Raw genomic sequence first — 115343 nt, 5'->3', positions numbered from 1 at the left:
CCCTGAGTTTATTAACCGCATCGACGAAACCGTGGTATTCCATCCGCTTGCTAACGAGCACATTAAAGAAATTGCTGATATTCAGTTAAGTAAGTTACGTGAGCGATTAACGGAAAAAGGCTACATTCTTGAAGTAACGGATGCAGCGTTAAATCGCATCGCTGAAAGTGGTTTTGATCCAGTCTATGGGGCAAGGCCTTTAAAACGTGCTATTCAACATACCATTGAAAACCCATTAGCACAGCGCTTACTTGGTGGGGATTATCAACCGGGTGCTATCATCCATATTGATGCTGACGAGAATGGTCTCGTTTTCTCTAGTCGATAATTAGTATTAAAAACAAAAAGCCGCATCGATAATGATGCGGCTTTTTTGTATTAATCAGCTTTAAACTTTAAAGGTTAATAGCATATCGTTTACTTTGCGTGAGCGTTCAACAAGCCCCGCTGCATCTTTCGCCACGTTGTAACTATGCTTTAAGTTTTCTTCGCTATGACCTCTAATACTTTCAACATTTTCACGAATATCGGCGCTGACAACTTGTTGTTCCTCAGCAGCTGTTGAGATCTCAGTGGCAAGGCCTGATATTTCATTGATCTGTGCAAAAATGCTCGCAAGCTCAGTTTGTGTATGGGCGGTGGTATCAACACACGAGTCTGCTTGCTCTTTTGTTGATTGCATCACTTTAGACCAGCTAAATAATGTATCTTGAATCTCTTTAATCGAGCTATGAATTTGCGCTGTCGCATTTTGAGTGCGTGAAGAAAGTGCACGGACTTCATCTGCTACAACCGCAAAACCTCTACCATGTTCACCTGCACGTGCTGCTTCAATGGCGGCATTCAGTGCTAATAAGTTTGTTTGTTCGGCAATGCCTTCAATCTCACTCATTACTTGGCCAATTTTGTCCGCTTCGCTAGCAAGAGAATTCGCGGTGCTTGCTGCTTGTTCAACTTGGTTAGCCAGATCAGACACCATACTGCTGTTATCTTCAATATGCAGTTTGATATCGTTACAGCTTTGGTAAGTCGTTTTAACCTTATCAGCAGTGTGATGTGTATTTGCAGAAATCTCACCAATAGTTGCACTCATTTGTGTCATTGCCGTAGCAATGTCACTCAAGCGTTGTCCTTGTGCCGCAATACCTTGTTCGGTCAATGACGATTGCTTGTCTAAGTTAGTGGCGATATCTTTAAACGAGTACGTAGAGTCTTTCACACGACCTAAGACAGTTCTAAGCTTAGCAAACAGCATTTGCTGATTGTAGGCAGCAATACTAAAAGGGTGTGAACCGCAATAGACGTAACGTGAGACAGAATCAAACTCTGCACGTTGCTGCTTTAAATGGCTTGGCGTAACAACAAGTTCGTCATAATTTAAAGCAAAAAGCAGGACGACAAGGGCGCAGCTAGCTAAGGTAACCATCCACGAGGTAGTTAGCGCTAATCCAACCACGCCAGCAACCAATAAAATCGCAGACAATAATTGTCTGAGCGAAATATTCTCACGAAATGATGAGATAGATTTTCCATCATTAATTTTAGTGTACAGTGCCATCGCACGGGTTTTTAATTGCTCAGATGGTTTGGTACGTACTGATTGATAGCCAACTAATTGGCCATGTTCATAAATAGGCGTAACGAACGCATCGACCCAATAGTAGCGACCATCTTTACAGAGATTTTTTACCATGCCACGCCATGAGTGACCCTGCTTTAATTTATCCCACATCTCTTTAAATGCCGCTTTAGGCATATCTGGATGGCGTACAATATTATGATTTTTTCCGAGTAACTCTTCTTCGGTATAACCCGCAATAGTACAAAATTCCTTATTTACGTATGTGATTACACCGCGTAAATCTGTGGTAGAGACCAACTCCTGTTTTTCGGAGTATGTCACTTCTTGATTGATGATTTCTTGCCCACGACGCATATGAGTCCTCGAAATATACTTTTTTATGGTGTGCGGATTATAGTCTCAGAAAAATGTAAGGGAAGGGGGAACATATGGTTAACGGTGAAACTTTTAATAATTTCATCTTCCCTTTGATCTAAAACAATATCTTGCCTGAATTATTATGTTTAGCCTCAGTCTTTTGTATTAGTTAAAAGGTCTAATATCCTCAAGAAATAAGCTTAAATTGTATTTTTCATGATTTTAGCATCAATGAAGTGCCACCAAAGCAATTGTATAATAGCATCCACAATGGCAAGATTGAGCTTCAAGTGTATAGGTACTGAATGAAACTGATTTTTCGCTCTTGAGTAATTATTTTTTGCCCCCATACACTTAGGATTACAGCCACGCGGCTCGAGGAAGCATTTTTGATAAAACATGATTTAAATAAAACGCTAGAAGCGTTAACGGCACAATTTCCTAACGCAATTAATGGGATTAAACGTGGTATCGAGCGAGAAGCTTTAAGGATCAAACCAAGTGGTGTTATTTCACAACAAGGCCATCCACAAGGCGTGGGTAGTGCTTTAACAAATGATCACGTCACCACCGATTTTTCTGAATCGCTTTTAGAATTTATTACACCGGTTAGTACCTCAGCAGAGCAAACCCTCGCTCAGCTTAAAGATCTGCAAAAGTTCACGCTTTCTCATATGGGCGATGAGCTGCTATGGCCTATCAGTATGCCGTGCTTTATTGAACATCAAGATGATATTGTATTGGCGCAATTTGGTGATTCAAATATCGGCCGCATGAAAACACTTTACCGTGAAGGTTTGAAAAATCGCTATGGCAGCATGATGCAAGCGATTGCCGGTGTGCATTTTAATATGTCATTTCCTGAGAGCTTATGGCAAAGCCTGTATAGCTTAAATGGCAGTGAAGGAACACTCGCTGATTCTATTTCAAGTGGCTATTTGGGCCTTATCCGCAACTTTAAGCGTGAACTTTGGTTGATCAGCTTTTTGTTTGGTGCATCGCCAGCATTGTGTAACTCTTTCTTGCAAGGCCGTGAAACTGACTTACCTTTTAAAAAGCTAGGTAAAGGCACGCTTTATTTAGAAGTAGGGACTGCACTTCGTCTTGGTAATTTAGGCTATACCAACAGCGCACAATCGTCTTTACGTGTTATGTATAATTCATTAGAAGAATACGTAGCAGGTTTAAAAGAAGCGATTCATACCTCATCTGATATCTACAGCCATATTGACGATTACACGAGCGCAGAGCCAAAACAGTTAAACAAAAATATTCTGCAAATCGAAAACGAATTTTATTCTCCTATTCGTCCTAAACGAAATGCTGCATCGGGCGAAACCCCGACAGATGCATTACTGCGTGGCGGTATAGAGTACATTGAAGTTCGTGCGCTTGATGTAAACCCATTCAGTGAAACCGGTATCGATTTACAGCAAATTCGCTTCTTGGATGTATTCTTAACATATTGCTTATTGAACGACTCTCCAGAAATGGATTGGCAAGAACAACAGTTAAGCACAACTAACCTTGATGCCGTTGTTAATGAAGGTCGAAATCCAGAGTTAACCCTCAACAAACAAGGCAACAAGGTTCGTTTGACGGACTGGGCTGGGGCAATTTTTAATGATTTAACAGCCGTTGCCCGTTACATGGATAGTGCATACGGCGTGAGTTATTACAGCGAAACCATTGCTGAGCTTGCAACCTGGGTGAAAAGCCCTAGTAAAACCTTCTCTGGCAGATATGTCGGAGCACTGGCAAGTAAAAATCAAGATAATGGGCATTTCGCGTTAGCACTTGCAGAGCAATATAAACAAAATCATCTTGATGCTGAATATCAATTTTATGATCATGCTTTTTTAACCAAACAGGCATCTGACTCTGTACTTAAAGAACGTGAAGTGAAAGCGGCTGACAGTGTGTCTTTTACTGCATTTTTAGATGACTATTTTGCTAAAGCTTAGTAAGGTGAAGGCATAAAAAAACGCAGCCTAAGGAGGCTGCGTCAAAGATTCTTCAGGGATGAAACAATGCTATACTGCTGCATTCATAAGTTCAGACTGACCTGATAAGAAAAAGTTCAGCGAGATCCATAAAAAAATGAAAAAAAGTATAATTATTTTATCGCTGGCCGCATCACTGGCTGGTTGTGCAACCGCTCCGCCAGAGCAACCTCATGATATATGTAAGATTTTTGAAGAAAAGCCTGATTGGTATTACGATGCACGTGATGCACAAGAAAAGTGGGGCTCACCTAAACATGTGCTTATGAGCATGATGTATCAAGAAAGCTCATTTCGTCATGATGCAGCGCCGCCAATGGAATATTTCTTATGGGTTATCCCAATCGGTCGTGCAAGCTCTGCCTATGGTTATTCACAAGCAAAAACACCAACGTGGTCAGATTACATCCGTGAAACTGGTAACAGTGGTGCAGATAGGGACGATTTTGACGATGCTATCGACTTTATGGCGTGGTTTGTTTACAAAACACATAAAGTAAATGGGGTATCTAAATGGGATGCCTACGCTCAGTACCTAAACTACCATGAAGGGTGGGGTGGCTATAAACGGGGCACCTATAAAAGCAAAAAATGGCTGATGAATGTGGCAAATAAAGTAAAGCATCGAGCTAGTCGTTATGGTGCACAACTTAAAAAGTGTGAAGCCGATTTAGATAAAAACTGGTTCCAACGTTTATTTAGTTAATGACTAAATAGAAAGCCCGCTTCAATTAGCGGGCTTTTTACTAGCTATTTACCAGGAAACTGGTGAATATGGACATCCCTTTGCGGGAATGGAATCGTGATATCAGCGGCGTCAAAGGCAATTTTAACGCGTTCGTATAAGCCAAAATACACCGGCCAGTAGTTATCTGACTCAACCCACGCCCATACCAACATACCAATATGGCTTTCACCATGTTGACTAACATGGACTGTCGGTTTTTTATCTTCAATGTCTTTTAATACCAAATCATAATCATCAAGCACGCTCATTAGCACGTCACGGGCTTTATGCACATCATCGCCGTAACTGATACCAAATTCGATAGCAACGCGGTGAGTTGGCTCTGCAAACTTATTTTTAACGCAGCCATTTGATAGCGTGCCATTTGGGATAATAATTTTTTCGTTGTCGTAGGTGAGTAAAACAGTGACAAAAATTTGTATCTCAACCACTTTACCCATGTAGCCTTGTGCTTCGATAACATCGCCGACTTTAAAAGGCTTAAAGAACAAGATAAGCACGCCACCTGCAAAGTTAGCTAAGCTGCCTTGAAGAGCCATGCCCACTGCTAGGCCTGCTGCACCCAGCATAGCTATAAACGAGGTTGTTTCTATACCAATCATCGACGCGACAGATATCAGTAACAGTACTTTTAGAATGACTGAGATAAAGGAGACTAAAAAGTGCGTAAGGCCAACTTCGAACTTGACCTTATTCATTGATTTTTCTGCCATATTGGCAATTCTACCAATTAACCACCAACCTATAATTAAAACTAGGATTGCGAGGATAAACTTTGGCCCGTAAAGCATCAGCAATTCGATAGCTTGGTTATAGATTTTTTCGATTGATATTTCGTCCATTTTCATTCCTTGTTATATCAATGTATATGCAAAAGAAATAATAGTAGACGAATAAGGCTGTTGTGTGTGGCTTGCGTGGAGAAATACGAATTTTCAGATATTTTCGATTTGTCAGTAACAAAAAAGGAGTAACTAGCTACTCCTTTTTTCTAATTTAATGTCGGAACTGTTAACGGTTATTCTGTACGTTTACTTGGAATAACTTTAACCAGTTTCACCATATTTTCTTTTATTTCTAACACTTCGATTGGGTAACCCGCAATTCGTAAACTTAAGTTGGTATCTGGAATATCTTCCAAGTACTCAACGATTAAGCCACTGAGGGTTTTTGGACCATCGATCGGTAATTCCCAACCCATTTCTTTGTTTAGATCGCGAATGTTTGCACCCCCATCGACAAGCACTGAACCATCATCTTGCTCTGTCACTTCTTCACTTGGTGTGCGTGATTGTGTTGTCGTAAAGTCACCTACAACTTCTTCAAGGATATCTTCAAGCGTTACTAGACCTTGAATATCACCATATTCATCAACCACTAAGCCAATGCGTTCTTTCGATTGCTGGAACTTAAGTAATTGCGTGTTTAATGATGTACCTTCAGGAATGAAGTAAATTTCACGAACAGCACGCAGTAGTGATGGTTTATCGAACTGCTCTTTCGTTAATAGGCGTAATGCATCACGTGAGTGAATAAAGCCAACAGCATCATCTATTTGGTCACGATACAATAGTACGCGAGTATGCTGTGCATGCGTAAGCTGACGGCTAATAAGTTTCCAATCATCATTGATATCAATAGCAACAATTTCGTTACGCGGGATCATGATATCTTCAACGGTGACTTGTTCTAAATCTAAAATTGAAGTCAGCATGCTTTGGTGGCGAGCAGGTAATAGTGCACCTGATTCATTGACCACTGTTTTTAATTCTTCTTTACTTAAGCTGTGCTCTTCAATTTGTGCTGTTGTGATACCAAACAAGCGTAACATGCCGTTGGTCATCCAGTTTACGACAAGCACAAATGGGAAAAGAATTTTCAAAAGGCCTTTTAATACAATTGAGCTTGGGAAAGCGACCTTTTCTGGATAAAGCGCTGCCAGTGTCTTTGGCGTTACTTCGGCAAAGATTAAAACCACTAAGGTAAGTGCGCCGGTTGCAATGGCAATACCGAGATCACCATATAGGCGAATACCAATAATCGTCGCAACCTGTGCTGCAGCGATATTAACTAAGTTGTTACCAATCAAGATCAGACCAATGAGTCTGTCAGGGCGACTTAAAAGTTTGCTGACACGTTTCGCGGCACGATGATCTTCTTTAGCAAGATGGCGCAAGCGAATACGGTTAATTGACATAATTCCAGTTTCAGAACCAGAAAAATAAGCAGAAATAAGTATCAATAATCCCAGTATAATAAACAGGGAACTAGTCGATATGTCGTCCAACGATGGATCCTTTTTTTATAAATCAGTGCATATTAAGCTAGAGACAGCTTGCTGAGTCAAGTTAAAACTTATTTAGAATCACTTCTTGGATGAAACGGCTGCCAAAATAAGCAAGTGATAAGATAAAAGCGGCTATCATGATCGAAAACACCACAGGCTTACCACGCCAGCCTTGACGCAAATGTCCCACAGTAACAACCGTGAAAATCAGCCATGCAATTAACGATAAAACAGTCTTATGAATAAATTCACTCGCAAACATACCTTCTAAAAAGATAAATCCAGAAAGAAGTGCAAAAGTGAGCAAGATAGTGCCGAGTGTGAGTAATTGATAAAGCTGACGCTCAACCACCATTAAAGGAGGTAAGTGGCTGTGTACAATTGCCAAGTCTTTGCGTTTTAAACGCTTATCAATAAAGTAGAACTGCACGGCGTAGAGTGTTGATATGATCAATACACAATAGGCCAACAGCGATAACGAAATATGAGTGACTAAGCCAAGTTCGACATCGATTGAATGTAAAATCACATGATGCGGTATAAATAAACTGGCTAAAGTTAGTATGGCTGCAAAGCCATAAACTACGGGCAATAATAATGTAGCAGGGAATTTAAGGGATACTGCCGTCACGGAGACCACAATGACCCAACAGGTTAATAGTGCAACGTTGACGATACTCAAATCTTGTCCGTCAGCACGAAATACAGAATTAACCAGCAATAACATATGAGCAAGGATAGCCACGGTGCTGAGTATCACCGTGAGTTTTTGGCTTGGACCTTGTTTGTGGAAAAGACGTGAAAGCACATGCGACGTTGCTAACACATAAAACAAACTAGCAATAATAGTTAAACTAATAATCATCGTGTTTTGGCCACTTAATTTATATCGATAAATCCTTGTCTCTTTGATGCCATTGTATTTTATAGCAAGGAAAAAGCATAGAGTTTGTAAAAAGAAACTCAAACAGCGCACTTGAACACTGTATTGTCGACCACCATTTACGGTATACTGCTAGGAATTAAATTTTAATATTGCCTGTATGGTCGTCAAACTTGTCTGTTTTATGTACATTGCAGGTGAAACACGTTTTATCGGAACCTTTACATGTTTGAGAATCTCCAAGAACGCTTAGGTAAAACCTTAAAAAATATCAGTGGCCGCGGACGCCTAACTGAAGACAATATAAAAGATACATTACGCGAAGTCCGCATGGCATTTTTGGAAGCGGACGTTGCCTTACCTGTTGTTCGTGAGTTTGTTAAGCAAGTTAAAGAGCGCGCAGTTGGTGTTGAAGTAACGAAAAGCTTAAGCCCAGGTCAAGTCTTTATTAAGATTGTTCGTGAAGAACTTGAAAAGGCCATGGGTGAAGCAAATGAAGAACTGAGCCTTAATGCACAGCCGCCAGCGGTAGTGATGATGGCGGGTTTACAAGGTGCGGGTAAAACCACCAGTGTTGGTAAATTAGCTAAATTCTTAAAAGAGCGTAAAAAGAAATCTGTATTAGTTGTGAGTGCCGACGTTTACCGTCCTGCGGCAATTAAACAGCTAGAAACACTTGCGAGTGAAGTGGGTGTTGAGTTCTTCCCAAGTGACATCTCACAAAAGCCAGTCGATATTGCGACGAATGCTATTTCACATGCGAAGAAGAAATTTATTGATGTGGTGCTAGTCGATACCGCAGGTCGTCTACACGTTGATAGCGACATGATGGATGAAATTAAAGCACTACATAGTGCAATTAATCCAATCGAAACTTTATTCGTCGTTGATGCGATGACAGGTCAAGATGCTGCAAACACCGCAAAAGCATTTGACGAAGCGCTGCCGCTAAGTGGTGTGATCTTAACCAAGACTGATGGTGACGCCCGTGGTGGTGCTGCATTATCAATTCGTCACATTACTGGTAAGCCAATTAAATTTATGGGTGTGGGTGAGCGCACTGATGCACTTGAACCATTCCATCCAGACCGTATCGCTTCGCGGATCCTAGGCATGGGTGACGTACTTTCATTAATCGAAGAAGTCGAAATGAAAGTCGATAAAGAGAAAGCGGCTAAAGTTGCAGAGAAAGTATTTAAAGGTGATGGTTTTACATTAGAAGATTTTGCTGAGCAACTTCGTCAGATGAAAAACATGGGCGGTATGATGTCGATGCTTGATAAGTTACCGGGCATGCAAAACCTTCCTGATGCTGTTAAAGGCCAAATGAGTGATAAAACTTTTGTACAAATGGAAGCAATCATTAGCTCTATGACACCAAAAGAGCGTGCTCGCCCTGAAATCATCAAAGGTTCTCGTAAAAAACGTATTGCTGCAGGTTCTGGTACACAGGTGCAAGAAATCAATAAACTGCTTAAACAGTTTACGCAAATGCAGAAGATGATGAAGAAGATGAAAGGTAAAGGCGGCATGATGAAAATGATGCGCGGCATGAAAGGAATGCTTCCGCCGGGAATGCTAGGCGGCGGTCCTAAGTTCTAAGCATTCATGCTTTCATTAAAAAAGGAGCGAGTCGCTCCTTTTTTAATGGATAAATTATGCATAATTGTTACGCTGATGTAATATCTAACGCTCAGATCAGTGTTTAATCAACTTAACTTACATTTTGCCGCAGTTCTTACTTGCAATATTACAAAAAACTCGTACAATTCCCCGGCTTCCCATATTGGGGAGTAAATCTTATTAATGAAAACAGTCAATCTATGTAGAGGACGGTATGGTAACTATTCGTTTGCAACGTGGTGGCGCTAAAAAACGCCCTTTCTATCAAATTGTGGTTGCGGATAGCCGTTTCTCGCGTGACGGTCGCTTCATCGAGAAAGTAGGTTTCTTTAACCCTATCGCTGCAGGTCAGGAAGAAAAAGTACGTTTAGATTTATCTCGTGTTGATCACTGGGTAGGTCAAGGCGCATCTCTTACAGATCGCGTAGCTAAGTTAGTTAAAGACGCTCGTAAAGCGGCTTAATAGGCGTAAGTGTAACCATGAGTCAAGAGAACACCTCGATTATTACAGTAGGAAAGCTCGGTGCCCCATATGGTATAAAGGGCTGGCTTAAGGTGCATTCATTTACTGATGATCCCGAAGGGATCTTCGATTTCAGCCCATGGTTGATAGGGCAACAAGGTAAATGGCAGACCTTAGAAGTGGTCGACTGGCGTCGCCACAACAAAGGCTTTATCGCTAAAGTTGCGCAAGTAAACGACCGAGACGAAGCAATGGCTTTGACCAATGTAGAAATCTCAGTAGATGCAGCGCAGCTACCAGAATTACCGCAAGGTGAGTTCTATTGGCGAGATCTCATCGGCATGTCTGTTGTAACCGATAAAGGTTATGACTTAGGTATTGTTGATGACCTAATGGAGACAGGGTCAAATGATGTTTTGGTTGTGAAAGCAAACAAAAAAGATGCATTTGGCCAAGCAGAACGTTTAATTCCTTTCTTAACAGATTCTGTTATCAAAGAAGTTAAGCATGATGCGAGAGAAATTACCGTAGACTGGGACCCAGGGTTTTAATGTCACAAACGAGTTCATTATGGGTTGGGGTTATTAGCCTTTTCCCGGACATGTTTGATGCGATTACCACCCAAGGTGTTACAGGTCGCGCAGTTAAAAATGGTCTAATCGACTTTAACTGCTGGAATCCACGTGACTATGCGACTGATAAGCATAGAACTGTGGACGATCGTCCTTACGGGGGCGGTCCTGGCATGTTAATGATGGTTGAACCATTGAAACAAGCTATCCTTGACGCTAAAAAGGCGGCAGGTGATGGCGCTAAAGTAATTTATATGTCCCCGCAAGGGCGCAAATTAGATCAGCAAGGTGCAACTGAGCTTGCACAATCAGAAAAGTTGATTCTAATTGCCGGTCGCTATGAAGGTATAGATGAGAGAATCATAGAATCATACGTTGACGAAGAATGGTCAATTGGAGATTTTATTCTGAGTGGTGGTGAATTACCCGCTATGACGCTAATTGATGCAGTAGCACGATTAGTTCCAGGTGTGTTAGGTCACAATCAGTCAGCAGAGCAAGATTCATTTTCGGATGGATTGCTTGATTGTCCACACTATACACGGCCAGAGACATTGGATGATAAACAGGTGCCTGCTGTATTACTCAGTGGAAACCACCAAGAAATCGCTAAGTGGCGCTTAAAGCAATCACTTGGTCGAACTTGGCTTCGTCGTCCTGACTTGTTGCATAACCTAGCTCTGACTGAGGAGCAAGCGGCACTACTTGCAGAATTCAAGCAAGAGTACCAACAAGCTTGTGGCTAGAAGACAGTTACACCTAGGAAAGTGAGAAATATAATGGCAAAAGTAAACCAAAACATTATTAAAGCGCTTGAAGAAGAGCAGCTTAAATCAGACGTACCAGCATTCGGCGCTGGTGATACAGTAGTTGTACAGGTACGTGTTAAAGAAGGCGAGAAAGAGCGTCTACAGGCCTTTGAAGGTGTTGTAATCGCTAAGCGTAATCGTGGTCTTCACTCAGCATTCACAGTTCGTAAAATTTCGAGCGGTGAAGGTGTTGAGCGTGTATTCCAAACGCACAGCCCTCTTATCGATAGTATCTCAGTTAAACGTCGCGGTGCTGTTCGCCGTGCGAAACTTTACTATCTACGTGAGCGTTCTGGTAAATCTGCACGTATTAAAGAGAAACTTAACTAATACGCGCGTTTTTACTACGCAAAATAAAACGGGTTGCAGCCTCTGGTTGCAACCCGTTTTGGTTTTTAAAGCGAAAATTTCTCATCACTCCCTTCTCTATAGCATCTCTGTAAACACTTCGTCTTTTGCAGCATTCTATATAATACCAATCCGCAATAATACTTAATCATTTTGAGGGATTAAACCTGTCGCTACCTGCGTTAAAAATTTCTGATTTAGAACAACTAAATAACGAAATTTTTGCCTTGTTATCAACGAGGTTTTATTGCCTCAAAATAGACCACTTTATTAAGCGAATTGGTATAAATCATTTTGTTATTGATTAGCAGCCGGTACATTAGTGTTGTATCTTGCTAGCCCTTTGTACTTCAGTCTTTATCCTGTTACTATAATTCGTATTGAAAGCTTTACTTTTTCGTATATATAAATTTACGTTTTTAGGGTTTGAGGTGTAATAACGTGGTAACAGTGAATGATCTAGCTGATTTAAGAGCTGGAATAGATGAATGTGATGCGCAATTGGTGGCATTACTGGCTAAACGTAATGGTATAACAGAAAAAATTGGGGCAATTAAACAACAAATTGGCGCACCATTACATGCACCTGATCGTGAGGCAGATTTACTTGCTGCTCGTCGACAAGAAGCTGTCGCTCAAGGGGTTAATCCTGAGTTAGTGGAAGATATACTTCGCCGTATGATGCGTGAAGCATATCAAAATCAGCAAGGTAGCCTTGCTTGTGCTGCACCTCAGTTATCGCCGATAGTGATTGTTGGTGGTGAAGGGGCAATGGGCCAGTTATTTGCTCAGCAGTTTAAGCGTTCTGGTTATGAAGTTCGTATTTTAGATAAAGCACAACAAGCACAAAGTGAAGCGATATTAAAAGGGGCTAAATTAGTTCTTGTTAGTGTGCCAATTAATGCGCTTGAGCAAGTTGTTGCCGCATTACCGACGCTTGATGATGATTGTTTGTTAGTTGATATTACCTCGGTTAAACAAAAGCCTTTAAAAGCACTTATGGCAGCTCATAACGGTCCTGTCGTGGGATTACACCCCATGTTTGGTCCAGATATTTCGCATTGGGTTAAGCAAACGGTCGTTGTCTGTGAGGGACGCAATCATGAAGTAGCGCAAGGTTTATTGGCACAATTACAGGTGTGGGGCTGTCAAGTTGTTGAAATGGATGCTAAAAAACATGATGAAGCAATGCAGATCATTCAGGTAATGCGCCACTTAACGACTTTTGTATACGGGCAGTTTCTTGCAAAGCAAAGTCATACACTCGCAGAGCTTCGTAGCTGTTCATCACCTATATATCAGCTCGAGTTAATGATGGTAGGGCGCTTATTTGCCCAGTCACCTGAGCTTTACTCTGACATTATGCTGGCACAATTCGATGATGTAGAGTCACTACTGGCTAATTACCAAGAAACCTTTGCTGAAACGCTCGAAAAGCTTAAAGCAGGGGATAAAGCATCATTGATTGCAGCCTTTGCTGATGCGAAAGAATACTTCTCAGATGCGACAGCACATTTCTTAACGCAAAGCCGCAGCTTACTCAACAAAGCAAATGACGCAAAGGTACTCGATTAAATTGTGCTAATCGATAAAAAGCCCGCAACTAAGCGGGCTTTTTATTATTTCAAATTCTCTTGAGTCTCACCAATCTAGTGACCACTTACTGAGCCGGGTAACGCACCTGTGTGGTGGTTAATTAAGCCCCATTGATACAGCAAGTCCGTCATGTCTGAAAGGCTGAATAAAGTCATACTTAAACCGACAATCGTCAACACGATGGTATAAGGTAGCGCCATGTAAACCATGCGGCCATAAGATAGCCTTAACACAGGGGCTAACGTCGATGTAAGCAAGAATAAGAACGCAGCTTGTCCATTTGGGGTGGCAACACTTGGCAGGTTGGTACCGGTATTGATTGCTACAGCTAACAAATCAAACTGATCACGAGTAATTTGACCTGCCTGTAATGCAGCAGCCACTTCATTGATATACACAGTGCCGACGAAAACGTTATCGCTGACCATCGACAGAATACCGTTGGCTATAAAGAACATCACCAGTTGTAGCTGACCCTCAAAGGTCAGAACCCAAGATATTACAGGCGTGAATAAATGTTGGTCGATAATCACCGCAACAATCGAGAAGAATACGCACAGTAAGGCTGTGAATGGCAAGGCTTCTTCAAATGCTTTACCAAGCTGATGCTCTTCAATGATACCGGCACTGGCTGTTGCAAAAATAATTACAGATAAACCAATTAAACCAACTGTTGCCAAGTGAAGGGCCAGACCAATGATCAACCAAACAGCAATAAAAGCTTGAATAGCTAAGTTCACTTTATCGCGTGTAGTGCGTTTTTTCTCAAGTTTTTTAGCGTGATCAGCTAAAATCGTGTGAATTGGTGCAGGTAGTTTTGCACCATAACCAAATGCTTTAGTCTTTTCGAGTAAAAAGGTTGTAGCAATACCGGCAATCATCACAGGCAATGTGATTGGCAGCATACGGAAGAAAAATTCGCCGAATAACCAGCCAGCACGCTCAGCAATGATTAAATTTTGTGGCTCACCCACCATAGTACATACACCACCTAAAGCTGTACCGATTGATGCATGCATTAATAAGTTACGTAGAAAAGCACGGAACTCTTCAAGTTCTTGACGGTTTACTGGGCGCACTTGGTTGTCATCATTAATATCATGCTCACTGTTTGAGTCTTTACCAGATGCCACCTTATGATAAATGCTGTAAAAACCCATTGCGACCGCAATGACCACAGCCATTACAGTTAACGCATCTAAGAAAGCAGATAAAAATGCGGCTGAAATGGTGAACGACAGTGATAACACGGTTTTACTACGCACCGAGACAACAAGCTTTGTAAAGATATACAAGAGTAAATCTTTCATGAAGTAAATGCCTGCAACCATAAAGATAAGTAGCAGAATTACATCGATATTTTGAACTATTTCATGTTCAACTTGGCCGGCGGTCGTCATCCCAATAAACAACGCCTCTATTGCTAACAATCCTCCTGGTTGCAGAGGGTAGCATTTCAGTGCCATTGCTAATGTGAATATAAACTCTAAAACTAGCACCCAGCCAGCAACATAGGGATTAAGTTGAAATAAAATAGGGTTAATCAGTAAAAAAGCAACAATGGTGTATTTATACCATTGTGGCGCTGTACCCAAAAAATTCTTAAATATTGCTGTCAAAATGCTTTGTTGCATTGATGTACCCCAAGGTTGAGCTTTATTATTAATGCTAAATTAATGCAGATGTTTCTAGCTGTAAATAGATACTGTTTAATATTTTAGTATATCTAAAGTATTGTTGTTTGGTGCGCTTTTAAGCCAAAAGGCCATTTATTTACCTAGATCTTCTAGATTTTTATGCACACCAGAGTTAGTTTACTTGTTAGTTGCTGATCATCTGGTACAATCAGTGGGTTGATCGCCAAAGGCGGTAAAAGTAGTTGCTAACTCAAGTGGAAATTGAATGAGAATTTTTAAAGCGAAAAGCCCAGCAGGTTTTGCTGAAGAATACATTGTTGAATCTATTTGGAATGGTGACTTTCCGCCTGGCTCAATTCTTCCTGCTGAACGTGAATTGTCAGAACTGATTGGTGTCACACGTACAACGTTACGTGAAGTACTTCAGCGTCTAGCCCGTGACGGTTGGTTAACAATCCAACATGGTAAACCAACTCGGGTAAATAACTTCTGGGAAACTTCAGGTCTTAATATTCTAGAAACGCTAGCACGTCTAGATGAAGACAAAATGCCAGAGCTAACTGATCAATTACTTTCGGCACGTACGAATATCAGCGCGATTTACACTCGTGCAGCAATCAAGCTAGCGCCAGAGCGCGTTATTGAAATTTTATCGCAAAGTGAAGAGCTTGAAGACAGTGCTCAAGCATTTGCTGATTACGATTATAAAGTTCATCACGAATTGGCTGTCGCAGGTAATAACCGCATTTACGTGCTTATCTTAAATGGCTTTAAAGGCTTCTATTCAAAAATTGGCTGCCATTACTTCTCTGATTCACGTACACGTGAATTAGCACGTCAGTTTTATAAAGATTTAACTGAATTGGCAGAGCGCCGTGAACATGACGGTGCGATTTCTATGATGCGTAAATACGGTCATCAAACAGGTGAAATCTGGCAGCAGATCCGTGGTGACATGCCGGAAGATATCATGGACTAAGTGTCTAATATTGATCTATTATTTTAAGAACCCAGCGAAAGCTGGGTTTTTTGTTTTAGTTATTTTTAAGCACCGGAAGCACTTCAGCGCTTTCATCATCAAGCATCGCTAAAACACTGTTAAAATCATGTTTGGGGTACCAGCCTAGTTGCTGCTGCGCTTTAGTTGAATCGTATACTCGGTCCAAACTAGTTGGTAATGCCCAGCCTCGCTGCTTGAAAGCACCTGCTAAAGTAGGGATCCGTTCTGCAATGAGTTTATCTGCTTGCCTATATATTTGCTGGCAATCTTCTTTTGAATAGGGCGTAACGCCGGAAATGATGAAGCGATTAAAACCATTGAGTTTTTTCTCAATCGCACATAAATGTGCATGAGCAACATCACGCGCGTCTATACCTCTACTATTGCGAAATAGCGCCATATATCAGCAGGTTCAGGAAAGCAGCGAGACATTTGTAAAACCGTGATAGGCAATGTGTGCTTTATTGAAATCGCCTCAAGTTTGGCTTCTGCGGCAATTTTAGTTTTATGATAAATAGATTTTGGCTTTGGTATAACCTGTTCGGTTATCCAGCCAGTTTTACCTAATGGTGTGGATGCTGAACCATAAAGCGCTGTGGTGCTGGTAAAAATAAACTGTTTTACACCAGCTTCTATTCCTAACAATGCAAGTTGTTCGGTCGCGTCCACATTTATAGTGTAAAAATTATCATCAGAGTGCAAGCCAACATGTGGGGCATGTAAAGCAGCTGTGTGTATTATCACATCTACGCCATCTAGCGCTTGTTTAATTAAATCATGATCACGTATATCCCCCACATAATCAGCAGTGGAGCAGGGAGTTTTATCTAAACCAACCACATCATAACTTGTCATTAACTTAATATAGATTGCACGTCCAACATGACCTGCTGAACCTGTGAGCAGGACTTTTATTTTCCTACCTAGTGATTCGCGTCATGCATATTTTATCAGATCTTAGCCGCTGATTTTGCAGCTATTGGCTACTGTTCTATTTTGGGAATCGCTCAATATGGTTACGAATCAATTTTTCCGATTGAGCATATCGCTTTTTTCGATTGTTCATTTGTCTGTAACCTCATTAAACTATCTTGCAAATTATCAATGCTTACTCTTGGTTTTTGCTATTTAGTAACCATATCTAAGTGAGTATTGCATAGGCAATTGGAAATAAACTCAAATATTTGGAGATAAAAATGGGTGTATTAGTTGGCCGTCAGGCACCAGACTTTACTGCAGCAGCTGTTCTTGGTAACGGTGAAATCGTTGAAAACTTCAACCTAAAAGAAACTATCAAAGGTAAAAAAGCAGTTATCTTCTTTTACCCGTTAGACTTCACTTTCGTATGTCCTTCTGAGCTAATCGCTTTCGACAAACGTTTTGAAGAGTTCCAAAAGCGTGGCGTTGAAGTAATCGGTGTTTCTATCGATTCACAATTCTCACACAATGCATGGCGTAACACTGCCGTTGCTGACGGTGGTATTGGTCAAGTTAAATATGCACTAGTTGCAGACGTTAAACACGAAATCTGTCAAGCATACGACGTTGAGCACCCAGAAGCTGGTGTTGCTTTCCGTGGTTCTTTCCTAATCGACGAAGAAGGTAACGTACGTCACCAAGTAGTTAACGACCTTCCTCTAGGCCGTAACATCGACGAAATGCTTCGCATGGTTGACGCACTAGCGTTCCACAGCGAGCACGGTGAAGTATGTCCAGCTGGTTGGACTGAAGGTAAAAAAGGTATGGACGCAAGCCCTGCAGGTGTTGCTAAATTCCTTTCTGAAAACGAAGGCGACCTATAATTTAGGCCTAAGTTAAAGAATTAAAAAACCCGCCAATTGGCGGGTTTTTGTTTTAAGCTTTATGCTTCATTAGGCGCTCTTTTTCACGTGCCCAATCTTTATTTTTTCCGTCTTCACGTTTGTCGTGCATCTTTTTACCTTTAGCAAGGTGGAACTCCAACTTCACCCAGCATTTTTTCCAGTACATTGCAGTAGCGATTAATGAAAATCCGTCGCGTTCTGTTGCACCGATTAGACGATCGATTTCACGCTTATTTAAAAGTAACTTACGATAACGAAGTGGATCGCAGATTACATGAGTAGAAGCACTGTTGAGAGGCTGAATTTGACTGCCAAGTAAAAATGCTTCGCCGTTTTTAATGTGAATATAAGTCTCAGAGATGTTTACTTTACCAGCTCGGATACTTTTTACTTCCCAGCCCTGTAGTTCAACCCCTGCTTCGAACTTATCGTGTAAAAAATACTCATGACGCGCTTTTTTGTTAAGCGCGATGGTATTACTTGTCGATTTAGATGATTTTTTCTTAGCCATAGTGGCTCATATTATACGTAAAAACAGCGTTTTTACATCGCTTTTTTAAGGCTTTGCAGAAATTTTCGCATCACTAAAATTTGGGGAAATAGCTAAAGCTTGCTAAAATTCGCCGACAAAGTTGGGAGTGAATATGCCGCAGATAGAAAAAAGTGCGCTGGTAATGTATAGCAGCAAAGAAATGTTTGATTTAGTGAATGATGTTGATGCTTATCCTGAGTTTTTACCACATTGTTCAGATGCAAAAATCATTACTCAGCAAGCCAGTGGCATGACGGCCAGTTTGGAGATCTCAAAAGCGGGTTTAAAAAAGTGGTTCACGACTGAAAATACTTTTATTGACGAACAAACGGTTGCCCTTCGCTTAGTTGATGGCCCTTTTAAAAAGTTGCAGGGTAAATGGCACTTTTTACCGCTGGACGATAAAGCATGTAAAGTGCAGCTTCACCTAGAATTTGAATTTGCCAGTAAACTCATTGAGCTTGCGTTTGGCAAAGTGTTTAACGAAGTGGCTAAGAACATGGTTAATGCATTTACACAACGCGCTAAAACGGTATACGGAGTTCGCCCATGATAACGGTAGAAGTGGTGTTTGCTTTACCAACAACAGCAACCAGTTTATTAGTAGAAGTGCCAGTAGGTACTACTGCTGAGCAGGCGGTTATTAAATCTGGTATTATCGAGAAGTGCCCTGAAATTGATGCAAATGATTTAACTCTGGGTATTTGGAATCGCACATGTAAGCTTAATCAAGAAGTGAAGCAAGGGGATCGTATTGAGATTTATCGACCTCTTATTGCGGATCCGAAGGATGCACGTAGACGCCGAGCTGAAAAAGCCAAAGAAGAAGGCCGAGCTAATAAAATTACAGGCGGGCGCCCACTTAATAAGGCATAAAAAAGGGTAGCTTAGGCTACCCTTAATTAATTCGAATTAATATTACTCTTGTTCTAACGGTGTATTAAATTCGCTAGGTTGCTCATAATCACCCGATAATGAAACAAGCTTATCATTTTCAAAGTTAATAACGAGCGATTTACGCTGTTCGTTACTACGGTCGATATTAAATACATACAGGTAATGCCAAGTATTGTTATCGAAAGAGTCTTCAGCGACAGGCTTTCCTAGTACGTAAAGAACTTGCTCGCGAGTCATATTAACACGTAGCTTATCTACATCTGATTGCTCTAAGAAGTTACCTTGTGGAATATTGATACGGTAAACCCAGCTTGAACACCCTGCTGTAGCACTTAAAGTAAGGGTAAGTACTAACCAAAAAGAAAAAGTTTTAAACGACTGCATTATTTGTTTGAATCCTTATTTTTTATACACTGCATGATACCGATTAGTCACAGAAGGTAAAACCCTTTTCAGTAATTGTTTTTACTGAAATGCGATTAACAATCACGAGGCACAGATTTGACCACAGCAAACCCAGAAAGTTTACAGCAGTCTATAAAAAACAACGATAATTCAGAGACTCTGTGGCATTTGTATATAGTGCAAACACGTTTAGGTCATTGGTATACTGGGATCAGCACCAATGTTGAAAAGCGTTTTATGCAGCATCAAGCAGGGAAAGGAGCTAAAAATCTAAAGGGAAAAGGGCCTTTAACACTTGTCTATCAACAACAAGTGGGCAACCGAAGTGAAGCTACTAAATTAGAAATTAGCGTAAAAAAACTCAATAAAGCGCAAAAGAAGCAGTTCGTTTTAACATCTGAACTACCGAAGTAACTAGCTAGGTAGCTTTTCGACAAATTCAGCTATTTTTTTCATCGCAGATTCAAATAGAGTAAAGTCGATGTGCGCCGTTGTGTCGGTACTTTGGTGATGGTGTTTGTCATGCCCAATGCCAAAGTAAATGTAAGGGATCCCCGCCTTAGCGAATGAATAATGATCGCTTGCTCTGCGCCAATCGACATTGAGGTCAAATAGCCGATTTAGTCTTGCAGATGAACTTGTTGCCATAAAGGTTATTTGTTTATCCGATAGGGTTTTAATGTCAGTTTGATATTGTGCTAATGATTGATTATCTAAAAACGCATAGATACGTGGCTTTCTTGGGTTCACAACGAGCATATCTAAATTGATATTAAGTTTTATCTCGTCTTTATTAAGCGTTGATACTAAATATTCGCTACCGTGCAGGCCATTTTCTTCTGCGTCGGTTGCGACAAAAACTAACTGATATTGTTTAGGCTTTTCTGCAAAGTAACTGGCTAAATACAATAAAGCAGCAACACCGCTGGCATTGTCATTGGCGCCCGGGTAAAGCCGACTTCCTTTTTGCCCTAAGTGATCATAATGGGCTGTAAAAATGATTTTTTCACACTTCTCGCAATGACTACTTTTGGTCGCAACAACGTTCCGCCCAAAAGCCTTGCCAAAGAGCCCTGACTGATAAGCAAATGTTTGCTCATCAACAGTGTAACCAAGTGAAATAAAACGCTCAGAAATAAACTCAGCGGCTAACTGAGCGCCTTGAGTCGCCGTTTTTCGCCCTGCAAATTGAGCTGATGTTAGCGTGACGACGTCTTGCTCTAAGTTTGTATTGGCAAAAGCTTGCCCGCAGTGAAGCAGCAGGGCACTACTGGTAATGAGTAAGCTTAGCTGTATGCGAGCGAAGCGCTTGTAATTTACCTTCATAACGCTGTTTATCATGATCAAAGTCTGCTTTGTCGTTTGCTAATGTTAAGTGCTTTTTAGCAAGCTTTAGGTCACCTAATTGGTAATAGGTACGTGCTAAACCAAAATCAGTATCATGCAGAGTGGGGTTTAAGTCACGGGCTTTTTTGTAGTGCTTAATGGCATCTTGATAACGGGCTGTTGTATAGGCGTCATTACCTAAAGAAATATGATAATAGGGGTTTGCTTGGCGCTTTTTATCAAGCTTGGCTAATATTGCTTGGCCGAGGTCTTGGCGATCAGTGAGGTTATAGAGCCTTGCTAAATTGCCTAATGCGGTGTTGTTATCTGGATCTAAACTAATCGCGTATTGGTAGGCCGTTTCAGCATTTTCATAGTCACTTGTTAATCTGAATAACACCCCGAGGTTGCCCCAAGCGCCTGAATAGTTGCTATCAATATCCACAGCCGCTTTGTAATAGCTAAAAGCAATATCATAATCATGCTTTAACATCGCTGCTGCGCCTTTATTGTTATAAAACATCGCTGTGATGCGGGCTTTATTAATGTTACTGGTTTTAAATGCTTCTTGGCGGCTATTTGGGTCAAAATCTATGATTAAAGAGCGTTCTTCTGGATAAATGACTTTACGATTTACCACTTGTTTCTCAGACTCTCTTACTTTTAAGTTGATATGACCTGTAAGTAAATTAAAGCCATTATCAAGTGCCCAATACTCTGGAATGTGTACTTTTTGAAATTGCCCATCAAGGCCAAGGTATTCCGCAAGGCTATACGCTAAAATCGATAACGATAAACAGTTGGCGTTTAAATTTGAATAGGCTTGAGTGGCCGTTAAGGTAGCGCCAGATTGATAGGACAACGAAGCATCACCATTTTGCAACAAAAATTTGAGTAAACGCTTAGTGCTTTGCAGTGACCGACTGTCTTTTGGAAAGGCACTATCAAGTTGTGTCCGAACATGTTCGCTCAGAGCAAAGATCTCTTCTTGAGTTTCAACCTCAATGGGACTGAATTCAGTACTTTGCGTTAAAGCTAGTGGGGGAGGTGCTGATTTATTTTCTGTGCTACTACACGCGGTTAATAAGCAAAAGCTTGATACTAAAACGATGGTAAATGATTTCATCTGACCCTCTTAATTCTTGGCCTAATACCATTTAAGTATAGGCCGTGAATGAAAAAGGGTCAGTGTTAACTGTTACAAAACGTGTCAGCGTTTATCGAAGGTAGCAACAAGGTCGTCAAGGGTTTGCGCACTGTTCGCTAAGTCTTTGATTGCTTGCTCACTGTCGATTTGTTCACGCATAACATTGTCACTAATATCACTTATTTGCTCAATGTTACGGCCCACATCTGCCACTACGTTACTTTGCTCTTCGGTCGCAGTTGCTATTAATGTCGCCATATCGTTTATTTCATTAGCAGCATCGTTGATGGCATTGAGTAATTCAACTGAACTTTGCATTGCATCAACACTCAATTGAGCTTGCGATTTCGAGTGGTTGATGTGATTAACCACTAAATCAGACGTGTTCGTTAGCTCACTGATCATGGTTTGAATTTCAGTTGTTGACTGTGACGTGCGATTTGCAAGTGCTCTTACTTCATCTGCGACAACAGCAAAGCCTCGACCATGCTCACCAGCACGAGCAGACTCAATCGCCGCATTAAGTGCTAATAGATTAGTTTGCTCAGAAATCCCTCTGATAGAGTCAACGATACTAGCAATAGCTTGCGTTTTGTTTGCCAGCTCGTTTACTTGCTCGGTGATATTATCGATATCACATGCCAGCTCAATAATTGCTTCTTTACTTTGCGTTACCTGAGTATGGCTTTGTTCAGTGTTCTGCTTACTATTCTCAGTGAGTTTAGCCGTGTTCGCTGCGCTTGAGGCAATTTCTTGCACTGTCGCCCCCATTTCATTAATCGCTGCAGCAACCGAGATAGTTTGCTCTTTTTGATTATCAAGCGCTTCAGAGTTCTTCTGTGCTTGTTTAAATACATGCGCAGCACTTTGTCGGATTTCACTACTTTCTTGGGCAACTTGGCTGATTGCAGTTTCAATCTTAGAGATAAATTGGTTAAAGCCTGCAGATAAGTTAGCAAGTTCTGGCTGCTCGGAAGCAGGTAAACGATAAGCTAAGTTTGCATCACCTGAACCTAAACGCGTAAATAACTCAGCCATTTTCGACAGTGGCGATGAAAGCGTACGAGCAAGCACTAAACCGGCAAAGCTTGCGATCAGCGCAATGACGATTGCAAAGCTAATAATTTGCCATTGTAACACTTGGATACTCGAAAACACTTCATGCTTAGGTACTTGGGCAATAACAAATAAATCCGTGTTTTGAATTGGGCTTGCCGCCACTAAGGTTGCTTCACCATTAAGGTCAATTTCTTGTAAATTGAAGTCGCTTTGCGTTAGCAGTGTACGCGTGATGCCCGTTTTATAAACGTCATCCAATTTAGCTTTAGCGACTTTGTTCTCGTCTTTATGAAGTTGAATTAGCCCGTTTTTGTCTGCAACAAATACAAAGCCTGTTTTTTCAATTTGAAAGCGTTTTAGCATGGCCTGCATATCGTCAATGCTTTTAGCAAGGCCAGCTAAACCAATGCCATTAGTTTGCTGGTGGTTTACAAACATTTTCACATCAGTCGGTGATTCTTGATAAATACTGATAGAAAAAGGCTGCGAAGTTTTGGTAAACGCAAAAAACCAGCCATCTTGCTCTTGCGTTAAAACACGTAAGAAGCCGTCTTGGTTCCAATATTGTGCCGTTTCACGATTAGCCCACGAAGCAGTTGCTAAATCGTATTGCTTAACAAGTCGGTTAAGCTCTTTTAGCAGTGTTTTATCATCAGTATCGCCTGAACGCGCCCACTCTAATACAAATTCGTTACTAGAGAGTTGCTCAGCGGCACTGATCATTTGATTTATATCGTGAGTAATATAGTTATCAATTGCTTGAAGTTTGCTAGGTAGCTCAGATTCAATCATTCGTTGTTCGATGATTTGTTTTGCACTGTATATCGCTGTTGCGCCGATTAACGCAGCAACAATGAGCGCAATTGAACTGCCAAGCAGTGTAATTTTTTTAGTAATGGTGAGTTGATTTAACGCCATGAAAGTGTCTTAGTTTACAACATTTAAGTCAGTAATTTTAGCATACACTTTATAGATGACGAATCAATGTAGGGACAAAAAAAAAGCCCAAAGCATATAAGCAATTGGGCTTGGTTTCTAACAAGCGAAACTTACTTTCCAGGGTTAAACAATTTTCTTCATTGCTGACATGTAACCACGTAGCTTGCTACCAATGATTTCAACCGGGTGCTCGCGTAGTGCTTTATTCACGGCAATCAAGGTTTGGTTATCAACTTGGTTGCTAGCACTATCAAGACCTTTACCAATCACATCAGTGTCGATGTCTTTCATAAAGTCTTGTAGAAGCGGTAAACACGCGTGGTTGTATAAGTAACAGCCATACTCTGCAGTATCTGAAATAGTTCGGTTCATTTCGAAAAGCTTCTTACGCGCAATAGTGTTTGCGATAAGCGGCGTTTCGTGTAGTGATTCATAGTAAGCAGATTCAGCGATGATACCTGCTGCAGTCATGGTTTCGAAGGCAAGTTCAACACCTGCTTTAACCATGGCAACCATTAAAATACCTTGGTCGAAGAATGCTTGCTCGCTGATTTCTTGGTCAGTATTTTGTTGCTTTTCGAATGCAGTTTCAGCTGTTTCTGCGCGCCATGCTAGTAATTTTGCGTCATCTTCAGCCCAGTCAGCCATCATACCGCGTGAGAATTCGCCGCTGATGATATCGTCCATATGCTTGTTATAAAGTGGGCGCATTATTGTTTTAAGCTCTTCACTTAATTCAAATGCTTTCACTTTTGCTGGGTTAGATAAACGGTCAAGCATGTTAGTCACACCACCGTACTTAAGTGCTTCAGTGATCACTTCCCAACCATATTGGATTAGTTTTGATGCGTAACTTGCATCAATGCCTTTTTCGACCATTTTATCGAAGCAAAGTAGTGAGCCTGTTTGTAACATGCCACATAGAATCGTTTGCTCACCCATTAAGTCAGATTTAACTTCTGCAATAAATGATGATTTTAGTACACCCGCACGATGGCCACCGGTACCTGCTGCATATGCTTTCGCTTGCGCTAAACCATGACCTTGAGGGTCGTTTTCTGGGTGAACAGCAATTAATGTTGGTACACCAAAGCCACGTTTGTATTCTTCACGTACTTCTGAACCAGGGCACTTAGGTGCAACCATGATCACTGTTAAGTCTTCACGGATCTGCATGCCTTCTTCAACAATGTTGAAACCGTGTGAATAAGCAAGTGTTGCGCCTTGTTTCATTAACGGCATGATGGCATTAACAACAGCCGTATGTTGTTTATCAGGTGTTAGGTTTAATACTACATCTGCTGTTGGGATAAGCTCTTCATAAGTACCTACGGTAAAACCATTTTCAGATGCGTTTAAGAAAGATTGACGACGCTCAGCAATCGCTGATTCACGTAATGTGTAAGAAACATCTAAGCCCGAGTCACGTAAATTTAAACCTTGGTTAAGGCCTTGTGCGCCACAACCGACAATAACGAGTTTTTTCCCTTTTAAAGCATCTACGCCATCAGCAAATTCTGATGGGTCCATGAATTCACATTGCGCTAATTGCGCTAACTGCTCTCTTAAAGGAAGAGTATTAAAATAATTCGCCATTGTTAGTGTCCTATAAATACAAGTTTGTTAGAAAATCAAAGAACCGACGTAGTGTTCTTTGTATGTATTAACACTATGCAATTTTTAACCTTGCGTAAAATGATATATTTGAATTAAAGTGTTTCATAAAATGAAATGGTGGCCGTATGGATCATAAACATCTTAATTATTTTTTAGCTTTAGCTAAGACGCTGCACTTTGCCAGAGCGAGTGAGCTTTGCCATATCAGTGCGCCAACCTTGAGCCGTAACATCAAACAACTCGAAGAAGAGGTTGGGGTGGTGTTGTTTAATCGCGATAATCGTACGGTTAAATTAACTCGTGAAGGAGAGTCATTTATTGAATACGCCAATGCGACGCTCGCTAACTGGCATCGTTTCAAAGCAAATGTACAAGAGCCACAACAACATATTTATGGCAATGTCAGTATTTATTGTTCCGTGACAGCCTCATATAGCTTTTTGCATCAAATACTCGAGCAACTGCGAATGCAGCACCCATATATAGAGATTACTCTCAATACCGGTGATCCCGCTCTTGCCATAAACCGCGTATTAGATGGTCATGAAGCGATGGCGATTGCCGCTAAACCAACAAAGTTGCCAGGGCAAATAGCGTTCACCAGTATTGGCTATTCGCCTTTGGTTTTGATTGCACCCAAAATTGCTTGTCCAATTAGCGATAAGCTTTCAGCAAGTGAGCCAATTGATTGGTCAGATTTAGAATTTATTGTTGCAGAGCAAGGTTTATCAAGGCAGCGGCTTGAGCAATGGTGGCGTAAAAAAAATATTCACGGTCGAATTTACGCGCAGGTTGCAGGCCATGAAGCCATGGTTTCTATGGTGAGCTTGGGATTAGGTATAGCCATGGTGCCAAAAATTGTACTGGATAACAGCCCGCTAAAAGATAAAGTACAAATAGTGAGTGATGCAGAGCAGACAATTACGGGTTTTGAAATTGGCCTCGCTGTTTTGAATAAAGAGCGCCACGATCCCGCACTCAATGCAATTTGGAGTATTGCTCAATCGCTTACTCAGCAAGCGATTTAACTTACTTTCTCGCAACTAATACTTTATTGTGAACAATATTATATTGATACAAATATCCTAATTTTGCTTAGGTATTTAGTATTGGTTTTTGTAAAAAAAGTTCGTGGTTTTTGCTGGTTTTGCGTTTGCAAAATCCTTTTTCATTGATTTTTTTAAAGGGGTTGATACCGTATTTTAAAATAATAAAATTTTCATGGCGTAGACTCATGATACTCACAGCGCAAGCCGACCATTCTTTAAGCTACTCTAGCCACTGTTTGAAGTTAGCTATCCCGTTTATGGTGAAATATAAAATGCCAATCACGCCACTCAATTACGCGCTTTGGTATTGCTACGTGAGTGAAAAGAATCAAGATTTAAACAAAGAACTTGATAATATTATTAAAAAATATAAAACCTGTGATCATGAGCAAGCGAAGCGACTCTTCAATAAATACCTTTCTAAAGACGATCTAAGTCTGTTTTATCAGCTCTCCACTGGTTTTAATAATGTCGTTGGCAAAGTGCACCAAGACATCAATGAGGCATTAACTTATTCCGCTGAATTTAATCTGGCTCTACAAGAGTGCCGTGAAACGTTAAATAAAGCAGACATCAGCCAAGAGAGTGGTTTTGATGACGTGCTGGATTGTGTTGAACGCTTAAGCGATGAATCAGCGGCACTGCAAAGCCGAGCTCAGGATTTTCAAAATCAGCTTGCGATGGCATACTCTGAAATTACAGAACTAAAACAAGAGCTTGTTAGGTCACGAAGTAAGGCAGAAAAAGACCCTCTGACAGGGCTTTATAACCGCGGTAAATTTGATGAAGATATCACGCGGTTTTGCCAAACCAATGACTTAGCAGAAGTCGCTGTCCTTACTATGGTTGATATCGATCATTTTAAACAATTTAACGATACATTTGGTCATCAAAAAGGAGACCAAGTTTTGCGTGCAGTGTCTGCAAAACTCCTTAAGCATGTTTCGAGTGTCGGTCAAGCTTATCGTTATGGGGGGGAAGAGTTTTGCTTCACCGCGCAGTTTGCAAGCATCAGTGATATGACCAATTTCACTCAACAACTACGTCAAGCTGTAACCAAATTACAAATCAAAGACCCTAACTCTAACAAGGTGTTAAGCCAAGTAACCGCTAGTTTTGGTATTGCGATAAAAGCTAAAAATAGTAACCCAGAACAACTTATAGCAAAAGCTGATAAAGCGCTCTATTTAGCCAAAGAGCATGGCCGAAATCGTATCGAAATCGTCGAAGAGTAACAAACTTAACCGATATATGTATCAAATTTGTGAATAGTTGTAACCTTGCAACGACAGTTTGTTCACATCTTGGTATTATGTTCTTATTGCAGAAATCTCTTTGGTCGTACAATAACAATGAAATCTCAAACGATCAGGATGTGCGCAGTGGTGTATGCCTTGTTTGGCATGCTATTGAGTCAAGCAAGCGCTGATGATTCAACGCGCACTGAACGTGAAAGCCGTGTGGCAAATCAACAGATTGATACCCAGCAGTGGCACCTAAGTATTAATACCGGAGCAGGGGTGATCACGAATCCCCTTCATGGTGGTGATAACTTACCTTTAATCGTGTTGCCTGAAATCGCTTTTTATGGTGAAAAATGGTTCTTTGATAATGGCCGTTTAGGTTATTCATTCCAAGAAAGCGATACTCATGTTGTTAATTTCGTTACTGAGTTCAACCCTGAGACTCGTTTCTTTATTGATTTTCATCCAAGCAATGTTTTTGCACTGCAAACATCGAATAGCTTTATTGTTGAATCGACCACCAGTAATGAACTGGCAGAAAAGTCGGTATCGACGAACGATATTAAAAAAAGACGTTGGGCCTTAGATGCCGGTATTAGTTATCACTATATACACAGTAATCATGTTATTTCTTTACAAGCACTTGCTGATGTCTCTGGTGTTTATAAAGGTCTGCGTAGTGCCTTGCAATGGCAATCACATCACCGGATAGGGAATTTATCAGTCGCACCTAGCCTGGGCGTTTGGTACAAATCAGCCAGACTAAATGATTATTTTTATGGTTTATCGGCTAAAGAGTCCTCATATGGGGAAATAGATGTTGGCAGTAGCTGGCAACCTTATGCTAAAATCGACGCCCGTTGGCCCCTGAGTGAGGCCAACTCTCTTCGTTTTCATTTAGCATATTATGACTACTCAGCCGTGGATGACAGTCCGCTTTTTGAACACACGTACTCGATGACTGCATTTATAGGATTCAATCATATTTTTTAATATGAAGTATTTTGTTTTTAGTCTGTGTGTGTTTGCTGCTGTTATTTGGGCTACCCCAAGCCATGCGCAAGCGACTCAGTTTGATATCACGCCAAAAGTGTGTGTTGTATTACAACAGCACGAATTTTGTGATCTTGAGTTAAAAGTTAGCTGGCAAACAGCACAACCTCAAGATCTGTGTCTGTTTCAAAATAATCAGCAAATTCAATGCTGGAACGACAGTAACAAAGGGCTGTACAGCCATAAAGCGCGGGTTCAGGTTGAAACAATATACTCCTTAGTCAATCCGCACACGGGGAGCAAAATAGCGACCGCAAAAGTCGAAGTGCAAAGCACCGAAGCAAAAACAACGAGGCGTAGATTACGCTCACCGTGGAGCTTTTTTTAATTCAGGAGCAACCAATGGCAAAGATTTTACTTGTTGAAGATGATCTCGGCTTACAGCAGTTAACACGTGATTACCTTCAGCATAATGGGTTGGATGTTGCGGTCCTTGAACGCGGCGACGAAGTATTTGAATACCTAGAAAACAACCCCGTTGATTTAATGATTTTAGATGTGATGTTACCGGGTAAAGACGGGTTTAGTGTGTGCCGCCAGGTACGTGATAAATTTAGCTTACCTATCTTAATGCTGACTGCAAAAGGTGAGGACTTTGACCAAGTGATTGGCCTAGAACTCGGCGCAGATGATTATGTTATTAAGCCTGCTGAACCACGCGTTTTATTAGCGCGCATTAATGCGCTGTTACGCCGTGGACAAGCTAGCACTAAAGCACCTGAAGAGCTGAGCTTTGGTGATTTAAGCATTGATAAAACCAGCCGCATTGTTACACTTAAAGGCAATGAAATTACACTTACATCTCATGAGTTTGAGTTGCTTTGGTTACTGGCGTCAAACGCAGGTGAAGTGTTAAGTCGTGAACACGTGCATCAACATATGATTGGTCGTCAATATGATGGTTTAGACCGTACAGTTGACGTACGCGTGTCACGTATCCGTAAGAAACTAGGTGATAATAGTGATAAACCATACCGAATTAAAACAGTTTGGGGGCAAGGTTACCTCTTCGTATCTGATGCATGGGATATGTAATCATTAATGGGGAAACTATTTGCTAGCTTATATCTTTATATAATAGTTTCTCTGTTTCTCGTTAGTGGGGTCATAGAACAGTTATGGCCCTTACGAAGAAACTCAACAACAAATTGCCCTTGACCAAGAGTTTGGTAAATCCCTTTGGTTATTAAGCCAAACTGATAATGGCTTAGCAAAACTTCAGCAAGAATTTGCAAGTGAGGTCATAAATCTCACTGATCTAGCACTCCCTGATGACCTAAAAACACAGCTCAACAATGACCATTACCTGTATTTGTTTAATCAAGAACAAAAAGTGGTTTGGTATATAGCCCTTAATGACACACAGCTTTTACATGTAGGCCCTTTGTCTGTATCCAATCCTAATTTTAGCTCTGTTTGGCCCTACTTTTTATTATTGACCGTGATTGGCGTGCCAATAGGGCTATGGAGCCTATTGCTGTGGCGCGATTTTAATAAACTTACTCTTGCTTGTGAGGCAGTAGGAGGGGCACAAGACTTTGAACTTCACGATGCCTCTAAATCATTTTTTCTGCCGATTACGGATACACTCAACGCGATGCAAGAGCGCATTCAATACCTTCTGGCAGCGCAGCAAGAGCTGACTTCTTCCGTTTCGCATGAATTTAGAACCCCCCTTGCGCGGTTAAAGTTCGCTGTTGCGATGCTTGAAGAGCAAATCGAGAATGAAAAATCCTACACTTACATTGATAACATGCAGGCAGATATTGCAGAGCTTGAAGCACTGGTGTCAGAAATGCTTGAATACGCGCGACTTGATTCACACCAACCAAGCTTAAAGCCCCGTTCCTGTGACCTGACAGCGCTTATTAACAGTGTGGTGAATAAGCTTGAGTTTGCTACTGATATAGAGGTCGCAGTGAGTGCTCCTAAGCTGCTCTACTACGAGTGTGACGAGCATTTTATGGCGCGTTGTATTCAAAACCTATTAGGTAATGCACAAAAATACGCAAATCATAAAATTCATGTCAGCCTTGAAGAGTTGGGTGATTCGATACAAATAAGTGTTGAAGACGATGGTCCTGGGATCGCTAAATCTGAATGGCAAAGTATTTTTAAGCCATTTACTCGTTTAGATAAAAGTCGTGATAAGAAAACCGGCGGCTTTGGATTAGGGCTTGCCATTGTCGCTAAAATTGTTAGTTGGCATCAAGGGCAGTCTGAGGTGTGTGATTCACCATTAGGTGGAGCTAAATTTACGATTCATTTGTTTAAAAGTAACTCGCTTTAAATTACAGGCATAAAAAAAGCGCCTAGGGCGCTTTTTAAAGATTAAAACCAAAAATAAACAAGTAGCAAAGTAATAGACCGCGGCTATTTATAAAAGTTCGAAAAAATATTTAATTATTTTTCATCTAATAATGGCATTAGCATTTTTTCGAGGCCATTGAGCTTCACTTCATACATCATCGCCAGTTGTGCACCTAACTGAGAGTCTGGAAATCCTTGTTGTTTAAACCACACTAAATACGGTTCAGGGAGCAACAATAAAGGGCGACCAGCATATTTTCCAAATGGCATCTTGGTATTTATGGCGCGTTTGAGTTGAGCTGTATCCATCTTTATCTCAAAGAAATTTTAAAGTCAGATAATACGGTAAAAAGGGGAGAGAAAATAGGCTGTGACGGGCAAGAAACAGCCTATTTAGTGAGGGATGTAGGCCCTCTAAATTACAACCACTAAATCGATTACAGCAGTTTAGTGTAGTTGGTAACGACGCTTTTTCGTAAAGCCAAGCTGTTTTAGCTTAACGACGATAGTCGGGTCGTCAATTCGCTCAGGTGTTTCACTGTCACGAAGAAAATGATCACTTGGTACTTGATATACATCGAGCATCTTGTTGAACAGCACCGTTCTGATATCCATTGCAGTCATGCCATTCTTTTGTAACTCATCAAGTTGCTGCTGAATATCTGAAAGTTTCCCGGTACGTGCATCATCCGTGTTTGCTAAAAACTCGTTGGTAAACTTATTTTTCATTTAAACAACCTCAATCCATCTAACAAGTGCTGTGAAATAAACAGCGGTACAACAACACTGTTAAACTTTTTTGTGTTAAAAATAGATACTTAGCTAAGCATCTTGAAATTAATTCTACTCTTTTTTTTAGCCTGATTGCTAATCTGGATGTAAAGCTTTGTAAATAAGCTTGACCCAATAGGGGGACTGATTTGATTTGCTAAGAAAACTAGTTAGCCAACTAACTGAATACAGTGAAAATAATTCTCAGTACCATGAAAAGGTACCGAGAATATTTTTTTACATTAAGAGAAAAGTTTTTGTTTTACATGCTCAGCGAAGCCGCTACCAGCTTCTAAATAGAAGTTATATGTGGAATCAACCCCCATATCTTCTAGTTCTTTTTGCTGATCTGGGTAGTTTGCAATGGCTGTCACCTGACCTTGATAGCCTGAAGCTCGAAGTTGTTCCAACGCAAATATATTTTGCATATGCTTTGGCATTGCAAGCATCACCATACCCACATGGGAGTGATTCACTCGCTGCCAAAAGTCTGGGTCAGTTGCATCGGCTAGTAACACTCGGCGGCCACGTTTAATGTGTTTTTCAACCACATCAGGCTTGATATCAATGCCCGCAACGAGATTTGGGTGTGTTTGACTGATTGTTTCATAGGCACCCGTACCAATGCGGCCCATTCCAAATATAACGATTTTAGTGTCATTTAGATTTACCGGCAGCTCTTCTGCAAGGCGGCTGTTACTTTCAAATTTAAGCAACCAATGTTCAATTTTTACATACACTTCATTCGAGCGTTTATTTAAAGGCGATGCGAGTATAAAGGTGATTGACACAGCGATAGCCATAACGGCGAGCCATTCAGACGTGATTAGATTGCTAGTGGCTGCAACAGCGCAGACAATCAAGCCAAATTCACTGTAATTAGCTAAGCTAAACGCGCTTAATAGTGAAGTACGGGCACGTAATTTGAAAGCGTTTGTCAGCACATAATAAAGTGCAACTTTTAATGGCAAGACTAAAATTACGATGAGTGCAACAATCACTGCGTTGCTGGTTCAGCTCTGCATTCAAACCAATATTTAAGAAAAAACCAACCAGTAATACGTCTTTTAAATTAAGCAGTGATTTTGATAGCTCACCAGCTTTTTTATGAGACGCGAACATCATACCGATGATCAACGCACCTAAATCACCTTTAAGGCCTGCAAACTCGAAGGCTTGATAACCAATAATCAGCGCAAAGAAAAAGCCAAAAAGGGGCAATAACTCACCGTGTTTTGAGCGATTTAATACCCAGAACATCACAGGGCGTAAAATAGGTAAACCAACCAATAATGCCAAAGCCCAAATGTTCGGGGCCTTACCAGTACTGATGGCTAAGAATATGACGGCAAAGATATCTTGCATAACTAAGATACCAATGGCGATTTTACCATGGAGGCTTGCCATTTCACCGCGTTCTTCAAGTACTTTTACTGCAAAAACGGTGCTTGAGAAGCTAAAAGCAAAACCGACTAACAATGCACTTTGCCAAGTAAGTTCGTTAAATAAAGGTAGTGCAAGGGCTCCTAGCAACAACATAAAACCACTGAAGAGCGTACTGCTTAAAACAATATGCATTGAGGCGGGCGCCCAAACTTGTGGTTTCATTAAGTTTGATACTTTGAGCTTAAGACCGATGCTAAACAATAACAAAGTAACACCCAAGCTTGCCAATGTATTCAGCAGCTCGGTTGTCTTATATCCATATAGGTTGAGTGCAAAACCCGCTAATAAAAAGCCGATAAGAGGAGGCAGCTTTAGCTGGTAAACAGCAAAGCCACAAACGAACGCGGTAGCAAAGTAAATTAGTTCCATAGTTTTTCTTTTGACTTCTTTTGTTAGAAGTGTAGCGAAATATTTGTTGTTGGAAAACAATATCAGACAGTAAGAGTTCAAAAAATAAGCACTTATACATGATTTATTGATTAATCCGCCAAAAGCATCATTTTTTCGCTGACATTAGCTTTTAATTGTGGTTAAGATGCATTAACAAAGGAATTTAAGCCATAGGTTAGAAGCTGGCTTAAGGAGAAAAGATGTTTAAGAAAATCCTTGCATCAGTAGGTATTGGTGCAGCAAAAGTTGACACTGTACTTGAGACAGAGCATTTACAACCGGGTCAAAAATTTAATGCCGTTATTGTTATTAAAGGCGGCGATGTTGATCAAGACATATCGGGTTTAGACTTAGCACTGATGACGCGTGTTAAAGTCGAAGGTGAAGATGGTGAGTACTTTACAAACCATGTGATTGAAAAGTGGCGAATTACAGATATCGGCACGATAGCAGCAGGTGCTGAAAAACATATTCCATTTGAAGCACGCCTGCATTCAGAAACACCGATCACCGAAATTAACGCTGGTTATAACCAATCACATGTGTGGCTTGAAACAGGCCTAGATATTGATTTAGCCCTTGATCCCACTGATCGTGATGCACTTCACATTTATCCTAATGATGCCGTGAGCACGTTAATGGAAGCGATGGATAGACTTGGCTTTAGTTTAGTCAAAGCGGATGTTGAAAAAGGCTTCTTAAGAGCGCCGACATTCCAGTCACATTCGGGTTGTTATCAAGAGCTAGAGTATCGTCCAAATAGCCGAAGCCTGTTTGGCTTGCAAGAGATTGAGTTGTCGTTTGTGCCTGAAGCACATAAAACCCATGTGCTCATCGAGCTTGATCGTGCCTTTAGAGGGGATGGTTATGTCGATTTAACGATTGAGCATGATCATGTAAATCTATCGCAGCTGTGTGATCAGCTAGAACGATTATTTGCTTAAAGACTAACGACTGAATAGCGAGTTAAAACCCAGCTACGGCTGGGTTTTTTGTCTTCATTAAGGAGCATTATGTTTTCTATTAAAAGTTATAACGAACTCAGTAAAGATGAGTTATTTGCCATTTTACGAGTGCGGGTTGATGTATTTGTGGTAGAGCAAACATGCCCTTACCCAGAAATTGACGAAGTGGATAACAATGCGCAGACCCAACACGTGTTCTTGTTTAAAGGTCAGCAGGTGGCAGCCTATGCACGATGTTATAAAAAGAATGAGCAATTTAGCGCATTTGGTCGAGTGCTGGTTGCAGAGCAATTTCGTGGTGAAGGACTTGCAACCAAGCTGGTGCAAACCGCGATAGATACATGTAAAGAGCATTGGCCTGATAAAGCGATTATGATTGGTGCTCAGTGTTACTTAACAGCGTTTTATCAGCAATTTGGTTTTGAGAATGTGGGGGATGATTACTTAGAAGATGGTATTCCACATCAAGATATGTGTTTGAAGTAGCCTAATGGCCACTTCAAACATAAACATTGATTAGCTCAACAATGAGTTAGCAAATACCAGTGCGATGGCAAGTGGGCAAATAAACTTGATGTACCATGGCCATACTTTCCAGAAGAAACTATTGGCAGCTTCCGGGCATCCTTGTTGAATTTCTTTTAGTAACGATGCGCGATGCCAAATCCAACCAACGAAAATACAGCACATTAAGCCAAGAACAGGTTGTCCAATCTTAGTGGTTAAGGTGATCACAAAACCAAATAGCGTTCCTAAGTTAAAGACAATTGTAAAGCTAATCAGGGCAATAATACCGCCAATAATCCAAGTTGCTTGTACACGCTTTAGCGCAAAACGCTCAACAGCATAAGAAACGGGTGCTTCTAGCATCGAAATTGATGAGGTTAACGCTGCAATACTCATTAACGCAAAGAAAGCAAAACCAACAAAAATACCCACATTGCCCATACTAGTGAAAAGTGCCGGTAGTACTTGGAATACAAGCGTATCTTCAGAAAGTAGTGCACCTTCTGCTGAGAAAATCTCAACGCCCTGCGCCTGTGCTACATACATTGCGGGGATAATAAGTAAACCGGCTACAAAGGCAATAAACACATCGATTAAAGTCACATAAGCGCCTAACGATACTAGGTTTTCTTTTTTGCTGATGTATGAGCCGTAGATGATCATTACGCTAGTACCAAGCGATAATGAGAAAAATGCTTGTCCTAACGCATTCACTAATAACTCAGGGTTTAAAATCGATGAAAAGTCTGGCACTAAATACGCTTTTAAGCCTTCCATTGCGCCATCTTGAGTCATTACATAGATGATTAGCATAAACAAAATACCTAACAGGGCAGGCATTAAGCGCTTAGACCATTTTTCAATGCCGTTTTCGACGCCTTTAGAGATAATCGCAACGGTTAAAATAATAAATGCGGCAGTAAATATTAGGTTTCTTGATAGTGATTGCTCACTAAGCCAAGCGCCAGCGTGATCTTGGCCCGCTAATTGTGCAACAGGTTCTAGGGTCGCACTTAGCATCCAACCTGCCACGATAGCATAGAAGCTAAGGATGAGACCGGCACAAATAATACCGCCAAAGCCCACCATGAAGGCGAACTTCTTTTGCCATGCTTGATTCGTTACTTTTCGAAGTGAAGTGACGGCATTAGCTTGACCATGACGACCAATCACTAACTCAGCCATTAAAGCAGGGTAAGCAAGGCAAAATGCTAATATTAAATAAGCCACTAAAAATGCGGCACCGCCATTACTTGCAGTTTGCGTTGGGAAACCCCAAATATTTCCTAAGCCAACAGCAGAGCCTGCTGCAGCCATAATAAATCCAAAGCGGGAGCTGAACTCCCCACGTGATGCGCTCATATTATTGTTACTTCTCTATTTGTGACGGCGCTGACAATCTACTTGAATTAACACTAAATAAAAAGGGTTAATCTAGGTCAAATTCGTTCTATATATTGTTATCTTTGAAGTCAGCGTACATTTCGTGCAATTGTTCTCTACAATACGAGACAATTAACGTAATTGAAACATGTTTAAAGGCTTTTATTTTGAATTGAAAGAGTAAAACACGCGCCACCTAGCTGCTTACTTTTTGATACTTCGACCGTACCATGATGCCAATCAACAACTTTTGCAACGATAGCAAGGCCGAGCCCGTAGCTTTCGCCATCTCGATTGCGATGCGTTTGTTCTTGGAAAAATGGGCTAAATACTTTTTGCCAGTTTTGTTCGCTGACACCCGGGCCGTCATCTTCAATTTTAATCATAACGGACCCACTGGTACTCGTAGCACTGAGTAAAATTTCTGATTCAGCAAAGTCGCAAGCATTACTTAATAAGTTAACAATGGCGCGAGCTAACCAGTGTAAGTCAGCACAAATATCACCGCCTTCAATGTGGTGATTAATACGCAAGCCCTGTTGTTCAAGCTTAGGCTCAATCTGATGGATTAAAGTCAGAATATAGGTTTCTAGATCAGAATGATTAAAGGTCAGTTGATTCGCTTTTTGCTCAAGGGTTGCAAATGCTAGATAGCTTTTTAGCATTGACTCCATTTGATCTAAGTCGTTTTCCATTCGTGCAAGATACTCAAGGCGCTTTTCGTCATTGCTACAATCTTGCGCTGCCTCTAGGCCAAACCGTAAACAAGCGATAGGTGTGCGGATATCGTGAGATAAACTCGATGCCATCAACTTATTCTCATCAAGAAGTTTTTCAATTTGACTCGCCATGCGGTTAAATGTCAGCTCAACATCTTTGATATAGGTAAAGTGAGATACGTGAATACGACTTTTTAAGTCACCTTTAGCAAAGCGCTTTGCTGCTTCATTCAAAACGGTTAAACGCTTGGCGAGTGGCGCAATAATAAACCCCATAAATATGCATAACCCTGCATAGAACAACAAGGTCAGTAATACATCGTTGCCTTGCTCATGCGTTAAATCTTTATCTAAACGCATTTTTAGATGATGCGTATTAAGTGCTGCATCACTGTAAAGTAAATAATAGCCTTGTTGATCTTCGAGGATAAGGCCGCTCGGTTGGGTTATTTGTGATAATAGTGAATGGGGAAGTGCAAGCGATTGTGTCGGACGATATTCAAGTTGCACTGCAAAGTCTTGATTAATATCCGTGATAGCTTGCTCGCGCTGTTTAGCGTCAAGCTTAGCGAGTTGTTTTGCAAACCCTTTAATCATTTGTGTTTCGCTAGAAAACACATCTTGAGGTGTTTGGGTTTGTTGGCTAAAAGCATCAATTAGCCAACCCAAAACAATGATTGAAAGCAGGGCGCTACCGAGTAGCGAAATATAAAACTTTTTCACAGGCGCGAGTCGTTATTGCCAAGCGGTGGCAACGAGTAAATAGCCTTTGCCCCAAATAGTTTTAATTTTTTCAGGGTGCTGTGGGTCATCATTAAACTTTTTTCGTAATGATGAAATCAGCACATCAACACTTCTGTCCAAGCCATCATATTCACGCCCTTTCGTTGCCTTAAATACCGCATCACGAGAAACCACTTGGCCTGCATTACTTGCTAAATAATGGAGTAAAAGGTACTCAGCGCTTGAAATATGGACCTCTTCGTCTGCTAGGTAAACTGTGCGTGACTCCGTATTGATTGATAACTTACCTACATTAATAAGCTCAGAGTTTGTGCTTGATTCGTGTGTATCTGACTTAGAGCGAAGAGCCGCTTTTATGCGTGCTAGTAAAGCGCGAGGGCGAACGGGCTTCATCATGTAATCAGTTGCACCTACTTCAAGGCCAATCACTTCATCCATTTCATCATCACGCGCTGTTAGCATGATAATCGGGGCCTGATAAAACTGTCGTAAATCGCGGCATACACTAATACCATCTTGGCCTGGTAGCATAATATCTAACAACACTAAATCTGGATTTGTTTTGCGGACTTGCTCAACGACTTGGTCGCCACGCTGGCATAGTGTCGTTTTGTAGCCTTGTTCAACTAAATATTCCGCAACCCAATTGGCGAGGGAGATATCATCTTCAACTAATAAGATAGTTCCGTAATGTTCCATTATTTACTCCTGCTTAGAACAGTCGCCAACGACGTTTCTTCTGACGATTTTTATAGACCCACTGTAATTGTATTTCAGTGCTTGCGACAACCTTACCGTTATCACTACTTATAAGTTCAAAACCAATGGTTTCTGCTGAATCAAATTGGTATCTAAATAAGCCTTTTTGTTGCATCAACCAACATTGCATTATGTGCTTGCTCTCTGCGTTGCGTAAGCAGTAATTGCCAATTTGTTGCTGATGCCAAGTTATATCAACCTCAGCATAGCAATTTCTGCCCTCTCGTAGTGCAACGCACGTATCGGGCAGGGCAATGAGTGCATTTTCAGCTTTTTTCTCACCTTCTGGCTGTTGCTCGGCTAGCAATGGCCCTGACAGTAATAAGGTAAAGCACAAGTAATACTTAGAAAACATAACGCACGCCTACCTTGGCTTTATGCTGATACTCTTGAGAGATAATAGGGCTTTGGTGAATACCGTTTGAAAACCAAGTCGATAACCAACCAGTTAAAAACACCCAATGTCTGTTAATTGGGTATTCTGCATGAAATTCAAAAATAAGACTGTAAGAGGTATCTGGGCTATATACAGGGCGAGTTGCCAAGGCTTCAGAGTCTGAAATTCCGAAGTAGTAATTTGTAAAGTCTTCTGAGTAGGCACTTAAACCAACGCCAGAGCGAAACTCCCAATTCCGCCAAGGGATAATCTGGCTAAAAAACGAATTCATTACCCAGCCATTGTGTGCTCCCGACACGTCATGTAAGTACTCAAATGAAATTTGCGAGTTTTCAAAGCGGCGCGATAAACGAAGACCTACATCAAAATCGTAGTCGCGCGTTCTAATACCTTCGAGCTCTTTAATGACGTCATTGCCGTAAATGTTTAAGCCTGTTTCATCAAAGCCTGATTGAATATTAGTACCGACAATATCTAAGCCCCATTCAAATTTATCGATAACGCTGTAACCTAAGGTTAAACCACCACTGAGTTGGCTTTGATCGTAATCGAGGTAAAAGCTGTCGTAAGAAACGGCGAGGTGAACGTCTGGCTCTATGCCATCATTGTAAGAATCCATGCCTACAAGGTAAGAATCTTCAATGTAGTACCCTAAACCTATGCCCCAGTCCCATGCAAAGCCTTGGCTTGGTTCTAAAGTATTGTCTGCATAATAGCGGTTACTTGCTTGGCTTGTAGCGCTAAGCAAGGTTAAACACGTCAATAATAGGGCACTGTAAACTCGCAACGTTGCATCCTTGTCTGTGAGAAAGGGTAATAGCTTATAGTATATTGTTAAGGAGTTCCTGTAATCTGTAAAAAAATGTAGTAGCAGAAATTGGAAGTGTAAGAAAGTGTTACGAATTCAAAGAGGGGTGCTGCTTGCCTATGGGCAGACAAACAGCGTATTCAAATTACTGCACTTTTATTTTATCGATTAAAATGCTGCTCAAGTAATACTGCATCATAGGTGTAAGTGCACTAATTTCTGTTCGGTTACAGGGACCTTGCTCTTTTTTAAAGGCGTTCATTCGTGTAATCGTTTGGTAAGCTGGAATCGTTACGTCTTGATTAACACGCGCCATACGAGCTTGTTCAGAGTTTTGCTCGTGCACAAAACTCGCAACTTCTAATTCATTCTTTATTAGTTGCTGTTGTTCAAAGCTATAAATTAGCGGTTCACGGTGAAAGCTTGCGCTATCTATTGATGATTTTGCAAACCAAACAACGTCACCGGTTTTTTTGTGGGTAAGGCGCATACTTACCTGACCTAAAATCGTTGCACATTGCTGAACAGGGAACTGTTTTGCTACTTCTTCGAATAAAGGCAATGGTTTTTCGGGTTTCACCAATTTGTATTCTGTGTCTTCAATGAGCTCAAGGTCTAACTGATGAATTGATAGGGTATAGTCAGCTTGTGCGCCTTCAGCGACAACCTTTAATTGCTTTGCTGTCAGTGCTTCAGTGATTTGCGAATAAAGTGTATCTGTGACACTGGTTTTATCAGCAACGATGCTCACCGTTTGGTTTTTACTTACAGCATGTGCAGGTAATTGTACTGATTTTACTTTAGGCGCCGCATGCTCTGTTTGATACTCAACTTGAAAACGTTGGCTCTGTAAGCTAGGTTTTTTTGGCATAGCAAGTAATGGTGCAGGTTCAGGTTTTAAAGCGCAACCGGCTGAAATTAAAGTAAAAAACAAAACTACAAGTAAGCGCATAAAGATTAATCTACCCATAAATATTTAAGATTAAGCGTATTGTACGTTAGTCGAGACAAAAGTTCATGATAATATGTGATCAGAAACTTCCTAATCAGACTTAAAAAAATAAATAATGAAGTACAGCTTATCCTTAATACCTTTTTTCCTTTGTTCTTTATTACTGCTCTCAATGAGTAGTGAAGCTGCTTCGAGTGATAAACAATGGCAAACTTTCGTTGCTGATTACAATAAACACCTTACCCGTAAACTACGCAGTAAAGGAATTCCGGGCGGATCTCTGGCAATTGTTAATATTGGTCAGGATGATTTTATTCGTGGCATCGGGCGAACAAAAATTGAAAATGGTCGTAATGTTGATAAGCATACCCGGTTTCGTTTAGCGTCAGTTTCAAAAACCTTTGCGGGTTCTTTAACTGCAAAGCTGGCTGCACAAGGGGAATTTAATATTGATGATCCTATTAGTAAGTTTATTCCCGCTTTTGCTAACACTGCTTATAAAGATGATTTAAAAATTTACCATATACTCAGTCATTCTAGTGGCTTGGTCCCTAATGCGTACGATAACTTAATCGAATCGCGGATGAGTTACCCCGATATCGTTGCGCAACTATTAACCGTTGAGCCTATCTGTAAACCGAGCGAATGCTATGGGTATCAAAATGTGATGTTCAGTTTGATTGACTCTGTCATTTTTCAATCAACTCAGATGGATTACTCACATTGGATTTCTGAATATATTTTTGCGCCATTGAAAATGGTCGATGCCAGTGTAGGCTTTGATGAGATGGTGAAAGACGATAACTATGCACATCCTCATGTACGCGGCCGAAAACGTTGGTATACATCACGATTAAAGAAGAACTATTACAAGGTCCCCGCAGCTGCGGGAGTGAATGCCAGCGCAAATGATATGGCTATCTGGTTGAATGCGCAGCTAGGGCAGTACCCAGATGTATTACCGCTAGAAGCATTAATAAAACAAACACGTCCTTATACTCACACCAAAAAAGAGACTCGTCGTAGAGTTTGGCGCGAACATGTTAAAGATGCTTATTACGGGCTAGGCTGGCGTGTATATAACTATGATGATGAAGTGCTGTATTACCATAGTGGTTGGGTACAGGGGTATCGCAGCGATATTGTGGTATTTCCGCATCTGAATATAGGTTTTAGCTTAGTGCTAAATGCAGAAACGGGTTTGATCAATGAATTAACTACCGAGTTTATCAACCGGGTACTTAAGTACACCCGAGAACAAAAATAGTGCGAGTCAAAACGTTTAGTTACAAATTCGTGCAAAATTATTTTTGCCAATAAAAAAGCCAGCATTTTAGCTGGCTTTTTTATGATTAGAGATTACTCAGGCGAAAGTTAACCGCGTGGTAATTGAATCTTTTTCTCTTCGCTTTGGCGATACAATACAATTGTGTGACCAATTGTTTGTAATTTAGTTGCGCCAGTTTCGCGAACAATCGCATCAAAAATCAATGCTTTAGTTTCGCGCTCGTCAGTAGGTACTTTTACTTTGATTAGTTCGTGGATATTTAACGCGTTTTCAATTTCAACTAAAACGCCTTCTGTTAAACCGTTTGCACCAAGTAAAACAACAGGTTTTAAACTGTGTGCTTGACCTTTTAAAAACTGCTTTTGTTTGTTCGATAATTTCATGATGTTACAAATTTTGCTGAATATGGCTTGAATTAAGGGTATTCTAACGCCATCTAGAGAATATTACTAATTAGTTACGTATTAATTTTATGGCAAATAAAAAACATTCGGCCAGTTCTAAGCGTTGGCTGAAGGAACATTTCGACGATCCTTATGTTCACGAAGCGCAAAAGAGAGGTTGGCGTTCTCGTGCGGTATTCAAATTAGACGAAATTCAAAACAAAGATAAATTAATCAAACCATCGATGACAGTGGTTGATTTAGGTGCTGCGCCGGGAAGTTGGTCACAGTATTTAGCCGAAAAGGTTGGTGATAAAGGCCAAGTTATTGCTTGTGATATTTTACCAATGGATTCACTCGCAGGTGTTGATTTCCTACAAGGTGACTTTCGTGAAGAAGCAGTGCTTGATGCACTTTTAACCCGCATCGACGGGAAAAATGTTGATGTAGTTTTTTCTGATATGGCGCCGAATATGAGCGGTAATACATCGGTAGACCAAGCGGGTAGCATGTATTTAGTTGAGTTGGCATTAGACATGTGCCACCAAGTTTTAAAGAAAAATGGTGCATTTTGTGTCAAAGTCTTCCAAGGCGAAGGATTTGATCAATACTTACAAGAAGTACGTAATAGCTTTAAAGCGGTCAAAATTAGAAAGCCTGACGCATCGCGTGCCCGTTCTCGCGAAGTTTATATAGTGGCGACAGGCTACAAACTGTAGTACAGTTGTGCTGCGTTAAGTAGAATTTAAATTAATTGGATACAAGAGGTTAACTCCTTGAGCGATATGGCGAAAAATCTAATACTCTGGCTGGTCATTGCAGTAGTGCTAATGTCAGTGTTTCAGAGCTTTAACGGTGGTGATCAAGCTGATCGCCAAACAAGTTACACTCAATTTGTTAGCGACGCTCGTAGTGGCGCTATTCAAGAAGTTTCTATTGAGAGCACCACAGGTACAATTACGGGTACCAAAACAAATGGTGAGCGCTTTCAAACTATCATGCCAATGTATGACAAAGACATCTTGAATGATCTTTTAAAAAGCAATGTTAATGTTAAAGGAGTTAAGCCTGAAGAGCAGTCTTTCCTTGCCAGCATTTTAATCTCTTGGTTCCCAATGTTACTGCTTATTGGTGTATGGATTTTCTTCATGCGTCAAATGCAAGGTGGTGGTGGTAAAGGTGCGATGTCTTTCGGTAAGAGTAAAGCGCGCCTGATGAGCGAAGACCAAGTTAAAACAACGTTTGCTGATGTAGCGGGTTGTGATGAAGCGAAAGAAGATGTAACTGAACTGGTTGACTTCTTACGTGACCCATCTAAGTTCCAGAAACTGGGTGGTAGCATTCCGAAAGGCGTGTTAATGGTAGGTCCTCCTGGTACCGGTAAAACCTTGCTTGCTAAAGCTGTAGCTGGTGAAGCAAAAGTGCCGTTTTTCACAATCTCTGGTTCAGATTTCGTAGAAATGTTCGTTGGTGTCGGCGCATCACGCGTACGTGACATGTTCGAGCAAGCAAAAAAAGCAGCACCTTGTATCATCTTTATTGATGAAATTGATGCCGTAGGCCGAAAACGTGGCGCAGGCATGGGTGGTGGTCATGATGAGCGTGAGCAAACACTTAACCAAATGCTTGTTGAAATGGACGGTTTTGAAGGTAATGAAGGTATTATCGTAATTGCTGCAACGAACCGCCCAGATGTATTAGACCCTGCGTTATTACGACCAGGTCGTTTTGACCGTCAAGTTGTTGTTGGTCTTCCTGATATCCGTGGTCGTGAACAAATTCTTAAAGTTCATATGCGTAAAGTGCCGTTAGGCGACAATGTAGAAGCTGCGGTAATTGCACGTGGTACGCCAGGTTTCTCTGGTGCTGATCTTGCAAACTTAGTAAACGAAGCCGCTTTATACGCAGCACGTGGTAACAAACGCGTTGTAAGCATGGCTGAGTTCGATGCTGCAAAAGATAAAATCATGATGGGCGCAGAGCGCAAGACCATGGTGATGAGTGAGCAAGAAAAAGAAATGACTGCTTACCATGAAGCAGGTCACGCGATTGTTGGTCGCATGGTGCCTGAACATGATCCAGTGTACAAAGTGTCTATCATTCCTCGTGGTCGTGCACTTGGTGTAACTATGTACTTGCCTGAGCAAGACCGTGTGAGCCACTCTAAAGAGCTTTTAGAGTCAATGATTTCTAGCCTTTACGGTGGTCGTATTGCAGAAGCGCTAATCTATGGTGATGATAAAGTTACCACAGGTGCTAGTAACGATATTGAACGTGCGACTGACATTGCTCGTAAAATGGTTACTCAGTGGGGTCTAAGTGAAAAATTAGGTCGATTACTTTACGCTGAAGATCAAAACGAAATGTACATGGGTGGCGGCGGTAGCCGTGCTATGAGCATGTCTGATGAAACAGCAAAAGTGATCGATAGTGAAGTTCGTTTATTCTCAGACCGTAACTATCAACGTGCAGAGCAAATCCTTAAAGATAACATTGATATCTTACATGCGATGAAAGATGCACTAATGAAGTACGAGACGATTGATGCGGGTCAAATTGATGACTTAATGGCACGTCAGCCTGTGCGCGAGCCGCGTGATGTTCATGATCGTCGCTCTGATGATAAAAAGCCAACCACATCTACTTCTAAAGTAGTGGAAAGTGAGGCAAAAGAGTCAGAACAAACGTCAGAAACAAAAACAAATGTTGATGACAAAGCCGAATAGTCGGTACAATTAGACACAGAAAGGCCCCGCTAGTCGGGGCTTTTTTATTACAAAAAAATGCGCAATTTTCAAACTGTTATCTAGAATAATAAATGCGCAATTGACGCTAATTAATAGCATAGGTGTTCAATGACCGTTCTTAACTTACCTCGAGGTCGTACATTACACCTCGACTCCCCAGTCGTGATGGGGATTTTAAATGTCACTCCAGACTCTTTTTCTGATGGTGGTAGTTACTGTCAGCTAGACAGCGCTGTCAAACAAGCTCAAACGTTATTAAATCAAGGCGCAAAAATAATTGATATAGGTGGTGAGTCAACCCGCCCTGGAGCACCTGATGTATCTCTTGAAGATGAGCTCGAACGCGTTATTCCATTAGTTAAAGCCCTTAGAGCAACCAGCGATTGTATTATTTCCATTGATACCAGCAAAAGCGAAGTGATGCGCCAAGCGATTATTGCAGGAGCTGATATCATCAATGATGTCAGAGCACTGCAAGAGGCAGGTGCGATTGAGGTATTGGCCCAATACCCAGAAGTAGCAATTTGCTTAATGCATATGCAAGGTCAGCCTCGTACGATGCAAAGTAACCCACACTATAATGATTTATTAGCTGATATTAACGAATTCTTTGCAGAGCGTTTAGCCGCATGTGAGCAAGCGGGCATTCAGCAACAACGTATTATTTTAGATCCAGGTTTTGGTTTTGGTAAAACTTTGGCTCATAATTATCAAATACTTAAAGAATTTAATCTATTTAATAAGTTCAATTTACCAGTTTTAGCAGGTCTTTCTCGTAAATCAATGATCGGTAATTTATTAAATAGAGACACGAATGAACGCTTAGCAGGAAGCCTTGCTGGTGCACTGATTGCAGCACAAAACGGTGCAAAAATCATTCGTGTTCATGACGTACAAGAAACAGCTGACGTGCTAGCGGTTTGGCAAGCATGTGAACGAGGAATTTCAAATGAGTAACACAAGAAAGTATTTTGGCACAGATGGTGTGCGTGGCATGGTGGGTGAGTTTCCAATCACTCCTGAATTTGCGCTAAAGCTAGGTTGGGCTGCAGGCCGCGTTTTATCAAAAATTGGTACCAAAAAAGTCATTATTGGTAAAGATACTCGTATCTCTGGCTATATGCTCGAAACATCACTTGAAGCCGGTTTAATCGCTGCGGGTATTGATGTTGTATTATTAGGCCCTATGCCGACACCGGCAGTGGCTTACCTTACGCAAACGTTCCGTGCTGAAGCTGGCATTGTTATCAGTGCATCTCATAATCCTTATCATGATAATGGCATCAAGTTTTTTAGTGGTCGAGGTTTAAAGCTTGCAGATGAAGTCGAGCTTGAAATTGAAGCCATGATGGATGAACCGATGACTTGTGTGGCTTCTGATAAGCTTGGTAAAGCTCGTCGATTAGAGACAGCAGATGGCCGCTACATTGAGTTTTGTAAAAGCCAGTTCCCACAAGGCTTATCGCTTGAGGGCTTAAAAATTGTGCTCGATTGCGCAAATGGTGCCACTTATAACATCGCACCTTCTGTAATGCGTGAGCTTGGCGCAGATGTTATCTGTCATGCCTGTGAGCCAAACGGGGTAAATATTAACCTTGAGTGTGGCGCAACCCACGTTGAAACCCTTAAGCGTAAGGTATTAGAACACAATGCGGATGTCGGTATTGCTTATGACGGTGATGGTGACCGCGTAATGATGGTTGACCATAATGGCCGTGTATTTGATGGTGATGACATTGTTTATATCATTGCTTGCCAAGCTGCAAATGACGATATGTTAGGGGGTGGTGTCGTTGGTACGGTAATGTCAAACATGGGCCTTGAAAATGCCTTAAAAGCCCGAGGAATTGAATTTGCTCGTAGTAAGGTCGGTGACCGCTACGTGATGGAGCTACTGCAAGAAAAAGGCTGGAAAATCGGTGGTGAGAGCTCAGGTCACGTGTTAAACCTTGATTTGATCAGCACCGGTGATGGCATTATCTCAAGCTTACAAGTGTTAGCTGCGATGGTTGCACAAAATAAAACGTTGCAAGACCTCGGGGCTGGTTTTACAAAGTACCCAATGAAAATGATTAATGTGCGCTACCCTCAAGGGACTGATCCGACACAAGATCAATCTGTAATCGATATGGTTGCACAGGTCGAAGAAAAATTAGGTGATACAGGGCGTGTATTACTTCGAAAATCAGGAACGGAACCTGTTGTGCGAGTAATGGTAGAAGCTGAACAGGAAAAAGTTGTTCTTGATAGCGCACGTAAAATAGCCGCAGTTGTCGAAACTGTGAGCAAACAAACCGTGGTATAACAATAACCTCTTGTAACTTTGGGCAAGTCGAGTTAGTATCTTGCCCGCTTTCTAATGTGGAGTGGAATAATGGCAACACGTAAGCCGATGGTCGCAGGTAATTGGAAAATGAACGGCTCTTTAGAGCTTGTTGAACAGTTATCAAATGCTATCAAAAATGTTCAATCGGATGAACTGGATATAGTGGTGTTCCCACCATTCCCATTGTTGAGTTCTTTGCAGCAGCAAAACGTTACGTTTGGTTCGCAAACAGTCTCTGAAAACCAAGCAGGTGCATTTACGGGTGAAGTAGATGCTCAGTTAGTAAAAGACTTAGGCGCAACTTATACGTTAGTGGGACATTCTGAACGTCGTAGCATTTACGGTGAATCAGATGAGGTTGTTGCAGATAAATTTGCTCGAGCGCAGCAAGTTGGCTTAACTCCTATTCTTTGTGTGGGTGAAAGTGAACAGCAACGTGAAGCAAATGAAACTGAATTAGTGGTTGCAGCACAAATTGATGCTGTAATTAGCAAATTAGGTGTAGCAGCACTGAAGAATTCTGTGGTAGCATACGAGCCCGTTTGGGCCATTGGCACAGGTAAGACTGCCTCTCCTGAGCAAGCGCAATCTGTACATAAGTTTATCCGTGAGAAAATTGCTTCTGTGGATAGCGATATAGCACAGCAACTAACCATCTTATATGGTGGTAGCGTGAATGAAAAAAATAGCGAATTATTATTTGCACAACCAGATATAGACGGCGGCCTCATTGGTGGCGCAAGTCTTAAAGCAGATTCATTTACTGCTATCTGTGAAAGTGCAAAAGGGACCGTATAAGATGTACGAAATTTTATTAGTAGTTTATTTAATCGTTGCTTTAGCATTAGTTGGTATGGTTTTAATCCAACAAGGTAAAGGCGCAGATATGGGTTCATCATTTGGTGCAGGTGCTTCTGCAACAGTGTTTGGCTCATCGGGTGCTGGTAACTTCATGACTAAAACAACAACAATCTTAGCAACGATCTTCTTCGTACTAAGTATTGTTCTAGGTAACCTTACAGCAGGTCAAATTAAAAAGACTGATGAGTGGGAAAACCTAGAAGCTGCGCCAGCTGTTGAATCTGTAACGCCAGCACAAACTGATGTGCCTGCGACAGAAGAAAAAGCGTCTGACGTACCTAACTAATTAGCTTTGCTAATTATCGTTAAGCAGTTTCACTCCTCAGGTAAACGATAAGCTTAACAACATACAGAATTGTATGCGGATGTGGTGGAATTGGTAGACACGCCATCTTGAGGGGGTGGTGGCTTCGGCCGTGGGGGTTCAAGTCCCCCCATCCGCACCAAAATTAAAAAGCCGTAACTCAGTGAGTTACGGTTTTTTTCGTTTTAGTGCCATATAAAATGCAATACGCACCTTTATAGTGCTTTTATTCTAATTTCATTTGCCAGCCTGAATTCAAGCTGTTGATTTATATTGAAAATCAAACTTGGAGTCTTCCTTGCTTAACTTGAGTTGGTATCCCATTACTTTAAGGAAGCAAAATGGCCAGAATGAGTTATTTAAGTGCTATAGAACGCTATGAAGAGCAACAAGTGCTTATTCATAATTTACTGCTTTCTATACTCGCCAGTGTTCAAGCGTCTTTAACTAATAAGCAAGAATATCAACAGTTAGTCAATCAATATCCATTTTTAGAATTACAATATTGTTTAAACGAACAAGGTATTCAACAAGGGGATAATGTTTGCTTTAAACGTCAATATAAAAAGAAGCTCAGTCATATTGGTGCAGGGCAGGACTTAAGCGCTCGACCTTATTTTTTACTCGCTTCTGCTACGCCGGAACCGCACTTTACATCGCCGTATATTTCCACGGCGACAAAGCACTTGTGTATTTCTGTGATTAAAACAATTCCTTCAGGTAATAATTTGCAGCAGTTCTTAGTCATCGATGTGTGTTTAACTGAACTGATTGAATTTATTATGGGTGACATAAAGCGAGCACGAATGACACCGTACTTTAAGGTAGGTTATGGCTTGATTGTTGGTTGCTTATTCTGTTTGGTGTTCTACCTGCTATATAAAGTATTTGCCGGCATGGTGGACTTAGTCTTAAGCGAAGACATCCAGTCAGACCCGCTTAAACCATTTACCATTATAATCTTTGTTACGTTAGCGTTGGCCATTTTCGATTTAGGCAAAACTATTCTAGAAGAAGAAATCCTCATGCATAAGGATATTTTTCGGCACAGCTCAACGAGACGTACGATCACACGCTTTATCTCAACAATTTTGATAGCAGTATCGATAGAAGCCTTACTAACCATGTTTAAAGCAGCGCTCGGGCAAACTGAATATGTAATTCCTGCAGTGCTTATGATGTTTGCTGTTGTTGGTTTATTAGTTGCTCTTGCAATCTATGTATACTTAGGTGCCAAGGCTGAAGATGTGCTGACTCAGGTACAGCGCTTAAAAGTAAAACACTAATGACTAGGGCGCTTTGTTTAAAACCCAGCGCCCTGAAATTGATTAAAGTGTACCGCCAATGCCAATACTTGGGTTAACGTACACAGGGCCTACTTTAAACGGCGCATTAATATCTAGGCTTGCATAGGGGGTGCAGGCATTTAAAGCTAACATTGCTGCTGCAAGAGCCGCTAAGCGAATCATTTTTTTATTCATTACATTTGCTCCTGAATTACAATACCAGCGCCTGCTGGATCACGAATAATTGCGACGCTGCCACTTCGTACTTTGTCATTTGGTGCCATTAGAACTATGCCGCCTGCTGCGGTTACTTTTAATAGGGTCGCGTCAACATCGGCTACTTTAATGTAATTCACCCATGTGTTGCCTATCTCGGCATCTGGTTTTTTTACAAAGCCAATCGCAGGTGTGCCATTTAAGGCTAAGTAACTGTAATTGCCATTATTAAGCGGTTTATTTTGTGCTGAATAATTACCAAGTGATTGGTAAAAGGCTTTGCTCTGCTCTGGATTATCACTCCATACTTCTTGCCAAATCCAGCCGTTATCAGTTTGCTGAGCTTCAGGGTCACCATTTACTGTATTGATCAGCGAAAACACAGCCCCTTGAGGATCTTCTAATACAGCAATAGTGCCACGGCCTTTAATTTCGGTACTGCTTACTAAGACTTTACCTCCGGCTTTGATCGTTTTTTCGCTGACGGCAGCGATATCTTTGCTACTGATAAGGCTCAGCCAATGGCTGGCATTTTGCTTATTATCAAGTTCTGCCATTCCAGCAATTAATTTTCCGTCTAATGATGCCAGCGTGTAGCTGTCGTTAACGGCTTGAAATTGCCAACCAAACACGCTGCTATAAAATGCTTGAGATTGTGCCAAATTAGGTGTGATCAAATCATGCCATACAACGTGCCCTGAGTTTTTTGTTCCCGAATCACTGATTGCAGGTAGTTCACTTGAAGTAAGTTGGCAACCAGTCAATGAGACAGCTGTGACTGCTATTAAAATTGCAGCACGTAAGGGGGTGAGTACTTTCAAAGTTTGCTCCTTGCAAAATGGGGTCAAATAAAAGCATAGACCATTATTTGTTTGTTATTCAATCAAAAAGAGGTTGTTTAATGATCTAAAACCATAATTGAGCCTGTTTTAGTTGTTCGGTGTTTAATTAGGTTTATCAACTGCTTTTGAATTAATTAGCGAAAAATCATCAAGTAAATCTTTTCAGCATTAAATCCAAGTCAATTTTAGTATTAAAAGCAATGAGTTAATTATTAACCTTGTGAAAGAAACATTATAGCGTTTAATTTTCATTCACTTATTCACGCTGTGTAATCAACGGCTTAAACGCATCTAAGCAAAATTCAACAATGTTAAAATCTTAATTCACATAATCTAAGACCGTTAACGAGATGATTCATATGGAAGTGAAGTGGCTAAACGATGAAGTTATTCCCGGTCTTATTAGTAGGTTGTGTGATAAATCCCTGTTTTGCATTTGATGATGTGAGTTTGACGCTAACTGGAGAGGTTAGTGCAAAGTGTGGGTTTGAAGCACAATCGGCGGAACTGCAGTTTTCAGAGAGTGGCATAGTTAACACGGTTTTGGTAATTAACTGCAATACACCGATGAAGGTGTCTATACACTCTCAAAATGGTGGATTACGTCATCAGCAAAGCAGTGTGATTAACAACTACAGAATGAGCTTGTCAATTGTGAGTACAGCGCTGAAAAAGTCTTACATGGCAGAGCAGCTTCACAACAAGCAAGTATTCTCAGTGAGTGATATTTTGTTTGAGCGGGTGATGGATGTTCAGTTTCAGCTTACCGAACCACTTATATATGCGGGTGAATACAAGGATATCTTGCGCATAGAAATGACCCCAACCATTGCCTCTGGTGGTGTTTGGTAGTCGCTAATAATTTTATAAGGAATAGTGGAATGAAAAAGCTAATAGCACTATCTGCAATTGCAATGCTCTCGTCAGGCGCTGCACTTGCTGAAAACATTAATATCAGCGGTTCTGTCGCTTCGGTTTGTGAGGTAAGTAATTTAGATACATCGACTTACTTTCCAAGTATTGCTAAAGATCAAACGACGACACTGGATTTTGAATTGCAATGCAATGACTCAGATGGTGCCACACTGACATTAACAACGTCTGAAGGGCACTTACAAAACGCTGATGACGAGGATGATGGTGTCGGTTATACCGCCGCGTTAACTGCAGCGCCATTTGCTTTTACGCTTATTGCTGATGATGGTGATAACGATGAAAGCGCTGAACAAAGTCAACCTGGTTCTGCTGCTTTGGCAGTAGGGGGTATTCCTGGCACGATTGTACTGACTATTACAGAAGACCCAATATATTCTGGAACGTACTCAGACACTTTAATGCTAACTGTTACAGCTAATTAAGTTATTTTAGGCAGCCTAGGCTGCCTTATCATCAAAGGAGAGATGATGCTTAGACTTATCTATTTATTCTCACTTCTTCTTTCATTTCACAGTGTCGCATTTCAAGTTCAGCCTATGGTTGCTGAATTAGCGCCAAGTGGCTCTAATGCACAACAAACAATTCGTGTAATGAACAATTCATCAGCTTCGCTCGCTATTGAATTAACAGCATTTGACTTAAAAATTACACCCTCGGGTGAGGAGCAGCTGACCACAAACGATGCAGATTTTTTCATACTGCCAATGACAACCATTATTGCACCTGGAAAGTCTCAATCAATTTTAATTCGCTATGTGGGCGATCCTATTTTAACAGCCTCTAAATCATACCGGATTGGCGTTGACCAAGTAATGATTGATACAGGTGAATCGAACCAATCGGGTGTTGGCATTGCGACTAGCTTTCGTACCTTATTTACTGTGGTACCCGAAGGGGCTACAGCAAAACTTGTAATTGAACAAAAGCAGCAACAGCAAGAAGGGCTTTGGAAAGTACGGTTAAAAAATGAAGGCAATAAATTACTGCGTTTATCTAAATCAACTTGGTTTATTGAACAGCATGATGACACTATGAGCTTAGCTGGCGATGAGTTAAGTCGTGCATTATCAGGCAAGCTTTTATTGCCACACTCTTCTCGTGAGGTCTTACTAAAAGTACCTAAGCAGTTTAAAGCCGAGCAAAGTCAGTTAAAGGTACAATTTTAATGCGTATCTTTGCAGTATTAATTTTATTTAATTCGCTGTTCTGCACTGCTGTGGAAGTAAGCCCAATGGTACTAAGCTTGGATCCAACCAAGCCACAGCAAGTAACCTACAGTACGATACATAATGTATTTAACCGTGAAGTCGCTTTTGATATAGAAATATTTGAGGTTGATTTTTCTGGCCCGGAGCCAATGTTTCGTTATCAAGAAAATAGCCCTGTTTGGGTGTTTCCTCCAACATTGTTATTGCACCGTGGTGAAAGTCAACGAATCCAAATGCGCTGGGTAAGTGAAGCCCCGAGCCTAGATAAAACCTATCAAATTAGTTTAGTTGAGCAACCACTTTTAAACTCTGCAAATGCGTCTGAGCCACAACTGACGATGTTGCTTAATGTGAATTTAATTGTTCATGTACATCAAGAGAGCTTTTTACCTGAACTTGTTGTCGAAAAGAGCTTATGTAGTAATTACAGCTGTGAAATAACGGTAGCAAATAATGGTAAGGGGGCTGCCCGCCTGAGCGAATATGATCTTGCTATACATTTGTCTCATCAACAAATCGCTTCATTTAAAAAACAACAACTAAAAGCATCGGGTTATGACGTGTTCTTTGCGCCACAAAGCAAACAGCAAGTGCTTATTCCGTTGAAGGATAGTGTTAATGCAGAAGTTATCTCGCCAGACGTTGCGCTATCTCAGTAGTCTGCTTTTTTGCTTTGTGTGTATGTCTTTGTTTAATGCAGGTTTAGCCTATGCAAAAATAAATACCACATTAAAAGAGCTTGAACTCACTGTTAGCTGCTACTTAAACAAGCAACCTCAAGCAAACATTTCATTACTAGTAACTCCGGATGATTCATTGCTATTAAAGCATTCAGAATTGATGGAGTTTTTAAGACCAATAGCAAATACCCAAACGCTTGAACACATAGAAATGCTTGTTGATGAAAGAGGCTTAGTAAATATAGAAGAGCTTCAAACATTGGGCATTGGTACTGTGTTCGAACTGCTTGATTTTAGCTTAAAGATAACCTTGCCAATGAGCATGATCAAAGAGAAAAGTATTACCGCAGTGTCAAAGCGAAACCAACAACAAGCAATAAAAAGCGCAAACTACAGTGGCTACATTAATGTGTATTCGAGCTATGTGTATCAATCAAATCAAGCACAAGATTATGAACAAAAGCAGCTAACAGTAAGGCCTGAAGCGGTTTTAAATCTAAAAAATTGGGTGATTGAAAACGAAGCCCAGTTTGTAAATACACCAAGTAACCATGACTTTAAGCGTTTAGGCACGAGAGTAATCCATGATTTACCCATTCATGGCATGCGTTTTTCATTGGGCGATAATTACAGTGCGGGTAGTTATTTTCAATCAACAACTCGCATCCTTGGGCTGTCGCTTGCCCATGATTTTACTCTTGTTTCTGACAGAACAATTCGACCAAGTGCATCGCAGCGCTTTACGCTAGATAGCCCATCTTCTGTTGAAGTATATATTGATGATCGCTTATTTAGACGCCTGAACTTGCCTGCAGGTATTTATTCACTGGACGATATTCCGTTAATAGAGGGCAATAATCATATTGTTTTAAAGATCACGGATAATGCGGGTGTTACAAAAGAGGTCAACTTTACACTTACCACAGGCCTCGATTTGTTCTCTGAAGGGCAGCTTGAATACGAACTTCACTTTGGTTACCCAGCACAATTAGCAGATAAATTAGCCTACAATTATGATCAGCCTTTATTTTCAGGCTTTATTGACTACGGTATCTCAACAAGTTGGACTGCTGGTTTTTCAGCCCAAGGGAATGAAGAAACACAGCAACTCGGCTTTAAGCAAATATTTGCGACCCCAATAGGGCAGTTATCATTTGAAAATGCAATTAATCTTGATGCAACGAATGGCTATGCATATCGATTTGCCTATAGCTCATTTAGACAACCATCTCAGACTGGAACCGATTTCAGCATTGGCTACGAATACAGTAACCCTGACTTTTATCAGATAGCTTTTAATGATGAATTGAGCTCGCTTGCTAATTCTAGACAGCACTTTATACAAGCAAATCTCAACTTTATGAGTGACTCATCAGTGCAAACGTCGCTTTTTGCAAATGTTTCTAGACGTCATGAGCAAACGGGGGTTGAAAAATCAACGGGGGTGACTGTTTCAGGCAATATAAACACTCACCAGTGGTATTATTCACTTGGTGGGCAGTGGCAAGAAACAGAGCATCAACAACAGTGGAGTTTTAATTTCTCGCTGAGTTATCAGTTTTCGCACAGGCAAAGATTAAAGTTATCGCACCAATCTAAATACGATAAATCCAGATTGGAGTTTGCTCAAAATGAAGATCAGCGCTTTGTTGGTGCACTAAATTTACGTACAGGGTTAGAAAAAAATAACAATAACGAAGCCGTGTTTGATCTCAACAGCCAATACAATACAAATCGATTATCGATGAGTTTTGACCACGGCACTTACTACCAGCATTTAAATGGCAATGTGCTGCATCATCAAAGTCGTGTTAGTGCTGCTGCAAGTATTGCCTTTGCTGGTTCTCAGTGGGGTGTAGGAAAGCCTATCCAAAATAGCTTTGCCTTGGTCAGCGCGCACCCAAGTTTAGCTGAGAAAACAATTAACCTAGGATCACAAGGGGCGGATTATTTAGCCACTAATTCAGACCTACCAACCCTCTTACTCGCTAATATAAATGCCTATGACAGAACCACTGTTGCGGTTGATGTTGAAGACTTAGCACCTGGATATGACTTAGGAGCTGGTAGCATCATTTTTTATCCTTCTTATAAAAGTGGCCATGATGTTGTAATTGGTTCACAGAACAATATTTCCATGCTGGGAACGTTAAAAAATAGCGAAAACGAACCGTTAGCACTTCAAGTTGGTGAGGCGCGTTGCATTGAGGAGCAAGCAGCAGAGCCTTACTTATTTTTTACAAGTAAAACAGGGCGCTTTGCACTGACTGGTCTAAAACCATGCCAATATCAAATTGTGCTAAAAAATGTCATCCATGAGCCCTTAATTATTGATATAGATACACAGCAACAGCTGCATAATAAAGGAGTGATTTATGTACATTAAGCGGTTTCTATTTTCAGCACTTTTAATTAATGCGCTCTTTTATACATCGGCGTGTTTTGGCCAGTGTTCTGCAAAGATACAAAGAATTGAGCATCTATTCGATAACTTACAGGATTACCGAACACTACAAAATCAAGATGCTGAAAAGCAGATTAAAGTAATCATAGAGGGCGACACAAGTTGTTCATACTATTTGCAAGTCTCGAGTGAAAATAACCAACAATTGCGTGGTCAGTATCAACACATCCCTTATTTCATTGGAAATTCAAGTTCGATTTTTAATAACTCATCTGTCAATAACCTTGCTATTTCTGACAATACAACAGATTTACGGTTTGTGATTGCAAAAGGTAGCATCGCACGTGCAGGTCAGTATCAAGATACCGTCAAACTCGTACTTAAAAGTCAATTTCATGAAGTGGTTGATGAGTTAGATTATGATTTAGATGTATCAATCCCTACTCATGTCGCACTGTCTTTTTTAGGATATAACAGTGCTAACACAAGTATTGATTTAGGGGAGCTTATACCTCAAAAAGAATATAGTTTGCTGCCTAGTTTACAGGTTGTTGCAAATACAGATATCACAATGACTATTTGGTCAGAGCATAATGGTAAACTGATTCATGAGCTTTACCAAAGCAGCTATGCAATTAACTATTCACTGGCGCTTACTGGGGACTATGTCGAGCTAAATCACGCAATGAAAAGAAGGTTCTTGTTTACCAAGCAGACAGATTTTTTAATTCCTTTAAAAATAAAGTTAACTGCATTTAGTAACCAAGCTGCAGGTCAGTATCAAGATACCATTCGCTTCCAAGTTAGCCCGCAAGCTTATTGATTTTATTTATGTTCCTTTCGCACCACTGTAAGGCTTTTTGTTTGTTTTTGACATTGATTTTTTGGTAAATCTTATGCAAATGAACTCGCACAGTTGCTTCGCTAATAAATAAAGTATCAGCGATTTGAGGGCAGGTCGCACCAGAAGAAAGCAAGAGCAGCACTTTAGATTCTTTAAACGTTAAGTTGTTTGATTGAATTTGATTTTTTTGCTCAGTTTCGAGCATTTCTCTCATCCATTTATCGCTCACCGTTCTTGGAAACCACAAAGATCCCTTTTTAATTTCTTGCAGCCCTTGTTCAAAAATATCTGTTTTGGTGTTTTTAAAAAATAACCCTTTTAGTTTTGGCCAGTCTTTTAATGGCAGCACATCCGCTCTATGAGGCATATTAAAAATAACGAGATGATGATAACCATGGGTTTTCATAAACTCACTTATTAATTCACGATTTGTCAGTGTGTCTAAAGAGTCGTAATTGAGCAACAATGTTCTCTCATCGTTCGCAATACAGTAAGGAAGAATCGAAGCTGATGACACAGAATCAGCTGCGTTTTTATTAAAAAGAAAATCCATATTCACGCCAAAAACTATCTGTAAATGATAATACCAATCCGCAATAGCAGTTAATTAAGCGAATTAGTAGAGCAAGTAATTGTGTTGCTGATTATTACGTTTAAAAAATGAAATTCCAACAGAGGAAAACGCTGCGCAAATTAATGTTTAGTTAGCTTTTGCTAACTTGGCAGCACCGTATTAAACATTACCTGAGTTGGGTACTCTTTGGGAACTGAGAAATTTCTGAAATTGGCTTGTACCGCTATGAAAAATAACATAAAACACGTTCATTCTTTGTTCATTAAAATTATGTTAATTGGCAAGCTAATTGCGATAATGTAGAACTAAACATTTATTTTTATTTACTATTTCGCAAAGAGTTTAGTGACTTATAATTCGAATAGAGAATGATAATGTGGTTTATTTATACAGTTTTTAATAAAAATCAAAAAAATTATACATATTTTCACAAAACTGACATATAATGCCCCTCCAGAGGAAAGATGCTTATACCTAAGCGTCTTTTTTTATGCCTGAAATTTACGGGTAAAAATACACACACACGGTATCCTTTGGAGTTTTAATTGAAATTACGTCATCTCTCACAGTTAACTGTAGCTATTGTTGCTGCATTATCTACTTCAGCCTTTGCTGAGCAAGAAAAAACCTCTGCTAAACAAGATGCTTTCGAAAAAATCGAAGTAACAGCGCGTAAGCGTACAGAAAGCATTTTTGAGTCGCCAACAGCGGTGACATCAATCGGTGAAAACTTGATTGATAAAGCAAACATGAGCAACCTAGAAGACATCGGTAAATACGTACCTAACCTAAACATCACCCGTTATGGTGTAGGTAATGCGGCTCATGCATCAGTGTTTATTCGTGGTATTGGTTTACAAGACCATGTGATCACAACTGATCCGGGTGTAGGTGTTTACTTAGACGGTGTATACCTTGGTCGTCAAATGGGCTCAAACTTATCATTACCAAATGTTGAGCGTGTAGAGGTGTTACGTGGTCCACAAGGTACCTTGTATGGTCGTAACACGTTAGGTGGTGCAGTAAATATTATTACTAAGCAACCTGGTGACGAAGGCATTGTAACGACAACGGCAAAAGTAGGTAGCCGTGGTCGTTTAGCTGGTGACGTTTACTTTAATAACAGCCTTACCGACACTGTAAGCATGTCTGCAAGCGTGTCTTATAAGCAACGCGATGGTGTAGGTGAAGCGATTAACCTTGCTAATCCAGAAAAAGAAATTGGTGAAGAGCAAGAGTTAAGCGGTCGTATGGCGCTTAAATGGCAAGCAAGTAGCGATTTATCTTTTGTGTTTTCAATTGATGGTGTTGATAACGAATCAGGCCAATCACCCTACACAATTGAACTAACAACGCCACTTGACCCAAATGACCCATTCAATGGTGATTTCCCATTACTTACAGAAGACATGTTACCAAGCGATCCTGATGATTTAGCATCAACAGTAGAGGGTATTGAATCGACGGCTTACTCAGGCTGGGGCACGTCTTTAACCGCTGATTGGGATATTAATAACACCTATACAGCTAAGTTCATCACAAGCTACCGTAGCTCAGAATACGAAGGGGGTCTTGATGATGACGCTGTTGCCCTTAACTTATCTGAATTCCCAGAAGAAGGTGGTGCAGATCAATATTCATTCGAAATCCAGTTAAATGGTAGCTTCGATAACATGGACTTTGTGTCTGGCTTATACTTCTTTAATGAAGATGGCTTCACAAGTTCAGGTCCGTTTGTATTTAGCCCATTCAACACACCAGATGGCCTTTTGAATGACGGTACTACTGCGTCATTTGGTGATTACGGTTACTTTGATATCAACCAAGAGACTAACTCATACGCAGCTTATATCAATGCAAGCTATGACCTAAGCGACGATTTAACAGTGGGCGGTGGTCTGCGTTATTCGAAAGATAAAAAAGAAGCCGATGCCTTATTCCCAACGTTTGCAACACGCAAATACGTAAGTGCTGATTTTGATGCAGTAACATGGGATTTAAATGCGTCGTACCAGCTAAGCAATAACATGAACGTGTATGGCCAAATCCAAAAAGGTTATCAAACAGGTGGTTTCCCACCGCGTCCATTTGGTGGTCCTGATCAATTTGTTTCTTTCGATGAAACAAAAGCTATTAACTATGAGCTAGGCCTTAAAGGTCAGGTACATGAAGATGTATCTATGATGCTTGCGGTGTTTGTTACTGACTACACAGACCTTGCATTACCATTCTCAGATCCAACTGCAGGTGGTGGTTTCGTTACTATCGTAGAAAATGCGGGTGAGTCTAAAGCACAAGGTATCGAGCTTGAGACAACGATTGCGTTTACAGATGACTTTACGCTACGTAGCGCAATTGGTTATTTAGATTCAGAAATCACAGAAGTAGATGACGGTGTATTAGGTATTGGTAAAGGTGATTCGCCAGCACTTACACCACGTTGGACGGTGATGGTCGCACCTTCTTATTTCATTGATTTAAGTAACGGTGGCACAGTGGCAGTAAACGCTAACTACTCATACCGCAGCGATATGCAAGGTCAATCAGTTTACAACCAAAGTGAACACATTGACTCTCGTGAATTAGTGGGTTTCAACATCTCTTATTTAAACCCGAACGGTGACTTTGAAGTGACTCTTTACGGTGAGAACGTGTTAAACGAAGTATACGATGTTGGTCGTTTACAACAATCTGGTTTTGTTGGCGTAATGCGCAGTAATGACCGCAGTGAATTTGGCTTAAAATTCAAAAAAGAATTTGAGCTTTAATTACTAACAAAAAAGGGCAAGTAAATACTTGCCCTTTCTTTTTAATTATTTTTCTCTTGCTCGCGTTTTTCGCGCGCTTCTCTTAATTCTTCAGCCAGTTCTTTTGCTTTTTGCTTGGTTTTTTCAGACAGCTCACCAGCCGCTTCTTTACTCTCAATCCATGCATCTAAGGCAATTTCTTTACCGTCGTCATACATGCTCAAGCCCATTTTCTTACTCTCTTCGAGTAACTCTTGCAGTGAGTCGTCGTTAAACTCATTGGTGGCGTCTTTTACGTCGCTCCAAGCATCATTTAGGGCTTGCTTTACTTCCTCTTTTGCTTCGCTGGCATCTTTCTTGGCTTGCTCTGCATCATCACAACCCGTTAAGGCAATACAGCCTAATAAAACTAAGCTTGCTAATTTGTTCATATTTTTCTCTAATGGTTAATCAACTATTAAGCAGTATAAGCAATAAAAAATGAATATAGCTAGAACAGCACGATTAAGTTTTCGGTTAATGGATGAAAATGATGCCGAGCTACTTTATGAGCTCGATAACGACCCTGAGGTAATGAAACATCTTACTCGCGGCAAAGTATCCACTATGCAGACCATTAAAGAGGTGTTTATTCCACGCTTGAATGCGTATCGAAATGAGCAAAAAGGCTGGGGGCTTTGGCAAGTAAATATCATAGAGAGCAATACTTTTATAGGCTGGGTATTAGTCAGGCCTATGGGCTTTTTTGAACAGCCTGATTTTAGTGATTTAGAAATTGGCTGGCGCTTTAAACAAATGAGTTGGGGTAGAGGTTATGCGTCAGAGGCCGCACTTGCCATTGCCAAAGCAGTTAGCGAGCCAGAGGAAGTAAAGTCGCTCAGTGCCACAGCACTTAAAGATAACCTAGGCTCAATAAAGGTGATGGAAAAGCTGGGGCTTAAGTTTGTAAAAAACTACAACCATAAAGATGAGCATGGTGAATTACCTGCAGTACTTTATTCATGCCCTAAAGAGCAGCTTAGCTAAGTTAATCGTAACTAATTGACCTTAAGAGTTACACATGTCTAAATGGTTAAAATAACATCAAGAAAAAGGAAGTACCATGGCAAATTTAGTCAAATACGCGGCACATCTGTTGATCGTAACCGCGATATTCTTTCATCCGGCAAGCTTTGCAAAACAAGCGGCCGTCGCTATGCCAGATAGTTACAGCAGTGATACGGCACGGGCTATTTTAGAGCAAGGCGGTAACGCCGTTGATGCGGCAATTGCAGCACAGTTTGTATTAGCGGTTACTTTACCAGAAGCCGGAAACATCGGTGGTGGTGGCTTTATGCTGATCCAAAAAGATGGCAAAGGTGATTTTATAGATTACCGCGAAACGGCGCCAACAGCAGCTCATCGCGATATGTACCTTGATAATAAAGGCGATGTTATTGATAACATGTCAGTGTACGGTATTCACGCAAGTGGTGTACCGGGCAGTGTTGCAGGTATGTGGCTTGCACATCAAAAGCACGGCAGTTTAGAGTGGAAAACTCTGCTAGAGCCTGCGGTTAAATTAGCCGAACAGGGCTTTATTGTGCATCCTAAGCTAGCTGCGAGTATCGAGCGTTACATTGCGCGAATGGCCAAAAAGTCGGTAAACATTAACTTTGCCGATTACTTTGCTGATGCCAAAGCAAATAAGGTATTTAAACAGCCGGAACTTGCCGCCACACTGAAACGTATTCGCGATCAAGGTAAAGCAGGTTTCTACGAAGGTGAGACAGCGAAGATCATTGCGACGTTCATGAAGCAACATGGCGGCATTATTACTGAGCAAGACTTAAAAGCTTATCAAGCTAAATCGCGTACACCGATTAAAGGTAATTGGCGCGGTTACGAAGTGCTCACATCACCACCGCCAAGTTCAGGTGGTATTGCTATTTTGCAGTGGCTAAAAATGTACGACTTGGCAAAGCCAAAAGGAAAGCTTGAGCACAACTCAACCACCTATGTTCATATTTTGGCTGAAGTAGGTAAACGCGTATTTGCCGACAGAGCTGAATATTTAGGTGACCCAGACTTTTATGAGGTGCCAAAAACTGCTCTACTTGCAGATGATTATCTTAGCAATCGTGCAAGTACAATTCGCCCAGATGCCATTTCGACAACTGAGAACATCAAACCAGGTTTACACGAAAGTGAGCAAACAACGCATTTTTCTATTCTAGATAAGTGGGGTAATGCCGTTGCAAATACCACGACCATCAACTTAAGTTTTGGTAGCGGCGTGGTTGTATCTGGCGCAGGGTTCATTTTGAATGATGAAATGGATGACTTTAGTGCCAAGCCCGGTGTGATGAATGTATTTGGTGCTATTGGTGGTAAAGCTAATGAAATCCAACCCCATAAACGCATGTTGAGCTCAATGACACCGACCATTCTACTTCAGGATAACAAAGTTAAAATGGTAACTGGCTCTCCGGGTGGTACCACGATTATTAGCTCTGTGTATGAGTCAATTTTAAATGCGGTTGAATTTGATATGACAGCAGAGCAAGTGGTAGACAGCCCACGCTTTCATCACCAGTTATGGCCTAAAAATGTGATTAGATACCACACTGGTCTTGAACCAAAGGTTGTTAAAGCGCTTGAGAAAATGGGTTATACACTCGATGAACGCCATTTTGGTGATATGCATGTGATCATCAATAAAGACGGTAAATTAGATGCGGCATCTGAAGCATCTGGCCGTGGTAAGGCGATGGTATTTTAATTAAATCTTAAATCAGACACAAAAAAAGCACCCTCGGGTGCTTTTTTTGATGAGCTGTTTAACCAATCGCTGGAATAAGCCCCGCCATTTGTAAACCTTGAGCACTAATAATAAGCACACCAAACAGGGCGGCCAGTGCTAAGCCAATATTACCGCCTTTAACTTGATAACCCGCATCAGGTTTGCTGCTTCGTTGCTTATAGACCATAGCAACCGGTAAAAACACCGCTAAAATAACCAGCGCAATGGCGGCGTAGCCAAGTGCCATAATAAACCCTTTTGGATAGAATAGCGCAAAGCCTAGCGGTGGAATAAAGGTGATCAAGGCTGTTTTGATGCGATCTTTACTACCATCACCTTTTTTAAATGCATCAGCAAAAAAGTCGAACAAACCTAAACTCACCCCCAAGAAAGACGTGGCTAATGCTAAATCAGCAAAGATGTTCACAGCCGTGGCAACGTGTGGGCTGTGAGCAATGCTAGCAACACTGCTTACAAAACCGGGTAACCCTTGGCTTTGTAGTAAGTCACTTTGACTCATCATACCTTGGCTAAGTAATTGCCAAAAAATGTAAATGACTAAAGGCAATGCGGCACCTGCCACCATTACTTTACGAAGTGTTTTGATATCTAAACCCACGTATTTCACAATCGATGGAATAGAGCCATGAAAGCCAAACGAGGTAAACACCACCGGGATTGCAGATAAAATCAGACCTTGTTCAATAGGCATTTCAAGTAAGTGTTGGCCATGAACATAAGGTGTCAGCATATAAAATAAGCTGGCTAGTACGCATACTTTAATAGTGAACAGTACGCGGTTAAGCTTATCGACTTTGCTGGTACCGAGTGTCACCACAGTACCAATCACAATAGCCAGAATAACTGAGCCAACTTGCGGCGCTAAAGAAAGCGATAAACCATTGTTGAGCTTTTCTTGTAATTGCGCACCACCACCTGCGATATACGCAGCGCATAATGCGTAAAACAAAAACATCACTGAAAAGTTAGCGACCCATTGCCCACGTTTACCTAACCATGACTTAGCTAACGTATTGAGGGTTGCATCTCTGTCGGCATATTGATGTAGCTCTAGCATCAGTAATGCTGTGTAGGTCATTAAAACCCATGTAAGTAAGATAAGTGATAACGCTGTTGTGAAACCAAGCCCAGCGGAGGCGATAGGCAATGCCAGCATCCCTGCACCTATGGTGGTGCCAGCAACAATTAACATGCTACCTATTGTTTTATTTTTAAGCACTTTTTGCCCCTTAAACTTCGTGAGAGGCAAGCAAGATATAACTTGTTTAACAAAACTTAAATAGTTTTGTTATAAATCAAAGAAATTAAATGTAACCTATGATTTACATGTGCAAACAGGCTGTTGAAATCAGCAAAAAACTTTTTGCCAAATAGCATGAGTATTCGTGTTGACAAAATCATCATTTAGGCGGATTCTTAAGCTTCTTCAACTTACTTTATTAAATACCATGATGCAGCTAAACCAACGACCAACAAACAATTGTATGCGCCTGACCTCATCAGTCGTATGGTCTGTTATTTGCTGCGGTTAATTAAGTAAGTTTTACTAACCGCGTTCTAAGCGGTTGGTTATTTCCCTTTTAAATTTTCTTCCGCTTTTTTCGCCTTTTTAAAGGAATAAGCTAGTGCCTGTTAAAGCCTCATATTTTTTAATGGTGGTGATTTGGTCAACAACACCTTTGGGTATTGTTTGGAGTAGTGAAACGGTAGCACCAACCCTAGCTGTGTTTTTACGCATGCTGGTGGGGCTGGTGTTGGCTTCGTTTGTTGTTGCTGTTGCCAATATCCGAGTGCCCTGGCATCGCCGTGCTTTATTCCTTTATGGCTATTCAAGCATAGGTATTTTTGGCGGCATGTTATTAAGCTACATGGCCGCTAAAACAGTGCCTTCTGGGTTAATATCATTGATGTTTGGTCTTGCGCCAATTTTGTCGGGCTTACTTGCGCAAAAGATCTTGAATGAACCTAAGTTTAGCGCCATTAAGCTTGGCGCACTTGGCTGTGCCTTAATTGGTTTATTTTTAGTAAGCCAGCGCCATATTCAGGGGGGAGTAGAGCAGCTTAGTGGCCTGCTATATGTATTTATGGCAGTGTGCTTTTTTAGTTTGAGCGGTGTGATGATCAAACGGGTAAGAATTGCTATTCATCCAATGGCCACCACATTTGGCGCGTTGGTTTTTGTAACCCCGCTGTTTTTTATTACTTGGTTGCTGGTAGATGGCCAACTTAATAGCCAGATGTGGAGTGCAAAATCACTGTACTCAATTGTTTACTTAGGCGTGTTTGGCTCATTAATTGGTGCGCTGGCATATTTTCATGTATTGCAGAAATTGAACGCGAGCACGGTCGCATTAACAACCTTGATCACACCAAGTTTTGCAATTGCTTTAGGTGGTTTGCTTAATGATGAGCCCATTGACCAAGCTCTGATTGTTGGCGCGACCATCATTATGATTAGCCTCGCGTTTTTTCAGTTTGGTGATAAGTGGCTAAAGCGCTTTAAGCGTGTGAAGTCGGTAGAAATGAGTTAAAGCTAGTAGCCGCTTCGGCGGCTACATTTTTGCAATTTGAATGACTAAACGACGGTTTTTGTTTCTGTCTAAAATGTTGTCATTGCTGGCAACATGGCGCTTTTCACCGTAACCATCGGTATCTACTTTGCTTTCATCAACCCCTAAGCTAACAATGTAATCTTTAATCGCTTTAGCACGTTTTTTTGATAATTCGAGGTTGTTCCAGCGACCACCGTAACTGTCGGTGTAAGAAGATATTGAAATAGATTCGATGTTGGTGTCGTACTTTAAGTATTCGCCAATTTTATCTAAGCGTTTTTGTGATGATTTAGTCAGTTTGCTGGTATTAGGCTCATAGTTCATCACTGTGAACGAAATATCTTCAAAGCTGTAAGGCAGCATTGCATCTCGGCACTGTAAAAACGCCCAATAGGCTTGCTTAAAGTTGACACTCGATAAACCAACGGCAATTTTATCGGCACTGTTTTGCCAGTCTTGGTAATAAAATGTCGGTTGGTAACCTTTTTCAAGTTCGGTGAGCATTTCCCAAGCGGTTTTGTTGCCAAGCTCGCCGTCAAACTTACGTAATAGCTTCATATTCGCTAAGTCGCGAGCGGGCATACCAGCACGCCAACTAGGTGGTACGGCTTTTAGACCAGCAATACTGTAGTTGTCTGGGCGTACAACCATATCAAGGTTAAAGTTTACGTCTTTATTTTTACTGGCAGTGGTACTGAAAATTGCTTCACCATAGTAAGGAACTTCATGATTTAATTGGCATTCTAAGCGAGATGTTTTAACCATTTGCCAGTTCGACATATCAGCATTAGCGGTATACTCACGCATGGCAGCATGCGCATTTATACTTGCAACTGAGGTTAATAGGCCTAGGCTTAAAGGAAGTAATGAAAGCTTCATCACGGTAATTCTCCAACAAATCATCAATGCCAAATAATTGGCAATTTTTGTGTTTAATTGCATTAGCACACTAAACACAGGGCTAGCTGATTAATATAAAGCAAGTAATGTGCCTAAAAACTCAGTAAGAATCTGCGATTTCACACTATTTACTCTAGCAGAGTAGCCGTGGTTTTTGACATAATAGCCAGCTTACACTGGCAAACCAAGAAGACTATGGAAAATACTGAACAAACTCTTTTCGCAAAACGCTTTCGTGGCTTTTTTCCTGTTGTGATTGATGTTGAAACCGCAGGTTTTAATAAAGAGACCGATGCGTTATTAGAAATTGCTGCATCTGTCCTTAAAATGGATGACGACGGCGTGTTAAGTATTGATCATACAGTGCATTTTCATGTTGAGCCATTTGAAGGCGCGAATATCGAACAAGCGGCCATTGAGTTTAATGGTATTGATCCTTTTTCTGCGCTGCGTGGTGCAGTGCCTGAGGAAGAAGCGATTAAAGAAATCTGTAAAGTCGTGCGCAAGGCACAAAAAGCAGCAGGTTGTCAGCGTGCAGTGGTTGTAGCACATAACGCCGCGTTTGATCACGGCTTTTTAAATGCCGCCATTGAGCGTTGTAAAATTAAACGCACGCCATTTCATCCATTTGTTAGCTTTGATACCACATCACTAGCGGGTCTTGCACTAGGACAAACAGTGCTAGCGAAAGCATGTAGAACAGCCGGTATTGAGTTTGACAATAAGCAGGCTCACTCAGCATTATATGATACCGAGCGTACTGCAGAATTGTTCTGTTTAATCGTTAATCGCTGGCAACAACTTGGCGGTTGGCCATTGCCTGAAACTGAAGCAAGTGAAGAAGAGCAAGACTCAGCCACTAAAACGACTGAGTGATCTTACCTTCAAAAAAACGCACCATGTTAGGAGGGTAAATACGTGAAAACTGTTTACTCTCTTGCGCTATCTTAAGCTCCACCCCTGGATGCATTAATTCATTCACTTTTAAGCGGCTTGTTGCTAATAAGCGCGCAATCTTAATTTTCACTAAGTGTTTCTTTTTCTTCGTGCTGGCTGTTTTAATTTTGATCTGCTGCTCACTGGCAGTGATCTTTTTAATATAATGCGCACGTTGAGCTGGGTCGGGTATTTTATTAGCCTTTTTGCGTGCTTGCTGTAAGGCAGCTGCTTTTGTCGCTAATAACTTTTCAAAGTCATTAATTTGTTGCTGCTTTTGGCGTAAATCATGCCAGTACTGAGCAATGAAAACCCGTGTTTTAGTGCCTGATGGCGCACCAAGCTCGCCGGTTTCTATTCGCATCGCATCTAAAATATTGCCACCAATAATTTTGCCTCGCGGATTATTGGCTTTGCCGACTCGAATAAGGCGGCGAGCGCTTAAATCACAATGTAAAGCTTGGCGTTCAATGAATAAATCTTGCTCTGTTTTTATATGGCAGTACTGAGCATAACCCACTGAGATAGTGCGCGAAGCCGTGATGTTACAGGTAAAGTTTTCGACGTTTTCACGTTTTCTGCCAACAGCCCCAAGCATGACGGTGACTTCACTTTTACTTTCAATTGTGGCTGATTCAACAAAGCCTAATACAGTGATATCACCCGTGGCTTTGACGCGCATACCATCTTTTACATCACCACTAATAATAACACTGCCATCAAATTCGACATGGCCCGTACTTACATCAACATGATGAAAGCACAATACGTCGTCTACGCGCATACCGCGGGGTAGGGCAACAGGCACGCCCTTCGCATCGGCAATCAACATATCACTATTGTTTGGATCGATGCGCGTTCCTTCGAATGGCTCAAGGGGTAAGTCTTTACCAGGTTTTGCAGGCATCACATCCCCAAACACTGTAAAGCCATCTTCACCGGGGGTTGCAGGGACTCGTTGCATTAATGGCGTGCCAGGTTTAACGGTAATAATGGCACCTAAATTACGCATGTCGACTTTACCGCCAGAGGTCGCTTGCGGGCTAAGAACGCGGTCTTGTGCTGTTGAGCATAAGCGCACGAATTTAGCATCGGTGCCTTCTTTAGGCATTCGGCCATGGGCAACAATCGCGGTGTAATGGGCGCCAGGTGGTTGCTTAAATTGTTGGCCTAAGAAGGTATCGAGAGCACGTAAACTAATGCCTTTAATCACGCCCGCCTCTGCAAGTACCTCTTGCGCCATATCCATGCTGACAATTTTACCGCCACGGGCTGTTGTTAGGCTTGCTTCAACCACCATGTTTTTAGCATCAACTTTCACTTCAAGGTGAGCGTCAACGGCTTTAGCAACCACTAACGATTGGTTTTGATATTGGCTGCTAGGTATAAACAACTTGCCTATATTGGCATCAATATATTCGTAATTTGCGTAAGGCGACTGCTCAAGTAATTCAATTAATTGAGAACTCGTAGTAGGAAAACCCGCATCTCGAGGATGCTCACACAAAGAGACATAGCCACTTTGTTCATCGAATGAAAACATCGACATCTGAAAAGCCCTGTAAAAAACTGCCTGTTGTTATAGTTATGTGTTGTTACAGGTTATTTTGAAGAAGGGTAACAACGTTTCCTATTTCAGCACAACTTTTGTACTATGTTAAGAATTTGTATGATTAAAATGTGAAAATATGTATAAAAACTGATTTTTCCTGCCTGAAAATTCAGCATTCAAAGGCACTTAGCAAAAATTTCCTGATTAATGCCTTGAGTCTGAATAGGCTACTCAGTTATACTGCATGAACACTCTGAATGAGATACCAAATTCAGGGGCTGATTAGGATTCGACGGAATTCAAGACGCCCGAGGTGCATGTCGAGGTGCGGTTGGCCTCGTAAAAAAGCCGCAATTTAAAGTAATCGCAAACGACGATAACTACGCTCTAGCGGCATAATAGCCCGCTAGCACTTCTCCGGTGTATGTCTGTGGACCCGGTTCTGAAGTGTCACCCTACACGGACTCGCTACGGAAACCCTGGCCGGGGTTGAAGGGCTAAAACTAAGCGGCCTCGCCTTTGCAGATCGTGTTCGTCCGAGCTGTATAAGGTTAACTAAAAGACGATACTAAGCATGTAGTACCAAAGGTCGAGGCTTTTCGGACGGGGGTTCAAATCCCCCCAGCTCCACCAAATATGAAAAAGGCTGCTCTCAGAGCGGCCTTTTTTATTGTCTAAAATATAGAAATAGTAGATAGCATTATTTATGATTTCTTATCGATGGCATCACAGGGCTGATACCATGTTAACCTTACAGATGCTAAGGCTGAAATAATTTTATTAACAAAACTTTGACCTCCGCCTATTGGGTTATAGATGCCGATTACTCTGGGTGTTATTCTAATATTCTCGTCATGGAGCAAAGCTTTTATCGAGCCGAGTGATAAAATCGAATTTTGAATAGTTGTTTGATTTAACTCGCTTGGTAAAGGTAAATTAGCAGAGACTAGCTCACCTGTAGCTCCCAGTGTTTGAACAACTAAAGTACCTGTTAAGTTTCCAGCTTTTGCTTCAGCTGCGATTGCAGGTAAACCAGACAAATTCACATTTCCATTTAAGACATTAATAGTCGCAGTGAGCCTTAACCCAACTCCTACATATACTGGCAAATTCACGAGTTCATAGTCCTGAATATCGTAGTTTGATAAATCAAAAGCTGATTTTAGCTCTTTGTTTTCTTTTGCCTTTGAAAATAAGCCATCATTCGGATTAACTATAACTTTATAATTAGAGATTACATTATCTGGAACGTGTTCAAATAATTTTATGGGTTGGCCTTTTTCGTAAGTTTGGCTAGTATTATCGGCTCCCCACCATTTTACATCTGGTATTTGGCCGGATATTTCTCTTTTAACTAAAAAGCTACCCTTTGTGGTGTCTGTATTTGCATAGTCAATAATAACTTGATAAGAGCGACCTTCATAACCAATTGTTGATGGGCCAAAGTTAAGTGTCCCATCAGATGTAAATTCAGCAACTGCTAAACGAACTGTTTGATCAGGAAATGAATCTTTTAAATTGCGCAAAACAATTTCTTTATTTTTAAATCTAAGTTCGTTATCTGCTGGGGAACAACTAGCCCCCTCTAGAGTCTGTACAGGTAAGGGATCAAATGGTATGTAACTATATGATGTTTGTTTCTCAGCTAATGTATCAGGAATTTTAGTATGTGAGGTACATCCAGCTAGAACTGAGATAGATAAAATAAATGTAATAAACTTCATGAGCATTCTCCTTTGCCTAATAAAAAAGTGCACGCTTTTATCTTAAATATAATGAATTTTATTTATATTATTTTAAATTTTACTTCGAATTTAAAATAATATATTAGGTCTTTTTTTAGGATGTGCAAATTTAAATTTTTACTAGATTTTTTCTGCTTGGTAATTTTTAAAGTGTTATTATTATCGATGTGAAATTAAATATAAAGTAACCTCTAAGCACAGATGCTTAGAGGTTTTTTCTAAACAACCAACTGAACGGCATCAATAATCGGTTTGTTTTCTATATCAATGGTGTCGATGATGTGTTTGTGTAGGCGCTTTTTGTGCTCTGCGAAAATCGCGCGTTTTTTATCGAACTGGCTGGCAAATTCGAGGGCGGTATTTAATAAGGCTTCGCTGTTTGGGCAGGCTTGTTCAATTACATGATCCGTGGCAAGTTCGCCTGCGGTAACGCGGCGGCCTGTTAGCATCATCTCGTTAAAACGATAGTCTGGAATAGCTTTTTTAATGAAGGCGAGCATGCCCGGTAAAAACGGGATTGATAAATCCACTTCGGGGAAGCAGAAGAAACCACGGTCGCTTTGCATAAACCTAAAATCGCAAGCGCACGATAAAATGGCGCCATTACCAAAAGCGTGGCCATTTATCGCTGCGATTACTGGCATAGGGAACAGTAATAAGCGTTTAAATACCGCATCCATTGAGTGCATAAAGCCACTTACTTCAGCAAATTCTTGTGCTTTTAATGCGGGCATAAGCCAATCGGTATCTATGCCCAAACTCCATGATTTCTCGCTGCTTGAAGTGATCACGAGTGCTTTGTGTTCAGGATTACGTTCGATTTCGTCAAGGCAAGTTAAAAAAGCCTCTGCAAAAGCAGGGTTATGGCGATTTTCAGCTGTTGTCATAGTTAAGATAGCAACAGATCCTTGTGTACTTAAATTCATCAGTGTCATGCTGTGCCTTCAATTTTATTGTGTTGTGGGCATAGTTATAACCCATAGGTTTAACAAAATAAACAACAAGTCTGACCAGTTGTGATTTTAGGGGCACTTCTCTTTTAGTTGATATGGTCTTTTAGTCGAAACTATTTTCCAATATATCGCTAATAGTGCTGAGTCATGTTAGCGTTAGCTCAAACACACTATTTAAAGCGTAACAATGGATTTGATCAGTTGGCAGTTTTTGGGTGGAGATTTATTAAGTCCGATCAGCACAATCATGCTCATTGTGGTTGCGGGCTTTACTTCAATGATTTCAGCAGCTTTTGGTGCGGGCGGCGGCTTAATGCTGCTAGTGATCATGGCATCCATGCTTCCTATGAGTGTGGTTATTCCTGTCCATGGGTTAGTGCAATTAGGCTCTAATGCAAACCGCTTTTTGTTCACGTTTAAACATATTGATGGTGCTATGTTTGTGTACTTTTCTTTAGGGGGAGTCTTAGGTGCGCTGGTTGCCTCAACGATTGTCACATCAATTCCCCTTGAATTAATGAAAATAGTGGTCGCTGCATTTGTGCTTTATTTACTGTGGGGTGTGACGCCAAAGCTCAGAGAGACTTCAAAGTTATGGCGCGTTCTCGCAGGGCTTTGGACCACGTTTATCTCGATGTTTGTTGGGGCAAGTGGGCCTTTGGTTGGCAGCTGCTTATATGTCAATAATTATAATAAGCTTAAATTTACCGCTACTTTTTCAAGCTGCATGACAGTACAACATACCTTAAAAGCGATTTTATATGGGACTGTGGGTTTTGCATTTTGGCAGTGGTTGCCGCTGGTTATGCTCATGATAATGAGCGGTGCTTTAGGTACTTGGCTTGGCCTTAAGTTATTGCACCGCATTTCGTCAGATAAATTTAAAAAGATTTTTCGTTTAGTGTTAACGGTGCTTTCCCTGCAACTTGCGTGGCAGGGAATTATGGCTTTTAGTATTTGAACAAACCCAGTTTAGCAACAATGCCACGTTCTAGTTCATTGAGCTGGCCTATGGTGTTATCGAGGTGCTGAGCTTCTTGCGATAGGCTCTTAGCGCCTTGGTTAATAAGCTGCATGGTATTTAAGATATCAGCGGTCACACTGGTTTGCTCTTCAGAACTTGCTGCTACACTTTCGTTCATTTGATTAATGGTATTGATTTGTTTAGCAATATCTTTAAACACCGCTTGGCTTTTTTGATTTGCTTGGCTCACTTTATCGCTGAGTGACTTACTTTGCTCCGTTGCGGTTACACAATCAGAAGTATTGTTGTGTAGCGATACAATAATCGACTCAATTTCAGACGTTGAATCATAGGTTTTACTAGCAAGCGCTCTTACTTCATCGGCCACCACAGCAAAGCCACGGCCTGATTCACCAGCACGAGCCGCTTCAATAGCAGCATTTAGAGCCAGTAAATTGGTTTGCTCGGCAATACTTTTTATAACATCGAGCACTTGGCTAATTTCATTACTGCTGGCGTTTAGTTGTTTAACTACGTTTGATGTATGGTCGAGTTGTGCAGCTAATTCGTCAACCATGTTGCCATTGGCATTCATATTTTGTTCGCCTTGTTGGCATAAGCGATGTACGTCGGTTGTTTGCTGTGCAGTTTGATTAGCCCCTTGTGCAATCTCTTTGGTTGCTTCACTTAACTGACTAAGCGCATTGGTTGCTGAATCAGTGCGATTATATTCAAGCTCGGCTTCGTTTTTAGAGCGCACAGATGCTTCGTTTACTGTGCTGGCTATCATTTCAAGCTCACTGGCTGTAATGCCTAGCTCTGTAATTATTTCTTGCACTTGCGCTATGAATCGATTGAAACCATCGACCAAATAGCCTATTTCATCATTAGATTGATAGCTAATACGTTTTGTAAGGTCGCCTTCACCTTTGACAATTTCATCAACAAGGCTATTTACGCTATCGATTGGTTTTATCACTAATAGCCGCACGATATAAATAATCACCGCCCCCAAGGTGATAAAAGAGACCAGCAAGGTAATAAACATGGTACGTGTCGACTCAGCAATGGTGCTATGCAGTGCTTTTTGTGAGTAACCAATTTTTATGTGACCAATTAAATTATCTAAATAGTGCAAATCAATAGTTTTGCTAACCGATGCGCTATTGCCTTGTTTAGTGATAGAAGCAAGTGGCTTATTGCGATGATCTGTCACTGAAATGCTATGTACATGTTTGTTTTGCGAAAAGGCTTTAATAATCTGATTGATTAACGGTTCATCATAAGAGAATACTGGCTCGGCTAAAATAACCTGCATTTGCTCATTGAGAGCCGTGATGTCGTCTTGCCATTTTTTTGTTTGACTCGACTTTGCGAGCAGATAGTTTGCACTGATCACGAAGATCACGCTCAGTAAAAGGCACAAAGACAGTGCCAAGGTCATTTTATATTTTAATGATTTCATTGTGCGCTCATTGAAATGGGTTAAACCACAAAGGGCTATTTTTATTAGGTGTGTTCGACGATAACGTTGGGTTATCTAGCTCAATAACGCGACGCGAGCTTAAGTTGGCTTTTGATAAAACCGTTTGTACTTGGCTGTCTGCCAAAAACATGGCGTTAAATGTACCATCAGCAATCATCTCGTTTAGCGCATCATTTAGCTGTTTATGAAGTGTGTGGTTGTTTTTGTTGACGAAAAAGTAAAGTGGTGCGGTGTACTTAATCACCAAATGCGGCTCTACAGTGAGGTTAAGCTCTGAGTGATTGGCAATTTCATCCCAAGGTTCATTCACCCCTCGCGGGAAGTAATCGAAGCGTTCGCCTTCAAGCATTGGGAACAAGTTAGGGTATTTTAATGTGGTAACAACGGGTAGTTGATTTGCTTTTAATATTTTCGTATCTGGCCAGGTTTTACCTTGCCCAGCGGTGAAACGTTTTAAATCTTGTAAGCTAGTTACCGAGCTAAACAGTTCGCGGTTTTGTGCTTTCACTATTGCTACTCGCATGCCAAGTAAGCCACGAAATAAGGGGATATAAACGGCTTGATAATCTTGCTCTAACTGAGTGGATGTCATGCTCCACATCACATCCAGCTGGTTGTTTTTTACATCGTTTAAGATACGTGCGTTAGAGATATCTTTATTGGTTTCGTAAGGGTGAACATACTCTAAGTCAGCCCGTTCAATGGCGCTGATCAATAATTTGTGGGGAAGGGAGGTATCGCCACTGTAACTTTGAACTTTTACCGGTGCGGCAAAACAAGCCGACGTAAAAGTAAAGCAAAAAAGAAAAGCAAAATGACGCATAAAGCACCTTTGTTATTATTATGTAAACAATAAACTAAAGTGCTTTACGCGCTTTCTCAATCTTATTTCTTATGCATACGTATTCATACCTAATCAATCGCTTAGTAGGTTGTCGATTGACTTATCACCATTAAACAATTCAAACACTTGCGGTTTTTTCGGTGTACGTTCAGCAAGGTATAGCAGGGTATCTGCTACATCTTCACGGTTGATCACCGCATCTCGGCGCGTTGCAGGGCGCGTGGTGGTAAATAGCCCCGTTGCTGCATCATTTAATAGCGTGCCAGGTCTGACAATGCTGTAATTTAATTCGCTATTGATTAAATGTTGGTCAGCCATATGTTTTGCAACTAAATATGGTTTTATAGTGCTTTCAATATTATCTGGGGCATCAGCACCAATAGAGCTGACCATAATAAAGTGCTTAACCTTGGCATCTACCGCATAATTAATCGCTTTGACTGCGGCCCATAAATCAATCAGTAAGGTTTTATCTGCACCCGTAGCGCCGCCAGAACCCGCGCTAAAAATCACTTGATCAACACCCTCGAAGGCACGACTAAAATCGTTTTCGAGGTCTTGCTCTACAATCGTTAAATTATTACTTTCAAGCGCACTCAGCTTGTTTTTGTTTCGAACTAAAGCTACTACATCATGACCGCTTGCCAGCATTTTTTCGGTGGTCATTTTACCTATTTGACCCGTTGCGCCAATGATTAAGGTCTTCATATCAAACTCCTTCTAATTGCTGTGTTACTAAAGACCTTGGGGTGTGAATTTATTTTTAAAGGGGAAACTAAAAACGAAATTGTAATCAAGAAAAATAACGGGGCTAATTAAAGCCCCATCCAATCCTTAAATTTTATTGCGAATTAGGTCGCGAACAATAAAACGGCCGGGGTGGATAGCTTGGCTCACGCGTTCGCTAAATGGTCTTGGTTCATCGTTTAAACAAGCAATTAAATGCTCAGCACATAGAGGGGCACTGCACAGGCCTCTTGCGCCAAAGCCAGTGAGAAGATGCAAGCCTTGCTGAGGTTTCAATAGCGCTTGGTACTGATATCGCTTACCTAATCTTAAATTAGCAAACGCACTTATATAATCACTTTGTTCAGCCCACTCACCAGCCATAGGTAGATGGTCGATGAAGGTACATCTTACAGCTGCTTTTGCCGCTGTTATTTCACCTAAGGTCGTTGCAAACTCGCTGTCTTTGTAAAAACTTAATAGTTGTTCGCGATTGGTATGGTTGTCTTGCTCTTTAACTTCACGGCTTTTTGAGTTTTTTTCAAAGGTTGCGCCCATACAATGATGGCCATGATATTCAGGAGTAAAATAGCCCTTATGGCAAAGCACTGTCTTTAGGAATTTTGACTGCTCGCTTGCTTGCACATGCGAGACTTGGCCGCGCACACCAACAACAGGCAGTGCGTGAGTTTGGCTAAACTGGTCACTGTGTTCACCTGCACAATTAATCACATCGCTAAATGGTCCGAATGTTTGTTCTTTTGTGTGTAATAACCAGCCATCAGCGGTTTTCTCGAGCTTTTCAATATGGCAATTAAAGTGACTGTCCATTTTATTACTGGTAGTTGCAGTTAACGAATTTGCTGCATTAAAGAGTGCTGTAACCAGGGCTGGTGGATTTACCCAGCCGCCTTTTGCAAAGAACACACCTGAATAACCCGTTTCCACGCCGGCAATTTCGTCGCCTTCTTCGGCGCTTACATTACGCAATAATTCAGCTGGCCAAAGTTCTTTATCGGCAAGGTTTTGATGTTTATCAGCTAGGCCTTGTTTAACCGCATGTTGTAATACACCACACCACTGGTGGGGGTAGTCAAAACCATCATCAAGTAATTGTTGGTAAAGACGCATCGCATATAAAAAACTATGAGCGAACATTTCACTGTGCGGTGAGTTCTTCGCTTGCAAATGCGGATAAACAGCCCCTTGTACATTGTGAGAAGCGCCCATGGCAAGCGCTTCATCTTGGCAAAAAAGCGTGGCTTTTAGGCCTCTTTTTGCCAGTGAATACAGTACACTGCTACTGGCAATACCACCGCCAATAACAGCCACATTACTCAATTCACTTTGCTGATGAGCAAAGTACGCTGGCCCTGATTGTTGCTCATTAGGCTCAGTTAGCTCGCCAATCAGCATTTCGCGTTTTTTACCATAGCCTTTAGCTTTACTCATGCTAAAGCCTGCTTCGATGAGTCCTCTTCTGACAAAGCCTGCGGCCGTAAAAGTGGCGAGTGTGGCATTTGCTCTAGAGATAGCCCGCATTTTGTTGAACAAACTCTGTTGCCACATATCTGGGTTTTTGCTTGGAGCAAAACCATCTAAATACCACGCATCGACAACTCCTTCACTTGGGTAACTCATGGCATCAATGCTGTCTTGTACGTCACCAAAATAAAGGTCGAGTACTAGTTTGCCGCCAGCAAATTCAAGGCGATGGCAGCCGGCCAAATTAATTGGGTATTGAGCAATTAGTTGCTCACTATATTCAGTTAAATTAGGCCAGGCTTTGAGTGCTTGAGCGAGGTCATCACGCTTAATAGGGAACTTTTCAAAAGAGATAAAGTGCAGGCGGGTAACACTTTTTTTACCACTATGGTCGTGTTGATTTTGAACTTCTTGCTCTGCATGCTGCCTATCAAGGTGAGCTGCAAAGTGTTGCCATGTATTTAAAAAGTTAAGCCCGGTACCAAAGCCTGTTTCAGCAATGGCAAAGTGGTTACGGTCATGATTTTGTAATCGTTGCGGGATATGGTTTTGTTGATAAAACACATAATGTGATTCGGCTAAGCCATCATCATTAGAGAAATAAACATCGTCAAACTGATCGGCGACAGGGGTACCAAGGTGATTAAAATGAATATGTGCGTTTTTGATCATGGTTTAACTAATTAACTACAAACTTTTTTTCATTATTTTACGTGTTTTCTTTGAAATAGTCTGGCGTTATTTATAAGCTAGACATTCAGAGTACATGTGTACGCTAGAAAGCTGACCACTTCGAGAGTAATTTCAGCGTAAAATAGAACACAATTTAGTATAGAGCTAAGGTAATTACCCATGAGAAGAGCCGTTATTACGGGCATCGGTGTTGTTTCAAGCATCGGTAACAACAAAGAAGAAGTATTAGAATCATTAAAACAAGGCCGTAGTGGTATCGCGTTCAACCAAGAGTTTGCTGACTACAACCTACGTAGTAACGTATCTGGCAAAATCGATATTGATGTTAAAGAGTTTGTTGATCGTAAAGCAATGCGCTTTATGGGCGATGCAGCGGCATACGCTTATATCTCTATGGCACAAGCGATTGAAGATGCAGGCCTTAGTGAAGATCAAGTTTCAAACGAGCGCACTGGTTTATTAGTGGGTTCAGGTGGTGGTTCATCTAAGTGGCAAGTTGAAGCCGCTGACATTTTACGTGAAAAAGGCGTAAAACGTGTTGGTCCTTACATGGTACCTCGTACTATGGCGAGCACGACTTCGGCGTGTCTTGCAACACCATTTAAAATCAAAGGTGTTAACTACTCGCTAAGTTCAGCTTGTGCAACATCTGCACACTGTATCGGCCACGCGGTTGAGCAAATTCAATTAGGCAAGCAAGACGTCATCTTTGCAGGTGGTGGTGAAGAGCTTCACTGGACACTCGCAATGGAATTCGATGCAATGGGTGCATTGTCTACTAAGTACAATGAAACACCAGAGAAAGCATCACGTACCTATGATGCAAACCGTGATGGTTTTGTTATCTCTGCTGGTGGCGGTATTGTTGTTGTTGAAGAACTTGAGCATGCACTTGCTCGTGGCGCGCACATCTATGCAGAAATCACTGGTTACGGTGCAACATCTGACGGCTACGACATGGTAGCTCCATCAGGTGAAGGCGCTGTACGTTGTATGAAGCAAGCAATGCAAGGTCTTGAAGGCGGTATTGATTACTTAAATACTCACGGTACTTCAACACCTGTTGGTGATGTGAAAGAGCTAGGTGCTATTCAAGAAGTATTTGGTGGTAACTCGCCAATGATCAGTGCAACCAAAGCGATGACAGGTCACGCTTTAGGTGCAGCAGGTGTTCACGAAGCAATCTTCTCGCTATTAATGCTTGAGCACAACTTTGTTGCTCCATCTATCAACATTGATGAACTAGATGAGCAAGCTGCAGGTCTAAATATCGTAACTGAGCGTAAAGACGTTGAACTAAATACAGTTATGTCTAACAGCTTCGGTTTCGGTGGCACTAACGCCACATTAGTAATGAGCAAATATAAAGGTTAAACCTCTCCAGTATTTGCTTAAAGCCGAGCAATAGCTCGGCTTTTTCATTTGTTATAAATTACCCCAAAATCGTCTTAGTTGTTACCTATCCGAATACTGATAAATTCGCTACAATAGCGCCACTTTCTGCCTCTCGGACACACAAATGAAAATTCTTGCAGATCAAAATATGCCATTGGTTGAGCAGTACTTTGCCGATTTTGGTGATGTTGAGCGATTTGATGGCCGTAATCTTCAACCCGAGCAGCTAGTTGGGGTCGATATTTTGTTAACCCGTTCAGTTACTAATGTAGATAAAGCCTTACTCACTCAAGCAGATAAATTAAAATTTGTGGGAACAGCAACCATAGGTGTTGATCACATTGATACCGAGTTACTTGCTGAGCGAAATATCGCATTTAGCAGCGCCCCAGGGTGTAATGCTGTGGCGGTAGCGGAATATGTAATTAGTAGCTTATATGCCTTGAGCCAAGAAAACGCCAGTTCATTACAAGGCAAAACCATCGGCATAGTGGGCGTTGGCTGTATAGGTAGCTGTTTACGTGATAAGTTAAGCTTGCTTGGCATGAATGTGCTGTTATGTGATCCACCTAAATATGAAGCCGGTGAGCTTGCAGAGCATATTGAGTTAGACACATTACTAGCTCAAGCTGATATTGTGACTTTTCACGTGCCATTAGTTAAGCAAGGGCCACATAAAACCTTGCACATGCTAGACGAAACACGCTTAAAAGCACTTAAGCCGGGTATGACGATTATCAATGCAAGCCGAGGTGATGTGATTGATAACCAAGCATTACTAGCATTGTTTGAGCAAGGCGCAAAATTAGATTGTGTGCTTGATGTTTGGGAAAACGAACCCAATATACTGACTCCTCTGCTTGAATATGTGCGTTATGCCAGTGTGCATATTGCAGGGCATACACTTGAAGGCAAAGCCCGCGGTACACAAATACTGTATCAGCAAGTGTGTGAGCTTGAAGGTATCGCAGCGCTTAAGTCTCTGGACGACTTTTTGCCTGAGCCAATTAGCCACTCTGTCACGCTAGGTGAAACCTTTAACCTTGACGATATAGGTCGCTTGGTGCACTTAATTTATGATGTGCGTCGCGACGATGGCATTCTACGAAGTAAATTAGCAAGCGAAGGCTTTGATAGTTTACGTAAGAATTACCCGCCACGACGTGAGTTTAGTACGTTGTCGGTGGCTGCAAACAGTGCATGTGAAGGCGCATTAGCTGCACTGGGATTTAGAATTAACGAATAAAGCCATTTGCTTTATTCATAAGAGGAAAACACATGTCGCAAAAATTTAATGTAGCCGTTTTAGGTGCCACAGGTTTAGTGGGTCGTCAAATTATTGAAACTTTAGAAGATCGTAAGTTTCCGGTAGACCAATTATTTTTACTCGCGAGCAGCCGTAGTGCCGGCGAAGAAATTCAATTTCGCGGTGAGAGCATTGAAGTAATCGATGTCGAAGAGTTTGATTTTAGCCAAGCTCATATTGGTTTATTTTCAGCAGGCGGCAGTGTCTCTGAAAAATACGCACCGATTGCGGCAGAAGCAGGCTGTGTCGTAATTGATAATACCTCACACTTTCGTAATGACTACGATGTGCCATTAATTATTCCTGAAGTGAATGCATCAAGCTTGGCGGATTTCAGAAATCGAAACATCATTGCAAACCCTAACTGCTCAACGATTCAAATGCTGGTGGCATTAAAACCAATTTATGATGCTTATGGCATTGACCGCATTAACGTATCAACTTATCAAGCTGTATCGGGTGCGGGTAAAGAAGCCGTTGATGAACTAGCCAAGCAAACAGCAAACTTAATGAATGCTCGCCCAATGGATAATGCCGTTTTCCCTAAACAAATTGCTTTTAACGTGATCCCACAAGTCGACAGCTTTGAAGATAACGGTTATACCCGCGAAGAAATGAAAATGGTTAACGAAACACAAAAAATCTTAGGTGATAACAGTGTTGTGGTTAACCCTACCTGTGTTCGTGTTCCGTGTTCTTTGGTCACAGTGAAGCGATTAATATTGAAACGCGTATGCCAGTAGATATCGAACATGTTAAACAGCTATTAAACGATGCACCTGGTGTAGAGTTTATCGAAGACTTAGCGGATTACCCAACGGCTGTGTCAGATGCAAGTGGTAACGATACTGTATACGTAGGTCGTTTACGTGCTGATATTTCGCATCCACATGGTTTGAATATGTGGGTTGTAAGTGATAATACGCGCAAAGGTGCAGCTACAAATAGTGTGCAGATTGCTGAAGAGCTAATCGCAAATTATTTATAAATCTGATGATTTAGGCTGAGCTAAATTTGACAGAAAGCGGCAATTTGCCGCTTTTTTTGTGAATTCACTGCCAAATTATTGCCGCATACGTTGTAAAAGCGTATAAACTTAACGATAACAATAAAAAAGTCTCTCAGCCGCTAATATTTAAGCTATTTACTATCAAGGTGTTGCAATAGATATTGCAAGGCAACTAAGTTATAGTTTGCAGCTGGAATAGAGCTTGCAAGAAAGCATAATTAAGAATCAATTCTGCAAGAATTACTTGATGTTTAAGCAACCAAGGTTGCTGCGTTAACATTTAAAACATAAAGGATCAGCATGCGCGGTTTAGCAACACTCTTCATATTAGCGTCTGCATTGGTGGTAACACCGACATACTCTGATGAAGGCTCCACACTTAAAGGCCCTAAAGGTGTCGATTACGGTGCGCAGGGGCGCTCAATTGGTCCGATTAAGCCGACCGATACACTATGGCGCATTGCCGCTAAAATTCGTCCAGACAACTCTGTCAGTATTTATCAGGTCATGCAAGCTCTGTATGACAAAAACCCATCGTCATTTTTAGACCAAAACTTGAATCACATGCGTGATGGCGCATACCTAAAAATCCCAACGATTTCAGAGATGCGTGCGGTCAATCCGACGCTAGCAAAAGCACGTTCTGAACAAGATGATGAGCTATGGGAGAAAAAGAAAAACGGCACACTGACCACTGCTGAAATTAATGAATCGCAAAAGAAAGTAACTCAAGCTCGCAAAGTTGATGTAGACGAAGCAAAACAAGAGCTTAAACAAGAAATCAACACCATTAAAACAGAGCAGGGCACGCAACTAGTAGAGCTTCAAAAGCAGTTTAAATCATCGGTTGAAAACGTTGAAGAAATCTTAGCTGAGAACAACAAGCTCAAAAAGCAACTTACCGGTATTTCTAAAGAGCTTGAAACTGTTCGCGATCAGCTTGGCCAAGACAGTGAAATTCAAAAACAGCTGAAAGAGCTGATAACTAAACAAAATGAAATTATCGAGCAGCAAAAAGCAAAAAAGATTGAAGAGGACAGTGGGTTTAACTTTTCGAATTTACTGAGTAATCCATTTGTTCTCGGTGCATTAATGTTTATTCCTGCATTACTGATCATTGCTGCCGTTGTAATGTTTTTGAAAAAACGCAATAGCCCTAGTGATGATACGAGTGCCAGCGATGACGATGAGTTTTTACCTCAAAGCCCAACGTTTAAGGCTAATGACGATTTAGAACCTATGGTCGAAAGCGACCCTCTAGTACCTGATCCAATTGAAGACCACGATGATTTAAGTGTGCGTTTAGATGATGACTTAGATCAAGATATGCTGCCAGATGACGACATTATTTTCGACGACAGTATTGATGATAGCTTTGATGAAGATGACAGTATTTTAAACCAAGATGAGTTAGAGGGTTTATTAAGTGATGACATCGAATTTAATGATGAATCATCAACTATGGCTGGCGACGATGATGATTTAGATGCATTTTTACAGCAAGATTTCGATCAAACTGATGATGACAGTTTAGGTGATGAAATAGACCTAGATGTTGAGCAGCCTCAGGCAGATTTGTCTGGTGATATTTTAAGTGCTGATGACATTGACGACCTTTTTGATACTGACGATGACTCATTAGATAACGCGAATGATGAAATGGCAGCACTTAGTGAAGAGCTGGCAGAAGATGACGCGGAAGATGATTTTGACATTGATAGCTTAATTGATGAGCAAAACAATACTGATTCTAATCAAGACGTTAATCTAGACGATATCGATGATTTACTTGATGAAAATAATGACGCATCAGCCACGAACGTTGAAGCTGAACTTATTGACGAAGATGATTTCGATATCGACAGCTTAATTGATGAAGCGCAAACCGAAGAGCCATCCTCAGATCTTAATGATGCATTAGAAAATGATGATCTTGATGATGCGCTGGATGTTGATGACATTGACTCGTTATTAGATGACGTTCAAGAAGAACAAGCGTCAGCCGAAGAACCAAGTGCAGATCAACTCATTGATGAAGATGATCTTGATATCGACAGCTTAATTGATGAAGCGCAAGTAGCAGAGCCAGCAGCTGAAGAGAACGATGCATTAGAAAATGATGATCTTGATGATGCGCTGGATGTTGATGACATTGACTCGTTATTAGATGACGTTCAAGAAGAACAAGCGTCAGCCGAAGAACCAAGTGCAGATCAACTCATTGATGAAGATGATCTTGATATCGACAGCTTAATTGATGAAGCGCAAGTAGCAGAGCCAGCAGCTGAAGAGAACGATGCATTAGAAAATGATGATCTTGATGATGCACTGGATGTTGATGACATTGACTCGTTATTAGATGACGTTCAAGAAGAACAAGCATCAGTCGAAGAACCAAATGCAGATCAACTCATTGATGAAGATGATCTTGATATCGATAGCTTAATTGATGAAGCACAAGTAGCAGAGCCAGCAGCTGAAGAGAACGATACATTAGAAAATGATGATCTTGATGATGCGCTGGATGTTGATGACATTGACTCGCTATTAGATGAAGCTCAAGAAGAGCAAGTGCCAGTCGAAGAACCAAGTGCAGATGAGTTAATCGACGAAGACGAGCTTGATGATGCCCTGGATGTTGATGACATTGATTCATTATTAGATGAGGCGCAAGAAGAGCAACAGCCTGAAGAAATACAAGAATCTGAAGAGCTTGTTGAAGCGTTTACAGAAGAACCAAGCGCAGACGATTTAATCGACGAAAACGAGCTTGATGATGCCCTTGATGTTGATGACATTGATTCACTCTTAGATGAAGCTCAAGATGAGCAACAGCCTGAAGAAATACAAGAATCTGAAGAGCTTGTTGAAGAGTTAACTGAAGAGCTAACAGAAGAGCCAAGCGCAGACGATTTAATCGACGAAGACGAGCTTGAAGATGCCCTTGATGTTGATGACATTGATTCACTATTAGATGAAGCACAAGAAGAGCAGCCTGAAGAAATACAAGAATCTGAGGAGCTTGTTGAAGAATTAGCAGAAGAGCCAAGCGCAGACGATTTAATCGACGAAGATGAGCTAAGTGATGATTTCGATACCAATGATATCGACTCACTTCTTGACGATGTTGGTGCAGAGCCGCAAGAGCCTGAACTCTTGGATGAAGATGGCTTAGATGTTGATGACAATGATATTCAAGACATGCTTGAGCAAGATGATGAATTAGATGTGACTGATATTGATTCATTATTAGAAGAGGATTCAATTGATGAACACGATTCAGACTCTGAAGACGAGCTTGAAGAGCTTATTCAACAAACAAATGAGCTGAAACAAGATACCGAAGCGCAAATTTCTGATTTAAGCCACGAGCAGAGCATCAATACTGAACATGATGAAAACCTGCAAGAGTCTCTTGAAGATTTAGCCGACGCAGATCAAGCAATTGATGACTTAAATGTTGAATCAGTTGCCTCAGAGTTAGTTGATGAAGCAGATGATACTGACGAAGTTGATATTGATGAGGCACTAAATCATGAATTTAACGAAGATAGCGACGAGCTATTAGATGAAGATGACAGTCTTGATGAATTTGATGATCCATCACTGAAAAGCGTCGATGAGTTATTAAGTGAAATCGGTGAAGAAGACGATTATGTCGCAGCACCAGATTGGTCAATTGATGAGCCTGAACAAGACATTGAAGAGGTTGAAATTGACTTAGGCGATGATCCGCTAGCCGATGAAGACTTAACGGATGAGTTTGATTTAGCAGGCGAAGAAGAGCCTCTGCAGCAAGATACGGTAACGCCTAGCCAAGAGTTAGAAGAGTACCCAGAGCTTGAGCTAGATGAAGCGGGTTTTGAGTTAGATGACTCTGATGAACAAGCTTCTGAAGAATTAGATGCTGATTCGCCATTACAGTTAAGCCAAGCGGAGCAAGACCTTGCAAATTCTTTAGCAGCAGGTAATGAACTTGATCAGCTAGACGATGATTTTGATGATGATATCTTGCTTGATAATGAATTCACAGAACAAGACATGCTTGATCCTGAAGATGATTTACTCTCTTCTTCAGAAAACGAAGCGCCATCAGTACAACCGATTGAAGAGCCGATTGATGCTGAAGTGGCTGATAGTCAAGACGAATTAGAGGATTTCCCAGAATTCGAATTAGACGATATTGAGCTTGATGATACGACAGCAGCTGAGCAAACAATTGCTGATTTAGAGTCAAATTTAGCCGATGAGACTGACTTGAGTGAAATGTCAGACGATGAAATCGATGATGATTTTATGGCTGACTTAACTCAAACCGACTTTGATGCGCTGTTAAATGAATTAGCAGAGCCAGACGAAGCAGATATCAGTGATGCCAGTGAGTTCGATGTTGATTTTAATGCACTGTTAAATGAAGATTTACAGGGTGAAAGCGAGCAACCAGTTGAACCTGAAGTAGAGCACATAGAAGAGGCGCAACAAGCGCAACAACCTTCTGATGATGAGTTTGTCGATATCGACTCGTTACTTGAGCAAAGTGATGATGAAGCACTCGACCATGAACCTTATGATGACATTGATATGGATGTAGGGTTAAGTGATTTTAATGATTTACTTGCCGGCGATAACCCAACTGATGTTGATGCCGAAAGTGGTGGTTACTCAGCAAAACTGGATTTAGCGCGAGCATATATCGAAATAGATGACTTTGATGCAGCGCTGCAAGCCATTGAAGATGTTATTGCCAATGGCCCAGAGGAAGTGCAAGAAGAAGCACAATCACTTAAAGCTAAAATTAACGAGTAATAAGTAAAACTAACCAATAAAAAACCGAGCATCTAGCTCGGTTTTTTTATATCTAAGCGAAGATTATTGCGTGTCTTGTAAGCGACGAGTTTTGAAATCAGACTCGGCTTTCCACTTAGGCCAATCGCCGTTATTAGCAAGTTTAGCGGCAATATCTACGATCAGCTCAATATCCTGCTGAACACCACCCATCGACCAATCTGCTGAATAGTCGTCAGCTTCTTTGTGATATTTATGGGCGATGTAATCAGGATCTGTATCACCTAAGCTCATAAATAGTAAGCTAGGCACGCCTTGCTTAGCTAGAGAGAAGTGATCAGAGCGGAAGAACAAACCATTTTGAGGACGAGGGTCCATTTTTACATGACGCCCTTGTGCTTTCGCTGCATCTGCAAGGTAGTCTTCCATTTCAGACATGCCTTTACCGTATTGTAATATGTAGTCAACGCCATCAAGTACGTTCATACCATCAATATTAAGCAGTGCGACCATTTGCTTGGTTGGTACAATTTCGCCAGTAGCGAATTGCTCAGAACCAATAAGCCCAGTTTCTTCAGCCGTAAAGTTGGCAAAGATAATCGAGCGTTTAAATGGTTTTTTCTTATGCATTTCAGTAAGAATACGGGCTATTTCTACCGTTGCTGCGCTACCTGATGCGTTATCAACAGCACCATTGTAGATTTTCACGCCTTCATCAGTTTGCTTGGTACCAAAATGATCCCAGTGTGCACCAATTATAATGTACTCATCAGGGGTTTCGCTACCTTTAAGCGTTGCAACAACGTTATGTGATTGTGCTTGAGAGATATCACTTTTCAGTGTTAGGGCTGCTTTCGCTTTTAAGTCGACAGGTTTAAAATCAGCTTTTAGTGCGTTGGCCTTTTCGGTTTGATAATCAAGACCCGCTTGAGCAAATATTTCATTTGCCGCTTGTTCGTCAATCCAACCCATTACAGGGATGTCAGAAGCATTTTTATCTTGGTCGATTAAGGTATATTTACTACCCGTGTTCGAGCTTTCTACAACGCCCCAAGGGTATGCGGCAGGAGCTGTTTCGTGAACGATAAATACCGCTTTTGCACCTTGTCGTGCACCTTCTTCATATTTGTAAGTCCAACGACCGTAATAGGTCATAGCGTTACCAGTGAAAAGCGCATCGTCTTGGGTGGCAAAACCAGGATCATTAACAAGTACAATGATTGTTTTGTCTTTTACATCAATATCTGCAAAGTCATCCCAGTTATATTCAGGTGCATTAATACCGTAGCCAACGAACACTACATCAGAGCCATCAATGTTGATTTCAGGATTAATCTGCTGCGTACGGGCGGTAAAATCACTGCCAGCATTAAAACTTAAATCACCTACTTTTAAGGTCATGTTTTGATCTGGAGTGAGTTTTGCCATGGTAACTGGCTGTAAAAACTCGCCATTAAAACTGCCGCTTAAGCCGAGTTTTTTATATTCGTCGGCTAAATAGTTAATGGTCAGTGTTTCGCCTTCAGTTAAAGGGCCGCGGCCTAAGAATTCATCAGAGGCGAGGGTTTTAATATGTGAGCGTACATTGGCAATGTTAACGGCTTCATGGCTGCTTGCGCTTGTTGCATCAGCGCTTGATGTTGGTTGCTCAGAGCAACCGAATAAACCAACTGCAAGTGCCAAACTTGCATACTTAAGGTGAGTTGTCATAGTTTTTCTGGTTGATTGCACAGAGTTTCACTATATGGGACGAGAAGGGGGGCTGTCCAGAAAGAGTCTACAAATAACTAATTATTCAGGATGAAAGGATAATAATGCACCTTTCACCCTGCCAATTTTACCACCACGCTTTATCAATCGCGGTATCTTGAATCTTAAAAACCTCTCCAACTAGCGGAGTACTCAGTGATACTTGCTCCTGTCCTGCTTTTTTAGCGACACGTTTAAGTGGGTCATACCAAGCATGAAAGGCGAGATCGAATGTTCCATTATGCACTGGCACCATTACATCACCTTGTAAATCGAGATGGGCTTGCACTGATTGCTCTGGTGTCATATGAATGTCAGCCCAATCTTTGTCGTAAGCGCCGGTTTCAATAAAGGTGATATCAAATGGCCCATAACGATGACCAATTTCTTTAAAGCCAGCAAAATAGCCAGAGTCACCGCTAAAATAAAAGCGCTTGTCATTTACTTTAATAGCCCAAGAGCCCCAAAGGGTTTTATTACCGTCTGTTAAACCTCGACCAGAGAAGTGCTGGGTTGGTGTAAATACAATTTGGCCATTAGCCATATTTTGCTCTTGCCACCAATCAAAACTATGCACTTTTTGTTCATCAACGCCCCATTTTTTCAGGTCGTTTTCGACTCCTAATGGCACATAAAAAGAATCTGTTATATCAACAAGCTGTTTAATGGCTGCTTTATCTAAGTGGTCATAATGGTTGTGTGAAATAAACACCTTGGCAATATTAGGTAACTCTGCAATGCTGATAGGTGTTGGCTGAAAGCGCTTTGGACCCATGAATGAGAAAGGCGAAGCGCGCTCTGAAAATACTGGATCAAATAGCCAGTATTCGCCATACACTTTCGCTAAAATAGAGGAGTGACCTAGCTTTACAAAATGCACTGTGTCATTTGATAAACGCTCAAGCTGAGCGTGAGAAACAGAATGCATAGGCAGCTCGCCCTTTGGCTCTGCATCAATTTTCTTTTCAGTAATAAAGCGTTTGAAGATACCTAGCGTTTTCTTAAAGCTGGGTCTTTCTACTTCAGCACTATTGTGGAACTTGCCATCAGATAATTGCGCAGAGTGGCTGTTATCACTCACGCCTTCAGCGGCTAATTGATTATTCATAATAAACACTCCTATCACGATGCATAGCGTGGCGATTGCGAGCCATTTTAGAAATTTCATATCGTCACCATAAGTAAACTACACGGTGTAGTTTTTCATGGTTTGCTATAAAAGTAAACTATCTAGTGCATTTTTTATTTTTGCGTTACACTAGTAACCCTTATCGGAGGGGTCCATGAAATTATCACAGAGAAAACGATTAGATATTTTGAATGCAGCTGAAACATTGTTTTTTCAGCAGGGTGTTGAGCATACAAGTATGGATCAGGTTGCAAGCTTAGCGGGTGCCTCAAAGCGCACCGTATACAATCACTTTGAAAATAAAGATGTGTTGTTTCAAGCTATTCTAGTGTTTATGTTTGAAAAAGTTCGCCAAGAGCAAGCGGTGGTGTTTGATGCTGCTTTGCCAATTGCTGAGCAATTAACACGCATTGCTGAACAAGAAGTCGCGTTACTCACCTCTGAAGAGTTTTTAAAAGTAGCGAAAGTCGCTTTTATGCAAATGTTACAGCAACCTGATTTAGCAAAATCATTAGCCAGTAATAACATGGGCTGTATGCAAGATCTGGTGGCGTTTTTAGAAGCGGGTGTGCAAGCGCAGGTGTTAACGGTTGATGATGTTGAGTTTGCGGCAAAACAGTTTGTTTATCAGTTAAAGTCGCTGATCTTTTATCCGTTGCTGTATGGCTTTGAGCGCCAAGAAGGCGACTCAGACAACAAAGTGATAAGCGAAACCGTGAAAATGTTTTTAGCGCGTTATGGGCGCTGATATTTTGGAACATTAAAAAGCCCGCTTAATGCGGGCTTTTTGACATCTGTAAGAAGGCTTACTTCACTTCTTTACCAGCTGCTTGTTGGTCAGCATGGTAGCTTGAGCGAACAAATGGGCCACAAGCTGCATGTGTAAAGCCAATTTCATCTGCATACTCTTTTAGTCCATCAAACTCTGCTGGCGGCACGTAGCGTTTAACCGGTAAGTGGTGCTTAGAAGGTTGCAAGTATTGACCTACGGTAAGCATATCAACGTTGTGTGCGCGCAAATCGCGTAACACTTCTTCGATTTCACTGATCTCTTCACCAAGACCCACCATCAAGCCAGACTTCGTTTTCACATTTGGGTGCGCCTCTTTAAAACGACGTAATAGCTCAAGTGACCACTTATAATCAGCACCTGGACGCGCTAATTTGTATAAACGCGGTGCTGTTTCTAGGTTGTGGTTAAATACATCTGGTGGCGTCTCAATTAAGATATCAAGGGCTCTGTCCATACGACCACGGAAATCAGGTACTAAGATTTCAATTGTGATATTTGGATTGTGCTTACGAATTTCACGAATACAATCAGCAAAATGCTGTGCACCGCCATCACGTAAGTCATCACGGTCTACTGAGGTGATGACAACATAGCTCAGCTTCATGTCTTTAATAGTCAGTGCGAGCTTTTCAGGCTCAGCTGCATCTGGCTTTAATGGACGGCCGTGGGCAACATCACAGAACGGGCAACGACGAGTACAAATTGCACCTAAAATCATGAAAGTCGCTGTACCGTGGTTGAAACATTCAGATAGGTTTGGGCATGATGCCTCTTCACACACTGAGTGCAAACCATGTTTACGCATCGCTTGTTTAATACCATCAATACGCTCGGTTGATTTTGGTAAGCGAATTTTTAGCCACTCTGGCTTACGCAGCATTTCGTTCTTTTCAGTCGGTAAAACTTTAACTGGGATCAGCGCCATTTTTTCTGCATCACGCAGTTTTACGCCCGGTTCCATTTTGACTGGTTTATTCATTCGTTTTCAAACCCTTCAGTGTGCTTAACCACAGTAGCATTAAGCTTTTTAATCATGTGTTTTACAAGCCCTGCACCTGCTTGCTCGAGGTTTTGCGGACCGTTAAGGTCGGTTGTTTGCACCATGTTCATGCCAGCATAGCCGCATGGATTAATACGTAAAAATGGACTTAGATCCATGTTTACATTAAGTGCTAAACCGTGGAAAGAGCAACCGCGGCGAACGCGAAGACCTAATGAAGCAACTTTGCTATCGTTAACGTAAACACCCGGTGCATCTGCTTTTGCGTAGGCATCAATGTCATAGTCTTTTAACGTGTCGATAATGCACTCTTCAAGCCAGGTTACCAGCTCTCTTACACCAATGTTTAAACGGCGTAAGTTGAACAGCACATACATCATTTGCTGACCCGGTCCGTGGTAGGTTACTTGACCCCCACGGTCTACTTGGATCACTTCGATATCACCGGTATTTAATAAGTGCTCAGCTTTACCAGCTTGGCCTTGCGTAAATACAGGCTCGTGCTCTACAAGCCAAATTTCATCGGCAGTGTGCTCATCACGGGTGTCGGTAAAAGATTGCATTTTTTGCCAAATTGGCATGTAACGCTGACGACCTAATTGACGAACGATTAATTCTCTTTCGCTCACGAGTTACTCCGTAATCGGCCTATAGCATGTGACGTACGTCATCGATGTTGCTGATCACGTTATAAATTTCTTCAATGTGCTCTTTACTTGTAACGGTTGCTACAAGCGTCACAGATTCGTAATTACCCTTGCTGCTTGGTTTAACCTTTGGCGCATAGTCGCCCGGAGCAATTGGTTGCAGCTTTTCTAGGATCTGATCCGTCAGATTTACGTTTGCTAAGCCCATGATTTTAAATGTGAATGGGCAAGGGAAATCTAAATACTCGTCAAACTTAGTATTTTTTACAGGTTGAACCACGACGGTGACTCCTCAAACAATGCGTGTGCTTAAAAGAAGTGATCTCTACCATTTCTTGATATTAAGCAAACTTAGATTACGACGCACTCGACCCAGCGCGACTGATATGGGGCGCATTCTATCATTTTTCAGACAAAAAAAAACGCCTTGCGATGCAAGGCGTTTATAAACTTTATGACCAGATTACTGGATCTGTAAACGTAGGTAATCGTAAATCTTGCTAAAGAAGCTGCCTTCTTCCACTTCTTCTAGTGTAACTAGTGGATATTGTGCAATTTCTTCACCTTCAAGTTGTAAGAAAAGCGTGCCTACTTTCGTGCCTTTAGCAAGCGGTGCTTCTAATGTTTTATCAAGCTCGAAGTTCGCTTTTAAGTTTTTACGTTGGCCACGTGGAATAGTAATTGGCGTATCTTCTAGTATACCTAGCGATACGTTTTCTTTGTTACCCATCCAAATACGTTGCTCAGCAAAGCTGTCGCCTGCTTTGTATGGTGTGATTGTTTCGAAAAAGCGGAAACCGTAGTTTAATAGCTTTTTGCTTTCAACTTTACGTGCACGCTCGCTTTCTGTGCCCATCACTACCGCGATTAAACGCATGTCGTCTTTTGTTGCTGAGCTAACTAAGCTGTAGCCTGCTTCTGATGTATGGCCTGTTTTAATACCATCAACATTCATGCTTTCATCCCACAACAATGAGTTGCGGTTGTATTGCTTGATGCCATTAAACGTAAATGATTTTTGTGCGTATACTTCATATTCATCTGGAACATCACGAATAAGAGCAGCACCTAATGTTGCCATATCGCGTGGTGTTGTGTAGTGCTCGTTAGTATCTAAGCCGTGGCTGTTAATGAAGTGACTATTCGTCATACCAAGCTTTTCTGCATGGGCATTCATTAAATCAGCAAATGCACTTTCACTTCCAGCAATGTGCTCAGCCATTGCGACACAAGCATCGTTACCTGATTGAATAATAATACCGTGGTTAAGGTCATCAACACTGATCTGCTTACCCACTTCGATAAACATTTTTGATGACTCAGGGAAATTTTTTGCCCACGCTTTTTCGCTTACAGTAACCATATCAGTTGGCGCAATATTGCCTGCTTTGATTTCTGTACCAATTACATAACTGGTCATCATTTTGGTTAAACTAGCCGGTGCTAATTTGGTATCTGCTTCGCCTTCGGCAATCACTTTACCTGTGGTGAAATCAACCAGAAAGTAACCTTTCGCATTAACTTGAGGTGGGGCAGGGATGATTTGGGCTGTTGCTGAAAATACGCTAGCAGTGCAAACAAGGCCACAAACGCCACTTAAGATTTTATATTTTATAGATTTCATCGTACTCATTAATGGTTAAAGTTAAACATGTCGCGTTGACCTATTCTAAAGGCCTTACTCACTGTAAAGCAAGAACGCGTTCTGAAATTGGTTTTGTTTTAGCTTCTCTAAAACTGCTTGTGCTTCTGCGGCATCTTTAATTGGACCGAGACGTAATCGATAGATCCCGTCTTTTTCAACAATGTTTGTTGGCACATGATATTGCTGACGAAGTTGAAACGCGAGCGCCTCAACATTAGCAAGAGTACTTCCCGCTGCAACCTGTATGTAGCTTAAACGAGGGGCAGAATTGGCAAGGGTAACAGCCTCAACCTTAACACGGGCTGTACCTTGTCGGTAATAACCTAATTTATAGGCCGCAGAATAAGATAAATCGATAATACGGTCATCATGAAATGGGCCACGGTCATTGACGCGAACAATCACTGATTTTCCATTATCTAAATTTGTTACTCTGGCAAAGCTCGGTAGCGGTAGCGTTTTATGGGCGGCTGTCATCGCAAACATATCGTACACTTCGCCGTTTGAGGTGTGATAATTGTGAAACTTTCGACCATACCACGAAGCAATGCCTTCTTCTGCATAGCCAGTTTCATCTAGCATCGGCGTGTAGCGTTTACCGCGAACCTCGTAAGGACGGCTAGCGCTTGCACTTTTAACAACCGCAGTGACAATCGCATCTTGCATTTCCAACTCGGTTGGTTTTCGAAGCGGGGCTGCATCATGCTCCATGGCATAACGGCCTTGTTGCGAAGATGAACTACATGCTGCTAGCAGCACAGAAAATAACGCAATAAGTAAGAAGTTGACTCGCTGTGTCATTATTTTAAAAGCATCCTTTTATCGGTGGCGATTGACATGATAATGCCAAATCCGGCCATTAAGGTCACCATTGAGGTGCCACCATAACTTATCAGAGGTAACGGAACACCGACAACCGGTAGTAAACCCGATACCATGCCAATATTAACAAATACATAAACAAAGAAGGTCAGTGTTAATGCGCCAGCAAGTAGTTTACCAAACGCATCTTGAGCGTTCACTGCGATATACAACCCACGTCCAATGATAAATAAGTACATACACAATAATAAACAGACCCCAAACAGGCCAAACTCTTCGCTCAGTACAGAAAAGATAAAATCGGTATGACGCTCAGGTAAAAACTCTAGTTGCGATTGCGTACCTTGCAGCCAGCCTTTCCCTTCAATTCCTCCCGAGCCAATTGCAATTTTCGATTGAATAATGTGGTAACCAGAGCCAAGCGGATCGCTTTCAGGATCTAAAAAGGTCAGTACTCGTTGCTTTTGATAATCAAGCATCACGTAATGCCAAAACGGCCAAGCTGCTAATGCCACTGTCGCTGATAAAAAGCCAATCAAGCGCCAACTAAGACCAGATAAAAACAATACAAAAATACCTGAACTGGCAATCAAGATAGATGTACCTAAGTCGGGTTGCTCTTTAATTAAAATGGTGGGCACCATCACAATCACAAAACCAATAATTAAGTGCAGCGGTCGAGGCGGTAAATGATTGCGACCAATATACCAAGCAACCATCATAGGCACGGCAATTTTCATTAATTCTGACGGCTGGAAACGGGTCACACCTAAATCAAGCCAGCGCTGAGCACCTTTCGAACTTACCCCGAATAACAACACCCCAACCAGCATCAAAAGGCCGATGCAATAAAGAGGGATAACCATGCTTTTTAATGTATTAGGTGAAAATTGCGCGAGTATAAACATGCCTAGGATAGCGCCAAACATACGTGTTGCGTGGCGTATCATCATCGCTGAGTCTTGGCCGCTGGCACTGTATACAATCGCAAGGCTGGCTACCATCATCGTCATCAGAGCTAGAAGCAGCGGTAAGTCAAGGTGTAGGCGCTGCCATATTGAACGCTTTTTATTTAATGGGATCATGGCGCATCACTCTGGGCAATTTGTATTGGGTTCGCTGAAAAGTAGTAATCCATCAATTGGCGCGCAATTGGCGCACCAACCGTACCACCACCACCGGTGTTTTCAACCACCACAGAGACCACTATTTGTGGGTCTTTGTAAGGAGCAAAACCAACGTAAATAGCGTTATCTCGCTGACGCTCTTTAAGTGACTTAGCATCATAACGCTCTCCTTGGGCAATACTTACAACCTGAGCAGTACCCGTTTTACCTGCTGGGTCGTAATTTGCTCCTTTAAATGCTTTATGGGCGGTGCCGGTGACTTTATGCACGGTGTTGTGCATGGCATCTAGTGCAATTTGCCAATGATGAGGGTTTTTGAGTACCAAAGGTGGTTTCTCATCATTGTTGATCTGTGTTACTTCGTCTTCTTTTTTCGCTACCTGCACAAGATGTGGCGGGTGATCTAAACCTCGATTCACTAAGATGTTGGTAGCATTAGCAATTTGCATCGGTGTGGCGGTCCAATAGCCTTGGCCGATACCCACTGAAATCGTATCACCGCGCCACCATGATTCTCTAAAACGTGCTTCTTTCCATTCTCTAGAAGGCATAATGGCGGCAGTTTCTTCATGAATATCAATACCCGATAGCTGGCCATAGCCAAACTGTGACATAAAATCGCTGATTTTTGTAATACCGAGTCGATAAGAAACATCGTAAAAATAGGTATCGCATGATTCTTCAATGGCACGATACACATCAACATGACCATGACCCCAACGTTTCCAGTCACGCCATTTGTGCTCTACGTTAGGAATTTGGAAAAAGCCCGGATCCCAAATTTGTGTTTGCTCGGTTACCAGTCCTTCTTCAAGGGCAAGAATTGCCATATGGGGCTTAACCGTTGAGGCAGGCGCATAGCGGCCTTGGGTAGTCCGGTTGATAAGTGGTCGGTCTGGGTTTAATAATTCTTTATAATCTTTACTGCTGATGCCATGCACAAATAAGTTAGGGTCATAACTTGGGTTGGAATACATTGCTAAAACACCACCATCTTTAGCGTCTAGTACCACGATGGCGCCACGCATATCCTTCAATGCGTGCTGAGCAATTTGCTGTAGGCCAATATCCAGAGTTAGTACTAAGTCGTGACCAGGCTCAGGGGGTGTGAGGCTTAAAGTACGTATAACTCGGCCACGGTTATTCACTTCAACGCGCTGTGAACCAACTACACCATGAAGAAGTTCTTCGTAATACTTTTCGATACCTAGCTTACCAATGTCGTGCGTTGCGCGGTAGTTGGTTGCTTGGTCTTCTGCTTCCAGTTTGGTGAGCTCTTTTTTGTTGAGTTTGGCAACATAACCTAAGGCATGGGTGAGGGTATCACCATATGGGTAATAGCGAGCTAGACGCGCTTCGATACTAAAGCCTGGAAACTTATGCTGATTAACCGAAAATTTTGCAACTTCGGTTTCATCTAAACGGGCTTTTAATACTTGGCTTTTAAAGCGGCGGTTGTGCTTAATGTCATCTAAAAAGTCAGCTTTTTGTTGCTCACTAATTTCAATAACTTTTTCAACTTCGCTCAGTGCCTGTTCGAGGTTATCAACCTCTTCGGGGATCACTTCTAAATTATAAACCGGCTTGTTCTCTGCCAGTAACACGCCATTTCTGTCATAGATAAGGCCACGGTTAGGGGCGATAGGAATGACTTTGATTCGGTTATCATTCGAGCGGGTTTGATAATCTTGATGCTCAATAACTTGGATGTTGTATAAATTTGATAGCAACACGCCAATTAACAGTGTAACAAACACAAAACCCACAAATGCTCGGCGGGCAAATAAATTAGCTTCAGCCGAGTGATCTCGAATTGTGGGTCTGTGTTTTCGCATTGGCTTTACTACTCGCGATGATAAGGGTGGTTGTTATTCAAGCTCCAGCCACGGTATAGGCTTTCAGCAACAATAATACGCACTAAAGGGTGCGGTAGTGTTAGGTTGGATAATGACCACTTTTGCTCTGAGGCTGCGATACACTCAGGTGCTAAGCCTTCAGGGCCGCCGATCAGCAAGCTGACATCACGGCCATCAAGTTGCCATTTTTCCATACTTTTTGCCAGCTGATGGGTATCCATTGGTTTACCAGTTACTTCTAGCGTAACAATGCGGTTGCCTTTAGGAATCGCAGCTAGGGTCTTTTCGCCTTCAAGTTGTAAAATACGTTTGATATCCGCATTTTTACCACGTTTGCCTGCGGGGATTTCAATTAGTTCAAGAGGCATATCACGCGGAAAACGGCGTTGATATTCAGTGAATCCGGTTTCAACCCATGCTGGCATTTTGGTACCAACAGCAATCAATTGTATTTTCAAAATGGTTACCTATGTCCTTGCTAAGGGTTAACCCCAAAGTTTCTCTAGATCATAGAAATCGCGAGTTTGGTCTTGCATTACGTGCACAACCACATCACCTAGGTCAACAAGCACCCATTCGCCTTCATTTTGGCCTTCGTAACCAAGCGGTTCTTCACCTGCATGGCGTGCTTCTTTAGCAACGTGAGCTGCAATTGATTGCACGTGACGTTTAGAGTTACCAGAGCATACTAACATGTAATCGGTAATGTCAGATTTACCACGAACATCAAGCTGAACCACATCACGGGCTTTCATATCGTCGACTTTATCAAGGGCAAATGCGAGTAGTTGTTTAGAATCCAAAGTGTTTTCTCAAAAATAAATAATCGTAATTTGTTATTTTATCACGTAGGCAGTATTTATTCATCTGTTTGGTAAAGATGATGCTGCGCAATGTATTGACTGACAGCAGTAGGTAAAAGTTCCGCTGCGGTAGCATTTAATTGTAACTTTTCTCTGATTTCACTAGACGCAGCATTTACTTGTAAGCCATTTAAAAAGAATAACTTACCAGCAGGAGCGTGTTGTAGTTGACAGAGCTGCTCCGTAAAGGCATGAGCTTTATAGGCAGCGAGTTCACCATCTACTTGGCAGTGTTGCCCCGGACGCTGGTACACCACAATGTGACAAAGCTTGACAATTTCTTGCCATTTAAACCATTTATCTAGGGTATTGAATGAGTCCATACCGATTAAAAACATAATCGGTGCTGATGGGTTTTCTGTGCGCAGTTCTTCAAGGCTTAATAGCGAATACGACGCACCTTCTCGGTTTAACTCACGGTAATCGATGGCAAAGTGTGGATTGTTTTCAATGGCGAGCTTTAGCATGTTAATACGGTGCTCATCACTGATCCCAGGTTTTGCTTTATGGGCAGGAATAGCGCAAGGCATAAAATAAAGGGTATCGAGTTGACACTGCTGAACACATTGCTCGGCCATATTAATATGACCTAAGTGAATTGGATCAAAGGTGCCACCGAAAATAGCAATCATCAATGGTTACTCTTAATCAAGGTTCGGATGACAAGGTAATGGCATTGCCACGGGTTGGCAAAACACTAAGCATATTTGCATTAATGCTTGATAAGGAGCAACCAAATTACCTTGCTTATAAGCCGCATCAAACTGTGCTAAATGCTTTATGATTTGTTCGAGGGTATTAATATTTAAGCGATTTAAAGCTTGCTGCACAGCGGCTTGTTGGTTTTTCCAAATATTAAACTGCTTGTATAAATCAGCCATATTGGCACCGCTTAAACGGCCGTGTTGCAATGCCAGTAAGTTAGTAGCTTCTTTATTAATGGCCCAAAAAATACTCATGGCTTCAGTGTTATCGGCAGCCAGTTTTGTCATCACTTTAACCGCTTGATCAGCATGACCACTCAATAAAGCATCGCTTAAATCAAAAATATCAAACTTTGATTGGTTGAGTAGTCCTTGCATCACAGCTTGCTGGTCAATCAGTTCGCTACCATAAAGCAAAGACAGTTTTTCTAATTCTTGGTGGCAGGCTAGTAAGTTACCTTCAGTGGCATCAATTAAGCTTTGTTTTGCGTTGTTGTGAAGATTTAAGTTTAGACGATAACACTGTTCATCTAACCAACGGCTTAGGTGGTTACCCGTAAGCGGATAACACGGAACAAATAAACCTTGTTTATCTAAGGCTTTGAACCAAGCGCTGCGTTGTATATCTTGGCTGGCTTTGGCACCTTTTAAAACCAAAATAGTATCGGGATTAGCAAGCTCAACAAGTTGCTTAAAGATTTGACTGCCTTGCGTACCTGGTTTTTGTTCGTTTAAATTAAACTCGATTAAGGTACGAGCGCTGAATAACGACATACTTTGGTATTGAGCAACAATTTCTTGCCAGTCAAAACCCGGCATTAAGGTAAATTTAATGACTTCGTCAAAGCCATGTTGTTTAGCTGCTTGGCGTATTTGCATGACGCACTGCGCAATTTGATAAGGCTCTTCACCAAATACCATATAAAAAGGCGCTAAGCCTTTTTTTAACTGGCTAGGAAGTTGGTTTGCATAACAACGCATTACAGTTGTGATAACTCACGAACGATACGACGACTTGCTTGCTTCCGAATTTCGCTTAATAGCAAATCAAGCTCTTTTGCTTTGGCAAGGGCATTGTCTGGGTCGTCTTGGTAGTTACGATACAATTCAAAGCTTTGATTAATGGCTTTTTGTCCTGGGCGCTTCAAGGTATAGCTTACACTGTAGGCAAGTTCATACTCAGCAACCTGACCATTATCAAATAATGACAAGATTTGACGCTCTAAACGGTCTTTGTGGATCTTTAACTCAGGGTGTTTACCACCTTGGTTAAGTTCAACTTTGCTCGCAATAAGCTCTTTTTCAACTAATTCGAAAAGCGCTGACTTTTCATCATCGCCAACAAGCGTGATGACTTTTAAGTCGTCAGGCAAGTTAGAGGCTTTCTTTAAATGAAAGCCACAACTTGTCAGCAGTAAACAGACTAGCGCAAGGGCTAGTCCGTTTTTCAGTGCGTGAAGCGCTGCCATCTTAGTTAGCAACCACGTTAAGTAGTTTGCCTGGTACGTAAATTACTTTACGGATAGTCGCGCCATCAGTGAACTTAGTCACGTTTTCTTCAGCAAATGCTAATGCTTCAACTTGCTCTTTAGTTGCATCTGCAGGCACTGTTAGCTTAGCACGTAGCTTACCGTTAACTTGTACAATGATTAGCTTCTCATCTTCAACAAGTGCTGACTCATCAACTGTTGGCCATGCTGCATCTAAGATATCGCCTTCTTTGCCAAGGTCTTGCCATAACTGGTGACACATGTGCGGTGTGATAGGCGCAAGCATGATAAGTAATGCTTCAAGTGCTTCGTTAGCAATTGCTACATCTTGTTTATCAGCAAGTGGTGCTTTAAGTAACTTGTTCGAAATTTCCATGATTGCAGCGATTGCAGTGTTGAATGTTTGACGACGCTCAACGTCATCAGTCACTTTTGCAATTGCTTTATGAAGTTCACGGCGAAGTACTTTTTGGTCGTTATTTAACGCTGATTTATCAAGCGCTTGATAACCTACTGTTTCAACATCAACAGCGTATTTCCAAATACGTTTTAAGAAACGCATTGCACCTTCAACACCTGAATCAGACCATTCAAGAGTTTGCTCTGGTGGTGCAGTGAACATCATGAATAAACGCACTGTGTCCGCACCGTACTGGGCGATAACTTGTTGTGGGTCGATACCGTTATTTTTCGATTTCGACATTTTGCTCATGCCTGCAGAGAATACTGGCTCGCCATCTTCTTTGTGCCACGCTTTAACAACACGACCTTTGTCGTCTGTTTCAGTTTGTACGTCTGTTGGTGAAATCCAGATATCACCGCCTTTCTCATCTTTACGATAGAAAGTATCTGCCAATACCATGCCTTGACATAGTAAGCGCTCAAATGGCTCATCAGAGGTTACTAAACCAAAGTCACGTAATAATTTGTGGAAGAAACGCGAGTAAAGTAAGTGCAAGATCGCATGCTCAATACCACCGATGTATTGGTTTACTGGTAACCAGTAATTTGCTGCACCTGGTTCAATCATGCCTTCGTCAAAACGTGGGCTACAGTAACGAGCGTAGTACCAAGACGATTCCATGAAGGTATCGAAGGTATCTGTTTCGTGGAATGCCGGCGCGCCATTTACAGTTGCTTTAGCCCACTCAGGATCAGCTTTGATTGGTGAAGTAACACCATTCATTACCACGTCTTCTGGTAAGCGAACTGGCAGCATGTCTTCTGTTGCAGCAAGCTCATTACCATTTTCGTCGCTTAACATTGGGATTGGAGAGCCCCAGTAACGCTGACGGCTAACACCCCAGTCACGTAGACGGAAGTTCACTTTACGCTCACCTACACCCAGTGCTTCTAGTTTGTCTGCAACGGCATTAAACGCTGCTTCAAATTCAAGGCCGTCGAACTCACCAGAGTTAACTAACACGCCTTTTTCAGTGAATGCTTGGTTGTCTAAATCAACGCTTTCTTCTGAACCTTCAGCTGGCGCAATAACTTGAGCAATCTCAAGGCCATACGCTGTTGCAAACTCGTAGTCACGTTGGTCGTGCGCAGGAACAGCCATAACAGCGCCTGAGCCGTAATCCATTAATACGAAGTTAGCGACCCAAATTGGTACTTGCTTACCTGTCAATGGGTGAATTGCATAAAAGCCTGTTGCAATGCCTTTTTTGTCCATGGTCGCCATGTCTGCTTCGGCGATTTTCGTGTTTTTACACTCATCAACAAACATTGCTACAGCATCGCTGTTTTTAGCGGCTTCTTGAGCAATCGGGTGACCAGCAGCAACAGCTACATACGTCACACCCATGAAGGTATCTGGACGCGTTGTATAAACACTGAATGTGTCTTCGTTATCAGCACGCTTAAATTCGATTTCTAAACCTTCAGAACGACCAATCCAGTTGCGCTGCATGGTTTTAACTTGCTCAGGCCAGTGATCAAGCTTATCTAAATCATCTAATAGCTCTTGTGCGTAATCAGTGATTTTGATGAACCATTGTGGAATTTCTTTTTGCTCAACAATCGCACCTGAACGCCAACCACGACCATCAATTACTTGCTCGTTAGCAAGTACTGTTTGGTCAACTGGATCCCAGTTAACTGTTGACATCTTTTTGTAAACTAAGCCTTTTTCGTAAAGCTTAGTGAAGAACCATTGTTCCCACTTGTAGTATTCTGGGTGACATGTTGCGATTTCACGATCCCAGTCGTAACCAAAACCTAGTTGCTTTAACTGGTTACGCATGTAATCGATGTTTTCGTAAGTCCACTTAGCAGGGGCCGTGTTGTTTTTAATTGCTGCATTTTCAGCTGGTAGACCAAACGCATCCCAACCCATAGGTTGCATTACGTTTTTGCCTTGCAAGCGTTGGAAGCGTGATACTACGTCACCAATGGTGTAGTTACGAACGTGACCCATGTGGAGTCGGCCGCTTGGGTATGGGAACATAGATAGACAGTAATACTTTTCTTTGCTCTCATCTTCAGTGACTTTAAATACTTGGTTTTCTTCCCAGTAGGCTTGTACTTTTGACTCAATGTCTTGCGGGTTATATTGCTCTTGCATCTACGATTCCAGACTTCTTGCAAATTAATAAAAAATTGTCGATAAGGATAACCCAAAATACATGCTAATCACAGCGGCAAATAGGCGCTTTTGTTAATTTTCCAAGGAAATATATTTTCAGGGCAGGTTAACCTATACTCAACTAGAATAACGGTTGATTTTTCATCACTTTTGAAGGAGTAAACGATGGCAGATTATAAATCTTGGCTGAGTGATTTGAGTGCTTGGCTTAAAGACGTAAAAGATCATGAGCTCAAGGATGCAATGGAGAAATTTGTTGAATCAGAGCAGGCACTTAAAGATTTAGGGCAAGAAAAATTAAATCAGTATCGTGACTATTTACAACGCGATATCGACCACATCAAAGAAAACGACAGTCACTATGATTCACTCGCATGGCTCGAGCTTAAAGAGTCGCTTTGGTACGAGTTGTCGCACATTGAAGATAAAACTCAGCTCGAATGGCAAGCCTTAAACCAAGATTTTCAACACAATGGTGTTTATCAAGAAGGAGAATGGATAGCCATGGGCACATTAGTATGTAAAAATTGTCAACATAGTTACGATGTTTACCATGCTACGCAAATTACTCCTTGTACTGAATGTGGCGGTATTTATTTTCGCCGTAAGGCATTACAACCTTAATCAGTGACGCAAGCTTGTGCTGGGCGTTACCTATAATGCCCAGTCAAGACTGGGAAATAAGAAGTTAGAATGACAAAAAAACTAATCCCACTACCTGTTTCTGCGTTAGCACCTGAGATTGCGGCGAGTCATGTTGCCACGTGTATGCAAAACCCATATCCAGAAGCGTTGCCATTTATTGGCCAGCAACGTGCGCAAAGTGCCCTCGACTTTTCACTGGGCATGGAGTTACCTGGTTATAATGTTTATGTGATGGGTGAAGCTGCACACGGTCGATACACTTTAGTAAAAGACAAACTCACAGCCCATTCTAAAGACCGCCCAACGCCTAATGAGTGGTTGTATGTTAACAACTATGACGACCACCGTGAGCCAATCGCGTTATTTATGCAAGCCGGTCAATCGAAGCAATTAGCTGACGATATAGACTCTTTTATCGACGAAGTACTCGATACATTCCCAGCAGCTTTTGATAACCCGGGTTATCAGCGCAAGAAAAAATCAATCGACCGTGAGTTTAACGATACCTATGATGCGGCAATTACTGCTGTTGAAATTGCTGCTCTTGAGCAAAGTGTTGCGCTGATTGAAGAAAATGGTGTTGTTGGATTTGCGCCTTTAGTTGATGGTAAACAACTGAGCGACAATGAATTTTCAGCCCTAGAAGAGCCTCTACGTATTGAGTTTTATGAGGTTATTGAAAAACTTGAAGACGCATTAATCGAAGCATTGATAGAACTACCTCGTTGGAAACGTGAATCATCTGAAAAACTGCGTAATCTTAAAAAATCTACCGCAGAGCTTGCTACGAAACCACTTATTAAAGCCCTTGAGCATAAATACGCCACGCATATTGGTGTATTACGTTACTTAAAAGACATCCGCGAAGAAATTATTGATGCAGTTCTTGAGTGGCTTGACGACGATGACAACGACGAAAACAAAGAAGATTTTGACCGTAAAGGGATGCTAACGGACTTCTTTGCGCCAAATATTCTCGTAGAATACAAAGAGGGCGATGCAGCCCCTGTGGTGTATGAGCCGAACCCAACCTTTGGTAATATTTTCGGTAAAATTGAATATGCGACTTCGCAAGGCTCGCTTATCACCAGTTACCGCTCAATTCAGCCTGGGGCACTGCATCGTGCCAATGGTGGTTATTTGATTATGGATGCCGAGAAAGTCATGGCGAACCCACAAGTGTGGGATGGCCTAAAACTGTCTTTAAAAACGCATCAAATTAAAAACGACTTACCCTATCAAGACAGCTCTGTAGGAAGTAGTTTTACACTACGTCCGCAGCTTATACCTCTTGATGTAAAAATAGTGCTGCTAGGCTCTCGCGACCTTTATTACACGATAGGTGAATATGATGAAGAGTTTGCTGAGTTATTCCGTGTCCTTGCTGACTTTGATTACTACTTGCCAAGTAGCGATAAACTGCAATATCAGTTCATTACCAAGGTGACTGAATATTGCCAGCAAACCCTTAATTGCACTGCAAATGAAGCAGCGATGGCAAGACTATTGAAGTTTAGTTACCGCCAAGCTGAGCATCACAATAAGCTCTCAGCTCGTTTTGCCGATGTATTGGAATTAGTGGCAGAAGCGAGTTTTTATGCCAAGCAAGATGGGCAAACTATGATTGATGCTCATCACATTGATGAAGCCATTGTAGGCAAGCAATACCGCACCGGACAAATTTCAGAAACCATGCTGAGCGATATCAAAGAGGGGCAAATTTTAATTGCAACCGAAGGTCACGCAGTGGGCAAAGTAAATGGTTTAACTGTGCTGCACATTGGTGATACTTCATTTGGTACCCCTGCACGTATTACCGCCACTGTGTACGCAGGTGCAGATGGCGTAATTGACGTTGAACGAGAAGCTGAACTGGGTAAAGCCATTCACTCAAAAGGGGTGATGCTATTAACCGGTTACTTAGGCAATAAATATGCTCAGCAATTTAGTCTAACGCTCAGTGCCAATATCGCGATAGAACAAAGCTATGGCTATATTGATGGAGATAGTGCTTCATTAGCAGAGCTATGCGCGCTGATATCAGCTATTACGAACTTACCTATTAGCCAATCTATTGCACTGACTGGTTCAATTAACCAGCATGGTGATGTGCAATCAATTGGTGGCGTCAACGAGAAAATAGAAGGCTTCTTTAAGCTTTGTAAAATGCGTGGCCTAACCGGCGAGCAAGGGGTGATTATTCCTAAGTCAAATCAAGTTAATTTAGTGCTTGATGATGAAGTGATTGATGCCGTTGAAAAAGGGCGCTTTAACATTTATGCCGTTGAAACCGTTGATCAAGCACTGAGTTTATTAATGGATAAAGACGCAGGCGAAATGACCGCAGAAGGTTATCCAGAAGGCTCTATTAATGCACTTGCGTTAGCAAGGCTTGCCAATATTGCGGATATCGTAAATGGCGATAATGATGATGAGAAGGACGCTGAATGATTAATTTAATACTTTTACTGATCATTAGTATTTTTTGCTTTTTAATTTTTAAAAATAGTAAAAAAGCGAAGCTTCAAGCACTTGAAAATGAGAAGCTTGCCGCGGATTTTTTAGCGAATAATGGCAAAGCTGATGATGTTCATGAAACCGCATCTGGGTTGCAATACAAAATTGAGCAAAGTTCAGGTAATGACGCAAAGCCAAGTGCAACCAGTAAAGTAAAGGTTCACTATCACGGTACGCTTATGGATGGCAGTGTTTTCGACAGCTCAGTGGTAAGAAATTCGCCAATTAGCTTTGGTTTAAATCAAGTGATTGCAGGCTGGACCGAAGGCTTACAACTTATGAGCGAAGGGGATAAGTTTACCTTTTATATCCCGCCACAGCTTGCATATGGCCGTAAACGTGCAGGCAGCATTCCAGCAGGCTCGCTACTGATATTTGATGTAGAGCTGATAAAGATAGAATCTTAAAATGTAAAAAAGGCTTCATTAAGAAGCCTTTTTTAATTGCCTGCTAAAGTAGTTGAATAGATTAACCTCAACGCAAACCTTATTGAAGGTAAAGTAGCTGAAACTTTTAAAGTAATTTGCTCTTTCGAACATGCACGTTGCAGTGTAATAGCTAGCTAATCTTGCGTTGACAAAATTGTTCAATAGCTGTACAAATTCATCAGTACCCTTTTTGGGTCTTTTGTTGTTGAAGTAGTAAAGCCTCATCTCATTTTTTAAAATGAACTCCTATAGCCCTTAGAAAACCTTCTGAAAATGAGGTTATTTCTTTTATTTGGTAATTTTAAAGTTGCATTACTAAAAGGATTTTTGAATGTACAAACTAATATTATTGTTTATTATTTTTTCGGGAATATCTTTGTCTGCTTTTGGTCAGGCAGAAGTTGAAATCTGCAATAATTGCTCTCAACATCAAAAAGACAAGATCGCAAGGTTAAGCGTTAACTCTGATACTAAAGTTGTTATTGTGGTCGATATGCTTAATGAAACAGCATTAAAATACGATACTCACTTCATTGAAGATCGGTATGGTGAGTCAGTAGTTAATGTTTCTTTGTCTGAGCTTAGTAATGATGAACTTTTTGATTTAGACCTTCTATATGAATACCGCAAAGAGTTAGTACGTGTAATAACGCGTGCTTCTGAAAAGAGTATGCTTAAAAATGGGCAAAGTACTCAACGTAATATATCAACCCCTAAGCAAACTAATACCAATGCAAATGATAATTCCCCGTTAGGAAAGGAGATTGAAGTCAAGGGAAGTCCCTATGACTTTTTGCTTGCCAGTTATTTTAGAAATGATGTTTATGACTTTTATTTTGCGGGTGAGACATCAGCTTTAGCAAAAATTTTATTACCAACTAAGGGAACAATTAAATTTCCGAATATGAATAAGTTAAAGCTATATGTTCGTATAAACTTTTATAGTGATGATTTTGCTAAAAGCCTAAATGGCTTTATTAGCGTAACACTAAATCCAGTAATTAAGTCATTTAATATTTTAGGTGGGCGAGATGGATTTAAAAACTCAATTCCTTTGAACCATGACGAAATTAGTGGTCATGATTTTATATTTGCCAATGCTAAGAGCGAAGATAAAAATGAGAGCGAAAGAAATGAACACGCCAAGTTTGAAAGATACTCCAGTTCACTAGAGGGGGGAGTTAGTTGCCGAGTTGTGGAAACCAAAACGAAGGGAAATAACAAAATATACACTTATCAATGCTAGCGTTATAAGTTAAAGAGTGGAGTTACCACTCTTTAACTGTCGTCTAAACTTTTATTTGTTGTTTTTAACCCTAACAAGCACACCAACAGCACCAAGTAATATCACTACAATCCATACCGGCCAATTACCATATTGGCTATAAATGCTATCGCCTTTAATTAACGAGATATTGGCTTCGAGTACATCCGCTTTAAATTGCGGCATAGCCAATTGTGATTTAGTGATGGGGTCGTAAACGGCGCTAATACCATTATTCGTCACGCGAATTAGCGGGCGCTGTAACTCTAGGGCGCGCATACGCGCTATTTGCATATGTTGATGCGGGCCATGCGAGTCACCAAACCATGCATCGTTACTCACCGTGAATAAGATGTCGGAGTCACTGCGATAATTACCACGAACTAAATCAGCAAAGGCAATTTCATAGCAAATAGCCGGTAAGATATTTAAGCCATTTGCGCGTAAATTGTTTTGCACTTCATCACCTCGAGTGAAGGATGACATAGGCAAATCAAACAGTGGTGCGATAGGGCGTAAGAAGTCTTGGAACGGCACAAACTCACCAATGGGTAATAACTGATGCTTTTGATAGCGGTTTTTACCTAAATATTGATAGTGGCCTTCACTGTCATCATGCTCTTTTTTACCCAGCACAATGAGCGTATTAAAAATGTTACGCGTGTCGTATTGATAGTCAACAATACCGGTAATGAGTGCGGTGTTATTAAACGTGGCAGCACTATCAAGGCCTGTTAAATACTCGGTTGATAAAGCTTCAAGCTCAGGAACTGCAGCTTCTGGCCAGACAATTAAATCAGCATTCCAATGCAGGCGAGTCATATCTTGGTATTTGCTCATCGTCGTCCAAAACTCAGACGGCTCAAAGCGAAGATGCTGTTTAATATTACCCTGCACCAGTACAGTTTTTATAGTTTTGTCTTGGTGATGTAGCTGAGTGCTGCTTGCAATCGCATATAAGCCTGCTAGGAAGACTACAGAGGCGATAAGAGGTTTGCCATCTTTATTAGCTAGGCGATATAAAGCAAAAGCAATAAGTACGCATACCAGCGTGATACCAAACTCGCCGATTACTGGGGCTAAAAAATTGAGTGGGCTATCGGTTTGTGTGTAACCAAAGCTCAACCATGGGAAGCCTGTCAGCAATGTGCCACGTAAGTACTCTGTAGTAGCTACAGCGGCAAGTAACCAACAGATAAAGCTATTTGGGCCTTTAGCAAGGCGTGTAGTCAGCCAAGCGGCTAATGCAGGATACAGAGCTAAATAAGCACATAGCAACACCATTAACGACATCGATGCGATTAATGGCATGCCACCAAAGGTCGCTATAGAGACATGCACCCAACTAATACCCGCGCCAAACCAGCCTAAACCAAATAAAAAGCCATATTTAGCACTTTGTTTTGCGGCTAATTTACCGTTTGCGAGTGGGTTAATACAGTAGAGTAGAGCACCAAGAGATAGAAAGGTTAAAAACCAAAGGTTATAGGGAGCGTAACTTAAGGTTAAAAAGAGGCCCGCAACAAGTGCGAGCCAGGCTTTTTTATCTTTTGCAAGGTGGCTTAGGTTAGTTAGCAGTTTCTTCACTGTCGTTATCATCAGCCTTTGGAATGGTGACTTGCAATTGTAAGATGCGGCGGTTATCAGAGTTAGTGACTTTAAACTGTAAGCCTTCTACCTCGATTGTTTCACCACGGCTTGGCATATGACCAAATGCGTGTAAAACAATACCCCCTATGGTGTCAGCATCGGAAGTGCTGTAACCGGTTTTAAAATATTCATTGAAGTCGTCAACTTCTGTCAGTGCTTGCACCGCATAAACGTGTTTAGCAACTTGGCGAATATCTTGTTGTTCTTCGCTTTCGTCGTGTTCGTCTTCGATTTCACCCACGATGATTTCGAGAATATCTTCGATGGTCACAAGGCCAGACACACCACCATACTCATCAATAACGATAGCCATATGGTAACGCTGTTGACGGAACTCATTAAGCAGCGTGTCTACACGTTTACTTTCAGGCACAACGACAGCTGGGCGTAGAAAGCCACGTAATGAAGGTAACTGCTCATCTTTGTTTAAGATAAGCGGTAATAAATCTTTTGCGAGGAGAATACCTTCTACATGGTCTTTGTCTTCACACACCACAGGAAAGCGTGAGTGTGTTGAGTCAACCATCATAGGTAATAGCTCTTCTAAAGGTGTATCAACCTCTAAGGTTACCATTTGTGAGCGAGGGATCATGATATCCCGCACTTTTAGCTCTGATACACCTAGTACCCCTTCAATCATTTCTTTGGTTTCAGGGTCGATAAGGTCGCGTTCTTGCGCATCGGCAATTACTTCTACCAGCTCTTCTCTATTCTGGGGTTCCCCTTGCAACATTTGGGCTATGCGGCCCAGCCACGTTTTGCCAGAAGAACCCTGGCTAGTTTGCGAGTTGTCGTCGCTCATTGCGTCTAATTGCTCCGTTAATTTAAATATCGTCTCGATATGGGTCAGCGATGTTCAGATCGGCAAGTAATTGCTTTTCTATGCTTTCCATTTCGAGTGCATCTTCGTCCTTTATATGGTCAAATCCAAGTAAATGCAAGCATCCATGAATAACCATATGGGCAAAATGGTCGTGAAAGGTCTTTTCTTGCTCAATTGACTCGGCTAAAACAATGGCCGGACAAATGATTAAATCACCCACTAAAGGTAACTCAATACCCGGTGGTGCTTCAAATGGAAAAGATAAGACATTAGTCGGTTTATCTTTGCCACGGTAATCATTATTGAGCTGCTGACTTTGTGCTTCATCGCTGATCACAATAGTCAGTTCTGCGTCTTCACGATAATGACTGAGGGCTTTATCAGCCCAAAGTTGAAATTGTTCAAAGCTTGGTAAGTTGTCAAACTCACAGGCTATTTGTAAATCTAATTCGGTCACGAGTTTGCTTCTTGTTGGTTTGCTTGTGCTTCTTTAGCTCGTTGCTTTTCAGCGCGCTTTAATCGTTCTGCTTCATCATTGCGCTCGTACGCTTCAACGATACGGGCAACAACCGGGTGACGCACGACATCGTGTGATTGGAAGAAATTAAAGCTAATTTCATCCACACCGTTTAATACTTCGATAGCATGACGAAGGCCAGAGCGAGCACCGCGCGGTAAGTCGACTTGCGTGATATCGCCGGTGATCACTGCTTTTGAATTAAAACCGATACGGGTTAAGAACATTTTCATTTGTTCAGCAGTGGTGTTTTGGCTTTCATCAAGAATGATAAACGCATCATTGAGTGTACGACCACGCATGTAGGCAAGGGGCGCAACTTCAATCACGTTTTTCTCAATCAGTTTTTCGACGCGCTCAAAACCAAGCATTTCAAATAATGCATCGTATAAAGGGCGTAAATACGGGTCGATTTTTTGACTTAGATCACCAGGTAAGAAGCCTAGTTTTTCACCTGCTTCTACCGCCGGACGGGTGAGTAGAATACGGCGAATTTCTTGACGCTCTAAGGCATCAACTGCCGCAGCAACCGCTAAATAGGTTTTACCTGTACCAGCAGGGCCAATACCAAATGTTATATCGTGATGAAGTATATTCGCGACATACACGCCTTGGTTGTCGTTACGTGGTTTAATTACACCACGGCGAGTTTTGATGACGATGTCTTTACCGTATACATCTGGGTTTTCATCTTGTTCTAAGGCATTTGACTCGCTAATAGCCAAATGCACGGCTTCAGGTTCAATTTCGCCAATCAGGCCGCGAATCGGTTGAGTGTCAATATAGAGGTTTTTTAGTATCTCAACAGCCGCTGCTGCAAGGTGCAGTTTACCGGTTACTCTGAAGAAATTATCACGGTGAGCAATCTCGACACCGATGCGGCGCTCAATTTGCTTAATGTTTTCGTCAAACGGACCACATAAAGATGAAAGGCGTTTGTTGTCGGCGGGTTCTAAATAAATCTCTAATGTTTTTAACTGATTACTCAAAATTGCTTCCTATTGATGGGTGCAGGCGGTGCCTGCACCAAGTGTCACCCTAAGGTACGAAAGTAGCAACGCCAATTTCGTTAGGGGCCGCAGCGGCCTCTGCTTCAGCTGCTTTACTTAGAATTGCTGAAGGTGCCACATCGCGACGTAAGTTCATTTCTGATTCTGTACGAATTAATTCACCACGTAAAGAGTTTGGCAGTGCTTCAGTGATACGAACATCAACGAATTGACCGATCACTGAATGAGGGCCCTCAAAGTTAACTACACGGTTGTTCTCAGTACGGCCGCGTAATTCCATTGGGTTCTTCTTAGAAGGACCTTCAACTAGGATACGTTGCTCAGTACCAAACATTTGGCGGCTAATTTGCTGCGCCATTTGCGTGATGCGGTTTTGTAATACGTATAAACGCTCTTTTTTCTCTTGCTCTGTTACGTCATCTGGTAAATCAGCAGCAGGCGTACCTGGGCGCGCACTGTAGATGAAGCTAAAGCTCATATCAAAACCGATATCATTGATAAGGTTCATGGTTGCTTCAAAGTCAGCTTTACTTTCGCCAGGGAAACCAATGATAAAATCTGATGACATGCTTAGGTTAGGGCGAATTTTACGTAACTTACGAATTGTCGATTTGTACTCGATTGCAGTATGACCACGTTTCATAAGGTTAAGAATACGGTCTGAACCACTTTGCACTGGTAAGTGTAGGTGATCAACAAGCTCAGGCACATCAGCATAAGCATCGATGATATCTGGTGTAAATTCTACAGGGTGTGAAGTGGTGTAACGAATACGGTCAATACCGTCAATCGCTGCTACATAACGTAATAAGTCAGAGAAGTAACAAATTTCGCCGTCGTGTGTTTCACCACGATACGCATTTACGTTTTGGCCAAGTAGGTTTACTTCACGTACACCTTGCTCTGCAAGTTGTGCGACTTCAAGTAAAACGTCATCAAGTGGACGACTTACTTCTTCACCACGAGTATAAGGAACTACGCAGAATGTACAGTATTTAGAGCAACCTTCCATAATTGATACAAATGCAGAAGGACCTTCAGCTTTTGGCTCAGGAAGGCGGTCGAACTTTTCGATTTCTGGGAATGAAACGTCAACGACCGATGTGCTATCGCCACTTTGTACTTGCTTAATCATTTCAGGTAAGCGGTGTAATGTTTGCGGGCCAAAGATTACATCAACAAACGGCGCACGCTGACGAATAGAGTCGCCTTCTTGCGATGCAACACAACCACCAACACCAATGATTAAGTCAGGTTTGTCATCTTTTAATAGCTTCCAACGGCCAAGCTGATGGAATACTTTTTCTTGTGCCTTTTCACGGATTGAACAAGTATTGAGTAAGATCACGTCAGCGTCTTCAGCTTCTTCAGTTAACTGATAGCCGTTAGTCGCATCTAGTAGATCAGCCATTTTCTGAGAGTCGTACTCGTTCATCTGACAACCCCAGGTTTTAATATGCAGCTTTTTACTCATTGAAATATAGCCTCGTTTTCAATTCGGTAGTGACACAAAAATGTGTTAGAAACAGGATTAAGTGGCAAGTATGCCGACTTAAAGGACGCGTATTTTAGCTGGATACCCGCACAGATCCAAGTATAGTTTTTATCTTTGTGGTGTGAAATCAAACAAGTCACTGTTTTGAAATTCTTAAGCAGTAAATGCACTGACACTGATTATTGAATTACGTTACAATTTGTCGCGTATTTAAATAGCCAAATGAGCGAATATTAAATGAATAAAAATAGGGTAATTGTTGTCGGTGGTGGCATGGTCGGTGCTGCTACAGCGGTAAAACTGGCAAAACAGGGTAGGGATGTCACCGTTATTGAAAAGCACCTTATCGATGCCGATCATATTCTTAGCTCAGATAAGGTCGATATTCGCATTTCGGCTATTAATCGTTTTTCAGAAAATTTACTCGATGACCTTGGTGCCATGCCATTGCTAAGACAAAATCGTATTGCGCCTTATCAACAACTTGAAGCCTACCAACAACAAGGTGAGAATTTATTGTTTGATTGCCATGAAATTGGCGAAACGCACTTAGGTCATTTAATCGAAAATAATTTAATTCAAGCAAGTCTCTGGCAGCAATTTTCAAAATACAACATCGAAGTGATAGAGCAAACGTCAGCCATCACGGATATTACACAAACGGCTGATTCAATCACCTTACATTATGGCGATACTCAATATTCCGCCGATTTAGTTGTTGCAGCAGACGGTGGACAGTCACAATTGCGAAGCAAAGCTGGCTTAGGTGTGACGGGGTGGCAATATGGTCAGCACTGCATGGGCGTATTAATTAAGTTAGATGCCCCGCAGCAAGTAAAAACGTGGCAACAATTTAAGCCAACCGGACCCGTAGCGTTTCTACCGATGCAAGGCCTTATGCTAATTTAATTTGTTATCACGATGCTGCGGTTTTAAAGCAGTGGCAAACATTGTCGAATGAGCAACTCAAAGCAAACCTCATTGCGCATTTTCCTGAACTACCGGGCGACTTTGAGCTGCTTGAGCATGCTGTTTTTCCACTTGCACGCCAACACGCTAATGATTATTCGCACGGCCGTTTAGTTTTAGTTGGTGATTCGGCGCATACAATTAACCCGCTCGCTGGGCAAGGTGTGAATTTAGGGTTTCAAGACGTCGTTGCACTGGCAGATATATTGGCAGATCAACCTGATGTTGGTCAGCAAGCGTTATTGAAACGCTACGAGAAAAAACGCCGCCACGCCAATTTACTAATGATGAGTATGATGGATGCATGTTACTTTGGTTTTTCAAACGAGATAAAGCCATTAAGTTGGGTGCGCAGTAAGTTTTTAAAGCTTGCTAATAACACAGGCCCTGCAAAAAATTGGGTTTTAAAGTATGCAATCAGCGGGACATTAAGTTAATCGTAAAAAATTAATCGTACTAAAGACAAAGAAGCGGGGTAATGAAAATTAGCCCGTTTTTTTGTGCTAAAAATTATCGAATATACTTTGAGAAACTTGAAACTTGAAACTTGAAACTTGAAAGGGAAATAAGTAGTTGGCTGGGATACCAGGATTTGAACCTGGGAATGGCAGGATCAAAACCTGCTGCCTTACCGCTTGGCGATATCCCAACGCTAAACTTGAAGAGTTTTAGTTCTACTT

General features: G+C 41.4%; 102 protein-coding genes, 2 tRNA genes, 1 other RNA gene and 5 pseudogenes (1 of these 110 cut by a window edge). 54 read left to right on the top strand and 56 right to left on the bottom strand.

All coding sequences use genetic code 11. The features are described from left to right. Positions 1 to 328, top strand: partial view of an ATP-dependent chaperone ClpB gene (gene clpB / locus C2M33_RS13290; RefSeq protein WP_063700164.1) — the 3' end only. 2249 nt of this gene lie to the left of the window's left edge; 328 of the gene's 2577 nt are visible here — the last part of the coding sequence; its start codon lies off the left edge, out of view; its stop codon occupies positions 326 to 328. 60 nt (positions 329 to 388) lie between these two features. Here the strand turns inward: clpB and C2M33_RS13285 are convergent, their stop codons facing one another. Beyond that, on the bottom strand, positions 389 to 1936 hold the full coding sequence (locus C2M33_RS13285; protein WP_105174636.1) for a methyl-accepting chemotaxis protein: 1548 nt from the start codon (positions 1934 to 1936) through the stop codon (positions 389 to 391). 392 nt (positions 1937 to 2328) lie between these two features. Between C2M33_RS13285 and gshA the strand changes: the two genes are divergently transcribed. Next, positions 2329 to 3903 (top strand): glutamate--cysteine ligase, encoded by a 1575-nt coding sequence (gshA, locus tag C2M33_RS13275; protein ID WP_105174635.1) that lies wholly within the window; start codon positions 2329 to 2331, stop codon positions 3901 to 3903. A gap of 136 nt (positions 3904 to 4039) precedes the next feature. Next, on the top strand, positions 4040 to 4648 hold the full coding sequence (locus tag C2M33_RS13270) for a transglycosylase SLT domain-containing protein (protein ID WP_063700155.1): 609 nt from the start codon (positions 4040 to 4042) through the stop codon (positions 4646 to 4648). Positions 4649 to 4692: 44 nt separating this feature from the next. Here C2M33_RS13270 and C2M33_RS13265 read toward each other — a convergent pair whose 3' ends face one another. From C2M33_RS13265 to C2M33_RS13255, 3 genes are all read right to left on the bottom strand, one after another. Further along, positions 4693 to 5532 (bottom strand): mechanosensitive ion channel family protein, encoded by an 840-nt coding sequence (locus C2M33_RS13265; protein WP_063700152.1) that lies wholly within the window; start codon positions 5530 to 5532, stop codon positions 4693 to 4695. Between the two features lie 176 nt (positions 5533 to 5708). Continuing rightward, positions 5709 to 6977, bottom strand: coding sequence for an HlyC/CorC family transporter (locus C2M33_RS13260; RefSeq protein WP_138625242.1), 1269 nt, complete (start codon positions 6975 to 6977; stop codon positions 5709 to 5711). A gap of 61 nt (positions 6978 to 7038) precedes the next feature. After that, positions 7039 to 7842, bottom strand: a complete 804-nt coding sequence (locus C2M33_RS13255) for a cytochrome C assembly family protein (RefSeq protein ID WP_063700149.1) — start codon at positions 7840 to 7842, stop codon at positions 7039 to 7041. Between the two features lie 243 nt (positions 7843 to 8085). On the opposite strand from C2M33_RS13255, the gene ffh reads away from it, so the two are divergent. The 6 genes from ffh to tyrA all read left to right on the top strand — a co-directional run bounded on the left by ffh (position 8086) and on the right by tyrA (position 13250). After that, entirely contained in the window at positions 8086 to 9462 is a 1377-nt protein-coding gene (gene ffh / locus C2M33_RS13250; protein WP_063700147.1) for a signal recognition particle protein, read from the top strand. Positions 9463 to 9697: 235 nt separating this feature from the next. After that, positions 9698 to 9946, top strand: a complete 249-nt coding sequence (rpsP, locus tag C2M33_RS13245) for a 30S ribosomal protein S16 (protein WP_063700145.1) — start codon at positions 9698 to 9700, stop codon at positions 9944 to 9946. Positions 9947 to 9963: 17 nt separating this feature from the next. Continuing rightward, entirely contained in the window at positions 9964 to 10497 is a 534-nt protein-coding gene (gene rimM / locus C2M33_RS13240) for a ribosome maturation factor RimM (RefSeq protein WP_063700143.1), read from the top strand. Beyond that, on the top strand, positions 10497 to 11264 hold the full coding sequence (gene trmD, locus C2M33_RS13235) for a tRNA (guanosine(37)-N1)-methyltransferase TrmD (protein ID WP_063700141.1): 768 nt from the start codon (positions 10497 to 10499) through the stop codon (positions 11262 to 11264). The genes rimM and trmD overlap by 1 nt, the downstream gene beginning before the upstream one ends. Positions 11265 to 11297: 33 nt before the next feature. Beyond that, a complete protein-coding gene (rplS, locus tag C2M33_RS13230; protein WP_063700138.1) occupies positions 11298 to 11657 on the top strand; it encodes a 50S ribosomal protein L19 in 360 nt (119 codons plus the stop codon). Between the two features lie 459 nt (positions 11658 to 12116). Continuing rightward, complete coding sequence (gene tyrA, locus C2M33_RS13225; RefSeq protein ID WP_105174634.1) at positions 12117 to 13250, top strand: bifunctional chorismate mutase/prephenate dehydrogenase; 1134 nt, start codon at positions 12117 to 12119, stop codon at positions 13248 to 13250. 74 nt (positions 13251 to 13324) lie between these two features. Here tyrA and nhaB read toward each other — a convergent pair whose 3' ends face one another. Beyond that, complete coding sequence (nhaB, locus tag C2M33_RS13220; protein ID WP_063700133.1) at positions 13325 to 14905, bottom strand: sodium/proton antiporter NhaB; 1581 nt, start codon at positions 14903 to 14905, stop codon at positions 13325 to 13327. A gap of 268 nt (positions 14906 to 15173) precedes the next feature. Here nhaB and fadR point away from each other — a divergent pair, with 268 nt between their 5' ends. After that, positions 15174 to 15887 (top strand): fatty acid metabolism transcriptional regulator FadR, encoded by a 714-nt coding sequence (fadR, locus tag C2M33_RS13215; protein WP_054561887.1) that lies wholly within the window; start codon positions 15174 to 15176, stop codon positions 15885 to 15887. Positions 15888 to 15942: 55 nt separating this feature from the next. Here fadR and C2M33_RS13210 read toward each other — a convergent pair. Continuing rightward, positions 15943 to 16823, bottom strand: a pseudogene (locus C2M33_RS13210) (NAD-dependent epimerase/dehydratase family protein). A gap of 281 nt (positions 16824 to 17104) precedes the next feature. Between C2M33_RS13210 and C2M33_RS13205 the strand changes: the two are divergent. Further along, a complete protein-coding gene (locus C2M33_RS13205; RefSeq protein ID WP_063700129.1) occupies positions 17105 to 17710 on the top strand; it encodes a peroxiredoxin C in 606 nt (201 codons plus the stop codon). A 52-nt stretch (positions 17711 to 17762) separates the two neighbouring features. Here C2M33_RS13205 and smpB read toward each other — a convergent pair whose 3' ends face one another. Next, positions 17763 to 18242, bottom strand: coding sequence for an SsrA-binding protein SmpB (gene smpB / locus C2M33_RS13200; RefSeq protein ID WP_063700124.1), 480 nt, complete (start codon positions 18240 to 18242; stop codon positions 17763 to 17765). Between the two features lie 133 nt (positions 18243 to 18375). Between smpB and C2M33_RS13195 the strand changes: the two genes are divergently transcribed. Beyond that, on the top strand, positions 18376 to 18816 hold the full coding sequence (locus tag C2M33_RS13195) for a type II toxin-antitoxin system RatA family toxin (protein ID WP_054551726.1): 441 nt from the start codon (positions 18376 to 18378) through the stop codon (positions 18814 to 18816). Continuing rightward, the gene (locus C2M33_RS13190) at positions 18813 to 19139 is read left to right on the top strand and encodes an RnfH family protein (RefSeq protein WP_063700122.1); all 327 of its coding nucleotides are present in this window, start codon (positions 18813 to 18815) and stop codon (positions 19137 to 19139) included. Before C2M33_RS13195 ends, C2M33_RS13190 begins: the two co-directional genes overlap by 4 nt. Before the next feature lie 42 nt (positions 19140 to 19181). On the opposite strand, the gene C2M33_RS13185 is transcribed toward C2M33_RS13190, so the two are convergent. Then, the gene (locus tag C2M33_RS13185) at positions 19182 to 19544 is read right to left on the bottom strand and encodes an outer membrane protein assembly factor BamE (protein ID WP_063700119.1); all 363 of its coding nucleotides are present in this window, start codon (positions 19542 to 19544) and stop codon (positions 19182 to 19184) included. Positions 19545 to 19661: 117 nt separating this feature from the next. Here C2M33_RS13185 and C2M33_RS13180 point away from each other — a divergent pair, with 117 nt between their 5' ends. After that, on the top strand, positions 19662 to 19979 hold the full coding sequence (locus tag C2M33_RS13180) for a GIY-YIG nuclease family protein (RefSeq protein WP_105174633.1): 318 nt from the start codon (positions 19662 to 19664) through the stop codon (positions 19977 to 19979). Here C2M33_RS13180 and C2M33_RS13175 read toward each other — a convergent pair whose 3' ends face one another. The 4 genes from C2M33_RS13175 to ilvC form a co-directional block, all read right to left on the bottom strand. Continuing rightward, entirely contained in the window at positions 19980 to 20891 is a 912-nt protein-coding gene (locus tag C2M33_RS13175) for a M20/M25/M40 family metallo-hydrolase (RefSeq protein WP_158685586.1), read from the bottom strand. Next, positions 20833 to 22017, bottom strand: a complete 1185-nt coding sequence (locus tag C2M33_RS13170) for a tetratricopeptide repeat protein (protein ID WP_105174631.1) — start codon at positions 22015 to 22017, stop codon at positions 20833 to 20835. Before C2M33_RS13170 ends, C2M33_RS13175 begins: the two co-directional genes overlap by 59 nt. Positions 22018 to 22101: 84 nt before the next feature. Next, entirely contained in the window at positions 22102 to 24015 is a 1914-nt protein-coding gene (locus tag C2M33_RS13165; protein WP_105174630.1) for a methyl-accepting chemotaxis protein, read from the bottom strand. A 144-nt stretch (positions 24016 to 24159) separates the two neighbouring features. Next, positions 24160 to 25632: a ketol-acid reductoisomerase gene (gene ilvC / locus C2M33_RS13160; protein WP_063700109.1), complete on the bottom strand. Its 1473-nt coding sequence runs from the start codon at positions 25630 to 25632 to the stop codon at positions 24160 to 24162. 146 nt (positions 25633 to 25778) lie between these two features. Here ilvC and ilvY point away from each other — a divergent pair, with 146 nt between their 5' ends. The 6 genes and pseudogenes from ilvY to C2M33_RS13130 all read left to right on the top strand — a co-directional run bounded on the left by ilvY (position 25779) and on the right by C2M33_RS13130 (position 31289). Further along, positions 25779 to 26681, top strand: a complete 903-nt coding sequence (ilvY, locus tag C2M33_RS13155; protein WP_105174629.1) for an HTH-type transcriptional activator IlvY — start codon at positions 25779 to 25781, stop codon at positions 26679 to 26681. Positions 26682 to 26887: 206 nt separating this feature from the next. Beyond that, positions 26888 to 27937, top strand: coding sequence for a GGDEF domain-containing protein (locus tag C2M33_RS13150; RefSeq protein ID WP_105174628.1), 1050 nt, complete (start codon positions 26888 to 26890; stop codon positions 27935 to 27937). Positions 27938 to 28105: 168 nt separating this feature from the next. Further along, positions 28106 to 28939 (top strand): MipA/OmpV family protein, encoded by an 834-nt coding sequence (locus tag C2M33_RS13145; RefSeq protein ID WP_082873970.1) that lies wholly within the window; start codon positions 28106 to 28108, stop codon positions 28937 to 28939. A gap of 1 nt (position 28940) precedes the next feature. Continuing rightward, positions 28941 to 29327, top strand: coding sequence for a DUF3019 domain-containing protein (locus C2M33_RS13140; protein ID WP_063700104.1), 387 nt, complete (start codon positions 28941 to 28943; stop codon positions 29325 to 29327). A gap of 14 nt (positions 29328 to 29341) precedes the next feature. After that, positions 29342 to 30034 (top strand): response regulator, encoded by a 693-nt coding sequence (locus C2M33_RS13135; protein ID WP_063700102.1) that lies wholly within the window; start codon positions 29342 to 29344, stop codon positions 30032 to 30034. Positions 30035 to 30040: 6 nt separating this feature from the next. Continuing rightward, positions 30041 to 31289 (top strand): annotated as a pseudogene (locus tag C2M33_RS13130) (ATP-binding protein). Positions 31290 to 31402: 113 nt separating this feature from the next. Here the strand turns inward: C2M33_RS13130 and C2M33_RS13125 are convergent. From C2M33_RS13125 to C2M33_RS13115, 3 genes and pseudogenes are all read right to left on the bottom strand, one after another. Continuing rightward, positions 31403 to 31618 carry a DUF3820 family protein gene (locus C2M33_RS13125; protein WP_062564309.1) on the bottom strand — a complete coding sequence of 72 codons (216 nt, stop codon included), beginning with the start codon at positions 31616 to 31618 and terminating at the stop codon, positions 31403 to 31405. Positions 31619 to 31756: 138 nt separating this feature from the next. Then, a complete protein-coding gene (locus C2M33_RS13120; protein ID WP_063700098.1) occupies positions 31757 to 32038 on the bottom strand; it encodes a hypothetical protein in 282 nt (93 codons plus the stop codon). Between the two features lie 284 nt (positions 32039 to 32322). Further along, positions 32323 to 33895, bottom strand: a pseudogene (locus C2M33_RS13115) (cation:proton antiporter domain-containing protein). Positions 33896 to 34116: 221 nt separating this feature from the next. Between C2M33_RS13115 and C2M33_RS13110 the strand changes: the two are divergent. Both C2M33_RS13110 and C2M33_RS13105 read left to right on the top strand, forming a co-directional pair. Beyond that, complete coding sequence (locus C2M33_RS13110) at positions 34117 to 34860, top strand: sporulation protein (RefSeq protein ID WP_054561870.1); 744 nt, start codon at positions 34117 to 34119, stop codon at positions 34858 to 34860. Positions 34861 to 34926: 66 nt separating this feature from the next. Beyond that, the gene (locus tag C2M33_RS13105; RefSeq protein WP_063700094.1) at positions 34927 to 35367 is read left to right on the top strand and encodes a GNAT family N-acetyltransferase; all 441 of its coding nucleotides are present in this window, start codon (positions 34927 to 34929) and stop codon (positions 35365 to 35367) included. Positions 35368 to 35397: 30 nt separating this feature from the next. Here C2M33_RS13105 and C2M33_RS13100 read toward each other — a convergent pair whose 3' ends face one another. From C2M33_RS13100 to C2M33_RS13075, 6 genes are all read right to left on the bottom strand, one after another. Continuing rightward, the gene (locus C2M33_RS13100; RefSeq protein WP_105174626.1) at positions 35398 to 36750 is read right to left on the bottom strand and encodes a sodium-dependent transporter; all 1353 of its coding nucleotides are present in this window, start codon (positions 36748 to 36750) and stop codon (positions 35398 to 35400) included. A gap of 173 nt (positions 36751 to 36923) precedes the next feature. Next, positions 36924 to 38213, bottom strand: a complete 1290-nt coding sequence (locus C2M33_RS13095; RefSeq protein WP_105174625.1) for a sensor histidine kinase — start codon at positions 38211 to 38213, stop codon at positions 36924 to 36926. Positions 38214 to 38225: 12 nt separating this feature from the next. After that, positions 38226 to 38933, bottom strand: a complete 708-nt coding sequence (locus C2M33_RS13090; protein ID WP_063700088.1) for a response regulator transcription factor — start codon at positions 38931 to 38933, stop codon at positions 38226 to 38228. Between the two features lie 13 nt (positions 38934 to 38946). Continuing rightward, positions 38947 to 39348 (bottom strand): DUF3019 domain-containing protein, encoded by a 402-nt coding sequence (locus tag C2M33_RS13085; RefSeq protein ID WP_105174624.1) that lies wholly within the window; start codon positions 39346 to 39348, stop codon positions 38947 to 38949. Beyond that, positions 39338 to 40177 carry a MipA/OmpV family protein gene (locus C2M33_RS13080; RefSeq protein ID WP_105174623.1) on the bottom strand — a complete coding sequence of 280 codons (840 nt, stop codon included), beginning with the start codon at positions 40175 to 40177 and terminating at the stop codon, positions 39338 to 39340. The genes C2M33_RS13085 and C2M33_RS13080 overlap by 11 nt, the downstream gene beginning before the upstream one ends. A gap of 166 nt (positions 40178 to 40343) precedes the next feature. Further along, the gene (locus C2M33_RS13075) at positions 40344 to 41150 is read right to left on the bottom strand and encodes a hypothetical protein (protein ID WP_105174622.1); all 807 of its coding nucleotides are present in this window, start codon (positions 41148 to 41150) and stop codon (positions 40344 to 40346) included. 115 nt (positions 41151 to 41265) lie between these two features. On the opposite strand from C2M33_RS13075, the gene C2M33_RS13070 reads away from it, so the two are divergent. Further along, complete coding sequence (locus C2M33_RS13070) at positions 41266 to 42417, top strand: serine hydrolase domain-containing protein (protein ID WP_105174621.1); 1152 nt, start codon at positions 41266 to 41268, stop codon at positions 42415 to 42417. A 107-nt stretch (positions 42418 to 42524) separates the two neighbouring features. Here the strand turns inward: C2M33_RS13070 and yhbY are convergent, their stop codons facing one another. Beyond that, complete coding sequence (gene yhbY, locus C2M33_RS13065; protein ID WP_105174620.1) at positions 42525 to 42821, bottom strand: ribosome assembly RNA-binding protein YhbY; 297 nt, start codon at positions 42819 to 42821, stop codon at positions 42525 to 42527. An 89-nt stretch (positions 42822 to 42910) separates the two neighbouring features. Here yhbY and rlmE point away from each other — a divergent pair, with 89 nt between their 5' ends. From rlmE to C2M33_RS13025, 8 genes are all read left to right on the top strand, one after another. Continuing rightward, positions 42911 to 43540 (top strand): 23S rRNA (uridine(2552)-2'-O)-methyltransferase RlmE, encoded by a 630-nt coding sequence (gene rlmE / locus C2M33_RS13060; RefSeq protein WP_105174619.1) that lies wholly within the window; start codon positions 42911 to 42913, stop codon positions 43538 to 43540. 66 nt (positions 43541 to 43606) lie between these two features. Beyond that, positions 43607 to 45547, top strand: coding sequence for an ATP-dependent zinc metalloprotease FtsH (gene ftsH, locus C2M33_RS13055; protein WP_105174618.1), 1941 nt, complete (start codon positions 43607 to 43609; stop codon positions 45545 to 45547). Between the two features lie 129 nt (positions 45548 to 45676). Then, positions 45677 to 46525, top strand: a complete 849-nt coding sequence (gene folP, locus C2M33_RS13050; protein ID WP_105174617.1) for a dihydropteroate synthase — start codon at positions 45677 to 45679, stop codon at positions 46523 to 46525. After that, positions 46518 to 47873 carry a phosphoglucosamine mutase gene (gene glmM / locus C2M33_RS13045; RefSeq protein ID WP_063700072.1) on the top strand — a complete coding sequence of 452 codons (1356 nt, stop codon included), beginning with the start codon at positions 46518 to 46520 and terminating at the stop codon, positions 47871 to 47873. Before folP ends, glmM begins: the two co-directional genes overlap by 8 nt. 69 nt (positions 47874 to 47942) lie before the next feature. Then, on the top strand, positions 47943 to 48692 hold the full coding sequence (gene tpiA / locus C2M33_RS13040; RefSeq protein WP_105174616.1) for a triose-phosphate isomerase: 750 nt from the start codon (positions 47943 to 47945) through the stop codon (positions 48690 to 48692). Between the two features lies 1 nt (position 48693). Further along, on the top strand, positions 48694 to 49041 hold the full coding sequence (gene secG / locus C2M33_RS13035; RefSeq protein WP_063700068.1) for a preprotein translocase subunit SecG: 348 nt from the start codon (positions 48694 to 48696) through the stop codon (positions 49039 to 49041). Between the two features lie 75 nt (positions 49042 to 49116). After that, positions 49117 to 49201: transfer RNA gene (locus tag C2M33_RS13030), tRNA-Leu, on the top strand. 199 nt (positions 49202 to 49400) lie between these two features. Then, positions 49401 to 50345 (top strand): general glycosylation pathway protein, encoded by a 945-nt coding sequence (locus C2M33_RS13025; RefSeq protein ID WP_105174615.1) that lies wholly within the window; start codon positions 49401 to 49403, stop codon positions 50343 to 50345. 42 nt (positions 50346 to 50387) lie between these two features. Here C2M33_RS13025 and C2M33_RS21205 read toward each other — a convergent pair whose 3' ends face one another. Both C2M33_RS21205 and C2M33_RS13020 read right to left on the bottom strand, forming a co-directional pair. Continuing rightward, positions 50388 to 50540 carry a hypothetical protein gene (locus C2M33_RS21205; RefSeq protein WP_167350228.1) on the bottom strand — a complete coding sequence of 51 codons (153 nt, stop codon included), beginning with the start codon at positions 50538 to 50540 and terminating at the stop codon, positions 50388 to 50390. After that, positions 50540 to 51382: a VOC family protein gene (locus C2M33_RS13020; protein ID WP_063700064.1), complete on the bottom strand. Its 843-nt coding sequence runs from the start codon at positions 51380 to 51382 to the stop codon at positions 50540 to 50542. Before C2M33_RS13020 ends, C2M33_RS21205 begins: the two co-directional genes overlap by 1 nt. A gap of 435 nt (positions 51383 to 51817) precedes the next feature. Between C2M33_RS13020 and C2M33_RS13015 the strand changes: the two genes are divergently transcribed. The 6 genes from C2M33_RS13015 to C2M33_RS12990 are packed head-to-tail and all read left to right on the top strand — an operon-like array spanning position 51818 to position 57454. Then, entirely contained in the window at positions 51818 to 52255 is a 438-nt protein-coding gene (locus tag C2M33_RS13015; protein ID WP_233999196.1) for a hypothetical protein, read from the top strand. Positions 52256 to 52284: 29 nt separating this feature from the next. Next, positions 52285 to 52761: a hypothetical protein gene (locus C2M33_RS13010; RefSeq protein WP_063700060.1), complete on the top strand. Its 477-nt coding sequence runs from the start codon at positions 52285 to 52287 to the stop codon at positions 52759 to 52761. Positions 52762 to 52806: 45 nt separating this feature from the next. After that, positions 52807 to 53505: a molecular chaperone gene (locus C2M33_RS13005; RefSeq protein ID WP_105174614.1), complete on the top strand. Its 699-nt coding sequence runs from the start codon at positions 52807 to 52809 to the stop codon at positions 53503 to 53505. Next, entirely contained in the window at positions 53505 to 54206 is a 702-nt protein-coding gene (locus tag C2M33_RS13000) for a hypothetical protein (protein ID WP_082873950.1), read from the top strand. Before C2M33_RS13005 ends, C2M33_RS13000 begins: the two co-directional genes overlap by 1 nt. Beyond that, complete coding sequence (locus C2M33_RS12995; protein ID WP_233999195.1) at positions 54166 to 56613, top strand: fimbria/pilus outer membrane usher protein; 2448 nt, start codon at positions 54166 to 54168, stop codon at positions 56611 to 56613. The genes C2M33_RS13000 and C2M33_RS12995 overlap by 41 nt, the downstream gene beginning before the upstream one ends. Next, positions 56603 to 57454 (top strand): hypothetical protein, encoded by an 852-nt coding sequence (locus tag C2M33_RS12990; protein WP_105174612.1) that lies wholly within the window; start codon positions 56603 to 56605, stop codon positions 57452 to 57454. The genes C2M33_RS12995 and C2M33_RS12990 overlap by 11 nt, the downstream gene beginning before the upstream one ends. Here C2M33_RS12990 and C2M33_RS12985 read toward each other — a convergent pair. After that, positions 57435 to 58028, bottom strand: coding sequence for a helix-turn-helix transcriptional regulator (locus tag C2M33_RS12985; RefSeq protein WP_233999188.1), 594 nt, complete (start codon positions 58026 to 58028; stop codon positions 57435 to 57437). The genes C2M33_RS12990 and C2M33_RS12985 overlap by 20 nt on opposite strands. Positions 58029 to 58594: 566 nt before the next feature. On the opposite strand from C2M33_RS12985, the gene C2M33_RS12980 reads away from it, so the two are divergent. Beyond that, complete coding sequence (locus C2M33_RS12980; RefSeq protein WP_105174611.1) at positions 58595 to 60817, top strand: TonB-dependent receptor; 2223 nt, start codon at positions 58595 to 58597, stop codon at positions 60815 to 60817. A gap of 41 nt (positions 60818 to 60858) precedes the next feature. Here the strand turns inward: C2M33_RS12980 and C2M33_RS12975 are convergent, their stop codons facing one another. Further along, positions 60859 to 61227: a hypothetical protein gene (locus tag C2M33_RS12975; protein WP_054551695.1), complete on the bottom strand. Its 369-nt coding sequence runs from the start codon at positions 61225 to 61227 to the stop codon at positions 60859 to 60861. Between the two features lie 49 nt (positions 61228 to 61276). Here C2M33_RS12975 and C2M33_RS12970 point away from each other — a divergent pair, with 49 nt between their 5' ends. Both C2M33_RS12970 and ggt read left to right on the top strand, forming a co-directional pair. Beyond that, on the top strand, positions 61277 to 61822 hold the full coding sequence (locus C2M33_RS12970) for a GNAT family N-acetyltransferase (protein ID WP_105174610.1): 546 nt from the start codon (positions 61277 to 61279) through the stop codon (positions 61820 to 61822). Between the two features lie 76 nt (positions 61823 to 61898). Next, a complete protein-coding gene (ggt, locus tag C2M33_RS12965; protein WP_105174609.1) occupies positions 61899 to 63557 on the top strand; it encodes a gamma-glutamyltransferase in 1659 nt (552 codons plus the stop codon). Positions 63558 to 63615: 58 nt separating this feature from the next. Here ggt and C2M33_RS12960 read toward each other — a convergent pair whose 3' ends face one another. Further along, positions 63616 to 64818 (bottom strand): aromatic amino acid transport family protein, encoded by a 1203-nt coding sequence (locus C2M33_RS12960; RefSeq protein WP_105174608.1) that lies wholly within the window; start codon positions 64816 to 64818, stop codon positions 63616 to 63618. Between the two features lie 406 nt (positions 64819 to 65224). On the opposite strand from C2M33_RS12960, the gene C2M33_RS12955 reads away from it, so the two are divergent. Continuing rightward, positions 65225 to 66130, top strand: coding sequence for a DMT family transporter (locus C2M33_RS12955; RefSeq protein ID WP_105174607.1), 906 nt, complete (start codon positions 65225 to 65227; stop codon positions 66128 to 66130). Between the two features lie 21 nt (positions 66131 to 66151). Here the strand turns inward: C2M33_RS12955 and C2M33_RS12950 are convergent, their stop codons facing one another. Then, complete coding sequence (locus C2M33_RS12950; RefSeq protein WP_054561850.1) at positions 66152 to 67030, bottom strand: flagellar protein MotY; 879 nt, start codon at positions 67028 to 67030, stop codon at positions 66152 to 66154. Positions 67031 to 67246: 216 nt separating this feature from the next. On the opposite strand from C2M33_RS12950, the gene rnt reads away from it, so the two are divergent. After that, the gene (gene rnt / locus C2M33_RS12945; protein ID WP_063700039.1) at positions 67247 to 67927 is read left to right on the top strand and encodes a ribonuclease T; all 681 of its coding nucleotides are present in this window, start codon (positions 67247 to 67249) and stop codon (positions 67925 to 67927) included. Here the strand turns inward: rnt and C2M33_RS12940 are convergent. Continuing rightward, the gene (locus tag C2M33_RS12940) at positions 67911 to 69536 is read right to left on the bottom strand and encodes a FapA family protein (protein WP_063700037.1); all 1626 of its coding nucleotides are present in this window, start codon (positions 69534 to 69536) and stop codon (positions 67911 to 67913) included. The genes rnt and C2M33_RS12940 overlap by 17 nt on opposite strands. A gap of 277 nt (positions 69537 to 69813) precedes the next feature. On the opposite strand from C2M33_RS12940, the gene ssrA reads away from it, so the two are divergent. Continuing rightward, positions 69814 to 70172: a transfer-messenger RNA gene (ssrA, locus tag C2M33_RS12935) on the top strand. A 71-nt stretch (positions 70173 to 70243) separates the two neighbouring features. On the opposite strand, the gene C2M33_RS12930 is transcribed toward ssrA, so the two are convergent. Next, positions 70244 to 71263, bottom strand: coding sequence for a hypothetical protein (locus C2M33_RS12930; protein WP_105174606.1), 1020 nt, complete (start codon positions 71261 to 71263; stop codon positions 70244 to 70246). Between the two features lie 239 nt (positions 71264 to 71502). Next, entirely contained in the window at positions 71503 to 72219 is a 717-nt protein-coding gene (locus C2M33_RS12925) for an enoyl-CoA hydratase/isomerase family protein (protein WP_105174605.1), read from the bottom strand. A gap of 205 nt (positions 72220 to 72424) precedes the next feature. Between C2M33_RS12925 and C2M33_RS12920 the strand changes: the two genes are divergently transcribed. After that, positions 72425 to 73198 (top strand): sulfite exporter TauE/SafE family protein, encoded by a 774-nt coding sequence (locus tag C2M33_RS12920; protein WP_105174604.1) that lies wholly within the window; start codon positions 72425 to 72427, stop codon positions 73196 to 73198. Here the strand turns inward: C2M33_RS12920 and C2M33_RS12915 are convergent. From C2M33_RS12915 to mnmC, 4 genes are all read right to left on the bottom strand, one after another. Further along, positions 73188 to 74666, bottom strand: coding sequence for a methyl-accepting chemotaxis protein (locus C2M33_RS12915; RefSeq protein ID WP_105174603.1), 1479 nt, complete (start codon positions 74664 to 74666; stop codon positions 73188 to 73190). The two genes, C2M33_RS12920 and C2M33_RS12915, sit on opposite strands and share 11 nt — an antisense overlap. Before the next feature lie 7 nt (positions 74667 to 74673). After that, positions 74674 to 75510, bottom strand: coding sequence for a substrate-binding periplasmic protein (locus C2M33_RS12910; RefSeq protein WP_063701965.1), 837 nt, complete (start codon positions 75508 to 75510; stop codon positions 74674 to 74676). A 93-nt stretch (positions 75511 to 75603) separates the two neighbouring features. Then, positions 75604 to 76239 carry an SDR family oxidoreductase gene (locus C2M33_RS12905; RefSeq protein WP_105174602.1) on the bottom strand — a complete coding sequence of 212 codons (636 nt, stop codon included), beginning with the start codon at positions 76237 to 76239 and terminating at the stop codon, positions 75604 to 75606. Between the two features lie 126 nt (positions 76240 to 76365). Further along, the gene (mnmC, locus tag C2M33_RS12900; RefSeq protein WP_105174601.1) at positions 76366 to 78414 is read right to left on the bottom strand and encodes a bifunctional tRNA (5-methylaminomethyl-2-thiouridine)(34)-methyltransferase MnmD/FAD-dependent 5-carboxymethylaminomethyl-2-thiouridine(34) oxidoreductase MnmC; all 2049 of its coding nucleotides are present in this window, start codon (positions 78412 to 78414) and stop codon (positions 76366 to 76368) included. Between the two features lie 180 nt (positions 78415 to 78594). Between mnmC and fabB the strand changes: the two genes are divergently transcribed. The 4 genes and pseudogenes from fabB (at position 78595) to C2M33_RS12880 (ending at position 86951) form a co-directional block, all read left to right on the top strand. Then, complete coding sequence (gene fabB, locus C2M33_RS12895; protein ID WP_105174600.1) at positions 78595 to 79809, top strand: beta-ketoacyl-ACP synthase I; 1215 nt, start codon at positions 78595 to 78597, stop codon at positions 79807 to 79809. 145 nt (positions 79810 to 79954) lie between these two features. Then, the gene (locus tag C2M33_RS12890; RefSeq protein WP_105174599.1) at positions 79955 to 81076 is read left to right on the top strand and encodes a 4-phosphoerythronate dehydrogenase; all 1122 of its coding nucleotides are present in this window, start codon (positions 79955 to 79957) and stop codon (positions 81074 to 81076) included. Between the two features lie 32 nt (positions 81077 to 81108). Next, a pseudogene (locus C2M33_RS12885) lies at positions 81109 to 82124 on the top strand (aspartate-semialdehyde dehydrogenase). 321 nt (positions 82125 to 82445) lie between these two features. Beyond that, entirely contained in the window at positions 82446 to 86951 is a 4506-nt protein-coding gene (locus C2M33_RS12880; protein ID WP_105174598.1) for a FimV/HubP family polar landmark protein, read from the top strand. A 63-nt stretch (positions 86952 to 87014) separates the two neighbouring features. Here the strand turns inward: C2M33_RS12880 and C2M33_RS12875 are convergent, their stop codons facing one another. Together C2M33_RS12875 and C2M33_RS12870 are read right to left on the bottom strand one after the other, a co-directional pair. After that, on the bottom strand, positions 87015 to 88640 hold the full coding sequence (locus C2M33_RS12875; protein ID WP_105174597.1) for a M28 family metallopeptidase: 1626 nt from the start codon (positions 88638 to 88640) through the stop codon (positions 87015 to 87017). A gap of 127 nt (positions 88641 to 88767) precedes the next feature. After that, complete coding sequence (locus tag C2M33_RS12870) at positions 88768 to 89787, bottom strand: MBL fold metallo-hydrolase (RefSeq protein ID WP_233999187.1); 1020 nt, start codon at positions 89785 to 89787, stop codon at positions 88768 to 88770. Between the two features lie 175 nt (positions 89788 to 89962). On the opposite strand from C2M33_RS12870, the gene C2M33_RS12865 reads away from it, so the two are divergent. Further along, positions 89963 to 90556 (top strand): TetR/AcrR family transcriptional regulator, encoded by a 594-nt coding sequence (locus tag C2M33_RS12865; RefSeq protein WP_105174595.1) that lies wholly within the window; start codon positions 89963 to 89965, stop codon positions 90554 to 90556. Positions 90557 to 90614: 58 nt separating this feature from the next. Here C2M33_RS12865 and lipA read toward each other — a convergent pair whose 3' ends face one another. The 13 genes from lipA to leuS all read right to left on the bottom strand — a co-directional run bounded on the left by lipA (position 90615) and on the right by leuS (position 103324). Beyond that, positions 90615 to 91580 carry a lipoyl synthase gene (gene lipA / locus C2M33_RS12860; RefSeq protein ID WP_063702293.1) on the bottom strand — a complete coding sequence of 322 codons (966 nt, stop codon included), beginning with the start codon at positions 91578 to 91580 and terminating at the stop codon, positions 90615 to 90617. Beyond that, positions 91577 to 92230 carry a lipoyl(octanoyl) transferase LipB gene (gene lipB, locus C2M33_RS12855; RefSeq protein ID WP_105174594.1) on the bottom strand — a complete coding sequence of 218 codons (654 nt, stop codon included), beginning with the start codon at positions 92228 to 92230 and terminating at the stop codon, positions 91577 to 91579. Before lipB ends, lipA begins: the two co-directional genes overlap by 4 nt. Before the next feature lie 19 nt (positions 92231 to 92249). Further along, entirely contained in the window at positions 92250 to 92528 is a 279-nt protein-coding gene (gene ybeD / locus C2M33_RS12850; protein ID WP_054551674.1) for a DUF493 family protein YbeD, read from the bottom strand. A gap of 183 nt (positions 92529 to 92711) precedes the next feature. Beyond that, entirely contained in the window at positions 92712 to 93872 is a 1161-nt protein-coding gene (locus tag C2M33_RS12845; RefSeq protein WP_063702297.1) for a serine hydrolase, read from the bottom strand. A gap of 54 nt (positions 93873 to 93926) precedes the next feature. Then, on the bottom strand, positions 93927 to 94694 hold the full coding sequence (locus C2M33_RS12840) for a septal ring lytic transglycosylase RlpA family protein (RefSeq protein WP_105174593.1): 768 nt from the start codon (positions 94692 to 94694) through the stop codon (positions 93927 to 93929). Next, positions 94694 to 95800, bottom strand: coding sequence for a rod shape-determining protein RodA (rodA, locus tag C2M33_RS12835; RefSeq protein WP_063702301.1), 1107 nt, complete (start codon positions 95798 to 95800; stop codon positions 94694 to 94696). Before rodA ends, C2M33_RS12840 begins: the two co-directional genes overlap by 1 nt. Further along, on the bottom strand, positions 95797 to 97677 hold the full coding sequence (gene mrdA / locus C2M33_RS12830) for a penicillin-binding protein 2 (protein WP_063702302.1): 1881 nt from the start codon (positions 97675 to 97677) through the stop codon (positions 95797 to 95799). The genes rodA and mrdA overlap by 4 nt, the downstream gene beginning before the upstream one ends. Before the next feature lie 8 nt (positions 97678 to 97685). Further along, positions 97686 to 98156 carry a 23S rRNA (pseudouridine(1915)-N(3))-methyltransferase RlmH gene (rlmH, locus tag C2M33_RS12825; protein ID WP_036967350.1) on the bottom strand — a complete coding sequence of 157 codons (471 nt, stop codon included), beginning with the start codon at positions 98154 to 98156 and terminating at the stop codon, positions 97686 to 97688. 27 nt (positions 98157 to 98183) lie between these two features. Further along, positions 98184 to 98501, bottom strand: a complete 318-nt coding sequence (rsfS, locus tag C2M33_RS12820; RefSeq protein ID WP_063702304.1) for a ribosome silencing factor — start codon at positions 98499 to 98501, stop codon at positions 98184 to 98186. A gap of 56 nt (positions 98502 to 98557) precedes the next feature. Next, positions 98558 to 99193 (bottom strand): nicotinate-nucleotide adenylyltransferase, encoded by a 636-nt coding sequence (gene nadD / locus C2M33_RS12815; RefSeq protein WP_105174592.1) that lies wholly within the window; start codon positions 99191 to 99193, stop codon positions 98558 to 98560. 12 nt (positions 99194 to 99205) lie between these two features. Further along, the gene (gene holA / locus C2M33_RS12810) at positions 99206 to 100246 is read right to left on the bottom strand and encodes a DNA polymerase III subunit delta (RefSeq protein ID WP_105174591.1); all 1041 of its coding nucleotides are present in this window, start codon (positions 100244 to 100246) and stop codon (positions 99206 to 99208) included. Continuing rightward, positions 100246 to 100734 (bottom strand): LPS-assembly lipoprotein LptE, encoded by a 489-nt coding sequence (locus C2M33_RS12805; RefSeq protein ID WP_063702311.1) that lies wholly within the window; start codon positions 100732 to 100734, stop codon positions 100246 to 100248. The genes holA and C2M33_RS12805 overlap by 1 nt, the downstream gene beginning before the upstream one ends. A 1-nt stretch (position 100735) precedes the next feature. After that, entirely contained in the window at positions 100736 to 103324 is a 2589-nt protein-coding gene (leuS, locus tag C2M33_RS12800) for a leucine--tRNA ligase (protein ID WP_105174590.1), read from the bottom strand. A gap of 186 nt (positions 103325 to 103510) precedes the next feature. On the opposite strand from leuS, the gene C2M33_RS12795 reads away from it, so the two are divergent. From C2M33_RS12795 to C2M33_RS12780, 4 genes are all read left to right on the top strand, one after another. After that, positions 103511 to 103969, top strand: coding sequence for a zinc ribbon-containing protein (locus tag C2M33_RS12795; RefSeq protein ID WP_054551664.1), 459 nt, complete (start codon positions 103511 to 103513; stop codon positions 103967 to 103969). Between the two features lie 69 nt (positions 103970 to 104038). After that, a complete protein-coding gene (locus C2M33_RS12790) occupies positions 104039 to 106441 on the top strand; it encodes a Lon protease family protein (RefSeq protein WP_063702315.1) in 2403 nt (800 codons plus the stop codon). Continuing rightward, on the top strand, positions 106438 to 106914 hold the full coding sequence (locus C2M33_RS12785) for an FKBP-type peptidyl-prolyl cis-trans isomerase (protein WP_105174589.1): 477 nt from the start codon (positions 106438 to 106440) through the stop codon (positions 106912 to 106914). Before C2M33_RS12790 ends, C2M33_RS12785 begins: the two co-directional genes overlap by 4 nt. Positions 106915 to 107266: 352 nt before the next feature. Beyond that, positions 107267 to 108181 carry a hypothetical protein gene (locus C2M33_RS12780; RefSeq protein WP_063706114.1) on the top strand — a complete coding sequence of 305 codons (915 nt, stop codon included), beginning with the start codon at positions 107267 to 107269 and terminating at the stop codon, positions 108179 to 108181. Positions 108182 to 108232: 51 nt separating this feature from the next. On the opposite strand, the gene lnt is transcribed toward C2M33_RS12780, so the two are convergent. The 5 genes from lnt to miaB are packed head-to-tail and all read right to left on the bottom strand — an operon-like array spanning position 108233 to position 113673. Continuing rightward, entirely contained in the window at positions 108233 to 109786 is a 1554-nt protein-coding gene (gene lnt / locus C2M33_RS12775) for an apolipoprotein N-acyltransferase (protein ID WP_199776369.1), read from the bottom strand. Then, a complete protein-coding gene (gene corC / locus C2M33_RS12770) occupies positions 109767 to 110651 on the bottom strand; it encodes a CNNM family magnesium/cobalt transport protein CorC (protein WP_063706110.1) in 885 nt (294 codons plus the stop codon). The genes lnt and corC overlap by 20 nt, the downstream gene beginning before the upstream one ends. A 22-nt stretch (positions 110652 to 110673) precedes the next feature. Beyond that, a complete protein-coding gene (ybeY, locus tag C2M33_RS12765; protein WP_036967379.1) occupies positions 110674 to 111129 on the bottom strand; it encodes an rRNA maturation RNase YbeY in 456 nt (151 codons plus the stop codon). Continuing rightward, positions 111126 to 112178 (bottom strand): PhoH family protein, encoded by a 1053-nt coding sequence (locus C2M33_RS12760; protein ID WP_105174587.1) that lies wholly within the window; start codon positions 112176 to 112178, stop codon positions 111126 to 111128. Before C2M33_RS12760 ends, ybeY begins: the two co-directional genes overlap by 4 nt. Before the next feature lie 49 nt (positions 112179 to 112227). Then, a complete protein-coding gene (gene miaB, locus C2M33_RS12755) occupies positions 112228 to 113673 on the bottom strand; it encodes a tRNA (N6-isopentenyl adenosine(37)-C2)-methylthiotransferase MiaB (RefSeq protein ID WP_063706105.1) in 1446 nt (481 codons plus the stop codon). Between the two features lie 258 nt (positions 113674 to 113931). On the opposite strand from miaB, the pseudogene C2M33_RS12750 reads away from it, so the two are divergent. Continuing rightward, positions 113932 to 115100 (top strand): annotated as a pseudogene (locus C2M33_RS12750) (FAD-dependent oxidoreductase). A gap of 137 nt (positions 115101 to 115237) precedes the next feature. Here C2M33_RS12750 and C2M33_RS12745 read toward each other — a convergent pair. After that, positions 115238 to 115312, bottom strand: a tRNA-Gln gene (locus tag C2M33_RS12745). Positions 115313 to 115343 lie beyond the last annotated feature (31 nt).

The sequence above is a fragment of the Pseudoalteromonas sp. T1lg122 genome, from assembly GCF_002964825.1.
Classification (GTDB): domain Bacteria; phylum Pseudomonadota; class Gammaproteobacteria; order Enterobacterales; family Alteromonadaceae; genus Pseudoalteromonas; species Pseudoalteromonas gelatinilytica.
Note: the sequence above shows the minus strand (reverse complement) of the source record. Positions and strands in the feature narration are given on the sequence as shown.

Excerpts from the sequence above, each read along its gene's own strand:
- C2M33_RS13285 (WP_105174636.1), bottom strand. The coding sequence starts at position 1,936 with ATGCGTCGTGGGCAAGAAATCATCAATCAAGAAGTGACATACTCCGAA.
- C2M33_RS13270 (WP_063700155.1), top strand. The coding sequence starts at position 4,040 with ATGAAAAAAAGTATAATTATTTTATCGCTGGCCGCATCACTGGCTGGT.
- C2M33_RS13265 (WP_063700152.1), bottom strand. The coding sequence starts at position 5,532 with ATGGACGAAATATCAATCGAAAAAATCTATAACCAAGCTATCGAATTG.
- C2M33_RS13255 (WP_063700149.1), bottom strand. The coding sequence starts at position 7,842 with ATGATTATTAGTTTAACTATTATTGCTAGTTTGTTTTATGTGTTAGCA.
- ffh (WP_063700147.1), top strand. The coding sequence starts at position 8,086 with ATGTTTGAGAATCTCCAAGAACGCTTAGGTAAAACCTTAAAAAATATC.
- rpsP (WP_063700145.1), top strand. The coding sequence starts at position 9,698 with ATGGTAACTATTCGTTTGCAACGTGGTGGCGCTAAAAAACGCCCTTTC.
- rimM (WP_063700143.1), top strand. The coding sequence starts at position 9,964 with ATGAGTCAAGAGAACACCTCGATTATTACAGTAGGAAAGCTCGGTGCC.
- trmD (WP_063700141.1), top strand. The coding sequence starts at position 10,497 with ATGTCACAAACGAGTTCATTATGGGTTGGGGTTATTAGCCTTTTCCCG.
- rplS (WP_063700138.1), top strand. The coding sequence starts at position 11,298 with ATGGCAAAAGTAAACCAAAACATTATTAAAGCGCTTGAAGAAGAGCAG.
- nhaB (WP_063700133.1), bottom strand. The coding sequence starts at position 14,905 with ATGCAACAAAGCATTTTGACAGCAATATTTAAGAATTTTTTGGGTACA.
- fadR (WP_054561887.1), top strand. The coding sequence starts at position 15,174 with ATGAGAATTTTTAAAGCGAAAAGCCCAGCAGGTTTTGCTGAAGAATAC.
- C2M33_RS13205 (WP_063700129.1), top strand. The coding sequence starts at position 17,105 with ATGGGTGTATTAGTTGGCCGTCAGGCACCAGACTTTACTGCAGCAGCT.
- smpB (WP_063700124.1), bottom strand. The coding sequence starts at position 18,242 with ATGGCTAAGAAAAAATCATCTAAATCGACAAGTAATACCATCGCGCTT.
- C2M33_RS13195 (WP_054551726.1), top strand. The coding sequence starts at position 18,376 with ATGCCGCAGATAGAAAAAAGTGCGCTGGTAATGTATAGCAGCAAAGAA.
- C2M33_RS13190 (WP_063700122.1), top strand. The coding sequence starts at position 18,813 with ATGATAACGGTAGAAGTGGTGTTTGCTTTACCAACAACAGCAACCAGT.
- C2M33_RS13185 (WP_063700119.1), bottom strand. The coding sequence starts at position 19,544 with ATGCAGTCGTTTAAAACTTTTTCTTTTTGGTTAGTACTTACCCTTACT.
- C2M33_RS13175 (WP_158685586.1), bottom strand. The coding sequence starts at position 20,891 with ATGAAGGTAAATTACAAGCGCTTCGCTCGCATACAGCTAAGCTTACTC.
- C2M33_RS13170 (WP_105174631.1), bottom strand. The coding sequence starts at position 22,017 with ATGAAATCATTTACCATCGTTTTAGTATCAAGCTTTTGCTTATTAACC.
- C2M33_RS13165 (WP_105174630.1), bottom strand. The coding sequence starts at position 24,015 with ATGGCGTTAAATCAACTCACCATTACTAAAAAAATTACACTGCTTGGC.
- ilvC (WP_063700109.1), bottom strand. The coding sequence starts at position 25,632 with ATGGCGAATTATTTTAATACTCTTCCTTTAAGAGAGCAGTTAGCGCAA.
- ilvY (WP_105174629.1), top strand. The coding sequence starts at position 25,779 with ATGGATCATAAACATCTTAATTATTTTTTAGCTTTAGCTAAGACGCTG.
- C2M33_RS13150 (WP_105174628.1), top strand. The coding sequence starts at position 26,888 with ATGATACTCACAGCGCAAGCCGACCATTCTTTAAGCTACTCTAGCCAC.
- C2M33_RS13145 (WP_082873970.1), top strand. The coding sequence starts at position 28,106 with ATGCTATTGAGTCAAGCAAGCGCTGATGATTCAACGCGCACTGAACGT.
- C2M33_RS13140 (WP_063700104.1), top strand. The coding sequence starts at position 28,941 with ATGAAGTATTTTGTTTTTAGTCTGTGTGTGTTTGCTGCTGTTATTTGG.
- C2M33_RS13135 (WP_063700102.1), top strand. The coding sequence starts at position 29,342 with ATGGCAAAGATTTTACTTGTTGAAGATGATCTCGGCTTACAGCAGTTA.
- C2M33_RS13125 (WP_062564309.1), bottom strand. The coding sequence starts at position 31,618 with ATGGATACAGCTCAACTCAAACGCGCCATAAATACCAAGATGCCATTT.
- C2M33_RS13120 (WP_063700098.1), bottom strand. The coding sequence starts at position 32,038 with ATGAAAAATAAGTTTACCAACGAGTTTTTAGCAAACACGGATGATGCA.
- C2M33_RS13110 (WP_054561870.1), top strand. The coding sequence starts at position 34,117 with ATGTTTAAGAAAATCCTTGCATCAGTAGGTATTGGTGCAGCAAAAGTT.
- C2M33_RS13100 (WP_105174626.1), bottom strand. The coding sequence starts at position 36,750 with ATGAGCGCATCACGTGGGGAGTTCAGCTCCCGCTTTGGATTTATTATG.
- C2M33_RS13090 (WP_063700088.1), bottom strand. The coding sequence starts at position 38,933 with ATGGAACATTACGGAACTATCTTATTAGTTGAAGATGATATCTCCCTC.
- C2M33_RS13085 (WP_105174624.1), bottom strand. The coding sequence starts at position 39,348 with ATGTTTTCTAAGTATTACTTGTGCTTTACCTTATTACTGTCAGGGCCA.
- C2M33_RS13075 (WP_105174622.1), bottom strand. The coding sequence starts at position 41,150 with ATGCGCTTACTTGTAGTTTTGTTTTTTACTTTAATTTCAGCCGGTTGC.
- C2M33_RS13070 (WP_105174621.1), top strand. The coding sequence starts at position 41,266 with ATGAAGTACAGCTTATCCTTAATACCTTTTTTCCTTTGTTCTTTATTA.
- yhbY (WP_105174620.1), bottom strand. The coding sequence starts at position 42,821 with ATGAAATTATCGAACAAACAAAAGCAGTTTTTAAAAGGTCAAGCACAC.
- rlmE (WP_105174619.1), top strand. The coding sequence starts at position 42,911 with ATGGCAAATAAAAAACATTCGGCCAGTTCTAAGCGTTGGCTGAAGGAA.
- ftsH (WP_105174618.1), top strand. The coding sequence starts at position 43,607 with ATGGCGAAAAATCTAATACTCTGGCTGGTCATTGCAGTAGTGCTAATG.
- folP (WP_105174617.1), top strand. The coding sequence starts at position 45,677 with ATGACCGTTCTTAACTTACCTCGAGGTCGTACATTACACCTCGACTCC.
- glmM (WP_063700072.1), top strand. The coding sequence starts at position 46,518 with ATGAGTAACACAAGAAAGTATTTTGGCACAGATGGTGTGCGTGGCATG.
- tpiA (WP_105174616.1), top strand. The coding sequence starts at position 47,943 with ATGGCAACACGTAAGCCGATGGTCGCAGGTAATTGGAAAATGAACGGC.
- secG (WP_063700068.1), top strand. The coding sequence starts at position 48,694 with ATGTACGAAATTTTATTAGTAGTTTATTTAATCGTTGCTTTAGCATTA.
- C2M33_RS13025 (WP_105174615.1), top strand. The coding sequence starts at position 49,401 with ATGGCCAGAATGAGTTATTTAAGTGCTATAGAACGCTATGAAGAGCAA.
- C2M33_RS21205 (WP_167350228.1), bottom strand. The coding sequence starts at position 50,540 with ATGAATAAAAAAATGATTCGCTTAGCGGCTCTTGCAGCAGCAATGTTA.
- C2M33_RS13010 (WP_063700060.1), top strand. The coding sequence starts at position 52,285 with ATGAAAAAGCTAATAGCACTATCTGCAATTGCAATGCTCTCGTCAGGC.
- C2M33_RS13005 (WP_105174614.1), top strand. The coding sequence starts at position 52,807 with ATGCTTAGACTTATCTATTTATTCTCACTTCTTCTTTCATTTCACAGT.
- C2M33_RS13000 (WP_082873950.1), top strand. The coding sequence starts at position 53,505 with ATGCGTATCTTTGCAGTATTAATTTTATTTAATTCGCTGTTCTGCACT.
- C2M33_RS12995 (WP_233999195.1), top strand. The coding sequence starts at position 54,166 with ATGCAGAAGTTATCTCGCCAGACGTTGCGCTATCTCAGTAGTCTGCTT.
- C2M33_RS12990 (WP_105174612.1), top strand. The coding sequence starts at position 56,603 with ATGTACATTAAGCGGTTTCTATTTTCAGCACTTTTAATTAATGCGCTC.
- C2M33_RS12985 (WP_233999188.1), bottom strand. The coding sequence starts at position 58,028 with ATGGATTTTCTTTTTAATAAAAACGCAGCTGATTCTGTGTCATCAGCT.
- C2M33_RS12975 (WP_054551695.1), bottom strand. The coding sequence starts at position 61,227 with ATGAACAAATTAGCAAGCTTAGTTTTATTAGGCTGTATTGCCTTAACG.
- C2M33_RS12970 (WP_105174610.1), top strand. The coding sequence starts at position 61,277 with ATGAATATAGCTAGAACAGCACGATTAAGTTTTCGGTTAATGGATGAA.
- ggt (WP_105174609.1), top strand. The coding sequence starts at position 61,899 with ATGGCAAATTTAGTCAAATACGCGGCACATCTGTTGATCGTAACCGCG.
- C2M33_RS12950 (WP_054561850.1), bottom strand. The coding sequence starts at position 67,030 with ATGAAGCTTTCATTACTTCCTTTAAGCCTAGGCCTATTAACCTCAGTT.
- rnt (WP_063700039.1), top strand. The coding sequence starts at position 67,247 with ATGGAAAATACTGAACAAACTCTTTTCGCAAAACGCTTTCGTGGCTTT.
- C2M33_RS12940 (WP_063700037.1), bottom strand. The coding sequence starts at position 69,536 with ATGTCGATGTTTTCATTCGATGAACAAAGTGGCTATGTCTCTTTGTGT.
- C2M33_RS12930 (WP_105174606.1), bottom strand. The coding sequence starts at position 71,263 with ATGAAGTTTATTACATTTATTTTATCTATCTCAGTTCTAGCTGGATGT.
- C2M33_RS12925 (WP_105174605.1), bottom strand. The coding sequence starts at position 72,219 with ATGACACTGATGAATTTAAGTACACAAGGATCTGTTGCTATCTTAACT.
- C2M33_RS12920 (WP_105174604.1), top strand. The coding sequence starts at position 72,425 with ATGGATTTGATCAGTTGGCAGTTTTTGGGTGGAGATTTATTAAGTCCG.
- C2M33_RS12915 (WP_105174603.1), bottom strand. The coding sequence starts at position 74,666 with ATGAAATCATTAAAATATAAAATGACCTTGGCACTGTCTTTGTGCCTT.
- C2M33_RS12910 (WP_063701965.1), bottom strand. The coding sequence starts at position 75,510 with ATGCGTCATTTTGCTTTTCTTTTTTGCTTTACTTTTACGTCGGCTTGT.
- C2M33_RS12905 (WP_105174602.1), bottom strand. The coding sequence starts at position 76,239 with ATGAAGACCTTAATCATTGGCGCAACGGGTCAAATAGGTAAAATGACC.
- mnmC (WP_105174601.1), bottom strand. The coding sequence starts at position 78,414 with ATGATCAAAAACGCACATATTCATTTTAATCACCTTGGTACCCCTGTC.
- fabB (WP_105174600.1), top strand. The coding sequence starts at position 78,595 with ATGAGAAGAGCCGTTATTACGGGCATCGGTGTTGTTTCAAGCATCGGT.
- C2M33_RS12890 (WP_105174599.1), top strand. The coding sequence starts at position 79,955 with ATGAAAATTCTTGCAGATCAAAATATGCCATTGGTTGAGCAGTACTTT.
- C2M33_RS12880 (WP_105174598.1), top strand. The coding sequence starts at position 82,446 with ATGCGCGGTTTAGCAACACTCTTCATATTAGCGTCTGCATTGGTGGTA.
- C2M33_RS12875 (WP_105174597.1), bottom strand. The coding sequence starts at position 88,640 with ATGACAACTCACCTTAAGTATGCAAGTTTGGCACTTGCAGTTGGTTTA.
- C2M33_RS12870 (WP_233999187.1), bottom strand. The coding sequence starts at position 89,787 with ATGAATAATCAATTAGCCGCTGAAGGCGTGAGTGATAACAGCCACTCT.
- C2M33_RS12865 (WP_105174595.1), top strand. The coding sequence starts at position 89,963 with ATGAAATTATCACAGAGAAAACGATTAGATATTTTGAATGCAGCTGAA.
- lipA (WP_063702293.1), bottom strand. The coding sequence starts at position 91,580 with ATGAATAAACCAGTCAAAATGGAACCGGGCGTAAAACTGCGTGATGCA.
- C2M33_RS12845 (WP_063702297.1), bottom strand. The coding sequence starts at position 93,872 with ATGAAATCTATAAAATATAAAATCTTAAGTGGCGTTTGTGGCCTTGTT.
- C2M33_RS12840 (WP_105174593.1), bottom strand. The coding sequence starts at position 94,694 with ATGACACAGCGAGTCAACTTCTTACTTATTGCGTTATTTTCTGTGCTG.
- rodA (WP_063702301.1), bottom strand. The coding sequence starts at position 95,800 with ATGATCCCATTAAATAAAAAGCGTTCAATATGGCAGCGCCTACACCTT.
- mrdA (WP_063702302.1), bottom strand. The coding sequence starts at position 97,677 with ATGCGAAAACACAGACCCACAATTCGAGATCACTCGGCTGAAGCTAAT.
- nadD (WP_105174592.1), bottom strand. The coding sequence starts at position 99,193 with ATGATTGCTATTTTCGGTGGCACCTTTGATCCAATTCACTTAGGTCAT.
- holA (WP_105174591.1), bottom strand. The coding sequence starts at position 100,246 with ATGCGTTGTTATGCAAACCAACTTCCTAGCCAGTTAAAAAAAGGCTTA.
- C2M33_RS12805 (WP_063702311.1), bottom strand. The coding sequence starts at position 100,734 with ATGGCAGCGCTTCACGCACTGAAAAACGGACTAGCCCTTGCGCTAGTC.
- leuS (WP_105174590.1), bottom strand. The coding sequence starts at position 103,324 with ATGCAAGAGCAATATAACCCGCAAGACATTGAGTCAAAAGTACAAGCC.
- C2M33_RS12795 (WP_054551664.1), top strand. The coding sequence starts at position 103,511 with ATGGCAGATTATAAATCTTGGCTGAGTGATTTGAGTGCTTGGCTTAAA.
- C2M33_RS12790 (WP_063702315.1), top strand. The coding sequence starts at position 104,039 with ATGACAAAAAAACTAATCCCACTACCTGTTTCTGCGTTAGCACCTGAG.
- C2M33_RS12785 (WP_105174589.1), top strand. The coding sequence starts at position 106,438 with ATGATTAATTTAATACTTTTACTGATCATTAGTATTTTTTGCTTTTTA.
- C2M33_RS12780 (WP_063706114.1), top strand. The coding sequence starts at position 107,267 with ATGTACAAACTAATATTATTGTTTATTATTTTTTCGGGAATATCTTTG.
- corC (WP_063706110.1), bottom strand. The coding sequence starts at position 110,651 with ATGAGCGACGACAACTCGCAAACTAGCCAGGGTTCTTCTGGCAAAACG.
- miaB (WP_063706105.1), bottom strand. The coding sequence starts at position 113,673 with ATGAGTAAAAAGCTGCATATTAAAACCTGGGGTTGTCAGATGAACGAG.